The organism is Paucibacter sp. B51 (assembly GCF_027863535.1).
Classification (GTDB): domain Bacteria; phylum Pseudomonadota; class Gammaproteobacteria; order Burkholderiales; family Burkholderiaceae_C; genus Paucibacter_A; species Paucibacter_A aquatilis.
Window position 1 is genome coordinate 230,687 of the sequence record NZ_JAPIVN010000001.1, and the last position, 115,343, is coordinate 346,029.

Sequence of the window (115,343 nt, forward strand, 5' to 3'; positions counted from 1 at the left end):
ACGGAGTCGCGCTCGAGGTTCAGAGCCAGGCCGTAGGTCGGCTTGCCATCGGCACCGGCCGGGAACTCCAGCATTTCGCCTTGCATCACGTCAGACAGACCATGGATGCGGCAGATGCCATCGGACACGGACACGACCGTGCCCTGGTTGCGGACGTCCGTCGATGCACCCAGACCCTCGATGCGGGACTTGATGACTTCGGAAATTTCAGCAGGATTCAAATTCATTGCTATGGCTCCCATCTGGACTAGCGTCTGTTGCCAGAGCGGTAGACACAGGGATGAACGAAAGGGGGTGGCGTTGCGCTCGTGCCCGAAACTCAGGCGGTGAGCGCCACTTTCATGCGCTCCAGGCGGGACTTGACCGAGGTGTCGAGCACCTCATCGCCAACCACCACCCGGATGCCGCCAATCAATGCCGGCTCCAGCGTGACTTGGGCTTGCAGCTTGCGAGCGAAGCGCTTTTCCAGCGCCGCCACGACCTCGGCCAGCTGAGCCGGCTCGATCGGGTAGGCGCTGTAAATGGTCGCATCAGCCACACCTGCAGCGGCATTGGCGAGCGCATGGAACTGCGCTGCCACGGCCGGCAAGGCTGCCAGGCGACCATTGGCGATCACTTCACGCAGAAAGCTCTGCATGCCGTCGGCCAAGGCCAGGCCCGTGGCTGCCGTCATGATGGCAAGCACTTGCTCGGGCTGGGCCTTGGGGCTGTCAGCGAACTGGCGCAGCTCGGCGTCTTGCGCCACCTGGGCCAGCGCAGAAATCTGCTGGCCCCAGGCCTTGACGTCAGACTTCAGCGCCACTTGGTAGAGCGCTTCCGCGTAAGGACGGGCAATGGTTGCGAGCTCAGCCATGATTACAGCTCCGTCTTCAGACGGCCCAGCAACTCGGCATGGACGCTGGCGTTGACCTCGCGCTGCAGAATTTGCTCGGCACCCTTGACGGCCAGTGCGGCGACCTGCTCGCGCAGGGCCTCACGGGCACGTGCGGCTTGCTGCTCGGCTTCAGCCTTGGCAGCGGCCACGATCTTGGCGCCTTCTTCTTCTGCACGCACTTTGGCAGCGTCCACGATGGCAGCGGCACGCTTTTCAGCGTCAGCCAATTGCTTGGTGGTTTCACCGCGCGCTTGGGCCAGTTGCTCGTCGACCTTCTTGTTGGCCGTGGCCAATTCAGACTTGGCCAGTTCAGCCGCCTTCAGACCGTCGGCGATCTTCTGCGCACGCTCATCCAGCGCCTTGGTGATCGGCGGCCAGATGAAGCGCATGGTGAACCAAACAAGGATCGCAAAAACGATCGCTTGCAGGAACAGGGTTGCGTTGATATTCACAGCACGATCCTTTCAACCGTGAAAGGTTGGCCGTTCAATTAGATGGCGAAGGGCTTGGCGAATGCGAACAGCAGAGCGATAGCCACGCCGATCAGGAAAGCAGCGTCGATCAGACCAGCCAAGATGAACATCTTGGTTTGCAGTTCGTTCATCAGCTCAGGCTGGCGAGCCGAAGATTCCAGGAACTTGCCGCCCATCAGTGCGATACCGATCGAAGCGCCCAGAGCGCCCAGACCAACGATGAGACCGCAAGCCAGCGCGACGAGACCGAGGATGTTTTCCATGATTAGCTCCAGAAGGGATAGAAAAAAGAAAAGGGAAAGGGAAAGGTCAAACGAAAAACTACAGACTGACTGCGATCAGTGCGCGTCGTGCGCCTGGCCGGTGTAGATCAGGGTCAGCATCATGAAGATGAAGGCTTGCAAGGTGATGATCAGGATGTGGAACAGCGTCCACACCGTGCCTGCCACCAAGTGCCCCAGACCCAGCCAGAAGCCGCCCGACAAGGGGTTCAGCTCCCAGGCCCACACACCGCCCATCAAGGCAATCAGCATGAACACCAGTTCGCCGGCAAACATATTGCCGAACAGTCGCATGCCGTGAGACACGGTCTTGGCCGCGAACTCGATCATCTGCATCAGGAAATTGATCGGATACAGGAACCACTTGTCGCCGAAGGGCGCAGCCAGCAGCTCATGCGTCCAGCCGCCGATGCCCTTGATCTTCACGCTGTACCAGAAGCACACCAGCAGCACGCTGGTGGACAGGCCCAGGGTGGTCGACAGGTCGGCCGTCGGCACAACACGCATGTAGGCGTGGTGTGCGTCATGGCCCATGGCGGCGTAAGCGTGGGTCCAGGCAGCCGGCAGCAGGTCGACCGGCAGCATGTCCATGAAATTCATCAGGAAGATCCAGACGAAGACGGTCAGCGCCAGGGGCGAGATCACCTTGCGGCTGGCAGCGTTGTGGATCACGCCCTTGGCCTGGTTTTCGACCATTTCAGCCAGGATTTCCACGGCAGCCTGGAAGCGGCCCGGCACGCCCGAGGTGGCCTTGCGCGCGGCGCGCCACAGGAAGAAGCAGCCGATCACGCCCAGCAGCACCGAGTAGATCAGCGAGTCGAGGTTGAACAGGCTGAAATCAACAATGCTGGTTTGCTTGACCGCTTGGCCCGCAAAGTTCACCTGCATGTGCTGCAAGTGATGCTGGATGTATTCGCCCGCGTTCGGCGCGTGTCCTTCGGCTGCCATTGTCAGTTTCCGTCCCGCTTGGCGTGGCTTGCGGCCACGCGATTTTTGCTGAAACGACCCTGCAGAAGCAGGGCCACCCAATTAACTTTCAAACACCCGATCAGCCCAACCAGCAGTGCTGGCCAGTACAGCCCGGGCATCCATTTCGCAGCCGCTGCCAAGATGGCAACGGCCAGCATGATCTTGATCAGCTCCCAGAACATGAAGCCCAGCACCGCAGCGCCAGGAATCCCCCTGAAGAGCCCGGTCATGCCCCAGGCCATCAAGGCATTGGGCAAAACCACCGCGGCCACGCCACACAAGGCCGACCGCGCTTTTTCCATTCCACCGAGGCTGCTGTCGCCCACCAACCAGGCACCCAGCCCCCAGAGCACGGTCAGCAGCACGCCAATCACGGCCTGCGCCCCCACCACCCGCCAGGGCGACAAAGGCGGATGCTGCGCCACCAGGGCTTGAGCCTCCTCACGCGTGAGCGTCTTGAAAGCAGCCTCGGCGGCCCCATCCTGGGAACCATCCTCAGACACCTCGTCATCCCAAGCCAGCTGCCTGAACTTGCGCTCAGGCGATGACCCCGGCGACAGAGTCAGCGAACTTGCAGGCTGGGCTGTTTTCGAACCTTCGACTGGACCGGACGTTGGCGATCGCTCTGATCGCTGATCCCCTGCCCTGGCACCCGAATGTCCGCCCAGTTCATCGCCTTCAAATTCGCTCATGAATGGATGACGGCTGTCGGCAAAACCCAAAGATTATATGTGGAAACCCGTAGCCTGGGAAAGCCAGCGCCACCGGGAGCCCTCCCAAACCCCTGCCGCAGCCCCTCGCCCGAGGCCGAAAGACCGATGCCAAGCTAGCTTCAAAGCGCCCGCCGGCCGGCCTTTCCAGGCCCGGCGGCATGATCTTCAAGGACCATGACTTTTGGCTGACAGCCCTGCAAGTCCGAGGGGCATGGGCGCCCGATTCTGGGGCGCCAGCGGCTCAGAGCTTGAGTTGATGGGGCGCCCAGCCGGGCACCTCCACCCGCATCTGCAGCACGCAACCGGCCCAGGGCTGGGCCGCGCGCTCCTCGGCCGGGCGGCCATCGCTGGCGGTGGTGATGTAGAGCGTGCGCAGATCGGCCCCACCGAAAGTCGGCATGGTCGGGCAACGCACCGGCAACTTGACCTCCTTCAAGACCTGCCCCTCGGGCGAGAGCCGCAGCAGGCGCTGGCCTTCGTACATGGCCACCCAGTAGCAGCCCTCTTGGTCCACGGCCGCGCCGTCGGGCCGGCCGCCGTAGCCGTCCAGCGACTGGCCGGCCGCACGCGGCTCGAAACGCACCCAGGTCTGGCGCGCTCCCAGCGCACCGGTCTCGGCATCGAAAGGCAGGCGGTAGATTTCATGCGCCTTGGTGTCGGACCAGTACATCCAGGCCTGATCCGGGCTCCAGGCCAGGCCGTTCGAGGTGGTGATGCCGCCTTCGGCGCGCACAAAGCCGGCTGACCCATAACGGTACAGCGCAGCGTCAGGCGCGCGGGCATCGTCGATGCCGCCGACCCAGAGGCGGCCCTGCGCATCGGGCTTGCCATCGTTGAAGCGCTGGCGCGCCGGGTCGTAAGGCGGCGGCGCCAGCAGGCTGCAGGCACCGCTATCCAGATCCAGTCGAAACAGCCCCTGGCGCTGCGCCACGGCCAGTCCACCGCCCTCGATCAGCGCGATACAGCCTGGCTCACTGGCCACGGGCCATTGCCGCAATTCGCCCGAGGCGGGGTGCAGGCGCAGCACCTGCTTGGCAGGAATGTCGACGTAGTAGAGCGCCTGCTCCTCCACGCTCCACAGCGGCGATTCACCGAGCAAGGCCGGCGTCGGGCCGGCGGGCGTGATGGTGTAGGGCGGGGTCGAGGCTTCTGAATTCATGGCGATCGAGGCGGGGTCGGAGGCGGGATGCAACACCCCATGCTACGACCGTAACCCGATGAAACTCAGACCCGCGCCGCGATTGATGCGCGGCGACCCTCAGGCCAGTTCGACACGGAGGTAGTGCGCACCCGGGATCGGGTTGAAGTAATACGGCGGCACGGCCTCGAAACCCAGACTCTCGTACAGGCCGCGAGCGGCCTCCATATCGTCCAGGGTGTCCAGCAGCATGCTGGAATAGCCGGCCTGGGTGGCGCGGTCGATCAAGGCCTGGGCCAGCATGCGCCCAAGGCCGAAGCGGCGGAAGGCCGGGCGGACAAACAGGCGCTTCATTTCGCAGGCGTTGGGGTAGTCAACCTCGGGCAGGTTGCAAAACCCGCCGCAACCGGCCACGGCGCCATCCACCAGCGCCAGCAGCATCAAGCCGCCGGGCGGCTCATACTGGCCGGGCAGCGAGGCCAGTTCGGCCTCGAAATCCTGGAAGCACAGGTCCACCTGCAAGCTGGCGCTGTAATCGCGCAGGATCTCGCGCGTGGCGGACCAGGCTTCAGCGTCGTCCGGGGTGATCAGGGTGATGCGAGGGCTTTCCATGCAGCGCTGCAGTGTACTGGCCACCTGCCTCACGTGGGCGGGGCCGGCGTCACCAGCAGATAGACCCCGGCGGAACAGGCCAGCAACAAGGTCAGCGCAAACAGGCGTGTGGCCCAGCTGTCGGCACTGGCCGGCACGGCAGCAGGCAGATGCTTGTCGCCCGAGAGCATGGGGCCGATCAAGTCCTGGCGGCGCCGCAGGCGGTAGAAGGCGATCGCCAGCAGATGCAGGCCCAGCAACAGGAACAGCCCCCATTGCCCGTAGCTCTTGTGATAGTGGGTCCAGGCCAAGCTCACCTCAGAGCTGACCCAAGCGACCAGCGGGCCACTGAAGGCGATCTCGTCATCGGCGATCAGTCCCGAACCCACTTGCAGGCCCAGCCAGGCCAGCATGGCCAGCACCGAGAAGGCGCCCAGCGGGTTGTGGCCCACATCGAAATGATCGCCCTCGCGCGGCTGTCCGCGCAGATAACGCAGCAGAGCGGCGGGGCTGTAGAGAAAGCTGGCAAAGCGCGACCAGCGCCCGCCCACCAGACCCCAAGCCAGTCGAAAAGCCAGCAAGGCCAGCACCGCATAGCCCAGGCGCGCATGCCAGATCATGGCGTTGCCACCGATCTTGGCGCTGAGCACCGAGCCCAGCACGCACAGCGCCAGCGCCCAATGGAACAAACGGGTCGGCAGGTCCCAGACCCGCACCTGCACACCCACCCTCGTCGAGTCCTCAGACATGGACGGACCTCCTTTTGCCACCGGGCAACGCAAGCACCCAGGCATGCGGCCTCACAGCTGGCAACGATAACCCAGCGGCGACGCGGCGGCAGCCCCGCACAAGTTCCAGGTCTTCCGTACACTCAGCGCGCCGGCCCCAGGCCGACGCTTCTTTCTCTTGTTGTTCGTTCATTCCTGCCTTCCTTCCTCTGCCACAAGGACCTCACGCACCATGAAGAAGATCTCGATGAAGCACACCCTCAGCCTGGCCCTCCTGAGCGTCGCCGCCCTCGGCACCAGCCTGCCGGCACAGGCCCAGTTTCAAAAACCCGAGGATGCCGTCAAGTACCGCAAAGCCGCCTTCACCCTGATCGGTGCCCATTTCAGCCGCATGGGCGCCATGGTCCAGGGCCGCGCCCCGTTTGACGCCGCCGCTGCGGCCAGCAATGCCGAGGTCGTCGCCAGCCTCTCGCGCCTGCCTTTCCACGGCTTTGTCGAAGGCACGGCCAGCAAGGACAAGGGCGGCGCCAAGGCCGAGATCTGGAGCGAGCGCGCCAAGTTCGACGAAGCCGCCAAGAAGATGCAGGACGAAGTGGCCAAGCTGGCCGCCGCCAAACCCGCGACCGTGGAACAGCTGAAGGCCAGCTTCGGTCCGGCCGCCAGCACCTGCAAGTCCTGTCACGACAACTTCCGCAACGAGTAAGCGGCCAGGCTGACGGCCCGCCCTGGATGTCAGGGCTGACCGTTGGCACCGTGGGCCATGAAGGCCGGGCGCTGCTCCAGGCGCTGCAGATAGGCGCGGGCCGCCGGCACCTCGGGCCGGCCCGCCTCGTCCAGCGGCGCCACGCGCCAGCGCTGCAAGGACAGGCCCAGCACCACATCGGCCAGGGTGAAGGTCTCGCCGCAGACAAAGGCGCCGGTCCGGGCCAGCTGCGCGTCGAGGATCTGCACATGGCGGTGCCAGCCCGCCACGCCTTGGGCCAGCAGCTGCGGGTCCTGGTGCGCCGGGCTCTGGCGCACCAGGCTCATGAAGGCATAGCGCCAGGCGTTGTTGAACTCGCCGGCCTGCCAGTCCATCCACTGCTCGACTTGCGCTCGCGCCCGGGGCGCTTGCGGCAGGAGCTCATGGCGCTGCTCGCGCGCCACCAGGTAGCGGCAGATGCTGTTGCTCTCCCAGAGCACGAAATCGCCGTCGCACAGCACCGGCACCAAGGCATTGGGGTTGAGGCGGCGGAACTCGGGCGTGTCGGTGGCGGCAAAGCCCGCGCCCCAGTCCTGGCGCTCAAACTCAAGCCCCAGCTCGGCCAAGGTCCACAGCACCTTGCGGACATTGATGGAGCTAGCCTTGCCCAGCAGTTGCAGGGTCATGGCGCAGTTGTCCCTTCAAACATCCATCAAAGGCGGACTTCGCCTTCGATCAAGGGCACGACATCGCCGCCGATCCAGGTGGCCTCGTCATCGCGCAAGACATGGATGCGGCCGGCGCGCGCCAGCTTAGCGCCCTGGGCTACGGTGTAACGCACGGGCGCCAGGCCCGCATCCATCAACCACAGGGCCAGGCCCGCGTTGAAGCTGCCGGTGACCGGGTCTTCCGGCACACCGAGATCCGGCACAAAGGCCCGCACCTCGAACTGCTGGGGCGAGCCCGAAGGGTAGGCGCCGAACACGCCGAGCTTCAGGCCCTGCATGGCCGCGAAATCGGGCTGCAAGGCCAGCACCGCCTCTGCCGAGGCCAAGCGGGCCGCCATCCAGCCCGGACCGTTGTCCACCCACACCACATCGAGCACCGCCTCGGCGGGCAGGCGCAGCGAGCGCAAGACCTGCTCATGCAGCTCAGGCGCCACCGGGCCCGAGCGCTTGAGCGGCGGTGCCGCAAAAGCCAGGCGTTCGCGCTTGTGATCGCCGCCTCGCTTGATCGTCACCAGACCGATCTCGCATTCCTGCACCACCCGCCCCTTGTGCTTGGGCACACCGCCGGCAGCCAGCCAGCAGTGGGCCGAGCCCAGCGTCGGGTGGCCGGCAAAGGGCAGCTCGCCACCGGGGGTGAAGATGCGCACCCGGTAATCCGCCTCCGGCTGCGTGGGCGGCAGCAGAAAAGTGGTTTCGCTGAGGTTGGTCCAGCGGGCAAAGCTGGCCATGGCGGCGTCGCTGAGCCCCTCGCCGTCGATGACGACGGCCAGGGCATTGCCCAGCAAGGGCATGGCGGTGAAGACGTCGACTTGGGCGAAGCGGCGGCTTTGCAGGCTCATGGCGTGGGCTGTGCGCCGTTGTCCAGCGCGTCGCGCAGCACCTTGCCCAGGATGGCCACGCCTTCCTCGATCTGCGGCGGCGTCAGGGTCACAAAGGACAGACGCAGGGTGCGCGGGTCGGGGTTCTGGGCGTAGAAGGCCGCGCCGGGCACGAAGGCGATGCCGGCATCCACCGCCTTGGGCAGCAGGTCCATGGCATTCAGGCCTTCGGGCAGGCGGATCCAGAAGAACATGCCGCCCTTGGGGCTCTGCCAGACGCAGCCCGGCGGCAGGTGCTTCTTCAGACCCTCGGCCATGGCATCGCGGTTGGCCTTGTAGCGGGCGCGGATCAGCGGCACATGCTCGTCGAGGAAGCCGTTCTTGACGACCTCGTAGACCACGCGCTGGTTGAAGCCCGGGGTGTGCAGGTCGGCCGCTTGCTTGGCTTGCAGCAGCTTGGGGTAGAGCTCGCTCGGGGCAATGATGAAGCCCAGGCGGAAGCCGGGCGTCAGCACCTTGGAAAAGCTGCCCAGGTAGATGGTGCCTTCCGGCCAGAAGGAGGCCAGGGCCGGCAGCGGCGGCTCGTCAAACCAGAGGTCGCCGTAGGGGTTGTCTTCGATCACCGGCACGCCGGCGGCCTTGGCCGCGGCCATCACGGCCTGGCGGCGCTCCAGGCTCATCACCCGACCGGTGGGATTCTGGTAATTGGGCAGCAGATAGGCAAAGCGGGTGCCGGGCGCGTCATGCGGCAGGCGGGCAAACTCGGCCGGGTCCACACCCTGCTCGTCACTGGCCAGGCTCACGAAGTTGGGCTCGTAGGGCGTGAAGGCCTGCAGGGCGCCGAGGTAGGTGGGCGTCTCCACGGCCACCGGCGCGCCGGCATCGCAGAGGATCTTGCCGACCAGATCCAGGCCTTGCTGGGAGCCGCTGGTGATCAGCACCTGATCCGGGCTGACCGTCATGCCCAGGCTGGCCATGCGCTGGGCCACCCATTCGCGCAGCGGCGCAAAACCTTCGCTGGCGGCGTACTGGAGGGCTTCCTTGGCGTTGTGGCTGAGCACCTGATCGCAGGCAGCTTTGAGCGCATCGACCGGGAAGGTATCGGCCGATGGCAGACCGCCGGCCATGGACAGGATGCCCGGCTTTTCGGTGACCTTGAGGATCTCGCGAATGATGGACGGGTTCATGCGCGCGGCGCGGCGGGCTTGGTTCCAGATGCTGCTCATGCTTCTTGTCTCCTGCGGATTCATCAACAATTCATTCAAGGAAGGCGATTCGGTCAAGGCGTGGATTCTTGCGTGCCTGAGGTCGGCGCGGCCTGCGTGGGGACAAGCTCACCCTGGCTTTTACCACCGTGCGGGGCGATCTCGGCGTCGGCCAGCATCCAATCAACCGCGGCCCGTGCCTGCAGCACGGTCGAGTCGAAAAAAGGCAGGGGGCTCAAGGCCTGCGCCGCGTCATCGAGCAAGAGCCCGACCTCGGTGCAGCCCAGGATCACACCTTCGGCGCCGCGGACGGCCAGCTCGGTGACGCAGTCCAGGTACTGGGCCCGCGACGACGCGTTCAACTGGCCGCGGCACAGCTCGTCGTAAATGATGCGGTGGATCTCGGCCGCCGCTTCAGTCGGCGGGGTCAGCAATTCGATGCCATGGCGGGCCATGCGCTGCTGGTAGAAGGAGTCAGCCGCCATGGTGTAGCGCGTGGCCAGCAGGCCGACCCGGCGCAGACCCTGGGCCTGCAAGGCCGCGGCGGTGGCGTCGACGATGTGCAAGAGCGGAAGGCCGGCTTGCGCCTGCAGCTCATCGGCCACCTTGTGCATGGTGTTGGTCGCCAGCAGCAAGGCCTGGGCGCCCGCCGCTTTGAGCCCGGCGCCGGCCTCGCCCAGCAGGCGGGCGGCCGCGGCCCAGTCGCCGCGCGCCTGCATCGCTTCGATCTCGGCGAAGTCCACGCTGTGCATCACGAGCCGGGCACTGTGCAGGCCGCCCAGGCGAGCCGCCACCTCACGGTTGAGCAGCGCGTACAGATGCGCGCTCGATTCCCAACTCATGCCCCCGAGGATGCCCAGCAATTTCATGGGCCCAGTCTAGCGGCCTCAACCAATACAGACCCAATACACTTCGCCGCACATTTTCAGAATCTGTATCGGCATGAGCACCAGCACAGCTTTGTCCCGCAGCGCCAGCCTGCCCTTGGCCCAGCAGCTGGCCCTGCGGTTTTCCGAACGCATCCAGCAGCGCTTGATCCTGCCCGGCGCCCGCCTGCCCTCGGTGCGTGAGTGCGCGCGCCACCATGGCGTCAGCCCTTACACCGTGGTGGCGGCCTACGACCAGCTGCTGGCTGCCGGCCTGCTGGAAGCGCGCAAGCAGCGTGGCTTTTTTGTGCGCGAGGTCCACGCCCCCCGAGCCAAGTCGGCACCGGCCCAGACGGCGACGACCACCCCGGCACCCATCGATGCCAGCGCCTTGATCCGCGGCATGTTTCAGGCAGACGCCCGCCATGCCCCAGGCCTGGGCACCCTGCCCGGCGATTGGTTGGACCTGCCCATGTTGCAGAGCGCCATGCGCCGGGTGGTCAGCCAGAGCGAGGAACCCGATCAACTGGCACTGCAGTATGGCGAGCCCGGCGGCGACCCGCGTCTGCGCAGCGCCTTGAGCCGGCGCCTGGAGGATCTGGGCGTGCACGCGGCGCCTGAGCAGATCATCAGCACCGTGGGCGCCACCCATGCCCTGGACCTGATCACGCGCTGCCTGCTGACCCCGGGAGACGCTGTGCTGGTGGACGATCCCGGCTGGGCCATCGAGTACGCGCGCCTGTCGCAAGCGGGTATGCGCCTGCTGCCGGTGCCGCGTGGGCCGCAGGGGCCCGACCTGGAGGTCATGGCCCGATTGATCGCCGAGCACCGGCCGCGCATGTATGTGACCGTCTCGGTGCTGCACAACCCCACGGGCAACAGCCTGTCACTCGCCAGCGCGCACCAGATCCTCAAGCTGGTCGAAGCGGCCGACATGCTGGTGGTCGAAGACGACACCTATGCCTTCCTGGCACCCAACCATGTGCCGAGGCTTTCAGCCCTGGACGGGCTCAAGCGCACGATTTACGTCTCCGGGTTTTCCAAGATCCTGACCCCGGCCTGGCGGGTCGGCTTTGTCGCGGCCAGCGCCAAAATCGTGCACCAGCTGACCGAGCTGAAGCTGCTGTCCACCCTGACCACCAGCCCGATGATGGACCGGGCCGTGGCCATCTGCCTGGAGCAAGGCCAGCTGCGCCGCCATGCCGAACGGGTGATCTCGCGCCTGGACGCCGCGCGGCAGCGTGCCGTGCGCCTGGCCGAAGAGGCGGGCTGCCAGTTCGTGACCCCGCCGCAAGGCCTGTTCGGCTGGTTGGAGGTGGGCGTGGACACCGAACGCCTGGCCCAGCGCATGCTGGACGCCGGCTGGCTGATCGCGCCCGGCTTGCTGTTCAGTCCGACACGACGCGCCGGCACCCTGATGCGCATCAATTTCGCCACCTCGCAAGACGCGCGCTTCTGGCGCCTGCTGGCCGAGCTGCGCAAGGCCTGAATCCCGGGCGGTGCTTCAGGCCAGGCAGCGCGGCTGGGCCGGGCTGCAACAGGTGTCCGCCATCGGCTCGCTGATGCGCGCGGGCAGGGCCGCGTCGGCCTCGACCGGCCGCAAGGCCAGATCGGCCATGCCGCTGCCACACGAAGCCAGGCTCAGGGCCAGCGCGGCCACCACCACGGCCGGACACAACCAGATCAACTCACGCAAACCGGCTCGCAACCAGTCATGTTTGGATTTCATCTGCATGGCCTCATCCCTCGTCGGTTCTTGAAATCTTGTTGCGTGGGAAATTATCCCACTCAAAAAGACAGAAGTTCAAGTACCGCCTGTCGCCGCGGCGACCGCCGCGGGCGGCATTCGTACATGGCTCGAGGTACTACAAACGTCGCGCGACCCGAAAACAACGTGCCACGGGGCTAACATCGCCCTTTTCGGCCCCCCTTCCACGGGGAATTCACCGTTTCGTGCAGCCGCCCTTCCCCGTTTCCTGGTCATGAGTGCCCCCGCGAACAACGAGCTCCGTTTTCTGGTCGTCGATGCCCTGGCGGGTGTTCAGACCTTTGCCCGCCAACTGCTGGAAGGCTTTGGCTTTCCCTCCCATTCCATCCGCAATGCTGGCGACACCGCCTCGGCCTTGACGATTGGCCTGGAATTCAAGCCCGACTTTCTGATCACGGACTGGTTCCCCAAGGCCGATCTGAGCGGCATCGCGCTCTTCCAACGACTGAAAACAGTCAACCCCGGTTGCCGCCTCGCCCTGCTGAGCTTCGAGATCACGCCGGCGCATGAGGCCGAGGCCGCGGCAGCCGGCTCGCGCTTTCTGCTGCGCAAGCCCTTCACCGCCGATGACCTCAAGACCACCATGCGCCGTTCGCTGGAGCAACTGGCTCAGGAACGCCCGGAGCTGGCGCAGCGACTGAATGCCGTGATGAAGGCACAACAAGGTCCCGGCCATCTGCCACCCAAGATCGTGCTTCCGCCCTTGCCGCCGCAGCTGCGCGCGGGCGACAAGGTCAAGTACGAGGGCCAGTCCGATACCGTGCAGTACGTCGTGGTGCGCAGCGGTGAGTTGGTCGTGCAGCTCAAGAACAAGACCGAGCTGATCCCGGCCCACAAGCTGCAGCGCCTGTGAACTCCGAAGACAGGGCGCGTGTCCGCGATGAACTCCCGGCTACTTTGGCTGCCGCCTGGTGGGGCGGGCCCTTGCTGGATGCCGGCGCCTGGCCGATCGATCCCCCAGACTCCGCGCTGATCGATTGCGCCCAGCAAGATCTGGCGCGCCGCCTGGGCTGCAATCAGGCCCATGAGCCCCAAGCATGGAAGAGCGGCGGCCCCTCGCGCACAGCGGCATTGGGCCATGCCGCCCTGCCCCCACGCGGCGTGCGCCGCAGCCCGGCCACCCTGCACGATTTGCGCTTGAACCGCCCCGGCATCGAGGCCGAAATCGCCCTGCGCCTGGGCCAGGATGTCGATGCCGCACGGGCTGCCACGCTGGACGGCCTGCAGGCCGCGGCCCTGGTGGACGGCATGGCCGTCTCGGCCGAGTTGGTCAGCTCACGCTGGCTGCAAGCCCAGGCCGCGCCGGCCTGGCTGCGCCAGGTCGATGCACTCTCGCATGGCGCCCTGGTGCTGGGCGACTGGTTGCCACCGCAAGCCGGGCGTGACTGGGCCCAGCAGGTCTGCGAAATCCAACGCAATGACGAGGCGCCGCAGCGTGCCCGCGGCAGCCATTCCCTGGGCGATCCCTTCTGGCTGCTGCCGCAGTGGCTGCGCCATGCCACCCGCGAGGGTCAGGTCTTGCCTGCCGGCTCGGTGGTCACCACCGGCGCCTGGCTGGTGATGCCCGATCTGGCGGCGGGCGACCGGCTGTGGGTCCGCTTCGAAGGGCTGGGCGAGGTGCAGGTTCAGCTCTGAAGCAGCGCGACGCTCGAGCCCTCAAACCCTCAGACAAAGGCCAGGGCCAGCAGCAAGACCGGATACGGCAAGGCCACGGTCGGGCGCAAGGCCGACTTCAGGTACTCCAGCATCAGCGCCACGCTGACCGGCCGCTGCTGCAGCCACTCGCTGTGCAGCTGAAACGCTGTAGCTGTCGGGGCGGGCTCGCGCAGCAGCTGTTCCACGCGCAGCAGGCGATCGGACAAGCGCGACTGGAAAGTCTTGAGCACGCCCTCCTGCAGCCACAGCAGCGGCAGCAGCACCCAGAGCCAGCTCGCACCCCAGGCCAGGCCGCACAAGACCAGGGCGAAGAGTTTCAGCGCCAAGGCACCGAACTCGTAGCACTCATGCGCGCGGAACAAGGCCCGCCATTCCTGGCCCAAGGCCTGCGCGCGGTCCGGGTCCGCCTGCGCCGTCATTTCGCTTCCAGCACTTCCCAGCGCTCCATCAGGCCCAGCAGTTCGTCGTCGATCTGCGCGGCGCGGTCGGTCACTTCGGCGATGCGGGCAGCCCCCTGGCTGTAGAGCTCGGTGCCGCCCAGCAGCGCGTGCAGCTGCTTCTGCTCGGCTTCCAGCGCCGCCACCTTGGCGGGCAGCTCGTCCAGCTCGCGCTGCTCTTTGTAGCTGAGCTTTTTCTTGTTGGCCACCACAGGTGCGGGCGCCGCTGCGGCGACCGGCGCGGGGGCCGAAGCAGCTGCGGGCGCCGACTTGGCAGCCAGGGCCGCCGCGCGCTTGGACTGGATCAACCAGTCCTGCACGCCGCCCTCGTACTCGCGCCAGCGGCCATCGCCTTCGTTGACGATGGTCGAGGTGACCACGTTGTCCAGGAAACGGCGGTCATGGCTGACCAGGAAGACCGTGCCGTCGTAATCGGCCAGCAGCTCTTCGAGCAGCTCGAGGGTTTCGATGTCGAGGTCGTTGGTCGGCTCGTCCAGCACCAGCACATTGGCCGGGCGGGCAAACAGGCGGGCCAGCAGCAAGCGGTTGCGCTCGCCGCCGGAGAGGCTCTTGACCGGCGAATTGGCGCGCGCGGGCGAGAACAGGAAGTCGCCCAGATAGCTCTTCACATGCTTTTTCTGCGTGCCGATCTCGATCCACTCGCTGCCGGGGCTGATGGTGTCGGCCAAAGTGGCGTCGAGGTTCAGCGTGTCGCGCATCTGATCGAAATAGGCCACCGTCAGGCGCGAGCCCTGGCGCACCTCGCCGCCGTCGGGCGCCAGCTCACCGAGGATCATCTTCAGCAGCGTGGTCTTGCCGGCGCCGTTGGAGCCGACCAGGCCGACCTTGTCGCCGCGCAGGATGGTGGCGGTGAAGTCGCGCACGATGACGCGGTCGCCATAGCTCTTGCTGACGTTTTCCAGCTCGGCCACGATCTTGCCGCTGGCCGCGCCGGTGTCGATGTCCAGCTTGGCCTTGCCCTGCACATCGCGGCGCGCGGCGTGGGCCAGGCGCATGGCCTCCAGGCGCTGGATGCGGGCCACGCTGCGGGTGCGGCGGGCTTCCACGCCCTTGCGGATCCAGACCTCTTCCTGCGCCAGCAGCTTGTCGAAGCGGGCGTTGAACAGGGCCTCGTTCTCCAGCTCGTAGGCTTTGGCGGCGGTGAAGGCCGCGAAATTGCCCGGGTAGCCGCGCAGCTGACCACGGTCCAGCTCGACGATGCGATTGGCCACATTGTCCAGAAAGGCCCGGTCGTGGGTGATCAGCAGCAGCGAGCCCTTGAAATCGTTGAGCAGACCTTCGAGCCAGGTGATGGCATCCAGGTCCAGGTGGTTGGTAGGTTCGTCCAGCAGCAGCACATCGGGCTGGGCGACCAGGGCGCGGCCCAAGGCCACGCGCTTTTTCAAACCTCCGGAGAGCGAACCCACCACACGCGAGCCATCCAGGCCCAGGCGCTGCAAGGTTTCATCCACGCGCTGCTCCCAGGTCCAGCCGCCGATGTGCTCGATGCGCTCGCCGATCCACTCGAGATCGTCATTGGGGTCGTGGATTTCGTAGCGCTCGCGCAAGGCCTTGGCCTCGGCCACGCCTTCGCTGACCACGTCAAAAATGGTGGCTTCGGGCCGCAACAGTGGTTCCTGCGGCACATAGACGCTGGTCAGGCCTTGCTGCAGTTGCAGCAGCCCGTCATCGAGTTTCTCGATTTGAGCCAGCACTTTGAGCAGGGACGATTTGCCGGTGCCATTGCGGCCAATGAGGCCGACGCGCTCACCCATTTCGAGCGAGAAAGAAGCACCATCCAGCAGCGGCACATGGCCGAACGCGAGATGGGCATTGGAGATGGATAGGACTGCCATGGCGCGCATTGTCCCCGATGGACGAGGCCGGCCCCGAAACGGGACAGCCGGCGTGTGGCGGGCGCAGCGCAGCTGCTGGTTTCCCCTCCCCTTGATCCGGTGGGTCCCCCAGGGATTTCATGGGTTTGTCATTTCAAGCGGGCGGGTACAAGGAGAACACGTGCAGTCCTGCACGGTTTTGAAGACATGCAGGATCGCCGAAGACTTCGCCGAGCGCTCGCCGCGCGGCCTCTTGCCAACGCTTTTGAGGAGAACCCTAATGTCCGCACGTTCCATCTTTGCCCGCGCGCTGGTGCCGGCCGTGATCGCTGCCCTGGCTGCAGGCAATGCCGCGGCTGCCAACCTGACCGAAGGCTTCGACACCGTCCTGCCCGCCGGCTGGACCCAAAAGAACAACAGCGCCCCCATCGGCACCACCAACTGGTTCCAGGGCAATGCCACCGTCTTCACTTCGCAATCGGGCGCGGCCAATTCCTACATCGGCGCCAACTTCAACAACACGGCCGGCGCCGGCGAAATCAGCAACTGGCTGATCACCCCGACCCTGAGCTTCAACAACGGCGACACCCTGACCTTCTGGAGCCGCAGCGTCACCGATTCGCTCTACCCCGATCGCCTGGAAGTTCGCTTCAGCAATGTCGGCGGCACCGATGTCGGCAACACCGCCACCAGCGTTGGCAGCTTCAGCACCCTGCTGCTGAGCATCAACCCCAATCTGGAGCAAGGCGGCTACCCCGGTGAGTGGACCCAGTACAGCGCCACCATCAGCGGCCTGAGCGGTGCCACCAACGGCGCCATCGCCTTCCGCTACACCGTGAACTCGGGTGGCCCCTCTGGCGACAACTCCGACTACATCGGCATCGACAGCGTCAGCATCACTGCCGCCGTGCCGGAACCCAGCACCTACGCCCTGATGGCCCTGGGCCTGGGCGCCATCGGCCTGCGCCGCCGCAAGCAAATGCAAGACCGCTGATCGGTCGGTTGCTTGCCTCTCGGCCGGGACCCTGGCTGAGCCAGCCTCACAGCAACGCCCCGCTCTGCGGGGCGTTTTCATTGCGGGCGCTGATATGCGCGCCGGCGCTCAGGCCTGCAGCTCGACGCGATTGCGCCCGCCGGCCTTGGCGCGGTAGAGCGCACGGTCGGCGCGGCCAAACAGGCGGTCGGCATGATCGCCGGGCTGCCACAGCGCCACGCCGATGCTGGCGCTGCGCACGCCGGGTTCGGGCGAAGCCAGGTCGGTGGCCAGCACCGCGCGCAAGGCTTCGGCCTGCGCCAGGGCTTGCGTGGCATCGGCGGCCGCCAGCATCACGGTGAACTCTTCGCCGCCATAGCGGTAGGCGCGCCCCTGGGCCGGCAGCTGCATGCGCAGGCGCGCGGCAAACTGGCGCAGGGCGGCATCGCCAGCACGATGGCCATGCTGGTCGTTGAAGGCCTTGAAGTGGTCGATGTCGATCATCAACACGGCGAACGATCGCCCGGACTGCGCCGCGCCGGACAGGGCTTGGGCCATGTCCTCGTCGAGGGCACGGCGGTTCGCCAAACCGGTCAGACCATCGGTCAATGCCAGTTCACGCACCTCTTGCTCAGCGCGCATCTTGCACATCAGCAAAAAGCCCAGGCAACAAACCACCAGGTAGACAAAGCTGAATGCGAACAGTGGCTGCTGCCAGCCCGTGTGCAGATCGAGGTAGTCCGGCCTCGCCGCACCGAGGGCCAAAAACAGCGCGCGCGCCGGCAGCACCAAGCCCATGGCAAGATGGGCCAGGGCCACCAGGCTTTGCACGCGGGACAAGCCATCGGGCGCCGCAGCAGCAGCCGGCGCAGCGCTGTGCCGGTGACGCCACAGCACATGGGCATTGAGCAACTGCAGCAAGCCGTAGACAAAGCCGTTGAAGATGGTGGCGCCGACATAGCGGCCGCCAAAGGCCGTACCGACCACGGTGACGGCCAGGCCCATCAAGAACAAAGGCGGCCAGCGCCAGCGCAGGCCGAGAAACTGCCGGATGGCCACGAACAGCAAGGCCACACTGAGCGCCCCCAGGGCATTGGCCACGCCGCCCGACAGCCAGGTCGGCAAATGGCCCGCACCCGCCAGCAGAGAGTAGGCCAGCCCTTCGGCAGCAATGCCCCAGGTCCAGCAACGCAGACCATTGGCCTCGTCGGCCACGCCGCGCGCCAGCCACAACATCACGGCGATGGTGACCAGCAAGGCTGTTTGAGCCAGGAACAGGGTGCGAAGGTCCACAGCGGGCGATGGCGCAGGCAGTACGAGGGAGCGAAGGAGGGGCAGACGGGAGAGGCCTTGGCGGGCCCGCCCGCGAGAAAACCGCTGGGCGGGGATGCGCATGGTAGCCGGGCGGCGCCAGCGGCATCGCAGGAAATGCGCGCCCGGTTTCACGAACCCGCCGCTTGCGTGCGCCAGCGCATCGCCGCAGCGCCAGGCGGCCGCGCATGCTGAGGCCTCGATTCACCCCGGGGTTGCTTCAACCCCTTTCAGCGAGCACACCCCATGACCAAAAGTCAGCGCGGCAACAAAGAAGTCAAGAAACCCAAGCAGGCGGCCCATGCACCGGCCAAGCCCAGCGACGCAGGCACCATAGCGGCCCTGGTGCCCCCGGCCCCTCAGCGCGCCGAGCCAGGACGAAAAAAAACCTGAGCCCGCTGCGAGCCCGCGCCGGGCTCGGCATGCGGCGCCCCACTCAGGCACAGAGCTGCTTGGCGTGGTGGCGCAGGTGATCGTCCACGAAGCTGGCAATGAAGTAATAGCCGTGGTCGTAGCCGGCATGGCGGCGCAGGGTCAGGGCTTGCCCGGCCACGGCACAGGCCGCTTCGAAGGCCTCGGGGTGCAGCTGTTCGGCCAGGAAACGATCCGCCAGGCCCTGGTCGATCAGGATGCCGCCCGGGAACTGCGGCCGCCGTGATTTGGCATGCATCAGCATCAAAGCCGTCGCGTCATGGGCCGCCCAATCGGCCGCATCGCCGCCGAGGTAGCCCTGAAACGCCTTCTGCCCCCAGGGGCACTGCATGGGCGCGGCAATCGGCGCAAAGGCCGAGAGCGAACGGAACGCGCCGGGATGGCGCTGCGCCAGCACCAGGGCGCCATGGCCGCCCATGGAGTGGCCGAAGATGCCGGTGCGCTCGGCCGCCAGGCCGAACTCACGCTGCACGCCCGGCAGCAATTCGTGCATCAAGTAGCTCTCCATGCGCCAGTGGCGCGCCCAGGGCTGCTGCTTGGCATCGAGGTAAAAGCCGGCGCCAACCCCGAAGTCCCAGTCCTTGGCCTCGTCCAGCAGCTGCGCACCGCGCGGGCTGGTGTCGGGCATCAGCAGGGCCAGGCCCAGCTCGGCGGCGAGGCGCTGGGCGCCGGCCTTCATGGTGAAGGTTTCTTCGGTGCAGGTCAGGCCGGCCAGAAACACCAGCAGCGCCTTCGGCTCGGGCGGCAGGAAGAGCGCAAAGCGCATGGGCAGGCCGATCTCGGCCGAGGCATGGCGGTAAAAGCGCTGACGCCCGCCGAAACAGCCATGCTCGCTGAGCAGCTCCAGCGCTTGCAGCTCGGCCATGCTCAGAACTCCACCACGGCGCGGATCGACTCGCCGCGCTTCATCAAGTCGAAGCCTTCGTTGATCTGCTCCAGCTTGAGCTTGTGTGTGATCAGCGAGTCGATATTGAGCTTGCCGTCCATATACCAGTCGACGATCTTGGGCACGTCGGTGCGGCCCCGGGCGCCGCCGAAGGCGCTGCCTTCTCATTTGCGGCCGGTCACCAGCTGGAAGGGCCGGGTGCTGATCTCGGCGCCGGCCTCGGCCACGCCGATGATGATGGAGCGACCCCAGCCCTTGTGCGTGCACTCGAGCGCGTCGCGCATGACCTTGGTGTTGCCGATGCACTCGAAGGAGTAGTCGGCGCCGCCATCGGTCAGCTGCACGATGTGGTCGACCACGTTGCCGACCTCCTTGGGGTTGATGAAGTGGGTCATGCCGAACTGGCGCGCCATGGCCTCACGGCCCGGGTTGATGTCGACCCCGATGATCTTGTCGGCCCCCACCATCTTGGCGCCCTGGATCACATTCAGGCCGATGCCGCCGAGGCCGAACACCACCACATTGGCGCCCGCCTCCACCTTGGCGGTGAACAGCACGGCGCCCACGCCGGTGGTGACGCCGCAGCCGATGTAGCAGACCTTGTCAAAAGGCGCGTCCTCGCGGATCTTGGCCAGGGCGATGCCGGGCACGACGATGTGGTTGGAGAAAGTGGAGGTGCCCATGTAGTGAAAGATGGGCTGACCGTCGATCGAAAAGCGGGCGCTGCCGTCGGGCATCAGGCCCTTGCCCTGGGTGCTGCGGATGGCCTGGCAGAGGTTGGTCTTGCGCGAGAGGCAGAACTTGCACTGGCGGCATTCCGGCGTGTAGAGCGGGATCACATGGTCGCCCGGCTTCAACCAGGTGACGCCCTCGCCCACCTCCAGCACCACGCCGGCGCCTTCATGGCCCAGGATGGCCGGGAAGATGCCCTCCGGGTCGGCGCCCGAAAGCGTGTAGTAATCGGTGTGGCAGATGCCGGTGGCCTTGATTTCGACCAACACTTCACCGGCCCGCGGGCCGTCCAGCTGCACCTCTTCGATGCTCAGAGGGGCGCCGGCTTTCCAGGCAACAGCGGCACGGGTTTTGATCATGTGGGGCTCCTGAAAAAAGCGGAGGGAGGGCAACTGGGGCAGTACGGCTGCCGCAGCATAAACGCGCGGCACCGGGTCTGCTGGCGAACGCCGGTTGGCGCCTTGCTGCATGTGCCAATCCGGATCCGGGGCCTCCGGACAGCTCACCAATTCAAGGGGGATCGACCCTGGACTTCGTGAACTGGATCACGGATTTCAACACACCCCCCGCAGCTACACGATGGCCCGTTCGGCATGCCATCCCTAGGATTCGCGGCGTTGCACCAATACCACCTGAATACCAGGGATCCCCATGAACTTTCGTCTTCTCGCCCTCAGTGCCCTGCTTGGCCTGAGCAGCGCCGCCAGCTTGGCTGCCCCAGTCACCACCGTCGATTTCAGCGACTTCAGCGCCAACACCTTGCGCAAGGCCGTCAAGTCCGTGACCGAAGAGGGTTTCACGGTCAGCAATGACTGCGCCAACATCAAGTCCGGCCGCAAGCCCCTGGAGACCTGCCTGATGAGCGACGCATCGGGTCGTGGCAACAAGCGCAATGTGTTCGCCTACAACGTCTTCAACGCCAGCACCACCACCCTGGCCCGCGAAGACGGCCACAGCTTCAACTTCGAAAGCATCGATCTGGATGAATACCTGAACCTGCCAAGCTCGTTGTTCAGCGACTATTCGATCGACTTCAGCTTCAGCTACGCCGACGGCAGCCGCGCGAAGAAAACCGTCCAGCTGGACCGCCGGACCGGCTTCCAGACCTTCCAGCTGAATGAGCGCAATCTGCTCAACGCCAGCTGGATCTCGTCCAAGAGCGTCTACTTCGACAACCTGAAGACCAGCAACGTCCCCGAGCCCGCCTCCCTGGCCCTGACCCTGCTGGCCCTCGGCGGCCTGGCATACAGCCGCCGCAACAGCAAGCGCGCTTGAACTCAGGCGGCTTGAGGCCGCCTTGCTTCACTCGCCTGCCAAGAGCACCGTCAGCCCAGGCTGCACGGTGCTTTTGTTTTTGGGCGGCGTCAGCCCGCCAGCGCGCTCTCCAGCGCGTCGATGAACATGGCGGCCACGTCAAAGCCGGTCTGGTCGAAGATTTCCTGGAAGCAGGTCGGGCTGGTGACATTGACTTCGGTCAGGTGCTCACCGATCACATCGAGGCCCACCAGCAGCAGGCCGCGTGCCGCCAGCAGCGGGCCGACGGCTTCAGCGATCTCACGGTCGCGCGCGCTGATGGGTTGGGCCACGCCCTTGCCGCCCGCCGCCAGATTGCCGCGCACCTCGCCCCCCTGCGGAATGCGCGCCAGGCAGAAGGGCACGACCTTGCCGCCGATCACCAGCACGCGCTTGTCGCCGTCCTTGATGGCGGGCAGATAACGCTGAACCATGACGGTCTCGGCGCCGTCCTTGTTCAGAGTCTCGATGATGGCGCCCAGGTTGAGGCCATCGGCACCGACGCGGAAGATGCCCATGCCGCCCATCCCGTCGAGCGGCTTGAGGATGATGTCGCCCTGCTCGGCATGGAAGGCGCGGATGGCCGCCTCGCTGCGCGTGACCAAGGTGGTCGGGCAGAACTGCGGAAACTCCATCAGCGCCAGCTTCTCGGGATGGTCGCGCAGCGCGGCCGGCTTGTTGAAGACACGCGCGCCCTCGCGCTCGGCCTGGCCCAGCAGATGGGTGGCGTAGAAGAACTCGCTGTCGAACGGCGGGTCCTTGCGCATGACGATGGCGTCGGTCTCGGCCAGCACCAACTCCTGGGTGGCCAGCACCTCAAACCAGGGCGAGGTCTGGCCGGTCAGCGCAATCGCGCGCGCCTGGCGCGCCACCACGCGGCCGCCGCTGCGCCAGACCAGATCCTGCGGCTCGCAAGCCCAGATCTGGTGGCCACGACGCAAGGCCTCGCGCATCATCACAAAAGTCGTGTCCTTGTGGATCTTGAAGGACTCCAGGGGATCGGCAACGAACAGCAGTTTCATGGGGATGCACTCACACAAAAAGGGGCAAAAAACAAATCGGGGTCAGGTCTTGCGCAGCTTCTGCACGGCGAGAGCGGCCGAGCCGGCCACCAGACCCCAGAAGGCCGCGCCAATGCCCAGCAGACTCAGGCCCGAGAGCGTGACGAGAAAGGTCAGCATGGCCGCATCGCGATGCTCAGGCTCGGCCAGGGCGCTGTGCAGGCCGCCGGCAATCGTGCCCAGCAAGGCCAGGCCGGCCACGGCCGCCACCAGCTCGCGCGGAAAGGCCACCAGCAGCCCGACGACGGCGCCGCCCGCCAGGCCCAGGGCAATGTAGAACAGGCCGGCCGCCATGGCCGCGGTGTAGCGGCGGGCCGGGTCTTCATGGGCCTCGCGGCCCATGCAGATGGCGGCGGTGATGGCCGCCAGATTGAGCGCATAGCCGCCAAACGGTGCCAGCAGCAGGCTGGCAGCGCCGGTGGCCGCAATGCTGGCCGACACCGGCGTGCGGTAGCCTGCCGCGCGCTGCGCCGCCACGCCGGGCAGATTCTGCGAGGCCATGGTCACCAGGAACAGCGGCAGGCCCACGCCCACCAGGGCAGCAAGACTGAACTGCGGCGCGGTCCAGACCGGCGCGGCCCAGGCCCATTCGACGGCATCCAGGTGCAAGCGCCCTTGCAGCGCCGCCACGGCCACGCCGGCCAGCAGCACGCCCGGCACGGCATAGCGAGCCCAGAAACGCCGGCCCAGCAGATAGGCCGCGGCCATGACCAGCACCAGCTCGGGCGCGCTCTTGACCGTCAGCACCGCATCGAGCCCGAAGCGAGCCAGCACACCCGCCAGCAAGGCCGCAGCCACGGCCAGGGGGATGCGGTCCATCAGGCGCTCGAACCAGCCGGTCAGGCCGAAGAGCAGGATCAGCGCAGCGCAGAACAGGAACGCGCCCACCGCCTCCGGCATGCTCAGGCCCGATGTGGCGGCCAACAAGGCCGCACCGGGCGTGGACCAGGCGGTCAGGATCGGTTGACGCGACCACCAGGACAGGCCCAGGCTGGTCAGCCCCATGCCCAGGCCCAGGGCCCACATCCAGGAGCTGGTCTGAGCCGGGGTCGCGCCGAGCGCTTGCGCGGCCTGAAAGACGATGGCCACCGAGCTGGTGAAGCCCACCAGCACGGCCACAAAACCGGCCACTGCCGTGGACAGGGAAAGATCCCGGAACCAGTCGTTTTTTGTCTGCATGCCCGCAGCATAGCGGGCTGCCTGCGCCCTTGTTGTGGCAAGCTCAAGACCGGACTTTGACGCCACTGCCGCCATGTGCCGTTTTCTTGCCTACCTCGGTGACACGATCTTTCTCGACGAGCTGGTGTGCAAGCCCCAGCACTCCCTGGTGCGACAGTCCTTGCGCGCCGATCAGGCCAAGGCCGTGACCAATGGCGACGGCTTCGGTATCGGCTGGTATGGCGAGCGCGAGACCCCGGGCGTCTACCGCGAGGTGATGCCGGCCTGGTCGGACGAGAACCTGCTGGCCCTGTGTGCCAATGTACGCTCGCACCTGTTCTTCGCCCATGTGCGGGCCGCCACCGGCACCGGCATCGCGCGGCAGAACTGCCACCCGTTTCACTACGGGCCTTACCTCTTCATGCACAACGGCCAGATCGGCGGCTATGGCCAGATCCGCCGCGCGATGGAAGCGCGATTGCCCGACCACCTCTACGCCCAGCGCAAGGGCGCCACCGATTCGGAGCTGCTGTTCCTGCTCATCATCGCCCGCATGGAGATGGGCGAATCGGTGCCCGATGCGGTCAACCAGGTGCTCAACGAAACCCTGGCCATGATGCAGGTGCTGCAGATCCACGAGCCCCTGCGTTTTGCCGCCGCCCTGGCCGATGGCGAGCAGGTGCATGCCTTCCGCTTCTCCAGCGACAAGCGCGCGCCCACGCTCTATATGCGCGAAGCGAGCGAGGCTGAGGGCGGACGCGGCCTGGTCGTGGCCTCCGAGCCCCTGGCCGACGAGCAGCAAGGCTGGGAGCTGATTCCCCAGGGCATGGTGCTGCGCCTGGGGCGCGAGGGTTTCAGCCGGCTGGCGCTGGGCTGAGGGGCGCTGCCCCGAGCCGGCCGCACGGGCCGGCACTGCGATCAGATCTCGACCTTGGAACCCAGCTCGACGATGCGGTTGGTCGGCAGGTGCAGGAAGTCGGCCGCGGCGGCCGCGTTGCGGTGCATGCTGGCGAACAGTTTTTCGCGCCACAGCGCCATGCCGCTGCCAATCGTCGGGATGACGATGTCGCGCGAGAGGAAGTAGCTGGTTTCCATCTCGTCGAGATGCACGCCGTTCTGCTCCAACATCTTCAGCGCATAGGGCACGTCAGGCTCGTTCTTGAAGCCGAAATGAAGGCTGACGGCCCAGCAGGCATTGCCCAGCGGCTCCACATGGACCCGCTTGTCGAAGCCCACCCAGGGCACTTCGTGGTGCTTGACCGTGACGAACAGATTCTGCGCATGCAGGACCTTGTTGTGCTTGAGGTTGTGCAGCAAGGCGTTGGGCGTCACACCGGCCTCGGCGGACAGGAACACCGCCGTGCCTTCGACACGCTGCGGCGGGCTGAGGAACACGGCCTCCAGGAAGCTCTTGAGGTCAATCGCGTCCTCGCGCAGCTTGCTGCTGAGCAGGCGCCGGCCCTGCTTCCAGGTCAGCATCAGGGTGAACATGCCGATGCCGATCATCAGCGGGAACCAGCCACCGGCGAACAACTTGAGCAGGTTGGAGCCGAGGAAGATCACATCGATGATGAAGAAGAAACCGGTGGCCAGCAGGCACAGCGGCAGCGGGTACTTCCAGCCGTAGCGGATGACGAAGAAGGTCATGACCGTGGTGATGGTCATGTCGATGGTCACCGCAATGCCATAGGCACCGGCCAGCTTGCTGGACGAGCCGAACAGCACCACCGCCAGCACGATGAAGACGAACAGGCCCCAGTTGACGAAGGGCACGTAGATCTGGCCTGTGTCACGCACGGAAGTGTGCAGGATGCGCATGCGCGGCAGGATGCCCAGTTGCACCGCCTGCTTGGTGACCGAGAAGGCGGCCGTGATCAGGGCTTGGGACGCCACCACCGCGGCGCAGGTGGCCAGGATGAAGAGCGGGATCTCGGCCCAGGCCGGCGCCAGATTGAAGAAGGGGTTGCTGACCGAGGCCGGCTCGTCCAGCAGCATGGCACCCTGGCCGAAGTAGTTGATCACCAGCGAAGGCATGACGATGCCATACCAGGCGATGCGGATGGGCTGCTTGCCGAAGTGGCCCAGGTCGGCGTAAAGCGCCTCGCCGCCGGTCACCACCAGCACCACGGCGCCCAGGGCCACGAAGGCCACCCATTTGTACTCCAGGCAAAAAGCCACCGCATAGGCCGGATTGACCGCCACCAGCACATGCGGGTTGGCGATCACATGGGGCAGGCCCAGCAGGGCCAGCGCGGCGAACCAGAGCAGCATCACCGGACCGAAGGCCTTGCCAATGCCGCCGGTGCCAAAGCGCTGCACGGCGAACAAGCCCGCCAGCACCACCAGGGTCATGGGCAGGATGGCGTCATGCAGCTTGGGCGCGTAGACATCGATGCCCTCCACGGCACCCAACACCGTCATGGCCGGTGTGATCACCGCATCACCGTAAAAGATGGCGGTGCCGAACAAGCCCACCAGCATCAGCACCCGCCGCAAGCGCGGGCTGCTGTTCACCGCATTGGTGGCCAGGGCCAACATGGCGATCAGGCCGCCCTCGCCGTTGTTGTCGGCGCGCAGGATCAGCAGCACGTATTTGAGCGAGACGATGATGGTCATCGTCCAGAACAGCAGCGAGAGCACGCCGAGGATGTTGTCCGGCGTGGTGGCGACATGGCCCCCGTGGAAGACTTCTTTGAGCGCGTAGAGCGGGCTGGTGCCAATGTCGCCGTAGACGACGCCCAGAGCACCGAGGGTCAGGCCGGCCAAGGCGGAGGGCGAGCGGGCCGTGTTGGAAGAACTCACGTGTTGTTGCAGCGCGCATGCGGCGCTGGCGAGCCAAAAGCGCTATTTTGCGCCTGCTTTGCTGCGCTGCGTCAAAGCTGATGAAACATCGGCATCAGTCGCCACAGACTGGGCATCGGGCCCGGTATCAGGCGGCACCGCCGCCAGCGTCTGCTGCACAAAGGCCACGGTGGCGCTGAACAGATAGTCGCGGTTCTCGGCCCGGCTGAAGCTGTGGCCCTCGTCCTCGGCCGTCAGGAACCACACCGGTGTGCCCGCCGCCCGCACCGCCGCCACCATCTGCGTGGCCTCACCGTAGGGCACGCGCGGATCGTTGCGGCCATGGATGATGAACAGCGGCTTGCGCACCGCTGCGGCTCGGCTCAGGGGCGAGATGCGCTGCAGAAAAGCGCGCATATCCGGGTCGCGCTCGTCGCCGTACTCGGCGCGGCGGTTGTCGCGCCGGTAGCTCTCGGTGTTCTCGAGAAAAGAGACGAAGTTGGCGATGCCGACGCGGCAGATGCTGCCGGCAATGCGGGCCGATTCGCGCGTGGCCACCGCCAGGGACATATAGCCGCCATAGCTGCCGCCCGAGACGATGACGCGGCGCGCGTCCATTTCGGGCCGGGCGGCGATCAGGTCCAGCAAGGCGCTGATGTCACGCACGGCATCCTCACGCTGGCGGCCGTTGTCGAGCTTGAGAAAGCGCTGGCCAAAGCCCTCGGAGCCCCGCACATTGGGCAGGATCAGGTGCATGCCCAGGGTCTCAACCAGGTAGCGCAGGCTGCCCGACAGGTGCGTGGGCCGCGCCTGCGAGCTGGGACCGCCATGGATGCTGATCAGCACCGGGCGCGGCCCTTTGAACTGCGGCGGCGGCGCGACATGCAGGCCGCTGATCTCCAGGCCGTCAAAGCTCTGCCAGCGCAGCGGGGCGTATTCGGGCAACCACACCCCGGCCTCTGGTTCGGCCTCCCGGCCCGACCAGGCTTGCAGGCCGGCGTCCTCCGGCGACCAGCTGACGATGCGCCCCGGGCTGCTCGCCGAGCTGTGGTTGAAAGCCAGCAAGGGCAGGCGCGGGTGCCACTGCGGGCCCTGGATCACGCCGGCCGGCAGCTCGGCCGCCACCCGCTGCAGCGGCGGCTCGCTGCCCGGCCGCGCCAGGCGCAGCACCGACACGCCCGCCTCGTTGTGCACCAGGGCCAGAGGCATGGCGCTGCCCGGCGGCGGCACAGCCAGGGCTTCCAGATCGCCGGCCAAGGCGGGCAGCTTCACCGCCTGGCGCTGGCCGCTGTTCAGACGCAACAGCACCAGCTGGCGAAAGTCGCCACCCAAAGCCTGGCGCTGCAAGAGCACATCGTCTTCGCGCAGCTCGGCGCCGCCAGGGGCGCCCAGGGCCTGGCCGCCGGGCGGGACGGCGGCTTCCAGATCGAAGCGCAGGGTCTGGCTGCGCCCCTGGCGGGTGTGCAGGGCCACCACCGTGCCGGCGGTGCTGACGCGCAGATCGGTGTAGCGGCCACCGACGCTGTCGCCGAGCAGGCGCGCGCTCTCGGGCCGCAGCGGGTCCATCCAGAACAGCTGGCTGCGGGCGCTGCTGGGTTGCGCCGACGGCGAGGGGGTCGACTCCGACACCTCATCACCCTCGGCGTCCACACTCGCCTTCGGCGCCGGGCTGCGGCGGCCATCGAGCGGGTCCAGCACATAGACCAAGCCCTGCCCTTGCGGCAGGAACTGAAAAGCGCTGACGCGCGCGCCGTCTGGCGTCAGCGCCAGAGGCTCGGCGAGTGCGTCCCGCCTGGAATCGGTGGGCTGCAGGCGGTAGAGCCGGAAGGCCTCATCGCCCCCACGATCGCGGCTGAACACCAGGTACTCGCCGCGCTGCGGCTCCCACTGCGCGCTGTCCACCCGCTCGCGGCCGCCGGTCAGCGGCTGCGGGCGCGCGCCGGGCTCGGCCAGCCGGTGCAACTGCTGGCTGCCGCCGGCGCTGGCCAGCACCAGCATCTCGCGCCGCTGCGGGTGCCAGCCGAGAAAGCGCAGCACCGGCGCCTCGGCGCGGGTCGCTGCCTGCACACGCTCCAAGGCTGGCAGCCCATCGGCCTGCAGGCCGGGCGGCGGCAACAAGGGTCGGGCCGTGGCCGGGGCCAGACAGCCCAAGGCCAACCACAGCAAAGCGGCGAAACAAGACCGGGTTTTGAAATGCAGCCCCATGGCTCAAGACCCTCAACAATAGAAAAAGGGGCGGCTGCCTGCGCAGCGCCCCTGAAACCGACGCGGCCACAGCCGCGTTCGGGACTGATCGACAGGTCGATCGAAGGTCGGTTTACTTGAAGCTGTAGCTCGCGCTCAGCGAAAGGCTCTGCCCCGCAGCGCTGTGCTGACCTTTGTCCCAACCATACAGGTCAAAGGTGGGCGAGTAAGGCGCCTTCTTGTCGAACACATTGAGCACCGTGGCCCGCACGTTCAAGCCCTTCGTCAGCTGCACGCCCATGCCCAGGTCCAGCGTCGTCAAGGAAGCGACACGGCAATCACCACCCAGGGCTGCCATCTGATTGGCACTTGCTGCGTAGCTTGGGTTGCAGGTGTCACGCACGCCCGTCAGGGTGTTGTAGCGCGGCAGACCCATGCTGTGGAGGTAGTTCACAGCGGCCGTGACCGTCACTTTGTCCAGCTTGTAGCTGGCGTTGACGCGCGCCTTGTACTTCGGCAGATCATCAGCCATGGAATCGTTGATGTCGACCATCGGCAGACCCTTGTCCCGCTGGAAACGATAGCTGTGCACATAGCCCAGGAACAAGCTCGAATTCAAGCGCCCGCCGTTCTCGAACGTGGCTCGATGTGTCAACTCAAGATCGGCGCCTCGCACCTGGGTTTGACCCAGATTCAGGTACTTGCGCTTGACGAGGGCAATGCGCTCGGTTCCGGGAATGACCTTGCCTTGCGCATCTTTCAAGGCCGTCGTTGAATCGGCGCTGCGGATCACATCGTTGGCGTAGCTGAGATCACCGTTTTCATACAGTCGCTGCAGCACATCGCTGGAACTCAGGCGATCCACCTCGTTCTTGCGAGTGATCTGGTACACATCAAAGGTGCCGTTGAGAGAATCGAACGGAGCGAACACCAAACCGAGTGTGTAGCTGCGTGATGTCTCGGGGCGAAGTGCCGGGTTGGCCACAATAAAGGCCGCAATCGTGCGCGAGTTGCCGCTGCTCGCATTGCGATTGCATTCATTTGCCAGTTGGGAGTCATAGCCGGTAGCGCCAGGAATCTTGGCAGGCAGGCCATCAGTGCCCAGCGGGCAGCGCAACGCGTCACGCCAGGTTCCGATGGACTGGAAGCTCGTGACCGAAGACTCGGACATCTGACTCAAGCTGGGCGCACGAAAACCCGAAGCCGCCGTACCGCGGACGGCGAAGGTCTTCATGGGCGTCCACTTGAAACCCAGCTTCGGTGTCGTCGAGTTGCCAAAGTCGCTGTACTTGTCGACACGAACGGCCGCTTCCAAGGACAGAGACTGAAGAACCGGGGCCACAACCTCGGCAAAGGCCGACGAGACCTGACGGGAACCATTCGCCTTGGAGCCGCCCCGGCCGACAAAGTTGCCGGCATCCAGGTCGGCATCGGGGATCATGGAAATGCTCTCGCGACGATGTTCCAGACCCAAGGCCAGGCCTGCCATGCCACCAGCCAGGCGCCCGATCTCACGGCTGCCCTTGAAGTTCAGGATCGAAACTTTGGTCTCGCCAGTGTTGGTCGATGTCGGGCTGATCTGAGCCAGTAGCTCCGGGCTGTTTTGTCCGCCAAAGCGGTACTTGTCCAAAGCAGCCTGAGCCTTCAGCGAATGGATCATGCCGGTTTCCACCTCCTCCCGCTTGGACTTGTTGTACAGGCCTCCGCCGTTCCAATCCCAGCCGAAGTGGCTGCCACTGAGGTCCAGCACCAAACGCACATCGTCTTGATTCACGCGGCTGTCGCGCGGAATGTCGCCCAGCCGCGCACTGGTCAGCACGCGCAGCTTGTTGTTCGGATCAGCCTGGAACAAAGGGTTGTCCGGGTGATTGGCCGCCATCACATGGCGGAAGGTACGGCGGTTGCCCTTGGGATCGAACCATTCGCTCAGGCCCGAACCCAAGGTGGCGAAGCCCGATGAGCTGACGTATGAGTTCTCGATCCGAGAGAAAGCGGCTTCGACCGAAGCGTTGAGGTCCTCGGAAATCCAGAAGTTGCCACGAGCAAACAGCTTGGCGCTCTTGGACGGATCAGTGAAGCGCTCGTAGATGCTGGTGTCCATGGCGCAGGCTGGCGCCCCGTTGGCCAGAATCGTGGTGCTGAGCTGAGAAGGGGCCGGGCAAGACTTGGGCACGAGAGGCGTCGTCGTGTTGTATGCGCCGGTCCCGACCCCGGTTTCCCGCCAGAAGTTGGGGGCGAATGTGATGGCGCTGTCCGGACGATAGATGTCACCCGGCAAGCCTGTGGTGGCCGAGGTCGAAGCGAGTTGCCACTCCTCGTACGAAATGCCATCCAAACGGCTGACAGGGGTTTCACCGCGGCGGGACAGGTCCAGCCCAACCATCACGTTGAATCGCTGCTGCACCAGATCCCCAAAGCCACCAAACAAGCTGGCGGTGGAGGACGTGAACCCTCCGGACGTGGCACCCGAAGTGCTCAGCTTGCCTTCAAGGCCCTGGTACTCCTTCTTCAGGATGAAATTGACCACGCCGGCGATGGCATCCGAGCCATAGACAGCCGATGCGCCATCTTTGAGCACCTCAACCCGCTCGATCGCGGCCAAGGGGATGTTGTTCAGGTTGTAAAGCGTCGACTGCCCGGCGTTGGGATTGGCGGTTGCGGTGGCAGCCATGCGCCGGCCGTTGATCAAGGTCAGCGTCGACGCGGAACCCAAGCCGCGCATGGAGACAGTCGCCACGCCTTCGGAAAAACTGGTGGACGTCGAATCCACCTGGCCGCCACCTGTCACGGCTGGCAGCAAACGCATCAGGTCGGCGACGCTGGAGGCGCCCGATCGCGCAATGTCTTCAGCACTCAGGATTTGAACTGGCGAGGCGGTTTCCTTGTCAACCCGCTTGATCGACGAGCCCGTCACTTCAATGCGCTCCAGCTTTTCAGTCGAGGCCACAGGCGCGCCTGCTGTGCCAGAGCTTTGGGCTTGAACGGACGCGGCCAAACTGAAAACGGCCAGGGCAATGAGGTGATGACGCTGCTGTTGCACGAAGACTCTCCAACGGTTTTTTGATGGGATGGGTGGCTTGGCACCAGGCTTTGGCGGCCTGGCGTCAGGGCTCACGCCAACCATAGAAGCGCGTCACAAAATCGACATGAGTAAAGGTTTGTTAAAGTGAAAAAATGGTTATCTCCAGCGTGCCCAAGGCCCTTCCCTCTGCCCCTGAAGCCGCTGACAGCTTTGTTCGCAAGCGCCTGAGCCTGCGTCATTTGCGGGTGCTGCAAGCGCTTTCTGAGGCGGGAAGCCTGGGCGCAGCGGCCGATGCCCTGCATGTCACCCAACCCGCGGTCAGCAAGGCGCTGAGCGAAATCGAGCAAGGCCTAGGACAAACCCTGTTCGTGCGTCGCGGACGCAGCTTGCGCGCCACAGCACTGGGCGAACGGCTGATCCAGCTGGCCAAAAAACTCGATGCCGACCTGCATCGAGGCGGCGGCGACATTGCCTCCATCGTGCGCGGTGCCTCGGGTGAATTGCTGATCGGCGCCACCAATGCCGCCCTGCCCCAGGTGCTGCCGGACGCGATGGCAGCGATGAAGCTGGAGTACCCCCACATCACCCTGAGCGTGCGCACCCATGCCCTGACCGGGCTGATCAACGAGCTGCGCGAAGGCCGACTCGATCTCGTGGTGGCGCGCATCCGCCCGCATGAGGCGCCGCCCGACTTGGAGCCCCTGTGCCTGATCGCCCAGCCCGAAGTGGCGGCCATCAGCACCGTGCACCCACTGGCCAAGACCAGCCACAAGCTGGGCTGGGACACGCTCAATCAGCAGGCCTGGATCTGGCCCCTGCCCGGCACCCGCTCGCGCAGCCTGCAGGATCGGCTCTGGCATGACATGGGCCAAACCCTGCCCACCAATCTGGTGGAAACCGGCGATGTCATGCTGACCCTGAGCCTGCTCAAGCGCATGCCCATCCTGGCCCTGCTGCCCCAGCATGTGGCCAAGCTGGCGGCGCAGAACGGCATCGCCAAGATCCTGCCCCTGGAGGCTGATCTGGGTCTGGCCGACCTGACCCTCTGGCATCTGCGCGAGCCGCAGAGCGAGGTGGTGGAGCGGTTCAAGCAGCTGATGCTGGAGGCCAGCCAGAAGCTCGGCTGAAACACCACACCTACTCGAAGCGCCTCGTTTTTGTAGCGAGCGCCTGGCAGGCTAGGCGGACGGAGCACAGGAACCGGAACGTACTTCCTGTACGTGAGGATTCCGAGCACCGGACCAACGACGCATGGCAGGCGCGCAGTAAAAAACGTTCAAGCGTAGACCTCGGCTTCGGGGTCGGTGAGCTCCAGCTCATAGCTCGCCGCCAGCATGGCCAGGCGGGCAATCACGCCGTACATGTAGAAGCGGTTCGGGGCGCTGGCGCCGGGCTTCTCGCCCGGGCGCGGCAGCTGCGAGCTCTGCGCGAAGGCCAGGGGCACAAAACTGGAGCCCGGAGCGTTGAGGTTTTCGTCGGCGCCGCGGTCGGCATGGATGCGGTAGAAACCGCCCACCACGTAGCGGTCCATCATGTAGACCACCGGCTCGGCCACCGCGTCGTTGACGCGCTCGTGCGTGACCACGCCCTCTTGCACCAGCACCTGGTGCACTTCCTGGCCGTCCTTGATGACACTCATCTTGTTGCGGCTGCGGCGGTTCAGGTCGACCAGTTCCTTGGCATCGCGCACCGTCATCACGCCCATGCCGTAGGTGCCGGCATCGGGCTTGATCACCGCGAAGGGCTTCTCGTTGATGCCGTATTCCTTGTACTTCTTGCGCGTCTTGCTGAGCACCAGGTCAACCTGCGCCTGCAGGGCTTCCAGGCCCTGGCCTTCGCTGAAGTCCACGCCTTCGACCGGCACCGACATGGGATGGATCAACCAGGGGTCCATGCCCAGCAGCTTGCTGAACTTCTTGGCCACTTCTTCATACGCCTTGAAGTGCTGGCTCTTGCGGCGCAGCGCCCAACCCGCATGCAGGGGCGGCAGCAGATACTGCTCATGCAAATGCTCCAGCACGCGCGGCACGCCGGCGGACAGGTCGTTGTTGAGCAAGATGGTGCAGGGATCGAAATCCTTGAGGCCCAGGCGCCCGCGGTTGCGCACCAGCGGCTCCACCGTCAAGCTGGAGCCATCGGCAAGGTTCAGCGCGGTCGGCTCAGTCACGTCCGGGTCCAGCGTGCCCAGGCGCACGTTCAAGCCGGCTTGCGTGAAGATGCGTTTGAGCGTGGCGACATTGCTCAGATAGAAGGTGTTGCGGGTGTGGTTCTCGGGGATCAGCAAGAGGTTCTTGGCCTCAGGGCAGATCTTCTCGATCGCGGCCATGGCGGCCTGCACCGACAGCGGCAGCATGTCCGCCGTCAGGTTGTTGAAGCCACCGGGAAACAGATTGGTGTCCACCGGTGCCAGCTTGAAGCCGGCGTTGCGCAAATCCACCGAGGTGTAAAACGGCGGCGTGTGCTCCATCCATTCCAGGCGGAACCAGCGCTCGATGGCGGGCATGGATTCCAGGATGCGCTGCTCCAACTCGTTGATGGGGCCGGTCAGCGCGGTGGTGAGGTGGGGAACCATGTGCGAGGGTCTCGGGTCGGGCCGGAAATGCGGCGGTTCAGGGGCGAGCGTTTCGATTCTAGGAGGGAGCATGTGGGGACAGTGGCGCCAATGCCAAGTCCTGCACGGGAAAAGTTTCCGGCAGGCGATATGCTTGTCGGTGACACAGCCGAGGATTCCGCCCGCGCGATGAAGAAAGCCAAGATTCTGATCGTCGAGGACCAAGCCGACATCCGCCGACTGATCCGCTGGGCCCTGGAGGACACTGGCCACCAGCTCTACGAAGCGCCCAATGGCAGCCTGGCCCTGGACCTGGCCCGCACCATGCAGCCGGACCTGGTCTACCTCGATGTGATGATGCCCGGTGGTATCGATGGGGTGGAGGTCTGCCGCCAGATGCGCGCCGACCCCAAGCTCGCCCAGGCCCTGATCGTCATGCTCACCGCCGACGCCGGCCAAGCCACCAAGACTCGCGCCCTCGAAGCCGGTGCCAACTTCTTCCTCGCCAAACCCTTCAGCCCCGCCAAACTGCTGGAACTGACCGAGGTGCTGATCAAGAAGCGCCAACAGCAAAGCGCCCCGCCCGATTCGGGGCCATGAGGTCACGGGCTTCAGCAGCGCTCAGGTCGGACGCAGGACCGGATTCGGCACGAAGTTGTCTTTGGTTTTGCTCGTGAGGCCCTGCAGCCCGCGCCGCCACCGGGCTCATGGTTCCGGGGTCGGCCCTGGCGGGCCGACTTCCCTGCGCTGCTCGCGCCTCGGGGCTGGCGCATAACTCACTTCGCTCCCTGCGTTCGCTTCGTTCAGACAGAAGCGCCAAGTCAGAAATTGAAGCGCGCGTGACCGCGCGCGCCCCGAGGCGCTGTGCTGCTCGGCCCTTCACAAATCGCCCGGCAGCGGCACGGGCTGCAGGGCGCTTGCATCGCGGTCGATGTGCCTCATCAACGGTGGAGCACGCCGAATCCGGAGGTGGCTCGGCCCGCCGATGGGCGAATTGTGCGCGGCCGAGGGCGCAGCGGAGCGGCTCAGGCGCGTGTACTCACGCGCTTCAAGTTCTGACTCGGCGCCACTGTTTGACCACAGTGAGCGCAGCGAACGGAGGGAGTTTGGCGACGCTGAGCCGCGCAGTGAGCACCGAGGGGAGTCGGCTCAAAGAGCCGACCCGCGAACCATGAGCCCGGCGGCGGGCCGAGCCACCGCAGCGAGAAAGATCCATCAAGACGGCGGAAGTCCGCAATGTGCCGTCTGCAGCCTCCCTCGCCACACAAAAAAAAAGCCGCCCGATCCAAGGATCGGGCGGCTTGTTCTCAATCCGGTACCGCGCAGTGATCAAACCCCTGCACAGCCCGTCCTAGAAAATCACTTGTGGTACGCCGTCTCGCCATGCGAGCTGATGTCCAGACCTTGGCGTTCGTCTTCTTCGCTGACGCGCAGGCCGATGACCAGGTCCACCAGCTTGTAGGCGACCACCGAGACCACAGCCGACCAGATCACGGTCACGCCCACAGCCTTGGCCTGCGTCAGCACCTGGCCGGCGATGGTGTAGGCATCGGCCGTCACCATGCTGACCGTCACCCAGTCAGCGACCAGGCTGGGGCCGCCCAAATTGGGCGAGTTGAAAACACCGGTCAGCAGGGCACCGACGATGCCGCCCACGCCGTGCACGCCGAAGACATCGAGCGAGTCGTCCGCGCCTAGCAGCTTCTTCAGACCCGACACGCCCCAGAGGCAGGCGAAGCCCGCGATCACGCCGATGATCAGCGCACCGCCGACACCCACATTGCCAGCGGCCGGGGTGATGGCCACCAGGCCGGCCACGGCGCCGGAGGCCGCGCCCAGCATCGAAGCCTTGCCCTTGTGCAGCGCTTCACCGATGGACCAGGACAGCACCGCAGCGGCGGTGGCCACCAGGGTGTTGATGAAGGCCAGGGCGGCGAAGCCGTTGGCTTCCAGCGCCGAGCCGGCGTTGAAGCCGAACCAACCCACCCACAGCAGCGAGGCGCCGACCATGGTAAGGGTCAGGCTGTGCGGGGTGAAGGCCTCTTTGCCGTAACCGATGCGCTTGCCCACCATGAAGGCGCCGACCAGGCCGGCCACGGCGGCATTGATGTGAACCACGGTGCCGCCGGCGAAGTCCAGCGCGCCCCATTGCCAGAGCAGACCGGCCTTGCCGTTCATTTCATCGACCACACCTGCAGCGGTGTAGGCGTCCGGGCCCATCCAGAACCAAACCATGTGCGCCACCGGCAGGTAGCTGAAGGTGAACCACAGAGCCAGGAAAGCCAGGGCGGCGCTGAACTTGATGCGTTCGGCAAAGGCGCCAATGATCAGGCAGGCGGTGATGCCGGCGAAGGTGGCCTGGAAGGCTGCGAACACGATCTCCGGGATGACCACGCCCTTGCTGAAAGTGGCCGCGTTGGCAAAGGTGCCGGCCGCGTTGTCCCAGACGCCCTTGAGCATCAGCCGGTCGGTGCCGCCGATGAAGGCATTGCCCTCGGTGAAGGCGAAGCTGTAGCCGTAGATCACCCACAGCACCACGATCATGGAGAAGGCCACCATCACCTGCATCAGCACCGACAGCATGTTCTTGCTGCGCACCAGGCCGCCGTAGAACAGGGCCAGGCCGGGCACGGTCATCAGGATGACCAGCAGGGTGGACAGCATCATCCAGGTGGTGTCGCCCTTGTTGGGCACCAGCACCGGGGCCGAGGCCGCATCGGCCGGGGCGGCGCTGGCCGGCGCTGCGGCCGAGGCTTCTGGGGCAGGTGCGACCGGCGCGACGGCGGCGGGCGCGCTGGCGTCGGGCGCCGCTGCGGTGGCCACCGCAGCCGGGGCCGAGGCTGCGCCGTCTTGCGCCCAGGCAGCCGGTGCGAGCACCGCGGCGGCCAGGGCCAAGGTGGCGAGAAGTTTCTTGATGATCATTGCGGATCTCCTACGGATGTGGGGTGTGCCTTGCTGGCGTCTTGTTTGAGGTGCGCTCGGGCGGGTTCAGAGCGCGTCTTGACCGGTTTCGCCGGTGCGGATGCGCACCACCTGGTCCAGCGGAGAGACAAAAATCTTGCCGTCACCGATCTTGCCGGTGCGGGCGGCGCCCTCGATGGCCTCGATCACCTGCTCCACCACGGCGTCGGCCACGGCGGCCTCGACCTTCACCTTGGGCAGGAAGTCCACCACGTACTCGGCGCCGCGGTAGAGCTCGGTGTGGCCTTTCTGGCGACCGAAGCCCTTGACCTCGGTGACAGTCAGGCCTTGCACGCCGATGGCGCTCAGGGCTTCGCGCACCTCGTCGAGCTTGAAGGGTTTGATGATGGCGGTGATGAGTTTCATGGGGAGAGTCTCCGAAGTCTTGAGTTCGATCCGAGCAGATCAGAAGGTCTTCTTGGCCGAGAGCACAAAGCCGCTCTTGCCCAGGTTCTTGGACGAAGGGCCACCGACGTAGGCGTCCGTGTTGGTGTTGATCAAGGTGGCGCCGAAGCTGATCCCGGCGTAGTCCTTGTTCAGGGTCACCGCGTAATCGGTGTAGGAACCGGCCGGGTTGTTCTTGACCTTCTGGCGGCCCAGATGCGGCACCAGGCTGAAGCCCTCGCCCAGATCCAGCGTGGCGCTCAGGTCCAGGTAGCCGCTGCCTTTGCTGTTGGCGGTGCCGAAGAGATTGGTGGTGCTGTGCGAATACTTGGCGGTGAAGACGCCGTAGCTCAGGGCGCCGTAGACCTCGGTGGTGTTGGCGCTGGGGTTCAGGTCATTGCCCGAGTAGATGTAGGTCAGCGCGCCCACATCGAGGGTCAGGCCCGGTGCCACCTCGGTCTTGTAACCACCGTACACATCGATCTCCACCGAAGCGCCGCCGTTGTAGGGCGCGTCCTTGATCCACTTGATGGTGGAGGCCCAGGTGCCGATGTAGAAGCCGTTGGCAGCCACATAGTCCGCGCCGCCTTGCAGAGCGGGCTTCAGGCGGCTTTGCGAAATACCGCGGTAGCGGTAATCGGTGGTGACGCTGGCATTGAAGCTCAGCGGGCTGGCAGCCTCTTCGGCCTGTGCCGCCAGGGGCAGCAAGGTGCCCAGAACCAGGGCAAACGTCGTGGCCAAAGCAAACGGTGTTGTCTTCATGCGGAACTCCTGGAAGGTTGATTCAAAAAGGACAAACAAAAGCCGTGAAAGACGGGGAGACGAGAAAGCCGGGGCCATTGCGGGCACTTGCGGGCACTTGGCTTAGGCATCGCAGCTTCCGTGCCAGCTTTCAGGCGGGCAGCGGCAGATCCTTTGTCCAGGGCAAACACCGAGGCCCATGCACCAATTGCTCGCAGGACCGAGACCGAGCACCAGCCCAAGCGCACTCTCTTGGTGCAAGGCACGCTTTGTGTGCCTGAAAGCTCGGGCCGGCGGGCACAATCAAGCCAGCCGGCGGGCCCGACCCGGCCCGCCAGGCGCCTGCAAGGGAGAGCAAGAAGACCATGTCTCTGGCCGTTGTCCACAGCCGCGCCCTGGACGGGCTGACCGCCGCGCCGGTCAGCGTCGAGGTGCATTTGGCCAACGGCCTGCCCTCCTTCACCTTGGTCGGCCTGGCCGAAACCGAGGTCAAGGAATCGCGCGAACGCGTACGCGCGGCCCTGCAAAACAGCGGGCTCGCTTTTCCCCACAACAAAAGAATCACGGTGAATTTGGCGCCGGCGGAGCTGCCCAAGGAAGGCGGCCGCTTCGACCTGCCCATCGCCCTGGGCCTGCTGGCGGCCAGCGAACAGATCGATGCGCAGCAGCTGGAGCGCCTGGAGTGCGCCGGCGAGCTGTCCCTGGGCGGCGAGCTGCGCCCGGTGCGTGGCGCCCTGGCCATGAGCCTGGCGTTGCGGCGCGAAGGCAGCAGCCGGCGCCTGCTGCTGCCCGAGGCCAGCGCGGCCGAGGCGGCCCTGGTCGAGGGCGTGCCGGTGCATGCGGCGCGGCATCTGCTTGATCTGGTTGAGGCTTTGCGCCCCGGCAGCGACAGCCTGCTGCCCCGCGCTCGCGCGCTGCTGCCGGCCCAGCCGATCACGGCGGCGCCCGATCTGCGCGACATCAAGGGCCAGGCCGGCGCCAAGCGCGCGCTCGAGATCGCCGCGGCTGGCGGCCTGAGCCTCTTGATGGTGGGGCCGCCGGGCACGGGCAAATCCATGCTGGCCCAGCGCCTGTGCGGCCTGCTGCCGCCGATGAACGAAGACGAGGCCCTGGAATCGGCCGCCGTGCTCAGCCTGGCCGGCCAGTTTCAGCCCGAGCGCTGGCGCCAGCGCGTGATGCGCAATCCGCACCACAGCGCCTCGGCCGTGGCCCTGGTCGGCGGTGGCTCACCGCCGCGGCCGGGCGAAATCTCACTCGCCCAGCATGGCGTTTTGTTTCTCGATGAACTGCCCGAGTTCAACCGCTCGGCCCTGGAAGCCCTGCGTGAACCGATGGAAACCGGCCGCATCCTGATCTCGCGCGCCGCGCGCCAGGCAGAGTTCCCGGCCCGCTTCCAGCTGGTCGCCGCCATGAACCCCTGCCCTTGCGGCAACCATGGCAGCCCGCTGCGCGCCTGCCGCTGCGCTCCCGATCAGATTGCACGTTATCAGTCGCGCCTCAGCGGCCCATTCCTGGATCGGCTGGACCTGCTGGTCGAGGTGCCGGTGCAGCCGCCCGAGCTGCTGCACAGCGCCGCCGATGGCGAAGCCAGCGCCGTGGTGGCCGCACGCGTCGCCCGCGCTCGCCTGCGGGCCCTGGAACGCCAAGGCTGCAGCAATGCCGCGCTCAGCGCCGCCCAAGTCGACTCGCATGTCGCGCTCGAGCCCGCCGCCCAGGCCTTTCTGATCAAGGCCGCGCAACGCCTGTCCTGGAGCGCCCGCAGCCACCACCGCGTGCTTCGCGTGGCCCGCACGGTGGCCGACCTGGCGGGCAGCGCACAGATCGAGGTGGCTCACCTCAGCGAAGCGATTCAGTACCGGCGAGGGCTGGCTGCGCCCTGAGGCTCAGGGCTGCCGCTGCCACTGGCCGTTGCGGACCCGCAGCACATCGCCGACCTGGAACTGCGGATCGTTCTCGCGCACAAAGCTCTGCACGCGACCATCATCGAGCTTGACGCGCACCACCCAGACCCGGTGCGACTTCTGGCGCTTCTCGATCTCGTTGCCGGCCATGCCGCCGGCGACCGCCCCACCGACGGTGGCGATCTTCTTGCCGGTGCCGCCGCCGATCTGGTTGCCCAGCAGGCCGCCGATCACGGCGCCGCCGACAGCGCCCAGGCCGCTGGCCTTGCCTTCGCGCGTCTCTTCATGCACGGCCAGCACGCGGGCGCAATCGGCGCACAGGGCGGCGGACTCGGGCTTCGCCGGCTTGGGCTCGTCCACGACCTTGCTTTCAGGCCGGGACGATGTGGCTTTCTCCGAGGCCAGCTGCGCTTTCAGCGGGGCCGGCTCGGCGGCGACCGTTTGTGGCGCCGGTGCCTCTGGCGACTGGGCGCGACCGACGGCATAGGCACCACCGAGCAACACGCCCGCGCCGAGAACGCTGGCGACGATTTGACTGGCAGAAAAAGAAACAGGGGCTTTCATCGCAACATCACTCCGCGCCCGCCAGGGAAGGGAACAAGTGAGGCGGGCAGGCTTTGAGGATGCCACGCGCATCGCACGCTGTCCGTGAACGATGCGCTCAAGATGTAAGCGGGCGTTGGCTGCAACTCTGCGCGCGGCCCGCCGCCGTCGTCAGAGCAGGGGCGCCAGGGCCCGCTCGGCCGCTTCTTTGCTCAAAGCCATGCGCTGCGCCCAATCGGCCACCTGGTCTTCGCCGATGCGGCCCACATTGAAGTAAGCCGCATCCGGGTGGGCAAAGTAAAAGCCCGAGACGCTGGCGGCCGGCGTCATGGCCATGCTGTCGGTCAGGCCCATGCCGATCTCTTCCGGCGTCAGGGTCTGGAACAGGGCGCGTTTGACCAGATGGTCGGGGCAGGCCGGATAGCCCGGTGCCGGGCGGATGCCGCGGTACTGCTCCTGAATCAGCGCCTCATTGCTCAGCGCCTCGTCGGCGGCATAGCCCCAAAACTCGGTGCGCACACGCTGGTGCAGGCGCTCGGCAAAGGCCTCGGCCAGGCGGTCGGCCAGGGCCTTGAACATGATGGCGGAGTAGTCGTCGTGGTCGGCCAGGAACTGGGCTTCTTTCTTCTCCACGCCCAGGCCGGCGGTCACCGCGAACAAGCCGATGTAATCGGGCACTACGCCCTTGGGCGCGATGAAATCGGACAGGCAGCGGTTCGGGCGTTTGATGCCGTCCACCACCGGCCGCTCGCTCTGCATGCGCAGGCCATGCCAGGTCATCAGCACCTCGCTGCGGCTCTCATCGCTGTAGATCTCGATGTCGTCGTCGTTGACCTGGGCGGCGGGGTAGAGGCCGAACACGCCATTGGCCTGCAGCCAGCGGCCCTTGATCAGGCGCTCCAGCATGCGCTTGCCATCGCTGAAGACGCGCTGCGCCTCGCTGCCGACGATTTCGTCCTTGAGGATGGCCGGGAAGGGGCCGGCCAGATCCCAGGTCTGGAAGAACGGGCCCCAGTCGATGGCTTCGGCCAGATCGGCCAGGTCGTAGTTGCGGATCACGCGGCGGCCGATGAACTGGGGCACCGGCGGCCGATAACTCGCCCAGTCCACGGCATGCTTGTTGGCGCGCGCCTCGGCCAAGCTGACCATGGGCGTCTGCTTCTTGTTGGCGTGGAGATGGCGCACTTGTTCGTAATCGCTGCGCAACTCGGCGATGAACTTGGCGGCACGCTCGTCCGAGAGCAGATCGCTGCAGACACCGACGCTGCGCGAGGCATCGGGCACATAAACCACCGGGCCTTCGTAATGCGGCGAGATCTTGACCGCGGTGTGCACCCGGCTGCAGGTGGCGCCGCCGATCAAGAGCGGCGTGCCGCGCGAGCGGAAATGCTCGTCGCGCTGCATCTCGGCGGCCACATGCTGCATCTCCTCCAGGCTGGGCGTGATCAGGCCAGACAGGCCGATGATGTCCGCGCCTTCCTCCTTGGCCTTGGCCAGGATGTCCTGGCAGGGCACCATCACGCCCATGTTCACGACCTCGAAGTTGTTGCACTGCAGGACCACGGTGACGATGTTCTTGCCGATGTCGTGCACATCGCCCTTGACGGTGGCAATGACGATCTTGCCCTTGGGTTTGGCCTCGCCGCCGGCGTCGATCAGGGCCTTCTTCTCGGCCTCGATGTAAGGCAGCAAATGGGCCACCGCCTGCTTCATCACACGGGCTGACTTGACCACCTGGGGCAGGAACATCTTGCCGGCGCCGAAGAGATCGCCGACCACATTCATGCCGGCCATCAACGGGCCTTCGATCACATGCAGGGGCCGACCTCCGCTGGCCTGGATGGCTTGCCAGGCTTCTTCGGTGTCGGCGTCGATGAAATCGGTGATGCCGTGCACCAGGGCGTGGCTGAGGCGCTGGTTCACATCACCAGCGCGCCAGGCCAGGCGGGCCGTGTCGTCAATGGCCATGCCCTTGGCGCGCTCGGCCACCTCGATCAGGCGCTCGCCGGAATCGGGGCGGCGGTTCAGCACCACATCCTCCACGCGCTCGCGCAGCTCGGCGTCGAGGTCGTCGTACACACCCACCATGCCGGCGTTGACGATGCCCATGTCCAGGCCTGCCTGGATGGCGTGGTACAGAAAGACCGTGTGAATGGCCTCGCGCACCGGGTCGTTGCCGCGGAAGCTGAAGGACACATTCGACACGCCGCCCGAGACCTTGGCGCCGGGCAGGTTCTGCTTGATCCAGCGCGTGGCTTCGATGAAGTCGACCGCGTAGTTGTTGTGCTCTTCGATGCCGGTGGCGATGGCAAAGATATTCGGATCAAAGATGATGTCCTCGGGCGGGAAACCGACCTCGTTCACCAGGATCTTGTAGGCCCGCTCGCAGATCTCGATCTTGCGGGCGAAGGTGTCAGCCTGGCCCTGCTCGTCAAAGGCCATCACCACGGCCGCGGCGCCGTAGCGGCGCACCAGCTTGGCCTGGCGGCGGAACTCGGCCTCGCCCTCCTTCATGGAGATTGAGTTGACGATGCCCTTGCCCTGGATGCACTTGAGGCCGGCCTCGATCACGCTCCATTTGGAGCTGTCGATCATGATGGGCACGCGGGCGATCTCGGGCTCGCCGGCGATCAGGTTCAGAAAGCGCACCATGGCCGCCTGGCTGTCCAGCATGGCCTCGTCCATGTTCACATCGATGACCTGGGCGCCGTTCTCCACCTGCTGGCGTGCCACCGCCAGGGCCTGCTCGAACTGGCCATTGAGGATCATGCGCGCAAAGGCCTTGGAGCCGGTCACATTGGTGCGCTCGCCCACGTTGACGAACAGCGAGCCCTCGCCGATCTGCACGGGTTCCAGGCCCGAGAGCTTCATGGGCGGAACAGCAGGTGCGGCAGCAGCAGCAGTAGCAACAACGGCGGGAGAGGTGGTGGTCATGGCAGCGGCCTTCAGCGCAAAGGCAGGGCTGCGTCACTCACCGCAGCCCCGCACGTGCTCCAACAAGAAAACACAGAGGAATCATCGGTGAGCGTCGTTGCCGGGTGACGGGCCCCGGGAAAGCCGGGGCTGCACCTGTCCGAGCCTGGCGGCACACTCGCTGACATTCCAGACATCAGGCGGGCAACCGTCGCAACGCTCCTCGGACCCGCGCATTTTACGCACCCCGCCCGCCGCGAACTCAAGCAAAGCGGCCAGAAAGCCGACAACTCCTTGTGAACCCCACCCCGCCATCTTGGAACTGATCCAGCTCCCACCCCACAGCCTGCGTGTCGGCCAGGTCCTCAGCTTCGCCCTGCGCGATGCCGAGGGCCATTTGCTGTTCGCCGCCGGCCAGCCCCTGCCCAACACGCCCCAGGTGCAGGCCCTGATCGCCCGCGGCGCCTGGGTCCAGGCCCATGAAACCAAGGAGTACCAGCGTGCTTTGGCGCACAAGATGGACACTTTGATGCACCAGGGCGCGGTGCTGGCCGACATCGTCAAGGTGCAGGCCGACTTCCGCCAGGAAAAGGCCCAGAAGGTCGAGCTGGGCGAACAGGCCGCCTGGGCCGATCTGCAAATGCATGCCCACAGCCTGCTGCGCGAGCCGCGGGTCGAGGATTTCAAGCCACGCTTCCAGCAGCTGCACAACGAGGCCTTGCGCCGCCTGCTGGCCAAGCCCGATGCGGTGCTGATGCTGCTGATCTTCGAGACCAGCCAGAACTTCCAAAGCTACAGCGACCGTCACGCACTGCTCTGCCTGGCCCTGGCCGAGCTGTGCGCCCGCCAGCTGGGTTGGCCGGACGATTGGCGCCTGGCCCTGACCCAGGCGGCCCTGAGCATGAACCTCAGCATCACCAACCAGCAAGACCGCCTGGCGGCCCAGACCGGCCAACCGAGCCCGGCCCAGCAGCAGGAGCTGGTCTCGCACGGCGACCGCAGCGCGGCCTTGTTGAGCAAGCTCGGGGTCAGGTCCGAGCTGTGGCTGCAAACCGTCTGCCTGCACCACGACGCCGGCCCCGGTGCCCTGGCCGGGCGAGCCCCGGCCGAGCAGCTGGCGCGCCTGCTGCGCCGCATCGACATCTTCGGTGCGCGGCTAAGCCCACGGCGCTCGCGCGCGGCCATGTCCGGCGCGTCGGCCGCACGGGCGGTCTACCTCGATGAACTCAAGCAGCCCGACGAAGCCGGCGCCGCCCTGATCAAGACCACCGGCCTCTACCCGCCGGGCAGCCTGGTGCGCCTGGCCAATGGCGAGGTGGGCATCGTCTTCAAACGCGGCCACAGCGCGACCGAGCCCCTGGTGGCCGCCCTGCTGGGCAAGAGCGGCAGCCCCTTGAGCGAACCGGTGCCGCGCGACACGCGCCTGGCCACGCAGGCGATCAGCGCCAGCCTGGCGCCTCAGGAGCTCAAGCTGCACATCAATATCGAGCGCCTGCTCAAGCTCGCAGGCGCTGGCTGACGCGGGCGGCCTGGGCTCAGGCCGCCTGGTCCGTCAGCTCGGTGAAGAACTTGGAGCCGCAGGGCCGCGGCTGGTAGGCCGACACACCCTTGGCGATCGCCGCAATGTGATCGGGCGTGGTGCCGCAGCAACCACCGGCGATGTTCAAGAAACCGCTGCGCGCGAACTCGCTCATCAGGCGGCCGGTGACATCGGGCGTCTCGTCGAAGCCGGTGTCACTCATCGGGTTGGGCAGACCGGCATTGGGGTAGCAGCTGACCGCCACCGGGCCCGCCGCCTTGGCCAGCTCTTCGATGTAGGGACGCATCAGAGTCGCGCCCAGCGCGCAGTTCAGGCCGATGGCCAGGGGCTTGGCGTGGCGCACCGAATGCCAGAAGGCAGTCACGGTCTGACCCGAGAGGATGCGACCCGAGGCGTCGGTCACCGTGCCCGAGATGATGATGGGCAAGCGCTCGCCCGTGTCTTCCATCAGCTCATCCAGGGCAAAGATGGCGGCCTTGGCATTGAGGGTGTCGAAGATGGTTTCCACCAGGAAGAGATCGACCCCGCCTTCCAGCAAGCCCTTGGCCTGCTCGTAATAGGCCGCACGCAAGGTGTCGAAATCGATGTTGCGGGCGCCGGGGTCGTTGACATCGGGGCTGATGCTGGCGGTGCGCGGAGTCGGGCCCAGGGCGCCGGCGGCGAAACGCGGCTTGTCGGCCGAGCTGAATTTGTCGCAGGCCGCGCGGGCCAGGCGCGCCGCCGCCACATTCATCTCGTAGGCATGGGCTTGCAGGCCGTAGTCCTCCTGCGCCACGGTGGTGGTGCCGAAGGTGTTGGTCTCGATGATGTCGGAGCCGGCGGCCAGATATTGCTCGTGGATCTGGCTGATGACATCGGGGCGCGTCAGCACCAGCAGGTCGTTGTTGCCCTTGAGATCGGTCGGATGCTCGGCAAAGCGGCTGCCACGGAAATCCGCCTCCGTCAGCTTGTAGCGCTGGATCATGGTGCCCATGGCGCCATCGAGGACGGCGATGCGGGTCTGCATGATCTCGGCCAAGCGGCCGCCGCGGGTGTAGGTGCTGGCAGTGGAGGTGGGCGTATTCATAGCGGCATTGTAGGAAACCCGACTGTGCCAGGCTGAAGCACGGTCAGCGCCTGCGCCAGCCGGACGAAAAAAAGGCCTGCAGCGCAGGCCTTTTCTCATCTCATTCCCGCGCTAGGCGCGGCTCAACTCACTGGGCTTGACGGCGGCGACGTGCCACACCGGCCACAGCCAGGCCCCCGGCCAGCATCAGCAAATAGGTGGACGGTTCCGGCACGGCGGCGGCGATGGTGCCGTTGACGCCGAAGGGCAGCTCCACCGTCAGGCCCGAACCGGCTTCGGTCAGGGTGGCGAAGGGCGCGCCGGACAGCGCCTGTGCGGCATTGCCTTCGCGCGCGTCGGACGTCGGCGGCTGCCAGGGGCCCGAAGCCAGGGAACCGGTCAGGCTCCAGCGCAGCCAGTAGGTACCGGCCGCCAGCTGGAAGTCGCTGACATCGGCATTGGCCTTGTAGATGCCGCGCTGGGTGTTGGTCAGCGTGCTTTCGAGGACACGATAGCCTTGCAGACCACCGTTGGTCACGGCGCCCGAACCCGAGGCGACGACGGTGCCGTTGTTCACATCACCCGAAACAATGCTCCAGGTGGCGCCCGTGAAGGTGAAGCCGCTGGCTCCGGTTTGGTAGCCGAAGAAGTCCAGGCTTTGCACATTCCACACGGTGCCAGCGGCCACGGTGAAGTCATCAGCCACCGAGATGCCGGCCGCGGTATTCATGCCGAAGCCATAGGTCGAGGCCGGCGAGGCCAGCACGGACAGACCGTTGCCGCCGACCACCGGGCCATTGCTGTAAATCACGTCGGCATGGGCTGCACCCGCAGCGGCCAGCACGCTCAAGAGGATCAGTTTTTTCATTTCCACTCCGTCATTGAATTGCATTCATCCGCAGCCCGGGGAGTCCAAGCCCCGGTTCTGCATCCCTCGTTTGGCGCACAACTCCCGAACGCCATCGAGCCTGCAAGTTAACAGTCGCGGAAATACTTCACATCCAAGGAAGTACGCTCAGGTAAACCACAGCTTGACAAGAAAAACGGCCTGCATCATGCAGGCCGTTTCACTTTGCTTTCAAACTCCTCGACCAGGGATCAAGGCTCAACGCCCGCCGCTGGGTTTGCCACGCCCGGCGCCACTTGGGCCACCGGGGCGACGCGGGCCATCCCGGCGTGCGCCCGGTCGACCCTCTGTTCGGCCATCCCCGCGGGGACCGCGCGGCGCCGAGCGCGGATCGCGTGCCTCACGGCCATCGCGCCGGCCGGGTGCTTCGCGCGGCTCGCGCACCGGGGCTTCGGCCCGCTCGGCGCGTGCCTGGTCCAGCAAGGCCGGCAGCTCCTCCGGGCTCACGCCCTTGAGCACGCAGAAGTTGGGCAAGGTCAGGGTGGTGCGCTCGAAGTCGTAGAGCAAACCCGCCCGGTTGCGGCGCTGGGTCTGCGCCAGATCGCGCTCGGCCTGCTCGGCAGCCAGGCGCTCCTGCTGCAAACCACGGCGGCGGGCCAGCTCTTCGCGAGCCGCTGCACGGTGCTCTTCGCTGAGCTCACCGGCTGGCTGGCCATCCAGATCGAAACGTTGCGTGGCCTTGCCCAGGGCAATCAGATAGCCCGTGTTGCCGGTGTAGCGGCGCAAGAATGCCGAGAGTTGGGCCTTGGTGAACTGACCCGGCGCGCGCGCCTGGATGTCGGCCTGCACACGCAGCTTCAGCGGCTTGAAAGGGCCGCTGAACAGGGCCGGGAACAGGGCCTTGAGCTGAGCCGCGCAGGCCGCCGGGCTCATGTCGGCCGCGGGCGCAGCCGGTGCTTCTGAGGCAGGGGCTGCCGCAGCGGGCGTCTCGGCCGGCGCGGCTTCGCTCACCGGGCTGGCATCGGCCACAGGCGCCACGGGCGGCGCCTCCGCGGCGTCGGTGGTGGGCGTCTGCGTCGAATCGGGAATGTCGTTCATGAGAGCAAGTGCGGCAAAACTGCAAAGGGAAACCAACCCGTATTGTCCACCCAGCGGCCCAAGCGGCCGAAAGCCAGGGCGCTGCGCGCCCCGCGGTGCCGCCAAAGCACAAGCCTGCGCCCCATCCGGACGCAGCTCACGAGCCTCAGTTCAGACCCCCGAAGACCTTTTTCAGCAAGGCGCTGCCAGTGCCCAGCGGGTCCTGACGGATCTTGCGCTCTTCCTCGCCGATCACCAGGAAGAGGCCATCGATGGCGCGGCCCGTCACGTACTGCTGGATGTTGGCGTCCTCCTGGCGCATCAGCCCCAGGCCGGCGGCCTTGCCGGCCACGGCGTTGTACTTGTCGGCCAGGGCGACTTTCTGGGTCGCCTGGGTGACCAGGGGCAGGGACTTCTCAATCAGCGGCGAGCGGGTCTTGCCGGCGAAATACTGCGTCACGGCATCGTCACCGCCGCGCAGGATTTTGAGACCGTCCTCCACGCTCATGCCCTTGACGGCGGCCAGCAGCAAGGGCTGGGCCGCCGGCACGGCCGCCTCTGCCGCGCGGTTCATGGCGGTCAGCAGTTCGTCGACCTTACGGCCCTGGCCCAGGGTTTTGAGCAGCTTGGCAGCGTCCTTGAGATGCCCCGGCAGCTCGATGCGCACCGCCGGATTGCCCAGAAAGCCATCGCTGCGGCCCAGCTGGGCCACGGCGGCGGCGGCACCGCGCTCCAGCGCGGCACGAATGCCCGAGGCGGCATCGCCCTCCGTCAGGCCGGCGCGGACGCAGGGGCTGGCCAGGCCCAGCAAGGGCAAAAGCAAGAGGGGGCGGCGTTGCAGCATGGTGGGCTCCGGTTTCAAGAGGAACAGGCGAGGGGATGGATCATTCCGCGGCATCGGCTGCGAAGGTCGTGGCCGGGGCTGTGTCCACCGGTTCCTCGTCATGCAGTGACATGACATCCTGATCGATGGCGCCGAAGAGGCTGAGCCCGTCACGGCCCTTCATCTCGATGCGCACGGTGTCACCGAACTTCAGGTACGCGGTCTTGGGCGCGCCACCGTCCAGGGTTTCCAGCGCACGCTTCTCGGCGATGCAGCTGTAGCCACGGCTGGCGTCCTTGTTGCTGACCGGGCCGGTGCCGATCACGCAGCCGGCGCGCAGGCGGCGGGTCTTGGCCGCATGGGCGATCAACTGCCCGACATGAAACCCCATCTCCGGCCCGGCGTCGCACTGGCCGACCTTGCGACCGTTCCACATGGTCTGCAGGCTCAAATCCACCCGGCCGCCGCTCCAGGCCGCGCCGAGCTCGTCTGGCGTGACCGCCACCGGGCTGAAGGCCACGGCCGGCCGGCTCTGCAGCGCGCCCTGGCCCTTGGCCTGCTCCGAGGCCTGCAGCTGGCGCAAGCTCCAGTCATTGCACAGCATCAGCAGGCGCACGCCTTCCAGCGCCTGAGCCGGCGTGACGCCTTGCTCGACATCGCCGGTAACTGCAGCCAGCCCCGCCTCGAAGTCGATCCCCATGGCCTCGGAGGCAAAACGCCCGGGCTCGCAGGGGCCGCGGAAGTCATCGCTGGCGCCCTGCGCCAGCAGCGGGTCCAGATCCAGGCCAGCATCGCCGGTCTCGCCGCGCGCCTGACGCAGCAGCTGCAGATGGCTCAGATAGGCCGAGCCGCGCAGCCACTGGCCCGCGCGCGGCAGCGGCGCCATGCACTGCTTGGGGTCGAAATTGAAGGCATGGCGCAGCTTGCCGTGGTTGAGGCTGGTGTACAGCTCTTCCAGCTGCGGCGAGAGAAAGCCCCAGTCGTCCAGCACCTGCTGCAGGCGGCTGGCGATGCCGTTGGCGTAGTGAGCCTGGCTCAGGTCGCGCGAGACGACCACGAGCTGGCCGTCGCGGGAGCCGTCCTTGTAGGTGGCAAGTTTCATCGGATGGTGACAATACAGCGCTGCGATGACGGCATTGTCCAATGCGAACGGATGCGACCCATTTTTTCTCCTGTGTTTTCCCAGCGCGATTGGCAGCGCGCCCGCCCCTGGCTGCTCGCCCTCGGCCTGAGCACGGTCGCCCATGCCTGGCTGCTGCAGCAGCAGAGCGGCGAGGCTGAATCCCCGCGCCCGCCAGCACCGCAGGCCAGCCCCGGGCGGGCAACGGTGCGGGTGCTGAGCACGGTGCCGGTCAGCGCGGCTTCGCCTGAAGCGACGCGCACGCCTGCGCCAAAGCTCCCACCCGCACGCTCGCGCAGCGCAGCGCCCGTCGCCACGCCCAACCACACGCAGCCGGTACCAGCGGCCAACCCAGCGGCCCAAGCCGAGGCCACAACGCCCGAGCCCGCGCCAGCCACGGCAGCGCCCAGCCCACCTCATACCGCCCGCCTCGCGGCCGCCGGCGAGTGGCATTACATCCTGCTGCAAAACGGCGCCTACGGCCGCGCCCGGCTCAATTGGCAGCCCTCGGGGCGCGACTACAGCCTGATGCTGGAGCGCGAACTGGAAGGCCGCCCCCTGCCCGCCTGGAAAAGCCAGGGGCAGATCGACGAACAAGGCCTGAGCCCCGAGCGCTATGTACAGCAGCGCCGCGGCCGCGACATGATGGCCACCAATTTCCGCCGCGACGAGGGCCTGATCAGCTACTCCACCAGCGCCGACTTGGTGCCCCTGCCGGCCGGCGTGCAAGACCGGCTGAGCTGGTGGATCCAGCTGGCAGCCCTGATCGAGGCGAGGCCCGAACACTACCCGCCGGGCAGCGAGCTGCGCCTGCCGGTGGCCGCCTTTCGAGGTGAGGCGCGCGAGTGGGTATTCCAGGTGCTGGACCAGCAAACCCTGGAGCTGCCCGGCGCCAGCGTCGCCCGCGCCCTGCATCTGCGGCGCCTGGCCCTGGGGCCTTACAGCGGGGAGATTGAAGTCTGGCTGGACCCGGCGCGCGGTCACATCCCCGTGCAGCTGATCATGGACCTGCCCGACGACAGGGGTTGGCAGCTGCAGCTCAGCAACACGCCCTCTGACAAACCCTGAGCCCCCCGCATCCACGTGTGTTTTTTGACGCTTCCACCACGAATCTCGCAAAGGAAAGCGCCGAACAGCGCTGCGATCTGACACTATTTACCCACGGTCAGGTGCCTGGGGCTGCCGATAAGCCTTGAAAGCCGGCACGCTGGCCGCAGTTGAAGCTGAAAGGAGCCGAACCATGCACATGCTTTACAACTCCCCCAGTTTCAGTGTCGTCAAGTTCGACGTGCAGGTCACCGAACCGGTGCCTGGGGAATTCCTGCAAGCCAATCCCGAGCTGCAGTTGCATCGCGGTGGCTATGAAATCGTCGACAAGTTTTCGCGCCGCGAGATCTTCATCGAAGGCGCCCTGGCCCAGCAGTTCCAGGATGGGGTCGAGGCCTTGATCGAGCAAGACCCGAGCGAGGAAGACCTCGATGACTTCATCGAGAGCTATGCCAGCATGGGCCATCAACCGGTGGTGATGCACTGAACTGGCGCTAAAAATCACCGCGCCAAGCCCTTGTCCTTGACGCGCCGCTGCGCCAAGATGGGGCAGCGCCACGCCATCTTCGGTGGCGCGCTGTCGTCAGCAAGGGAACCTGCCCATGGTCAAGCGTTCAGCGAGCCCGCGGCCCGCCAAAGCCCGGGCCCTCACCAGCGAGGGCCCGTCCACCGTGGGCCGCGCCGAGGAGCGCAGCCGAGCCAGCGAAGCGCGCAGCCCCAGCCGCGTTCTGCCCTCTCCGGGCCTGAAGGACGCGCCGGTGCTGGACCGCATGTGCTCGCAGTTCGTGCTGACCCTGACGGTCAAACATGCCGGCCGATTCAATCTGCGCCGCGATTTCAACGGTCTGCTGTCTTTCACCGGCCGCCACCTGGTCTGGCCCCTGCGTGTGCTGGGCCGCCTGCGTGACTACCTGAACCAGCGCTGCCAGGGCAATGAGCTCTGGCGCGGCCACGAGGCGCTCAGTGACGAGGCCTTCTTGCAGCGCCACGGTGTTTGGAGCGGGCCGTTCTCGGAAGCCACCCTGTTCTTCTACCTCGACGAATACGTCAAGGACGCGCCCAAGGACATGCTGGCCCTGCTGGCCACCACCAGCGAATGGCTGGACCGCCAGCTCAAGCGCGAATCCACCCTGGTGGAGAAGAACATCGACGCGCTCGGCACCCTGCTGCAGCTGAACCCGGCCGAGCGCGCCCTGCTGCTCTACGGCACCCTGGCACGCTACCAGCGCGAGCTGCGCGGCGCCCTGGTCGAGTTCAAGGTCAATACCGCGCAGGAAGCCTTTGCCGCGATTGCCGCGGTGGCCGGCGTCAACGAGCAGGAGGTGGCCGAGGCCTTGCGCGCCGGCTCGCGCCTGGAGCGCATCGGCATGGTGGAGAACCTGATCTCCGAACACAACATCACCGACCTGGCCGATCTGATGAAGGTCAGCGACCAGCTGCCGCCGGTGCTGATGCGCGAGTACCCCGGTCCGCACGACCTGATGGCCGTCTTCACCCGCCCGGCCACGCCCAGCCAGCTCAAGGCCGAGGACTTCGAGTTCGTCGCCGAAGACCTGGCCCTGCTCAACACCTTGCTGCGCCAAGCCGTGGCGCGGCGCGAGCCCGGCGTCAATGTGCTGCTCTACGGCCCGCCCGGCACCGGCAAGACCGAGCTGGCCAAGGTGGCGGCGCATGCCGCGGGCCTGGATCTGTACGAGGTGGAGTACGCCGACCGTGACGGCAACAGCCTCTCGGGCCGCGACCGCTACCGCTCGCTGCAGATCAGCCAGGTCTTCCTCAAGGCCAGCGCCCATGTGGCGCTGCTGTTCGACGAGGTGGAAGATGTCTTCCCGCCTCTGTCCACAGACACCGCCCAGCTGATTGCCCGCCTCGACTCGGCCGCCGAGGCGCCGACCTCGGGCTCGGTCTCGGGCAAGGCCTGGGTCAACCAGATCCTGGAAACCAACCCGGTGCCGGTGATCTGGATCACCAACCGCATCGAGCAGATCGACCCGGCCTTCCGCCGCCGCTTTCAGTACCACCTGGAGCTCAAGTCCCCGCCGCCGGGCGCCCGCCTCGGCCTGGTCAGCAAGGCCCTGGCCGATGTGCCGGTCAGCGCCGAGTTCGCCGTCCGCCTGGCCGAGCGCCGCGGGCTGACGCCGGCGCAGATCCGCACCGCAGTGCGCTTCGCCCAGCTGGCCGGCCAGGCGACCGACTGCGAGCAGATGATCGAGCGCCAGCTGGAGAACGCCGACAAAGCCCTGGGCCACCGCGCGCATGGCCGCGCGGTGCGGCCGGCGGTGACCCAGTACGCGCTTGAGTTGCTGAACTGCGAATCGCGCTTCGAGGTGCCGCGCATCGTCGCGGCCCTGCAGCGCCGCGGCGTCGGCAACCTCTGCTTCTACGGCCCTCCGGGCAGCGGCAAGACGGCCCTGGCCGAACACATCGCCCAAGCCCTGCAGCGGCCGCTGATGGTGCGCCAGGCCAGCGATCTGGCCAGCAAGTTCGTCGGCGAAACCGAGCAGAACATGGCCCGCATGTTCGAGACCGCCGCCGCCGAGGGTGCGGTGCTGCTGCTGGACGAGGCCGACAGCTTTCTGCGCAGCCGCCGCATGGCCGAGCGCAACTACGAGGTCTCCGAGGTCAACGAGATGCTGGCCGGCATGGAGCGCTTTCCCGGCATCTTCATCTGCACCACCAATCTGTTCGAGGAGCTGGACGAGGCCGCTCTGCGGCGCTTTGCCTTCAAGATCGGCTTCAAGGCGCTGCGCGTGGAGCAGCGCGAGCGCATGTTCGCCCGCGAAGCCTGCGGCGACGACGCCGCGCCGCTGGATGCCGATCAACGCGAACGTTTGGCCGCGCTGGACCAGCTCACGCCTGGCGACTTTGCGGCCGTGCGCCAGCAGGTCGAGATCCTCGGCGAGCCGCTGACGCCGGACGAGTTCCTGTCCCAGCTGGAGGCCGAGCACCGGGTCAAGCCCGGCGTTCGCAGCCGTCGCCAGATCGGCTTCCAGCATTGAAGCCCCGCCCGCGCTGCCACCGAGCTGTGGCATGGTGGCGGGCATGAACGCTGCGCCTCTTCCTTCCCTTGCGGACCGACCGAGCTTGACGGCCCGCCTCCCCGCCCTCCTGACCTGCCTGCTACCGCTGGCCCTACTGCTTCCCACGGCCAGCACGGCCGCGCCGGCCTGCCCGCCAGCCATCGCCATGCCCAGCGAGGCGCAAGCCCAAAGCCTGGCAGCCCAGGCGCCCGACCGGGGCCTGCTCTACCGCCTGCGCCGCGACGGGGTGGACTCCTACCTCTACGGCACCTTGCATGTCGGCCGCATGGAATGGCTGTTCCCCGGCCCGCGCCTGCGCGAAGCCATGACGCAGAGCCGCGTGCTGGCCCTGGAACTGGACCTGCAAGATCCGGCCACCCTGCAGATCCTGAGCCAGCCGCCACGCCATGCCGAAGCCCTGAAACTCAGCGAGCCCCTGCGCAAACGCATGAGCGCCCAGGCGCGCGCCGCCTGCCTGCCCGAGCAAGCCCTGGCCAGCCTGCACCCCATCTTGCAGCTGAGCACCTACACCGTGCTGCAGGCGCGCTGGGATGGGCTGGACCCCAGCTTCGGCCAGGAGCAGATGCTGAGTGCTTGGGCCCGACAGCAGGGCCGCTCCGTTCTGGCCCTGGAATCGGCCGAGCGTCAGCAGCAGGCCTTGATTCCGGCCCGGGCGGCCGAGGCTCGCAAGGCCTTGCTCAAAGGCCTGGATCAGTTGGAGCGGGGCCAGGTGCGGCCGGTGCTGCGCCGCCTGGCCCAGGCCTGGGCCGACGGCGACCTGGAGCTGCTGCAGAACTACGAGCGCTGGTGCGAATGCATCGAGGATGAACAGGACCGCATCGAGCTGCGCCGACTCAACGACGAACGCAACCCCGAGCTTGCGCGCGGCATCGAAGCCCTGCATGCCAAGGGCCAGCCGGTGCTGGCCGCGGTGGGCGCCTTGCACCTCAGTGGCGATCAATCGCTGCCCCGTTTGCTGGCAGCGCGCGGCTTTGAGGTCGAGCGCCTGGTGCCCGCGTCAGACAAACGCTAGCTCCGCGTCGTACCATGCCACCCAGTTGCCCCACCCAAGGAGAACTCATGGCCGACAACAACAGCTTCAGCAAATTTGTCCCGGGTTTCGATTTCCTGCAAGGCCTGGTCAAGAACGCCGGCGCCGCCCTGCCCGGCATTGGCCAGTGGGTGGCCCCGACGCTCAACCCCGAGGAACTGGGCAAACGCATCGAAGAGCTGCGCACCGTGCAGTTCTGGCTGGAGCAGAACGCCCGCATGCTGGGCGCCACCATCCAGGCGCTCGAGGTGCAACGCATGACGCTGTCCACCCTGAAGTCCATGAACGTACCCTTGGCCCAGCTCAGCGAGGCGCTCAAGGTCACCCCGCCCGAGGCCAGCGCCGGACTGGGCGGCTGGCCTGGCGTCCCGCCCGAGGTGCTGGCCGCCGCCCAGGCCGCCAGCCCCAAGGCCAGCGCGCCGGCCCCCGCCCCAGCCCCGCTCGCCAGCAAGGCCAAGAAGGCGCCCCCGGCTCCGGCCGCACCCGCCATGCCCGTGGTCGATCCCATGCAGTGGTGGGGCGCCCTGAGTCAGCAGTTCACCCAGCTGGCCGCCAATGCCATGAAGGAAAGCGCCACCGATGCGGCCAAGAACCTGGCCGGCAGCATCGTCAAGCAGTCCTTCGACGCGGCCGGTGAAACCCTGCGCAAGGCGGCCACCGTGCCCGGCGCCATGGCCGGCAGCGCGGTCGATCTGGTGGCCAAAAGCCTGACGCCCAAAGCCAGCGCCAGCCGCGCGCCGAGCAAAACCGCGGCCACAACCACGGCCAAGACCCCGGCAGCCCGCAAGCGCAAGGCCTGACCCCGGCCGATGAGCGCGCTCGCACCCACCACCAGCCCACGCAGCCAGGCACAGCAGCGCCTGATCCAGGCTTTGTCGGCCGAGCTGCCGGCCCATGCCCTGCTCTGGACCGACGAGGACACCACACCCTACGAGTGCGATGGTCTGACGGCCTACCGCCAGCGCCCGCTGGCCGTGGCCCTGCCGGAAACCGAAGCGCAGGTCGGCGCCGTGCTGCGCATCTGCCAGCAGCTGCAAGTACCCGTGGTGGCGCGTGGCGCCGGCACCGGCCTGTCCGGCGGCGCCATGCCTCATGCGCAAGGCCTGACCCTGGCCCTGGCCAAGTTCAAGAAGATTCTCGAGATCAACCCGATCGCCCGCACGGCACGGGTGCAGTGCGGGGTGCGCAATCTCGCCATTTCGGAAGCCGCGGCGGTCCACGGCCTGTACTACGCCCCCGACCCGAGCAGCCAGATCGCCTGCACCATCGGCGGCAATGTGGCCGAGAACTCCGGCGGCGTGCACTGCCTCAAATACGGCCTGACTCTGCATAACGTGCTGCGCGTGCGGGGCTACACCATGGCGGGCGAGGCGGTGGAGTTCGGCTCCGAAGCGCTGGACGCGCCGGGCCTGGACCTGCTCAGCCTGGTGCTGGGCAGCGAGGGCATGCTGGCCGTGATCACCGAGGTGACGGTCAAGCTCATCCCCAAGCCGCAGCTGGCGCGCTGCATCATGGCCAGCTTCGCCGATGTGCGCCAGGCGGGCGCGGCGGTGGCGGCCATCATCGCCGCCGGCATCATCCCGGCCGGGCTGGAGATGATGGACAAGCCCATGACGGCGGCGGTGGAGGATTTCGTCCATGCCGGCTACGACCTCGACGCCGAGGCCATCCTGCTGTGCGAGAGCGACGGCACACCCGAAGAGGTGGCCGAGGAAATCGAGCGCATGCAGGCCGTGCTGCTGGCCCATGGGGCGACGCAGTGCCAGGTCAGTGCCGATGAGGCCCAGCGTTTGCGGTTTTGGAGCGGGCGCAAGAACGCCTTCCCGGCCTCGGGCCGCATCAGCCCCGATTACATGTGCATGGACTCCACCATCCCGCGCAAAAACCTGGCCGCCATCCTGCTGGCGATTGCCGAGATGGAGAAGAAGTACCAGCTGCGCTGCGCCAATGTTTTCCATGCCGGCGACGGCAACCTCCATCCGCTGATCCTGTTCGACGCGCGCGACCCCGATCAGCTGCGACGCTGCGAGGAATTTGGCGCCGAGATCCTGGAGACCAGCGTGGCCCTGGGCGGCACCGTCACTGGCGAGCACGGCGTGGGCGTGGAAAAGCTCAACTCCATGTGCGTGCAGTTTTCGCCCGAGGAGCGCGAGCAGATGTTCGCGCTCAAGCGCGCCTTCGACCCCCACAGCCTGCTCAACCCGGGCAAGGTCATCCCCACCTTGCAGCGCTGCGCCGAGTACGGCCGCATGCATGTGCACCGCGGCCTGCTGGCCCACCCCGAGCTGGAGAGGTTCTGAGCGATGAACGTGGCCTTGTTTCAAGACCAGATTCGTGAAGCCGCCGCGCAGGGCCGCAGCCTGCAGATCCGCGGCCAGGGCAGCAAGGATTTTTACGGTGAGCGCCCGCGCGGCGACGCGCCGCTCGATGTCAGCGGCTTTGCCGGCATCAGCAGCTATGAGCCCAGCGAGCTGGTCATCACGGCCAAGGCCGGCACGCCCATCACCGAGTTGGAGACCGCGTTGACCCGCCAGGGCCAGCATCTGGCCTTCGAGCCGCCTCGCTTTCAAGGCCGCGGCACCGTGGGCGGCATGGTGGCGGCCGGCCTGAGCGGCCCATCACGGGCCAGCCAGGGCGCGCTGCGCGAGCATGTGCTGGGCCTGAGCCTGCTCAACGGGCGGGCCGAGCTGCTGAACTTCGGCGGTACGGTGATGAAGAACGTGGCCGGCTACGACGTGTCGCGCCTGATCGCCGGTTCGCTGGGCGTGCTGGGCCTGATCCTCGAAGTCTCGCTCAAGGTCATGCCCCAGCCGATGGCGCGCGCCACCCTGCGTTTCGAACTGGGACAGGCTCAGGCGCTCAACCAGCTCAACCGCTGGGGCGGCAAGCCCCTGCCCATCCAGGCCAGCGCCTGGTGGGATGGCGCCCTGCTGCTGCGCCTGGCCGGCGCCGAAGCCGCCGTGCGCGCGGCGCAGCAGAGCTTGGGCGGCGACGAGATCCCAGAGGCCCTGGCCCAGCCCTTCTGGGACGGCCTGCGTGATCACAACGACGAGTTCTTCACCGGTGCAGCGCGCGCCGTGGCCGGCGGTGCCGCGCTCTGGCGCCTGAGCCTGCCGCAGACGGCGCCAGCGCTGCAGCTGCCCGGCGAACAGCTGATCGAATGGGGTGGCGGCCAGCGCTGGGTGACCACGCCCTTGCCGGCGGCACAAATGCGCGAAGCCGCGGCCTCGCTGGGCGGTCATGCCACCTTGTTCCTGTGCCGTGACGAACAGCGCCAGCAGGTGTTTGCACCCGCAGCACCGGCCTTGATGCGCATCCACCGCGAACTCAAGACCTCTTTCGATCCGGCCGGCGTGTTCAACCCCGGCCGCCTCTACCCCGAGCTTTGAGCGAAGCGCAGCCCGCATGCAAACCCAACTTGCCGCCGAGTTCCAAGGCACGCCTGAAGGCCAGGCCGCCGTCGACATCCTGAGCCGCTGCGTGCACTGCGGCTTCTGCACCGCCACCTGCCCGACCTACCAGCTGCTCGGCGACGAACTCGACGGCCCGCGAGGACGCATCTACCTGATCAAGCAGGTGCTGGAAGGCAGCCCGGCCACCGCCTCGACCCAGCTGCACCTGGACCGCTGCCTGACCTGCCGCAACTGCGAGAGCACCTGCCCCTCGGGCGTGCCCTATGGCCAGCTGCTGGAGATCGGCCGCGGCATCGTCGAGGCCAAGGTGCCGCGCCCCCGCGGCGAGCGGGCCGTGCGCTGGCTGCTCAAGGAAGGCCTGACCTCGCCCGCCTTCGGCCCGGCGCTGAAGCTGGGCCAAGCCCTGCGGCCCCTGCTGCCGGCCGTGCTGAAAGACAAGGTGCCGGCCCCGGCCCCCGCGGGCGCCCACGACTGGCCGACGCGCAGCCACCCGCGCAAGATGGCCCTGCTGCTGGGCTGCGTGCAGCCGGCCATGGCGCCGAATATCAACAGCGCGACCGCGCGGGTGCTGGACGCCGCCGGCATCCAGACCCTGGTGGCCGACAGCGCCGGCTGTTGCGGCGCCATCCGCAGCCATCTCGGTGACCATGCCGGCGGCCTGGACGATATGCGCCGCAATATCGACGCCTGGTGGCCCCTGGTCGACGGCCTGACCGAAGCCGGCCGCATCGAGGCCTTGGTGATGAATGCCTCCGGCTGCGGCGTGACGGTCAAGGACTACGGCCGCGCCCTGGCGCATGACCCAGCCTATGCCGACAAGGCGGCCCGCGTCAGCGCCCTGTGCCGCGATCTGAGCGAGCTGCTGCCCGAGCTGCTGCCCCTGCTCAAGCCACGGCTCAAGAAAGCCAGCGGCGGCGCCCCGCGCGCCAAGCTGGCCTACCACCCGCCCTGCACCCTGCAACACGGCCAGCAGCTGCGCGGCGGGGTCGAGGCCGGCCTGCGCGAGCTGGGTTTTGATCTGCAGCTGGCGCCCTGCGACAGCCACCTCTGCTGCGGGTCCGCCGGCACCTATTCGGTGCTGCAGCCCGCGCTGTCCAAACAACTGCGCGACCAGAAGCTGCAGGCCCTTGCGCCGGTGCATGCCGACACCATCGTCTCGGCAAATATCGGCTGCATCCAGCATCTGCAGAGCGGCACCGCCATGCCGGTGCGGCATTGGGTCGAAGTCCTCGACCTCGCCTTGGCCTGAACATCGACAAATGCCGTTCGTGCGCATAGCGCACAAACACGGGCAAACACCGAGACCAGTTTCAAACCGGTTTTCCCACAATGGGCCGCTCAATACAGGAGGGTGGAGCCACTGGTCGAACCGAGCTCCCAGCCAGCCAGCCCGGCCACAAGCGAGTGCAGCCAAGCACCTTGACAGAGCGCTCCAAGAATTTCTGCCGAGCCAGCCAGCACACACCGAACAGACCGGGTGTCCCACGGGGACCCCGGTCTTTTCTTTTTTCCACGCGCCTGCGCGCGAATCCAACCCCCAGCTGATATGTGGACAGGATTGATGTTTGCCCTGGGCGCCGGCCTGATGTGGGGCCTGGTCTTTGTGGCGCCGCTGCTGATGGCGGACTACCCGCCCGCCCTTCTGGTGGCGGGCCGCTATCTGGCCTTCGGGCTGATCGCCTTGCCGCTGGCCCTGGCCGACCGGCGCAGCCTGAAGGGCTTGGCTGGCAGCGACTGGCTGGAAGCCTGCAAGCTCAGCGCCATTGGCAATTTTCTCTACTACCTCTGCCTGGCCGGCGCCATCCAACGCGCGGGTGCGGCCCTGCCCACGGTCATCATCGGCACGCTTCCGGTGGTGATTGCCATCAGCTCCAATCTGCGCGACCACCGGCGCGATGGTCGCCTGCCCTGGCTGCAACTGAGCCCAGCCCTGGCCCTGATCGCCGCTGGCATTGCCTGCGTCAACCACGCCGAGCTGCAGCGCTTGACTGCGCAACTGGATGCCGGCACGGAGGCTTTGCGCGCTTATGGCGAGGGTGCTGTCCTGGCGGTGCTGGCCGTGGCCTGCTGGACCTGGTACCCGATCCGCAATGCCGATTGGCTGCGCGCCCATCAGGAACGCAGCCCGCGGGTCTGGGCCACGGCCCAGGGCTTGGTCACCCTGCCCATGGCTTTGCTGTGTTTCGCCCTGCTGATGGGCCTGCCAGCCACGGACTGGGGCTTGCTGCCAGCAGGATTCGAACTCCCCCTGGGCCCCCGCCCCGCAGCCTACCTGGCATTGATGGCGGCCATCGGCCTGTTCTCATCGTGGATCGGCACCCTGTGCTGGAACGAGGCCAGCCAGCGCCTGCCGACCAGCCTGGTCGGGCAGCTGATCGTTTTTGAAACCCTGGCCGCCCTGGCTTACGCCTTTGCCCTGGCCGGGCGCTGGCCCTCGGGCTGGACGGCGGGCGGCATCGGCCTCTTGATCGCCGGCGTGATCCTCGCGCTGCGCATCAAACCCCAAGCCAGCACGGCCTGAGCGCCGGCTCAGAGCTTGGGAATGCGGATGCGGCTCACCATCAGCGAGCCCGACAGGGCATAGATCAACACCAGCGGGTGCAGGTAGAAACCACCCAACTCCAGGCGACCCAGCCAGAGCTGCTCACCGATGGCGCCTTGCGCAGCGGCGGCGGCCAGCACCATCACCAGAATCAGAGAAGTCGGGATGGGCGTGCCTTCAAAGTACTTGACCTTGTCGCCGCCTTCGCTGAGCGCCTCGGCCGTGATGTTGAAGCGCGCCAGGCGCGAGACGCCACAGGCGACGAAAAACACCAGCACGATGCGGTCGTACAGGCCCTGCATGCCGCAGCCATAGGCAATGGCGGCGGGAGCCACGCCGAAAGAGATGACGTCGGCCAGCGAATCCAGCTCGCGGCCCATGGCCGAGGTCTGCTGGCGCCAGCGCGCCACGCGGCCGTCCAGCACATCAAACACCAGGGCGACCGGGATCAGCGCGCAGGCATAGAAGATGTGCACGACCGCGCCGGTCTGCAAATAGCTCATCACCGCGAACAGCGCGCCCATGCCAGCGAAGGCATTGGCCAGGGTGAACCAGTCGGCGAGATGGAACTCGCGGATCATGGCGAAAGGTTTGGGTCGAGTCATAGGCTGGGAAGCATAAAGGATGGCGCCGCACGGGCGCTGACAGCCCCGGGCGCGGCCGCATGCGCGGACGCCGGGCGCGAGGACCACTCAGCGCGGTTCTTTCTGCAGCACCGAGGCCGACACCGTGGTCGGCCCCTTCCAGGCCTTGCGCGCCAGGTGGACGAAGAGCAGGTGCGGCGGCATGCGCAGCCAGTGGCCACGGATGTAGAGCGCCTTGCGGCACAGCGGCGTGGCCCAATCGCGGGTGCTGGCGTGCTGAGGGCGCAGGGTGCGGCGGTAGATGAAGCCCAGCGCATGCTCGGCCAGGCCTTGGCTGCGATCGGCCCGCAGGGCACGCAGCGCCGCTTCGGGCACCGGACAGGCCAGCACCTGCACGAGGTAGCGCATGGCCAGGCGCAGCGGCCCTTGCAAATCCATGGCGGCGGCACGGGCAGCCAAGGCCTGCCAGAACTGAGGATCGGCCGAGAAATGGCGCAGCAGCAGATCCAGGTCGCTGAGATCGCGCAGCAGGTTGTCGGACTCGCCCTCGTGGAAGAGGTGGCAGGCACTGTGCAGCACCATGTCGGTGGGCTGCAGCGTGCGCACGCCGGGCCAGCCCGCCAGCTCCACGCTGTCGCGGATCAGGGCCCGGGCATCGGGCTTGAGCCGGGCGGTGGGCGGCAGGATGGTGTGGTGCACATCGAGCGCCGTGCCGCGGTGCATTTGCTGCATGGCGGGCAACTCATGCATCCACTCGCGGTAGTAGCGCTGGTCGTAGGCGTCGAGCGGCGCGCCGATCCAGCCGGTCAGGATCAAAGCCGACTCGACCTCACCGATGCGCTCGCGCGGCACCAGGATGTCCATGTCGGCAAACACGCGGCCCTGGGCCGCTGGCAGCTCGCCCACGACATAGGCGGCGCCTTTGAGCAGGATCAGCGGCAGGCCGAGGCCGGCCAGGGTGTCGCGCAGGAACCGGGTTTCGTGGCGAACCAGCATGTGCTGACGCTCGGCCATGACCGCCGCGGAGCGCATGTGATTGCACGGCTGCTCGGGCACCTGAGGCAGCAGCTCGGCCACCTCCAGACGCCGGTACAAGCGGCCCAGCAGATTGGCATGGCGGGCCTGACGCACCAGCACATCCCAGTCCTGCAAGGACAGGCCGGCGATGCGACGCGGCGCCCGCAGGATGTCTTGCAAGAGGCTCATGGCGGGCTCAGACACCGGGGGCTGCCACCGGAGATGCAGCCAGTTGATCGAACACCTGCATGGCCTCCTCCAGATCGCTGTACTCGAAGCTGAAATGCTGGCAACGGTCCACCAGATCGCCCACGGCACGGAAGCCGTCGGCGGCGAGGATGTGATAGTTCATCGCGTTGTCGGCGATCTTCATGAAAGCCTCGCCACGGGGCATGGGAGTGAGCCGTGTGGCCGCCCCAGCGCGGTAGCGCGGCAGCACCATCCAGGCCGGCCAGGCCGGCTCGTCCACCGCCTCGACGCTGGCCTGCGGTGCCGCCATCAAAGCGACCGTGCCCTTGGTCGTGTCATGGACCGGCGCGGTGAAGCAGGCCTGGGGCGCAAAGCGCTGGATCACGCCGATCGAGGCATTCTTCAGATTCACCGGTCGCGCCATGCCCAGCATGGCCCCCGTGTCAAGGCGGATGATGGCCAGCTCATCGGACAGCAATCGCCAGCCACGCTGCACCAGGGCCGCGCACAAGGTGCTTTTGCCTGAGCCCGGCGGCGCCGGCAGGATGACGGTGCGCCCGTCGCGTGCCACGGCCGCCGCATGCAGGATCAGCACATGGTTGCTGTAGGCCGTGATGCACCAGTTCAAGCCCCACTCGACCATGGCCACCGCCTGCTCGCGTGGCAACGGCGTGAAAGGCTCGACCCCGTCGACGGTGAACAAGGCCTGCGGCCGGATCCAGCGACGCAGGCCGCGGCTGGACTTCACGGCGACATGAAAGTCGATGAAGTCATCCGCCCCCAACACGCGGTGGTGGGCATAGCTTTGCGCCAGCTCGGATGCAATCTCTGGCAAATTGGACTGCAGGCGGCAATGGAATGGGCCGGTGGCGATGCGCAGGCCATCACCCGCCAGCGCGGCGCGCAACTCGGCCAAGCTCAGCTGATCAACTTGCACAGGGCTCACTCGTCAGCAAACCGGCCGCCAGCAAGGCCTCCAAGGCTTCGCGCACCTCGGCCTGGCATTCAGGCATCGGGACCTCAGGCTCTTCCTCGTGGACGCGCTGCACCAAGTCTGCGCCCAGCAAGCCCCCGAGGTGACGCGACAGATGCTCAAGCAGAAAGTGACCCAGGGGTGATACCAGCCGGGTCTCGGCGCTGTCCAGGTCAAAGAAAACGCAGCCGTCGTCGTAAGACTTCCAGATCAGCCGCTTGGGTCGAAGCGAAAACCGGCGGCTCAGGCCGCCGCTGCCGTCATCGAGAGGTACCAAGGATCAGCGGCTGACAACCGGTCAGATCGACAGGCCGGTGAGGTACTTGAAGTAGACCACCACGTCGGCACGGGTCCAGGTCACGACCGGGGCGGTCACGGCGGTGAAACGACCCGAGCCTTCGGTGTCTTTCCACATCTTCTGCACCAGGCTCATATAGGGGAACTGGTAGCCGCCGTTGACGATGGATTGCAGGTAGACCGCAGCAGCCAGAGCGCGGGCGTCGTTGTTGGCGCTCGTCAAGCAGAACAGGGCATAGAACGTGGTGGTGTCGGTGCCACCGAACACGCTGGCGAAGGTGGTCGTCTTGGAGACACCGGTGTTGTTGAACTTGCCCTGCGCGTCCACCATGGTCTTCCAGCTCGTCGGCTTGGTGCCCGGGGCCGCACAGTTGTAGCTGCCGGTCTGGCTGAAATTGCCCGATGCGGTGAAGCCCGAGGGCAGCTTGCAATTGCAGGCCAGCACGGGAGTCGTGGTCAGCGCCAACAAGGTCGGGGCAGCCACCAGGCCACCGCGCAGCAGACGACGGCGGCTGCCCGAGGCCACCGGGGCCGCGACGGCGCTGGTCTCTTGGGGGGCGGAGCTCGATGGCTGCTGGTTTTCGATCTTGTTCACGTTCTTGCCTCTGTTTCAGTGCGGCGCTTGCGGAATGCTCGCGGGCCGACAGTTGGGCTGCTCACCCTGTCCGTCGTGCGAGAACTGAAGTGTCGCAGACGGCATGATCGGCCGGACTCTGGACTGTCCAGCCTTCTCTGGCGCTATCGTAGAGGAAGCAGGCCCGAGGATGGATGTCGGCCGAGCCCTCAATTCGGGGGGTCGGCGGGGGTTTTACTCACAAAATCAAGGCTTGATGTGCCGTGTGACCGCTTCACCGGACGGCTTTCTGGCCCAATAGGACTATTCGCCCCCCCGAACGAGCGTCGAGGCCGCCCAGCCGGCCCCATCGCTGGAGAGGCTCCGATCGATGAGAAGTTCCCGTCTTGTGTTGTTGAAAACTCTGCTCCTGGGCCTCGGCTTGATCATGGCTGGCACGGCGCCGGCACAGACGCCGAACCCCCTCAATGCCGAGCCCCTGACCGTCCTGCTTGAACCCGTCCCGCCCTTCTCCTACGAAGACGCGAGCGGGCAGCCGGCGGGCTATGCGGTGGAGCTGATGCAGGAGTTGCTCAAGCGGGCAGGCCTCGGCTACCGGGCCGAGTTCAACTCCTGGACACGGATCTACCAACGCGCGCAGTCACAACCGCGGGTGCTGGTGGTCAGCATGGCCCGCTTGGCGGAGCGCGAGACCAGCTTTTTGTGGTTGGGGCCCACCGCCGCGCGCCGGGTCTACCTCTACCGCCTGCGCAGTCGCACCGATGTGCAAGTGCCCACGCTGGAGGCGGCCAAGGCCTACCGCATCGCCGTGGTGCGTGAAGATGCGGCCGAGCGCGACCTGCTGGCCCATGGCTTCGAGCTGGGCAAGCAGCTGGACCGAAGCCCCGACCACGCCGCCATGCTGCGCAAGCTCTTCATCCAGCGCGATGACCTGGTCGCCTTGAACAGCACGGTGGCGGCCACAGTGACCGGGCAGTTTGGCTACGACTACAAGCAGATCGAGCCCCTGGTGAAGCTGTCCGAGACCCCGCTCTTCATGGCCCTGAGCCGAAGCAGCGGCGAGGCTTTGCACAACCAGCTGCTGAAAGCCTGGGACAGTATGAAGCGAGACGGCACGGTGGCGGCCATCGCCGCTCGCCACCCCTTTGTGGCCCTGGACTGAGCCCGGCCCGGCTCAGAGTGCGCCGGCCTTGAAGGTGTCGCAGGCGCGCAGCTCGCCCGCTTCGAGGCCGCGCTTGAACCAGCGCACGCGCTGCTCGCTGCTGCCGTGGGTGAAGCTCTCCGGCACCACCGTGCCCTGTGAGCGCCGCTGCAGGGTGTCGTCACCGATCTGTGCGGCGGCGTTCAGGGCCTCCTCGATATCGCCCTGCTCCAGCCAGGCCTTGCTGCGCTGGGAATGGTGGGCCCAGACGCCCGAGAAGCAATCAGCCTGCAGTTCCAGGCGCACGCTCAGGGCGCGATAGTCACGCTCGCTGACGCGCCGGCGCGCCTGGTCCATCTTGTCGCTGGTGCCCAGCAGCTTCTGCAGATGGTGGCCGACCTCATGGGCGATGACATAGGCCTGGGCGAAGTCGCCGGGCGCGCCCAGACGGTCTCGCAAGGTGTCGTAAAAGCTCAGGTCGATGTAGACCTTGCGGTCGGCCGGGCAGTAAAACGGCCCCATGGCCGCCTCGCCCGTGCCGCAGCCCGTCTCGGAGCGCCCGCTGAACAGCACCAGCTTGGGCCGCTCGTAACTTTGCTGGCTGCGTGCGAAATAGGCGTCCCAGACGTCCTCGGTATCGGCCAGCACGGTGCGCACAAAGCGCGCGCCGGTATCCTGGGCCGGTGGCCCGGCAGGTGCGTGGCGGGCGGGCGGAGCCGGTTCCGAGCCGCCGGTCTGCGCCAGGCCCAGCAAGGTCATGGGATTGATGCCCAGGGCCCAGGACAGCAACAAGGCCAGCACCACGCCGCCGAGGCTCAGCCCCCTGCCGCCGGCCAGGCCGCCCAGACCCGAGCCACCTCGGGCGGACAGGCCCTCTCCGCGCCGGTCCTCGACGTTGTCGCTCTCGCGCTGACCTTCCCACTTCATGCGATGCCTCCTACGGCTTTCTGCGCCGCTGTTGCATCCTAGCCTGCCGATCTTGCAGACCGTCGCAGCCGGCTTGGCGGCTGCGACAGGCCTGTCGACACTGCGCCCATCCCTACATCTGCGCTTCAGGAGTGCCTCATGCTGCTGCCCTCACCCACCCGTTTCCTGACCGCCATCTTGCTGGGGCTGGGCCTTCTGGCCGGCGCCGCCCAGGCTGAGGAAGTGGACTGGAATCTGCGCATCAAGAAGGAACAGAATGGCTGGAGCGCCAGCTTCACCAGCAGCCAGGACTACGGCAGCGGCAGCCCGCGCATCAAGGGATCGGGCCAGCGGGTCGAGAAAGCGCGCAGCGTGGCGGCCTTCAGCAAGCTGCGCCTGGAGGGCTCGCTGGACGTGCGCCTCAGCCAGGGCAACAACGACAACGTCAAGGTTTCGGCCGATGACAATATCGAGCCCCTGATCGAAACCAAGGTCGAGGGCGACACCCTGGTCATCCGCCTGCAAAAGGATGCTGGGTTCCGCACCCGGCTGGCGCCCACGGTGCTGGTCGAGAGCAAGGCCTTGCAGCAGATCACGGTCGATGGCTCGGGCGATCTGCATCTGGACCGATTCAAGGGTGAACGTCTCAGCCTGAGTCTGCAAGGCTCGGGCGATGTACGGGTCGGTCTGCTGGAGGTCAAGGAACTCAACGCCAGCCTCAACGGCTCGGGCGATGTGCAGGTGGCCGGCCGCGCTGAGAACCAGGTCTGGAGCTTGAACGGCTCCGGCGATGTCGACGCCCGTGCGCTCAGCGGACGCAGCATCAAGGCCGAACTGAGCGGCTCCGGCGACCTGGCCCTGGGCGTGTCTGAAAGCCTGGACGCCAATCTGCGCGGCTCTGGCGACCTCAGCTATGCCGGCCGGCCACAGTTGCGCCAATCCATCAGCGGCTCGGGCGAAATCAGCCGCCGCTGAACCACTGCGCTCCGTGGGGGCGCGGATGCCGCAGAATGCAGGCATTCGCCGGAGTTGCCCCCTGATGACCACTGCCCCCGCGCGCTTGCCCTCGGGATTGGCCGAGACCCTGCTGGAGCTGCAAGAGCAGAGCCCGCTGCTGGTGGCGCTGTTCGATGCACGCGATGTGCTCTGCCATGCCAACCCGGCCTTCCGGGAGGCCTATTGCGTCGAACCTGATGGTTTGCTGACCTGGGCCGACATGATGCGCGACAACCATGCCCACGGCCGTGGCGCGCTGATCGAAACCGAGGACATCGAGGCCTGGATCAGCGCCGTCAGCAACCGCCGCGGCAAGCTGCCCTACCGCGCCTTCGAGGTAGACCTGTGCGACGGCCGCTGGCTCTGGGTCACCGAAACCGTGCAGGCCCAGGGCTGGATGCTGCTGGTGGCCAGCGACATCACCAGCCTGCGCCAGGACAACCGCTCCTTGCGCCTGGCCCATGTGCGCGCCCTGGCCGCGGCCCAGACCGACCCGCTGACCGGCCTGAGCAACCGCCGCCACGGCATGCAGATGCTGCAGGATGTGCTCTCGCGCAGCGAGCCCTGGCCGCTGTGCATTGCCGTGCTGGACCTGGACCATTTCAAAGCCATCAACGACGGCCTCGGCCACGCGGCCGGCGACCGTGTGCTCTGCGATTTCGCCCGCCAGCTGCAGGCCAGCATCCGCCGTGAGGACGGCTGCGCCCGCATCGGCGGTGAAGAGTTCCTCTTGATCCTGCCCGCCACCGGCGCGCCCCAGGCCCAGGCCATCATGGAGCGCTTGCAGGATCGGGTGCGCAAGGCCCGGCCGCTGGAGGGGCCCACCGGCCCGGCGTCACGCGGCTACACCTGTTCGATTGGCCTGACCCAGGCCATCTGGGGCGAAAGCGCCAACACCTTGCTGGCACGGGCCGACGCGGCGCTCTACCAGGCCAAGGCCGAGGGGCGCAACCGGATCTTCCTGGCGGACTGAACCGCCGCCGATGCTGCGCAACCGCCGGGCAAACACCGCAAAATCCAGGCCATGCAGCCCGCTCGCCGATCCCGTTTGCACGCCCTGCTGGCGGCCAGCCTGCTGCCGCCCCTGCTCGGGTGCTGGCCCGGCGCCGCACACGCGGCGCCACCGCCCGCCACAACGCCCGCAACATCGGCCGGCGCCGAGGCCGGCCGCCTGACCGTGCTGCTGCAAGACCTGCCGCCCTATTCGCAGCGTGGCCCCGGGGACCGGCCCCAGGGCTATGCCGTCGATCTGACCCAGCAGCTGTGCGAACGCGCGCGGCTCGACTGCAGCTACGAATTCAGCTCCTGGCCGCGCATCCTGAAGCGCGCCCAACTTGAAGCCAATGTGCTGATTCCGGCCGTGGTGCGCCTGCCCGAGCGCGAGCGCCACTACCTCTGGGTGGGTCAGACGGCCGTGCGCTACGGCGCCCTCTACCGGCTCAAGCGCCGCGACGATGTGCGCCTGAGCAGCCTGCAGCAGCTGGGCAGCTACCGGATCGGCGTGGTCAAGGACGATGTCTCCGAGCGCGAGCTGCTGGCCCTGGGCCCACAGGTCAGCGCCCAGCTGGACCGCAGCGGCGACTATGGCAGCATGTTGCGGCGCTTCTTTGCCGAGCGCACCGAGCTGGTGGCGCTGAACCAGACCATGGCACCGGGCATGCTGAGGCAGTTTGGCTACGAGCCGGGCGAGGTCGAGCTGCTGCTGCGCTTTTCCGAATCGCGCCCGTCGATGGCGCTGAGCCTGAACAGTGACCCGGCCCTGCTTCTGCGCCTGCAGCAGACCTGGGAGGCCATGCGGCGCGACGGCACGGTGGCGGCCATCGCGGCCCGCCATCCGATCCAGGCACCGGACTGAGCGCGCAGGCGCGCCGCCTGACGACGCTTCAGTCCGATTCGCCCAGGAAACCACCACTCTGGTGCGCCCACAAGCGGGAGTACAAGCCGCCCTGGGCCAGAAGGCTGGCATGGTCGCCCTGCTCGACGATCTCGCCCTGGTCCATCACGATCAGGCGGTCCATGGCGGCGATGGTGGACAGCCGGTGGGCGATCGCCACCACGGTCTTGCCCTCCATCAGCCGGTACAAGCTGGTCTGGATGGCGGCTTCGACTTCCGAATCGAGGGCGCTGGTCGCCTCGTCCAGCAGCAGGATGGGCGCGTCCTTGAGCATCACCCGGGCGATGGCGATGCGCTGCCGCTGGCCACCACTGAGCTTGACGCCGCGCTCACCGACATGGGCCTCGAAGCCGCTGCGGCCCTTGGGGTCGCTGAGGCTCTCGATGAAGGCCATGGCCTCGGCCCGCTCGGCGGCCCGGCGCATCTGTGCCTCGTCGGCATCGGGCCGGCCGTAGAGCAGGTTGTCGCGCACCGAGCGGTGCAGCAGCGAGGTGTCCTGCGTGACCATGCCGATCTGGGCGCGCAGGCTGTCCTGGCTCACGCCGGCGATGTCCTGGCCGTCGATCAGGATGCGGCCCTGCTCCAGGTCATGGAAGCGCAAGAGCAGATTGACCAAGGTGGACTTGCCGGCGCCCGAGCGGCCGACCAGGCCAATCTTCTCGCCGGCGCGGATCTGCAGATCCAGTGCTTTCAGCACCGGCTTCGTGCCGCCGTAGGCGAAGCTGACCTGCTCGAAGCGGATCTCGCCGCGGCTGACCTTCAAGGCCTGTGCGCCCTCGACATCGCGCACGGCCACATCGCGGGCCAGGGTGCTGATACCGTCCTGCACCGTGCCGATGTGCTCAAACAGGCTGGACATCTCCCACATGATCCAGTGGGCAATGCCGTTCAGGCGCAAGGCCATGGCCGTGGCCGCCGCCACCGCGCCGACACCGACCTGGCCCTGCATCCACAGGTACAGCGTCATGCCGGCGGTGCTGGCGATCAGGCCCATGGACAGCACATGGTTGAGCACCTCGAAGCCGCTGACCAGGCGCATCTGCCGGTAGGCCGTGCCCAGGAATTCCTGCATGGCGCTGCGCGCGAACTGCGCCTCGCGCTGGCTGTGCGAGAACAGCTTGACGGTGCTGATATTGGTGTAGGCGTCGGTGATGCGGCCGGTCATCAGGCTGCGCGCATCGGCCTGCGCACTGGCCGCCCGGCCCAGGCGCGGCACGAAGAAATACAGCGCCAGGCCGTAGCAGAGCAGCCAGCCCAGAAAGGGCAGGACCAGCACCAGATCGAAGCTGCCCACCACGCCCAGCATGGTGATGAAGTAGATGGTGATGAAGACCAGGATGTCGGTGACGATCAACACGCAATCGCGCACCGCCAGCGCCGTCTGCATCAGCTTGGCCGAGACCCGGCCGGCGAACTCGTCGGCAAAGAAGCTCATGCTCTGGCCGAGCAGATGGCGGTGGAAGTTCCAGCGCAGGCGCATGGGGAAGTTGGCCGACAGGCCCTGGTACTTGCTCAGGGCCTGCAGAGCGATCAGCAGAGGGCTCAGCAAGAGGATGCCGGCCAGCAGGGCCAGCCGGCCCTTTTCCTGCGCCCAGAGCCGCTCGGGCGCCACCTGGCTGAGCACATCCACCACCGAGCCCAGCATGGCGAAGAGCAGGGCCTCGAAAGCGCCGATGCCGGCCGTCAGCAGGGTCATGGCCAGAATCAGGCCGCGCATGCCCTGCGTGGCCGACCAGACGAAGGGAAAGAAGCCCTGCGGCGGCCGCGGCGGCGGCGCGTCCGGGAAGGGATCGACCCGACGCTCGAACCAGGCGAAGCGCATCAACGAGCGGCCGCCTGCGGCAGCGGCAAGGGCAAGGGCTTGCCCTGAGACTGCGCTGGCGCCGGGACGCGCAGGATCTGCGCCAAGGTCGGAGCAATGTCCACCACCTCCACCGGCGTCTTCACCTCGCCACGGCCCAACCAGGCCGGCCCCCATCCGAGGATGGGCACATGCTGGTCGTAGCGGTGCGGCGTGCCGTGTGAGCTGCCGCCCACGCGCGAGCTGAACAGCCAGTTGGGCTTGATGACGAACTGCACCGGCGCCGACACCTCGGGGTGCCAGGCCTTGCGCATGGCGTCGAGGAAGGGCGTGGTGCTGTCGCTGCCGCGCAGCTGCTCGGGCGTGAAGGCGGCGACGACGCCATCCATGCCGCGCAGCAGGCGGGCGGCTTCTTCGTGCACCGCACTCGGGGCCAGACCGCGCTCCTTGATCAGCTTGTGATCGAAGAGCACGCCGGCGGCCGAGAAGCTCACCGCCCAGCGGCCCGGGCCGAACTTCTGTACCAGGCCGGTGTTGAGCTGACTCATCACCACACCGGGGTTCAGCAGGTCGGCATCGCGGCCCTGGGTCTTGGCCCAGGCGGGCGAGTCGGCAAAGCCATGGTCGGCGGTCAGCATCACCAGGTAGTTGTCGCGACCCAGCTTGGCATCCAGGTCACGGAAGAAGCCCTGCAGATAACGATCCAGATGCAGGAAATGGTCATGCGAGAGGCGCGACTCGGGGCCGAAGGCGTGGTTGACGTAGTCGTGGCTGGACAGGCTGATCGAGAGGATGTCGGTCTGTGCATCGGCGCCCAGCTGCTCACCGGCTATGGCAGCCCGGGCGAAAGCCAGGGTCAGCTCATCGCCGAAAGGGCTGGGCAGGATGTTGCCGTAGAAGCGCGGGCCGGGGCCGTCCATCTGGGCGCCCAGCACCGCAGGCAGCTTGTTGCCATTGCCACCGTTGTACTGCCAGGGTTGGCCGTCGGGCACCGAGCCCGCATACGCGGCTTCGGGCAGCAGCGGCGCCCAGGCCTTGCCGAAGAAGGCATCGGCCGGCTTGGCGGCGTTGAAGTCGCGCACCCATTGCGGGTGGCTTTGCATGTAGTAAGTGCTGGAGGCGAACTGGCCATCCTCGCTCATGTACATGTACGCCGAGCCCTTGTGGCCGGCCGGCAGGATGGCGCCGCGGTCCTTGCCCGAAATGCCGATCACCTTGGATGCCGGCTGCAGGCCGCGCAGCACATCGCCCACCGTTTCGGCGCGCAGACTTCGCGGGCTGGTACCGGCCAGCGGGTCGGTCTTGTGGTCGATGTAGCGGTAGGCGGTGTCGCCGGTGTTGTAGACCGGGGCGAAGGTCTGCGCGTCGTTCCACTCATTGCTGATGATGCCGCTGCGCTGCGGGTAGGCGCCGGTCAGCATGGTGGCGTGGCCGGCGGCGGTGACGGTGTGGCCGTGCGCGTAGCGGGCGTCCGAGAACCAGACCCCCTGGTCCAGGAAGCGGCGGAAGCCATCGGGCTGCAGCTGCTCGCGGTAGGCCGTGACCTGGCGCATAGGCAGGCCGTCCACCACCAGGAAGACGATCAGCTTGGGTGGCGCCTTGGTGGCCTGAGCGGCCGTGGCCGAGGGGGCCGTCGGAGCGGCTGCCGGCGAGTTCGCCGTCGTCGAACAGGCCGCCAGGGTCGCCGCCAGCGCCAGCACGCTCAGACGCGGCAGCATCACGGCCAAGGGAGATGAAAACGAAGCAAGAGGATTCATGGGCAGGCAGTGCACGCGAACAGGCGAGCAGGCAAAAAGAGTGAGAGGCTTCCAGAGCCTGTCAGCTTAGTCGATCTGGCCGAGGCCTCGCGGCGCCACGCAGGGAATGACGATCTCGAACTGCGCGCCCTCGCCCAGGCGACTGCGCGCCGTGATGCTGCCGCCCAGGGTGGCGGTGACGATGTTGTAGCTGATGTGCAGACCCAGGCCACTGCCGCCCTGGCCCAGGCGGGTGGTGAAGAAGGGGTCGAAGATGCGGCCGAGGTTGTCTTCCGAAATGCCGCGTCCGTTGTCGCTGAAGCGCAGGCACAGGCGCTCGCCCTCCAGGCGTTCGCCGGTGAGCCTCATCAAGCCGCCTTTGCGCCCCTCCAGGCCATGGACCATGGCATTGATGATGAGATTGGTCAGCACCTGGCCCAGGGGGCCGGGGAAGCTGTCCAGCATCAGGCCTTCGGGCACGTCGAGCTGCAGCTCATGCTCCTCGCGACGCAGGCGGTTGCCCAGGGTCAGGGCCACTTCGCGGCACAGGGTGGCGAGGTCGAAGACGCGGCGCTGGTCGGAGGTCTGGTCCACCGCGATCTGCTTGAAGCTGGTGACCAGGCTGGCCGCCTGGCCCAGGCTTTTCACCAGCAGCTGGCTGGATTCCTCAGCGGTCTGGCAAAAGCGCTCCAGCTCCGAACGACGCAGCGCGCCAGCCTGCACCTGCTGCAGAAAGCGCCGGCTGTTGTCGCTCAAGGTGCTGGCCATCAGGAGGCTGTTGCCGATGGGTGTGTTCAGCTCATGAGCCACGCCGGCCACCAGCGAGCCCAGGGCCGCCAGCTTCTCCTGCTCGACCAGCTGGTTCTGTGTGATCTTGAGGCGGCGGTAGGCCTCGGCATTGTCCAGAGCCACGGCGGCATAGGCCCCGAGGGTACGCAGGATGTCGAGGTCGGCCGGTCCAAAAGCCTCGGCGCGGCCGCTCAGCACACTGATCACCCCCATCACCTGGCCTTGGCGCATCATCGGGATGTAGAGGCCCGACAGCGCCGGCTGCGGCTCCTCGCCATTGAGCAAACGCACCCGCTCGACCGTGGCGCCATCGGCGCGCAGCACGCGGGCGTCGTGCGCGAGGCGGCCAAAGTTCAGCTCGCGCGCCTGCAGCACGCAGTCCACCGAGGGCTGGCCCGACTCGTCCAGCCGGCGCTGGTAGCTCTGGAAGGGCTGACCCTGCTGCATGACGAAGTCAAAAGTGACCACGCGCGCCTGCCAGTCCACCAGGCCGAGGCCGAAGACGCTGCAATCGACCAGCTCGTTGACATGGCGGTACAGGGTCTGCTGGATGGCGCCGACATCGAGGGAGGCGGTGATCTGGCGGCCGATCTCGCTGAGCAGGGCGATGTCGCGGCGCGCTTTCTCGGCCACCTCGCGCTGCGCCTCGGCGCTCTGCTTCTCGCGCGCCAGCTGCTGCTGCTGCTCGAGCAGCTCATGCGTGCGGCGGTCGACCAGCTCGCTCAGGCGCAGCCGGGTCTGGTGCAGCACGCGCACGCGCCACCGGTAGGCGGCCGCCAGCGCCAGCAGCAGCACGGCCACCACGCCGCTGCGCCACCACCAGCTGCGCCAGAAGGGCGGCAGCACCTCCAGCTCCAGCACCAGGTGGTCCTCGCTCCAGACGCCATCCGGATTGGCCGCCCGTGCCAGCAGGCGGTAGCGCCCGGGGTCCAGATTGGTGTAGGCCGCCAGACCCAAGTCGCCAATGCCGTAGATCCAGTCGCGGTCGAAACCCTCGAGCCGCCAGGCATAGCGGTTCTGCTGCCGGTTGTGGAACTGCAGCGCCGCCAGCTCGAAGCTGACCATGGCCTCCCGGTGCGTCAGCCGCACGCGGCTGGCCTGATGCAGCGGCCCCTGGATGCCCAGGTCGGCCAGACGCGGCGGTGCGTCCTCGCCCTCGCGCGGCTGACTTTGGGCTTGTGCGTCCGGGCGCAGCGAGCGGTTCAGCACCAGCAGGTCGCTGAGCACCACGGCCGGCGGCGTCGGGTTGTCGCGCAAGGCCTCGGGCTGGAAACGCAAGAGACCCGGGCCACCGAAATACAAGCTGCCATCTGGCCCGCGCCCCGCCGAGGCAAACGAGAAGCCGCCGCCGAAACGGCTGCGCCCGGGGTAGAAGCGCGCCTGGCGACGGTCGGGCTGGAAGCGCGTCAGGCCATGCTCGCTGCTGAGCCAGATCTCGCCGTTGAGCGCATCCTGGATGGCACTGAACTCGCCTGCGGGCATGCCCGGCACCTGGCGCCAGGACTTCAGCTCCCAGCCCTGGGCCGTGGCCAGCAGCTGGTAGAGCCCCTGCTCGGTGGCCAGCCAGATACGGCCCTGGGCATCCTCGCGCATGCCGAAGACGGGCAGGCGGCCCGGCGCCGGCATGTCGGCATTGGCGCGCACCGGCTGGCTGAAGCTGTCGCTCTGCGGGTCCCAGAGCTGCAGGCCGCCCTTGCTGCCGATCCAGATGCGGCCCTCGCGGTCCTCGAGCAGGCTGTCCACCACATCGTGGCTGAGGCTGCCGGCCTGGCCGCTCGCGCTGCGGAACACGCGGTGCTTCAGGTCCGGGCTGAAGCGGTGCAGACCGGCCGCACTGCCGGCCCAGACCTGGCCACTGCGGTCGCGCAGCAAGGCGCTGATGGAGGCGCCGGCCGGCGTGGTGTTCTCCAGGGGCAGGGCCTGGCTGCGGCCACGCTTGGGCTCGTAGATCACCAGCCCGCCATCGCCGCCGGCCCAGATTTCACCAGGCCGCCCCGGCGCGCCCGGCAGCAAGGCTTTGACATGGCTGAGCGGCACGGCCTGGGGCGGGATGCGCTCGACATCGCCGCTGGGCAGGTGCAGGCGGTTCAGGCCGCCACCGTAGGTACCCAGCCAGACATGCTCAGGCCCGTCCTGCAGCATGGCCATGACCGCGTTGTTGGACAGGCTGCGCTCATCGCCCGGCACCTGCAGATAGCTGGTGAAGCCGCGCGTGGCCAGATCGGCCAGGCTGATGCCATAGCCCCAGGTGCCGACCCAGAGCGTGCCGCTGCGATCCTGCATCAGCGAAGCAATCGAATTGCCCGCCAGGCTGCTGGGCACGCCAGGCAGGTTGTAGAAGGACTGCAGCTGGCGGCTGCCCGACTGCCAGCGTTGCAAGCCGGGCGCTCGACCGGAGCCCACCCACATGGCTCCGTCCTGATCGCGCAGGATGGCATGCACCACGCCGCGCGCCGGCTGCAGCTGCTCGGCCAGCGGATCGGGCTCAGGCGGCGCCCGCCCATCCGCCGGAATGCGCCAGATCTGCAGACCGGCGGCCATGCCCACCCAGAGCCGGCCTTCGGCGTCAAAGGCCAGGCTGCGCGCGTGCAACTCCACCGGGCTGAACTTGCCGGCCGGGCTGCCGCGCAGGGTGTTGAGCTGCTGGCTCAGGCGCCCCTGGCGGTCGATGTGGCCCACCTGGTGGCCCTGCGTCAGCCACAGTCCGCCCTGGCCGTCGGCCAGCAGGCCACGGATCTGGCTGTCCTGGGCGATCGCCGCCCATTGCGGATCGTGCCAGCGCTCGAAGCGCACGCTGGCGATGTCGAAGCGATACAGCCCATGCGGCAGCGCCAGCCACAGCTGCCCGGACCCCGCCGGGGCGATGCCCAGCACGGCCCGGTCCTGCAGGGACAGCGCCTCGGGCATAGCGATGCGGCGCAGCGAATCGTCGCGCAGATCGATGCGGTCCAGGCCGGTGCGTGTGCCCACCCACATCGCCTGGTTCTCGGGGTCTTCGAGCAGGCTGTAGATCATGCCGTGGCGCAGCATGTCGCTTTGCTCGGGGTCGGCGCCCCAGACCTTGAAATGCCGCCCGTCGTAGCGTGCCAGGCCGTTGCCGGAGCCGATCCACACCAAGCCCTGTCGGTCCTGCAGCAGACTGGTCACCGCCGAACTGGGCAAACCATCTTCCGTGCCCAGCTGGCTGAAACGCAAACCGTGCAGGGATGAGGCCCAGGCAAGACCTGGCACCACCGCACCCCAGCCGGCCAGCAAGAGCATCAGCAGGGCGAGCGCGCAGGACCGCAAGAGGCGGCCGCCGCGGTGGGTGCAGCAGAGAGCGGGGATCGGCATCAGGCGCGCGTTCCATTCGGGGCACAGCCCCATCGGCCGCCAGCCTAACCTGCGGCTCGCCAAAACGCATGCAAAAAAGTGTCGCGCCAAACGCATAAGTGCGGGCCCGGGCAAGCCCGCGGGGCTCCGCGTGATCCGGCAGCGGCCCGCGGTTCAGAGCCGCGGCGGGCTGTCCTCGCTGCGGCGGCGATCTGCGACCAGGGTCGGTACCGTGTCAGGCGCCGCCTGCTCCATGGCCAGTTCGGCGCTTTGACTCAGCTCCAGCCCGCTGCAGCGATGGGGGCCACACAGGGCGGCGCCCATGCGCAGGCTGGCAAACAAGAGCTGCGACTGCAGCTCATACGGCCCGCCCAGCGCCCGCTGCAAGCGCGCCTGCACCGCCGGCAGCGGCGCACGCGCCATGTTTTGCAGGACGACGGCGTAGCGGGCACGCCCCACCCGCGCCACCACATCGTGGCTGCGCACCCGGCAACGCAGGCGTGCGCCCAGGGCGGCGATCAGTTCCTCCTGCTGGTCGGTGCGCGGCGCCATCCCCCCGGCCTCGGGCCGCACCTCCACCTGCAGCAGCAGCACCGCCGGCCGGGTGCCGTAGCGCCGCGCCGCACCCAGCTCGCGGTTGAGCAAGCCGGCCAGGCTGAGCATGTCCGGCACGATCTCGATCGGCTGCGGCTCCAGGCTGCGCCGCCGGCTCAAGGGCGAGGCGGCCGACAGGGCCGATTGATGCTTGGGTTGGATGGTGGAAGACAAAAGGGTTCGGCTCCCCGGGGCCGGCATGGATGTGTGGTTCACAGCGTCGATGTCTTGTACGTGGGCCACAGGCCAGCCGCGCCGCACCCCTGACAGAAGGGCCGCGGTGCGCACAGGCTGCAGCGGGTGAAGACACGGCAGCGGCTGACAACCCCTTTTCGGGCCTCCCTGCTGCCCGCCCTTGCCGCGTCCTCCTTGAATAAAACGCGAGCCGCAGGACAAACCCGACACGCCTCTCGAAAAAAATTTCATGGCCGGCTGCTAGAGTGCTTTGCCCAGCCCGAACCATGAGCGACAACATCACCCTACTGCTGCGTGCCGCCCAAAACGGCGACCGCCAGGCCACCGATCAGGTGATGGCCTTGCTCTACGCCGACCTGCAGCGCCTGGCCCGACGCCGCCTGCAACAGGCCGGCCACCTGACCCTGCTCGACCCCACCGGCTTGGTGCACGAGAGCTATCTGCGCCTGCAGGCCAGCGGCCAGCTCGACTTCCCCGACCGCAAGCATTTCCTCGCCTACGCCGCCAAGGTGATGCACAGCATCGTCATCGACCTGGTGCGGCGCCGCCAGGCCGAGCGCCATGGCGGCGGCCTGGAGCAGCTGACCCTGAACACGGCCGTGGCCAATCTGCCGCCCCAGGGCGACGAGCAGATCCTGCGCGTGCACGAGGCGCTGGAAGAGCTGGCCGCGCTGGAGCCGCGCCTCGCCCAGGTGGTGGAGATGCGCTACTTCGGCGGCCTGCTGGAGAGCGAGATCGCCGAAAGCCTGGGCGTGACCGAGCGCACCGTGCAGCGCGATTGGCAGAAAGCCCGGCTGTTCCTGTCCCTGTCCCTGAGCTGAACGGATGGCCGAGATCGACAAAGCCCGCTGGGCTCGCCTGAGCCCCCTGCTCGATGAACTGCTGGACCTGGCGCCCGAGCAGCGCCCTGCCCACCTGCAAGCCCTGCGTGATCAGGCCGAGCTGAGCCCCGACCTGATCGAGGACCTGGCCGAGTTGCTGCGCCGGCAAGAGGCCCTGGAGACCGAGGACTTTCTCGCCAGCCCGGCCCTCAGCGTGGCCGAAGCCGCCAGCGCCCACAACCAGGCCGGCCAGACCGTGGGCGCCTACACCCTGGAGCGCGAAATCGGCCAGGGTGGCATGGGCACGGTCTGGCTGGCGCGCCGCACCGACGGCCGCTTCGAAGGCCAGGTGGCGATCAAGTTTCTGAACACCGGCCTGATCGGACGGGGCGACGCGGGCCGCTTCGCCCGCGAAGGCCAGATCCTGGCACGCCTGACCCATCCACACATTGCCCGCCTGATCGATGCCGGCGTGGCGCCTGAACACCAGCAGCCCTATCTGGTGCTGGAGTACATCGACGGCCTGCCCCTGGACCGTTTTTGCGTCGAGCGTGGTCTCGACTGCGAAGCCCGGGTGCGCCTCTTCCTCGATGTGCTGGCCGCCGTGGCCCATGCCCACACCCGCCTGATCCTGCACCGCGACCTCAAGCCCTCGAACATCCTGGTGACGGCGGCCGGCGAGGTGAAGCTGCTGGATTTCGGCATCGCCAAATTGCTCACCCGCCCGGCCGACGATGACACCGCCGCCCCCGGCGCGGCCACCGAATTGACCCGCCTGGCCGGCCGCGCTTACACCCCGCGTTATGCCGCGCCCGAGCAGGTGCAAGGCGGCGAGGTGACCACCGCCACCGATGTCTATGCCCTGGGCGTGCTGCTCTACCTCTTGCTCAGCGGTCAGCATCCGACCGAGGGCCAGGACGAGGCCCTGACCACGCCCCTGGAGCGCCTGCGAACCCTGGTCGAGGTGGAACCCAAAAAGGTGTCGGAGCGCGTGCCCAGCGGCGTGGCGCGCCAGCTGCGCGGCGACCTGGACACCATCGTCGCCAAGGCGCTCAAAAAAGCGCCGGCCGAGCGCTATGCCAATGCCGCCGCGCTGGCCGAGGACCTCCAGCGCTGGCTGGCTCATGAGCCGATCAGCGCCCGGCCAGACCGCCGCGCCTACATCGTCGGCAAATTCATCCGCCGCCACCGGCTGGCTGTGGCGGCCAGCTGCACGGCCCTGCTGGCCATTGCCGCCGGCGCCGGCGCGGCGGTCTGGAAAGCCCAGGAAGCGCATGAACAGCGCGTGCAGGCCGAAGGCCTGATCGAATTCATGCTCGGCGATCTGCGCAAGAAGCTGGACCCGGTGGGGCGGCTCGATGTGCTCGATGCGGTGGGGGAGAAGGCGCTGGCCTACTACGCGCAGCAAGACCTGCGGCGCAGCGATGCAGACGCACTGGGCCGGCGCGCCCGGGCCCTGCATCTGATGGGCGAGATTGCCGAGAAGCGCGGCCAGATGGCCGAGGCCGAGGAGCGCTTCAAGCAGGCCGCCGACAGCACGGCGGAACTGCTGGCGCGCGACGCCAAGAACACGCAGCGGCTGTTTGACCATGCGCAGAGTAGCTATTGGGTGGGTTACGCGGCTTGGCGGCAAGGTAAGCAAGAAGCGGCCGAAAACAACTTCGAAACCTATCTGCAGCTGGCCCAAACGCTCACCCAAAGTGAGCCGGCCAACAGCAAATGGCAAACCGAGTTGGCCCATGCAGAAGTGAACTTGGGCGTGCTCTTGCTCAACACCCAGCGCGTCGAGTCTGCACTGGAGCGTTTCACCCGTGCGCGGACGATTTGGCAGGTCCTGATTCCTGCGCATGCGGACTTGCAATCGGAACTGACCAAGACCTGGGGTTGGATGGCGCGCGCGCAAGAAAAACTGGGCCAGTTCGAAGCCAGCATCTCAAGCCATGAAGCCAAACTGCAAGTCCTGCGCGCCGAAAAGGTACTGAATCGCCAAGCCCAAGATGATGAGGCCACGACGTTGTCGGCCTTGAGCCGCCTGCAACTCAGCATCGGCCAGGGCTCTGCGGCATTGGTCACGGGCAGGGCGGCACGCGATGCCTTTGTGAAACTGGTGGCCGTCGATACCGACAACCTGTTGTTCGTCGAGCGCCTGGCTTACGCCCGCCTTCATCTGATCGAAACCGTTCTGGCGCTCGGCAGCACCGAGGAGGCTCGCGAGGAACTCTCTGCCTTGGAACCCGAGTACATCAGGCTTCTGGCCGCCACGCCGGACAAACCTGATACCGCAATCAAGATCCCTGGCCGCTTCCTGGCTGCGCAAGCGCAGCTGGCAACAAAAGAACGATCCTTGTCACCTACCGCCGCCCCGCTCCGGGACTTGACGCGCTTTGTGGATCGGCACTCACTGACGAGGTCGGGCGGAGGGCGAGGCAAAGTCGATGTGAACACTCAATGGTCCCTGGCCTTGGCCTCATATCGACTTGGCAATGCCATCGCGAATGCAGCGCCGACAGAAGCGCGAACACGCTGGAACCAAGCTTTGGAGCACCTCGCCGGAATTGGGGAGAGCGTGAGCGAAGCCCGCGTGAAATCCTTACGAGCCCATGCCTTGCTCAGCCTCGGGCGTACTCAAGAAGCCCGATCAATGGCCGAAGGTTTGGAGGCATCGGGCTTCCGCCACCCTGAATGGCAGGTTGGTCTCGCTCGGCGCATGGCCGCAGAGAAGGTACAGCAGCATTGACGCAGCCCGCTGGGTTACGCCTCCTGCAAGCCAGGTTCATCCTTGGACTCACGCGACCCTATCAATCCACCTCAACGATCGCCCCACCATGCCCTCGAACCAATCGACCCCGATTCAAAACAATGTCTTCGCCGTCAGCGTCACGGTCAAAGCAGCGCAAGGCACCGAACCCTATTTGGTCTTCAACCCAGACCCGGTGACTCTGAGCAATCAGGCCAATGCACTGATCGTGTACTCCCTGGTCAGTCCGGGCTACTACTTCCCGTCGGATGGCTCTGCCTTGGTCATCAACAGCGCTGACGCGGATGCGGAGTTCCCTATCGCTTGGTTGATCAATGCAGCCACCTTGGCACTGGGCGACTACAACAACAACGCGCAGTCCTACAAGTACACGATGACCGTCATCGATGCGCTGAGTGGGGCACCGATCACCACCGACCCGAGCATCAGCAACACCAACGATGAATGATCGTTGGCAACCATTCGCACCCTAATCAAGGCTTGAATTTTCCTGGGGCGTGGCTTGCAAGGCGGGAGCAGGTGGTTGCTGCCCGCGCACATCAATCACCACCGTGTGCGCCGTCTTGTCCTGCAGCCCCTGCCGGTTCGGGTCCCAGAGGATCTGCAGCAGACCAATGCCGCCGGTGACGGTAGCGGCGGCATAACCGCCAAAACGCCTGAAGCCCAGCATCAAGGTCATGGGCTTGCCGCTGAGTTCCTGCACGCGCAGGCCGAGCAGGCGCTTGCCCAGGGTCTGGCCCGGCCAGAGCAGGGGCAGCAGGCAGAAGTACAGCGCCGGCGTCACATAGTGGCGCAGCAGCTCATCGAGCCAGCGCTTGCCGGCCTTGAGCCAGCGCATGGCCTGCGGCTGGCCGGCCAGCACCACCTCTTCGCGCAAATGCTCCAGCTGTGCCTCCTGCTCGCGCAGCAGGCGGTGCAAGGCCTGGTGATGCTGCGCCTGCGCAAGTTGCAGCGCTTGCGCCAGCTCCGCCGCTGAAGCCGCTGAAGCCACGGATTCCGCCGCATCGGTCGCGGCCTCCGGCTCCTCCTCCGCCTGCTCACGCAGCGCGCGCAGCTCGGCTTTGCTGAGCGGGGTGCCGAGCTCGCTGGCCGCCTCGGCCGCAGCGTCGGCCTCGGCTTCCGGGTCGCCGTGGAAGAGCAGCGTCACGCCCTGGTAGCTGAACCAGGCCACCAGCAGCCAGGACAGCCAGCGCCGCCGCGGGGCCTGGGGCGGCGGCGGCGCCAAGACCAGGTCGGCGTCCGCCGACTCTGTGGCGCCGGCAGCCAGGTTCGCGCGACCCCGTCGCCAGCGCAGGCGGGCGAACACCTCGGGCCGGACCTGGCGCAGCCAGGTGTAGAGGCCCAGGGCGGCCGCCATCATCAGCCAGTTGTTGGCCAGCTGGCTCACCAAAGCCAGCACGGCCACATCGATGCCCATGGCCAGGGCCCGCTGGCGCGGCGTAGCCAGGGGCTGGCCCAGCAGGGCGGGCGCGACATTGACATCCTCGGGCTTGACGGTGGCGCGCGGGTCCGCCGCATGGTCAGCGGCGGCGCGCGAAGCAAAACGGAACAGTCGAAACACGGCGCAGCACCTCGGCAAGCGGTTCATTCGGGGCCAGCCTCGGCGCCCACTCAGGGTTCTCACCCGGTGCGTCAGAGCCGGACGGGTGCGAAAGACAGCACTCTATGCGAAGCAGCGGCACCGTCATGCAAGTCGCGCACAATCGCGCCCGCAGACGGGGCCGACGCTCGAGCTGCAGGCATGAAGAGACAGCGGCAGACCGCCCACCTGGCGGCAGACCGCGCAGGAGGACGACACGTGAGCGGAAACGAGGAGGCGCCCGACGGCCGAGGACGGCGGCGGCGGCAGCAGCGGCATGGCGGGGCATGGCGCGCGGCATGGGCAGCCCCGCTGCTGGGCCTGCTGCTGGGCTTTTCAAGCAACAGCCTGCAGGCCGCCACCGGACCAAGCGAAACCGCCAAGACCAGCACCGCCCCAACGCCGGGCACGCGCCCGCGCATCGGCCTGGTGCTGTCGGGTGGCGGCGCGCGCGGCCTGGCTCATATCGGCGTGCTCAAGGCGCTGCAGGCGCAGCGCATCCCGGTGGACCTGGTGGTGGGCACCAGCATGGGCGCGGTGGTGGGCGGCGCCTTTGCCGCCGGCCGCAGCGTCGAGGACCTGGAAACCCTGGTGGCCGAGGCCGACTGGAACAGCATCCTGGCCGACCGCCCCGGCCGGCGCGAGCTGGCACAGCGCCGCCGCGAGGACGACCGCATGCTGGCCTCGCGCCTGGAGTTCGGCCTGGGGCCCGAGGGCGTGATGCTGCCGGCCGCGGCGGCCGGCAATAGCGCGCTGGAGTTCACGCTCGACAGCCTGGCGCCCGATGCCCGCGCCGAAACCCCGCTGCCCCTGCTGCCCCTGCCCTTCAAAGCCCTGGCCACCGACCTGGTCAACGGCCGCCTGGTGGTGCTGGACGATGTGCCCCTGTCCCTGGCCTTGCGCGCCTCGATGGCGGTGCCGGGCCTGTTCTCGCCGGTGCGGGTCAAGGACCGGCTGCTGGTGGACGGCGGCCTGGTGCGCAATCTGGGCGTGGACATCGCCCGGCAGATGGGCGCCGATGTGGTGATCGCGGTCAATGTCGGCTCGCCATTGCTGGACGAGCAGCAGATCCAGAGCGCGCTCAGCGTCACCGACCAGATGATCAAGATCCTGACCACGCAGAACGTGGAGCGCTCGCTGGCCGAGCTGCGCCAGGGCGACTTTCTGATCACGCCCGAAATGCCGGGCCTGGGCCTGACCGATTTCGAGCGCAGCGCCGGCGCCATTCGCGAGGGCGAGCAGGCCACCGCCGATATGGCCGCGCAGCTGCAGGCGCTGGCCCTGAGCCAGGAGGAGTACGCCCAGCATGAGGCGCGCCGCAATGCCGCGCTCTGGCCCATGGCCGCCACCCTGCCCCTGGGCACGCTGCGCATCGAGGGCAGCAGGTTCACCAACCCCGAGGCGCTGAAGAAGGAGCTGGGCCTGGAGTCCGGCCAGCCGGTCAGCCGCGCCGATGTGCAGCTGGCCAGCGCCCAGCTCTACGGCCGTGGCGATTTCGAACGCGTGCAGACCCAGATCCACGACCACGGCGAACAGCGCGATGTGCTGATCAAGGTCACGGAGGCTCCCTGGACGCGCAGCCGCCTGCGCCTGGGCATCGAGCTGGCCAGTGATTTCAAGAGCTTCAACCGCAACACCCTGGCCGCCATGCACACCCTGAGCTGGCTCAACGACTGGGGCGCCGAGCTGCGCACCAGCGCCAAGCTGGGCGGCTACCGCGAGTTCAAGACCGCGCTGATGCAGCCACTGGGCCCCGGTTCACCTTGGTACCTGGAACCCAGCGTGGAGTACCTCGGCATTCGCGATTCGGAGTCGCTCAAGCCCTACCAGTGGAACCTCAGCCAGACCGGCCTGGCCCTGGGCCGGCAGATGGGTTTCTGGGGCGATCTGCAGCTGGTGGGCCTGCGCATCCATTCCGATTACCGCGATGCCGACCGCCAGATCCGCGCCACCTTCAGCCTGCCCGAGCTGCGCTGGCGCCGCGACACCCTGGATGCGCCCGCCTTCCCGACGCGCGGCACCCTGATCCATGTGGCCCTGCGTCGCTACCCGGTGACGCTGACCGGCCGCCCTTCGACCTACCAGACCCGCGTGATGCGCGCCTTCCGCTCGGGCGACTGGGCAGGCCATGTCTACGGTGCCCTGGCCGGCAGCTTCAACAGCGTGGATGTGGAGCTGCCCCAAGGCGAGGGCCTGGGCGGCTTCTTGCGCCTCTCGGGCAGCGAACCCAGCTCCAAGACCCAGTCCTATGCCTTCGGCCGACTGGTGCTGGCGCGCAAGATCGGCCAGATGCCCATCGGCCTGGGCGACACCCTGCGCATCGGCGCCTCGCTGGAGTTTGGCAACGAGCGTTCGGTGCCCTTTGGCGAAACCGGCTTGCGCCGCCAGGCACGCAACGCCGCCAGCGCCTTCCTGGCCATCGACAGCCGCTTCGGCCCGGTCTATCTGGGCCTGGGCAGCACCCGCAATGGCGGCAGCCGGCTCTACTTCTTCGTCGGACCGGTCTGGTGACCGCAGCCTTCGCATTTCAGTCATTCATACGATCCCTCCTGACCAACGACAATGGCTCCCACCATGAACACCCTGCCCGCCCCTCGCTTTTCTGCCCTCCCGCGCTGGGCGCACCTGATGCCGCTGCTGGCTTTGCTGGGCCTGAGCGCCTGCGGCGGCGGCGCTGGCGTGACCCTGGAACTGACGCCGGACCGCGAGGTCAAGAAGCTCAACATCGACAATATGGTGCGTGCCGTGGCCGTGGCCCAGATGGCCGACCAGCACAGCCAGGTCGATGTGGGCCAAGTGCTGCGCCCCCTTCTGCTGGATCTCTACAAGACCCAGAACGTGGCCGGCCGCTACCCCTGCCTGCAGGGCGGCACCGTGACGCTGGAACGCAGCGGTGCCACGCTCTGGCACTACACGGCCGACAACTGCAACCAGGGCAATGTGCAGGCGACTTCGGGCAGTTGGGAGGTGGACACCAGCCTGGCTGCCACCGCCGGGGTGCGCTACCGCCTGAACAAACTGCTGCTGGCCAAGTTCTACAGCGAAACGCCCGAGATCAGCGTCACGGCCGACCTGAACTTCGACATCCCCTCCGGCAGCAGCTTCAATGCCAGCGGCAGCCTGAACTTCGCCTACCTCGGCAGCCAGCGTGACTACGGCGATCTGCGCTTCGCGGGCCGCAAGGCCGATGGCTACCTCTACAGCGAGCGCAGCCTCAGCATCAAGAGCACGCCGGCCATCGGCCTGCCGCTGAAGATGAGCGTCAGTGCCGATGGCGCGCTGACCGTCAGCGCCGACGACGGCTCCCAAGTCGTCGCCCGCCTGGAGGGCGGCGTCTACGCCCTGGGCCTGCGCAACAGCGCCAGCGGCTCCGTCCTGGTGGCCAAGGCCTTGAGCGACGCCGAGATGCGGGCCGAGCGCATCAAGGCGAGGCTCTGACCTCAGGGGCCGGGCGCGCTTCGGCCCCGGCACGGGTTTCCCCCGCATGACCAATGGATCGGCGATCCGGGCCACCCACAATCGGAAGCACGCCCATCCCTGACTTTCCAGCCCGCGCCATGAAACTCCTGATCCTCGGTGGCACCCAGTTCCTCGGCCGCCACATGGCCGAACAGGCCCTGGCCGCCGGCCATGAGGTGACGCTGTTCAACCGCGGCAGCCAGGGCCGACGGCTGATGGCCGGCGTCGAGCAGCTGCAGGGCGACCGGCGCGGCGACCTGTCCATCCTGCGCGGCCGGCGCTGGGATGCGGTGCTCGACCCCAGCTGCTACCTGCCCAGCGCCGCGCAGCGCAGCGCCGAGCTGCTGCGCGAGGCCTGCGAGCACTACACCCTGATCTCCACCATCTCGGTCTACCCGCAGATCGACGCCGACACCGACGAGACCTCGCCCGTGGCCGAGCTCAGCGCAGAGGCCCTGGCCCAAGCCGAGACGCAGGCCACCGCGGGTGCCTCGCAATCAGGCGGTGGCTATGGCGCAGCCTACGGCGGCCTGAAGGTGCTGTGCGAACGGGCGGTTCAAGCGGTGATGGGCGAGCGCGCCCTGATCCTGCGCCCCGGCTTCATCGTCGGCCCTTACGACTACAGCCCGCGCCTGCCTTACTGGTTGTTGCGCCTGCTCAATGCTGCGGAAGACGGCGCGCCCGTGCTGGCCCCGGGCCGGCCCGAGCGCCCGGTGCGCCTGATCGACGCCCGCGACATCGCCCGCTTCGCCCTGCAACAGGCCGAGGCAGGCCAGGGCGGCCTGTTCAACACCACGGGTGCCGATGGCCTGAGCATGGGCGCCTTGCTGACGGCCGCACGCAGCGCCTGCGGCAGCCGCGCCGAGCTGTGCTGGCGGCCCGAGGCCGAACTGCTGGCCGCCGGGGTTCAGCCCTTTGCCGATCTGCCCTACTGGCTGCCCGAGGCCGACAACGCCATGATGGAGATGCGCAACCCGCGCGCCGAAGCGGCCGGCCTGCGCTTCACGCCCTTGCCTCAGACCTTGGCCGACACGGTGGCCTGGCTGCGCGCCGGGCCGCGCAGCGCCAGCCCCTGCCTCAGCCGCGAGCGCGAACAGGCGCTGCTGCGGGCCGGCGAGTGCCAGCCCGAGCGGGCGCACATCGCCCAGGTAAACCCCTAACGCGGCGACGCCACAGCACAGCAGCAGGTGGGTTTTCACCGCTGGCCGCGGATCCAGCGGCTGCTGAAACTGGCCGCTTGTCGCGCCCCCCGCCCTCCAGCCCGGCTGGAGGAGCGACCCATCCCCCGGGCGCGCCCCCACAAGGAGACCCGCCCCATGAAGCCGCAGCACCCGATATCGCGCTCATCCGCCCTGCTGATCCTCGCCGGCATGGCCCTGTTGCACAGCGGTGCCGCCCGGTCGCATGAGACGATCCAGCGCGCTGGCGCGGCGGCGCTCACGCCGGCCATCGCGGGTCAGGACGTGGGCAGCCGCAGCGTCGTTCGGGCCTATTTCCGCGACATCGCCCTGGCTCGCTCCATCGCCCACAGCCGCTTCGAGACCCTGGAGTCCAAGTACGAACTCGGTTATGTGGTGGTGAACGCCAATGCCGAAGAGCAACGCGAGCTGCGCGCCCTGGGCTTCAGCCTGCAAGCCGATGCCAAATGGCAGAACCGCCAGCTGGCCCTGGCACGCAGCGAAGAACAAGCAGCCAAGCAACGCCGCCTGCGCTCTGCCGGGGCACCGCAGCCCAGCTTCGTCGGCATCCCCAACTACAGCTGCTACCCAACGGTTGAAGAGGTGTTTGCCGAGGGTGATGCCTTGATCGCGGCGCGCCCCGACCTGGCCCGCTGGGTGGACATCGGTGACTCCTGGCAAAAGACGCAGAACCAAGGCGGCTATGACCTGCGCGTGCTGCGCCTTAGCAATGCCGCCTACCCCAGCGGCAAGCCCAAGCTCTTCATCAATGCCGGCATCCACGCCCGCGAGTACGCGACCACGCCCCTGGTGCTGGAGTTCGCCAAGCGCCTGGTCCACGGCCATGGTGTGGACCCGGACATGACCTGGATCCTCGACCAGCACGAGATCCACCTGCTGCTGGCCACCAACCCCGATGGCCGCAAAAAGGCCGAGACCGGCCTGCTCTGGCGCAAGAACACCAACACCGCCTACTGCGGCGCCACCAGCAACAACCGCGGCGCCGACCTGAACCGCAACTTCGGTTTTGGCTGGTTCAGCACGGCCAGCGGTTCGAGCGGCAATGCCTGCTCCGACACCTACCGCGGCCCCAGCGCCGCCTCCGAGCCCGAAACGCAGGCCGTCGAGGCCTACATCCGCCGCCTCTGGCGCGACCGCCGTGGCACCGGCCGCGACGACCCGGCGCCGCTGGATGCCAGCGGCATCCACCTGGACATCCACAGCCACGGCCGCCTGCTGCTCTGGCCCTGGGGCACAAACGGCACACCGGCGCCCAATGACAGCCAGCTGAGCACCCTGGGCCGCAAGTTCGCCTTCTTCAACAACCACACACCGCAGCGCTCCCTGGCCCTGTACGAGACCGATGGCACCAGCGACGGCCCGAGCTATGGCGAGCTGGGCGTGGCCGCCTTCACCTTCGAGCTGGGCACGGCCTTTTTTGAGTCCTGCGGCTACTACCAGAACACCTTGCTGCCCAGCAATCTGCAGGCCCTGATCTATGCCGCCAAGGTGGTGCGCGCGCCCTACCAGACGCCGGCCGGCCCGGATGCGCTGAATGTCAGCGTCAGCGGCCTGGCCGCCACCGGCGTGCCGCCGGGCACGGTGCTGCAGCTCAGCGCCACCCTCGATGACACGCGCTACAACAACAGCAATGGCGCCGAGCCCACGCAGACCATCACGGCCGCGCAGTTCTACGTCGATCACCCACCGGGCGGCCGCCAGGCCTCGCCGCGGCCGATGCAGGCGGTGGACGGCGCCTTTGACAGCAAGCAGGAAGCCGTGCGCGCCACCGTGGACACCAGCGCCTGGGCGCCGGGCCCGCATCTGGTCTATGTGCGCGGCCGCGATGCCGCCGGCAACTGGGGCGCTTTGAGCGCCGCCTTCATCCGCATCGACCCGAATGCGAGCACCGCGCCGGTGGCCGCCTTCGACGCGGTGGCGCAGGAACGCAGCGTCAGCTTCACCGACCGCAGCGCCGACAACGGCCAAATCGTCAACCGCATCTGGAGCTTCGGCGATGGCCAGACCGGCAATGGCGCCAGCGTCAACCATGTCTACGCCGCCGATGGCAGCTACACGGTGAATCTCACCGTCACCGACGACGAAGGCAAGAGCAGCAGCACCAGCAAAACCGTCAGCGTGGCGGCCGACACCACACCGGTGCTGAACAACGGCCAAAGCGTGAGCAACCTGTCCGGCAGCACCGGCAGCTGGCGCTTCTACCGCGTCTTGCTGCCCCAGGGTGCGCGCAATCTGGTGGTCAGCACCAGCGGCGGCACGGGTGACCTCGATCTGTTCGTGCGCTACGGCCAGGCGCCCGACGCGGGCAGCTATGACTGCCTCAAGGAAAGCGGCGGCAACAACGAAACCTGCAATCTGCCCACGCCCACCCCGGGTTACGTCTACATCGGCCTGTATGCCTATGCCAGCTACAGCGGCGCCACGCTGCAGGTGAACTACACGCCCTGAGAACCTGAGGGCGCTTTCGCTCGCAAGCACTCCCGCTACAGTTCGGGCCTCACCTGACCGACTCTGAAGCACGCCTTGTGATCGATCTGCCCAAACTCAACAAACCCGAGGCCGGCCCGGCGCCGCGCTGGTTTCACATCGCCGTGGCCGGCAGCATGGTGCTGAGCTCGGTGGCCGCCATTTACGGCTCCTGGCGCACCAGCCAGACCATGAGCGCCCTGGTCAAGGAGAACACCCGGCTGGTGATGGCCAGCTCCACGCCATTGCTGGAGTTCAGCAGCGGCAATGTGACCGATGGCAAGCCGCAGCTGAGCTTTTCGGTGCAAAACGTGGGTAACGGGCCGGCCCGCGTGGTGTGGTTCGAACTCAAGTCCGATGGCAAGCCCGTGCCTCACGTGGCGGCCATGGTGGATGCGGTCGCGCCGGAGCTGCAAGGCAAGGCCTACTTCACCACCGCCACGATTGCGCCGCGCCTGATCTCGGCCGGCAAGGAAATCCGCCTGTTCAGCTGGGATCGCCCTGTCGGGAGCGATACCGTCAGCCACGACGCATGGATTCGTTTCGACAAGCACCGCCAACACAAGCTGAGCGTGCAAGCCTGCTACTGCTCGGTGCTGGATGCCTGCTGGATCTCAGACCTGGAAGGCGATATTCCCACGCCCGTCGAGCGCTGCGAGGCCGAAGGCCGGCTCTCTCCCAAGGGTTGACACGCGCCGGCCTGCCCGGGCACTCAAGCGCCGCAGCTGGGCACTTGCGGCTTATGGCTGGTCTTCATGCATTGCTTGAAGCCCTGAGGCAGGTCCCGCATCTCGCGCGTCTGGCCGGCGGCCACGGTGAACTGGCTGATCACCTGATGGGTGCAGGTGGTGGCCGGCTGACCGCCTTCGCCCTCGGCCGTGCTGCAGCGGCTGGTGTAGAGGGCGTAGTGGCATTCACCGCTGGGGCTGGCCACGCATTGGAAGCTGGCGTTGCCGGCGGCGCTCTGGCTCAGCTTGCTGCTGCCGTTGCCACTCTCGGTGTGGGTGACATGAATGGCGCAGCCACTGGCCAGCAAGGCCAGCGCGGCGGCGGCGGAGAAAGACAAGACGGAGCGCAGGGAGGTTTTCATGGATGGGGCGCCAGCAAAGCGCTGGACTTGAACTGAAAGGTGAGTGGGGTCTGGACTGACACTGCCGATGCATTCAGGCCTGAAGCCTGGATCGCGGCAGATGGACACATCCTAGAAAAGGCAGGCAGGGCCGTCCTGAGCTTTGCGACCCACTGCATGAATCGTGGCCTGAACCGTCTCAGCGGCACCGCTTTCGCTCCGGCTCATGCTTCCTTTGTGCGGTCTGTGCCGCTCAGGCTGCAGCTGGTCGGAGCCGGCTGGCTAGCGCGCACACTCGCTCCTACATTGCGTAGCCATGCCTCATCAGCAGGCAACAAGCAAGCCCCGCACCACTTCGCCAGCAAGGTCCTCACCATGACGACACACCGCCACCTCTTCAACGCCTTGGCCATTGCTCTCGGTCTGGGCCTCATGAGCTCGGCCGCCATGGCCGGCGACGAGGCCAGCAACAGCAAACCCGCCAAAGCCTTCACCGCCGGCCTGGACATCCGCGAACAGGCCGACCTCAAGGACATCGGCCTGCCCGCCTACCCCGGCGCACGGCCCCAGCGCGACAAGGAGGACGACAAGGAAAGCGCCACCATCGGTTTCTCCTTCGGCCCCTTCGGCATGAAGCTGGTGGTCTCCAAGTTCGCCAGCAGCGACGACCTGGACCGCATCGCCCGCTACTACCAGGATGCCCTCGCCGGCTACGGCCCGGTGCTGGACTGCAGCGCCGGCAGCCCGGCCGCCCTGGAAGCCAAAGCCCGCAAGAGTCGAGGCGAAAAGAAGGACCCGAACGGCTGCGGCGACGTCGGCGGCGACCGCAATGAGCGCGTCTACAAGGTCGGCACCGAGAAGAACTTCCGCCTGGTCTCGCTCAAGCCCGTGGGCCGCGAGGTGCACTTCCAGCTGATGAAGATGGAATTGCGCGGGATCTGAGCCGCCGGGCGCCCGGCCTGAGGATCACAACAAATTGATCTTCTTCGCCGCCTCCCGCAACTCCTCCCGGAAGTTGGGGTGGGCGATATTGATCAGCTCCAGCGCCCGCTGCTTGGCCGATTTGCCGCGGAGCTGGGCGACGCCGAACTCGCTGACGACGTAGTTGATGTCGTTCTTGCTGGTGCTCATGTGCGTGCCCGGGCTCAGGGTGGGCACGATGCGGCTGATGCTGTCGTCCTTGGCGGTGGAGGGCAGGACGATGAAGGCCTTGCCGCCACGCGAACGGTTGGCGGCGCGCACGAAATCGCTCTGGCCGCCGGTGCCCGAGTAAGGCGTGGGCCCCAGGCTTTCCGAGCCGCACTGGCCCAGCAGGTCGATCTGCAGCGTGGCGTTGATGGCCACCAAGTTGTCGTTCTGGCCGGCCAGATAGGGGTCGTTGGTGAAGTCGACCGGGTGCATCTCCAGGCCCGGGTTGCGGTCCATGAAGCGGTAGAGCTTTTGCGAGCCCAAGGCGAAGGTGGCGACCATCTTGCCGGGCAGGTAGTTCTTGCGCCGGTTGGTGACGGCGCCGCTCTCGACCAGGCTCATGATGCCGTCGCCGATCATCTCGGTGTGCACGCCGAGGTCACGCTTGGCGCTGAGCTGCATGACCACGGCATCGGGGATGCCGCCGTAGCCGATCTGCAGGGTCGAGCCGTCTTCAATCATGTCGGCCACATACTTGCCGATCGCCTCCTGCACCGGGCCGATCTTGGGCAGGCCCACCTCGGCCACCGGCTCGCTGCTCTCGATCAAGCCGCTGACCTGGGAGATATGCACGGTGCAGGCACCGTTGGCGAAGGGCACGTTGGGGTTGACCTCGAGGATCACCGCGCGCGCCTTCTTGACCGCGGCCATGGTGTAGTCCGCCCCCAGGCTGAGCGAGAAGTAGCCATGCGCATCCATGGGCGAGGCCATGGACACCACCACATCGGCCGGGATCTGGCCGCGCTCGATCAGGGACGGCATCTCGGAGAAGTAGCTGGGGATGAAATCGACCCAGCCCTCCTTGCCGCCGGCCCGCGAGGCGGCGCCGTAGAAGAAGGCCACATGGCGCACATGCTCGACCGTCTCGGGGTCAAAGTAGCCGTACTTGCGCACCGCCAGGATCTGGCCCAGCTTGATGTCGTGAAACTGACGCCGCGCGGCCGAGAGCGCATGCAAGAGCGTCGGCGGCTCGCCCACGCCGGTGGGCACGATGATGAAATCGCCGTTGCGCAGCAGGCTCAGCGCGTCTTCGGCCGTGGGCAGCTTCTTGCGGAGGTAGAGGTCTTGAACGGTCGACATGGGCAGCCTTTCGCACCGGCCGGTGCCGGGGGATGGGGTGGTTCCTGACCTCATCCTAGGCCGCCCAGCTTGCGGCGCGCTTGCGGCGCCTCAATCGCGCCTCAGGCCAACCCTCAATGTGCGTTCAACGCCCGCCAAGGAAACGGTTCTCGCGCAGCGGCGATCGTTTCAGCGTCCAGGCCAGGCCGGCGTCGCCGGGGGCGGCCAGAGGCTTGCTCGTCGAGGCGCTCTCGGGCGGGCAGCGGCCGTCGATGCGGTGGGCCAGGGCGGCGGCCAGCATGGCCTCGCGGCTGTCACCCAGCGGGCGGCTCAGGTCATCGGCCACCCGGCAGCCGGGCAAGCCGGCGGCGCCGCTGCCGCCGGGCTCAAAGCCATCGGCATAGTCGCCAAAACCGGCCGCGTTGTTGCCGACAAATTCGATCGGGAAATAGGACATGCCGCAGTTGTCCTTGGCCGTGAATCCATAGGGCTTGCCGCAGCTGCGCCCGCCGATCTGGATCACCTCGACGCCGATGCCGCGCAGGCCGTTGATGATGGACTCGCTGGCCGAACAGGTGCCGGCCTGGGTCAGCACGTACACGCGGGCCAAGTTCAGCGTGGGCAGGGGCTGCTCCAGCGTGCAGGCCTTGCCGTCGTAGAGACAAGATTCGGCGAAGAACGGCGTGCGCGCCGAAGGTGACTGGTTGTCGGCGCTGCGCCGGCTGTTGTAGCGCAGCTGCTCGAAGACCTTGTCCTGGGTGCGCTGCGGGCCGGCGATCATGTAGGCCAGCTCGCTGGCGATGTAGAGATAGCCGCCACCGTTGTAGCGCAGGTCCAGCATCAGGTCGGCAATGCCTTGCTGCTTGAACTCGCGCACCGCCTCGATCAACTGCGCTTCAGCCGGCGCGATATGGTCGTTGAACACCAGATGGCCGACACGGCGCCCATCCGCCGCCGTCAGCACCTGGCGCAGCAGCACCGGCTGCTTGGCCACCGCGGCGCTGCTCAGGTAAGCCGACACCTCCATGCCGCCTGCACGGCTGAACAGAAAGCTGTGGCCACGGCCGCTGGCTGAGGGATACAGCGCCGCATTGAGGACATCGATGCCGCCCTGGTCCATGGCATCGGCATTGACGCCGTCCACCATCACCAGGCGGTCGCCGCGCTGCAGGCCGGCCTGGGCAGCGGGGCCACCCGGTTCTACGTAAGCGATGCGCAGGCCGCGCGGCGGCGTCTTCGAGGCCTGTGACCACTCCAGCCCATAGCCCATCTCGACGCCGCCTTGCGTCAAGGCCTGCCATTCGGCGCTGGGCAAGGTGAAGCTGAAGCGGTCACGAAGGGCGCCGCTGGCCGTGCGCTCGGGGGTGCGCAAGGCGTTGAAGTAGCTGTCCAGCGCCTGCTCGACCGAGGGGCCGGTGTAGAGCGCGGCATTGACGCGCGGCACCTGCTCGCGCCACAGATAGGCTTCGTCGACGTAGGAGCGAATCCACTGCTTCTCGAGATTGAGGCTGCCGTTCTTCTTGCTGGCCTCGGCCAGCGGGTTGTCGGGTGCACACTGCTGGGCCAGGGTGGCGCTGGCGGCCAGCACCTCGGTGTCGGGCTGGCTGGGGGCCGGGCTGACGGCCCCACCTCCAGCGTTGTTGTTGCCATTGTTGTTGGCATAGGCCGCATCGCCGAAGACCGAGGTGCCGGGCCGCCCACCGCCACCACCGCAGGCCGTCAGCGCCAGGCTCAGGGAACTCAGGATCAGGGCGGCCATGGGGCGTGTGGCCCAGAGCGGGCGCGCCACGGCGCCGGCTTGTGCAGTCGTCATTGCTTTTTTCCTCCAGAAGACACGGTCTGTGCCGCTTGGCTCGGCCCTCCTCCGCAGCAGCGAGAGGATTCGGCCAAACCCGCGCACTGTACCCGCGCCCAAGGGCTCAGCGGCAGCGCAGATTCACCTTTGTGTTTGCCGCCAGGCGAGGGCCTGGCCTGCGCACGTCGATGGAGGAGCAGCACCCGGGAGCTGCCGAAGCGTCACGGCCGCGCTGCCAGCACCCCGCTGTCCAGCCGCTCCGGGCTGCCCTCGACGCGGCTCAGGCGCGGGTAGCGCAGGCCGCCACGGTAGTCGATCTTGACCTGGCGGAAGCGGTCGCCCTCGCGCAGCAAGAGCTCCAGCGGCGCCGCGCCACCCTTGTTGGCGCTGATGGCGGCGGCCAGGCGTTCACTTTTGTAGGCCTGGTTGTTGACGGCCACCACGGTGACGGCGCGGCTCAGGCCGGCCTCGAAGGCCGGGCTGCCCCAGAGCACGGACTCGACCTTGCCGTCGCGCTTGAGGTTGAGGCCCAGGCTGTAGGCGAAGTCGTCGTTCTTCCATTCGGAATCGTCGGCGCGGGCGAACTCGCTGGGTGTCTCGGCCCAGCTCAGGCGCCAGCCGGCGCGGGCCAGGCCGTCCAGGGGCGCCTCGGGGCCTTTGTGGTCCAGGCGCTGGCGCAGGAAGGCAGCCCAGTCGCGTGGCTGCACGCGGTTCAGGGTGGCGACGATGTCCTCGAAGGTGTAGGTCAGGGGCGCGATGCGGCCGTCTTCCACGCCGAAGAACAGGCGCGCGAAATCATCAAGGCTGCGCGCGCCGCCGCTCTGCTCGCGGATCCAGGTGTCGGCATCGAGCCAGATCAGGCCGCTCTCGGCGTAGTAGTCGGCGCCACGCTGCCAGCTGTTCCAGTCGTGGCCGCTGCGGCTCTTGGCCATGGCGGCCTCGTTGGTGGTGTCTTGCAGATTGCGCCAGAGCCGGCCGGCGCGGTGGCTGTAGGTGGCGGCGATCTCGGCCCAGGCGTCGCGCGCCTGCTCGGGGCTGACCAGGCCCGAACGGACCGCCAGCACCCGGCCCCAGTAATCGGTCTGGCCCTCGTAGAGCCAGAGCAGGCTGTCCTGCATGGGCACGTTGTACTGCGGTGTCCAGAGGTCGGCCGGGCGGCGGAACTTGCCGTTCCAGGAGTGCGTGTACTCATGCGGCAGCAGGCTGCGGCTGCCGGCGCGCTTGCCCCAGTCCTTGAAATAGCCCAGGCCCACGCCGTTCTCGCTGCTCTCGTGGTGCTCCAGGCCGATGCCGCTCATGCGGCCGGAGATGGCCAGCAGAAAGTCGTAGTGCTTGAAATGCCGGGAGGCAAACAGGCGGTCGGCCTGGACCACCAGGTTTTTGTGGGCCTGGATCTGCGCCTCGCTGGCCTGCAACTCGGCCGGGTCGTCGGCCATGAGGTTGAGCACCACCGGCTTGGGATGGCCGGGCGGGTCCAGCTCGATGCGGCGGGTGTGGGCACCGGCGAACAGGGGCGAATCGGCCAGGGTCTCCAGGCTGACCGGCTTGAAGCGCAGGCGCTGGCGCTTCGGCCCATCGGCGCTCTGGCTCTCCACCCGCAGGGCGCTGGCCTGGGTCCAGCCGGCCGGCAGGGTCACCTCGGCCTGCATCTGGAGGGCGCTGGCGTGGTGGCCGGACGGGTAGAGCAGCATGCTGATCCACTGCAGGTTCAGCATCTCAGGCGTCATCACCACCCGACCGCCTTCGCGCTGCACCGGGCTCAGGAACTGGAAGGCCAGATTCAGCTCGTTCACGCCCGCCGGCACTTGGACATGGAAGGCAAACGGGTCCACCGTGTCGCGCAGCCAGGCCAGCTCCTGCGTGCCGACGTGGATCTTGAGGCCGGCCAGGCGGTCCACCGTGCCGTAGGGGCCATGGGCGCCGGGCAAGTAACGCGGAAACAGCAGGGTCAGGCGCCCGGGCTTGACCGGCAGCTGCTGGCGCACCTGGAAGATGTGGCGGTCCAGATCGGTGGCATCGACCTGGATGCGGATGGGGCCGAGGTAGGGCTTGTCCTCGGGCTGCGGAATCGGGTGCTGGGCCTGGGCCGGCCCGATGCTGGCGAGGGCCAGCAAGACCGCGGCCGTGGCGGCGCGGGTGCGCTCGCTGAAACGGGCCCAGCGCAGGGCTGGCGTCGATGAGAAAAAGCGATCTGACATGGTGGTGTTCTCCTCCCTGGGCTGGCCTGCGCGCTGCCGGTGGGCAGCCCGATTCCAGCGGGTGATGGTGCGTTCGGCGGCCCTGATCCAGCGGCCCCGATCCACGGGCCCCAATCAGGCAGCCGCCACGATAGCGGCCGGCCGCGGATTGCAAATCCAGGTTGACCCGGCCTTGTGATCATTCACGCCCCGCGCTGTCGATTCGCGCCGCGCGCTGTCCATCCGTCGCAGCCCCCTGGGCAGGGCCCGGGCTCAGCCCTAGCATCGCGTCCAGTTTTCACCTGCTCACCGAACCCTGGCTTCGAGCCCGCCCGCCCATGAACACCACTGCAAGCTCCCCTCTGCTGCAAGCCGATTCCCTGCGCAAACGCTATGGCGAGCGCGAAGCCGTGCGCGGCATCAGCCTGCAGGTCTCGGCCGGCGAGGTGCTGGGCCTGCTGGGCCCGAACGGCGCCGGCAAGTCCAGCACCATCGCCATGCTGGCCGGCCTGAGCCGGCCGGACGGCGGCAGCGTCACCGTGGGCGGCACGGCCCTGGCCCAGGACGAATTCGGCTACAAGCGCCGCATCGGCCTGGTGCCGCAGGAGCTGGCCTTGTTCGAGGACCTGCCGGCCCTGGCCAATGTGGAGCTGTTCGGCGCGCTCTACGAGCTGCCGGCGGCGCAGATCCGCGCCCGCGCCCTGGAGGTGCTGGCCCAGGTGGGCCTGGCCGACCGGGCGCAGGACAAGCCGGCCAGCTTCAGCGGCGGCATGAAGCGCCGCCTCAACATCGCCTGCGCTCTGATCCACGGCCCCGAGCTGCTGCTGCTGGACGAGCCCACCGCCGGCGTCGACCCGCAAAGCCGCAATGCCATCTTCGAGCAGCTGGAGGCACTCAAGCGCGCCGGCATGGCCCTGGTCTACACCACGCATTACATGGAGGAGGTGGAGCGCCTGGCCGACCGCGTGCTCATCATCGACCATGGCCAGCAGGTCGCCCACGGCAGCCTGGCCGAGCTCTACCGCCTGCTGCCCGCGGCCGAAACCCTGAGCCTGGAGCTGGAGCGTGAGATCGACAGCAACTTGGAAGCCACGCTGCGCGCCCTGCCCGGTGTACAGCAGTTGCAGCGCCGCGGCTGCCAGCTGCAGCTGGGCCTCAGCGATCTGGGCCAGGGCAGCGCCGCCGTGCTGGGCGCCCTGGCCGCGGCCGGCGTGGCGCCGCGCCACATCAGCTCGGGCCGCGCCAATCTCGAGGACGTGTTCCTCTCGCTCACCGGCCGCCAGCTGCGCGACTGAGTTCCGCGCCACCGCCCCACAAGAAACCCACAGAGAGCGCCGCCATGAACGCCTTCCTCGCCCTGGTCCGCAAAGACCTGTTCCTGCATTTCTCCAACCGCCGCGCGGTGCTGATGAGCATCATTGCGCCCATCCTGATCGCCGCCTTCTTCGGCAGCCTGTTCGGCAACAACAAAAAGGGCGGCGACAAGCCCAGCCCGGTGCCCATCGCCATCAGCGACCTGGACCACAGCCCCCTGACGGCCAAGATCAGCGCCGCCTTGCAGGCCGACTCCAGCCTGGCCGTGCGAAGCCTGGACGCCGACGCCGCCCTGGCGCAGGTGAAGGCCGGCAAGCTGCGCGCGGCCATCGTGCTGCCGGCCGGCTTCGGCCAGCAGGCCGGCCGCGCCCTGTTCGCCGGCCCTGAGGGCAAGCGGCCGGAGATCACCCTGCACTATGACCCCTCGCAAGCCATGGTCCTGCCCATGGTGCGCGGCCTGCTGGCCCAGCATGTGATGCAGGTGGTCAGCGCCGACACCTTCAGCGGCCAGGGCGTGCCGGTGATGAAGGACATGCGCGCCCAAGTGGCCGACAACCTGGCGCTGCCCGCCGAGCAGCGCCAGGAGCTGACCGCCATGTTCGACAGCATCGCCCGCGTGCAGGAGCGCAGCGCCCGGGCGCCGCAAGCGGGGGCTTCGGCGGCCTCAGCAGCTGAGGCAGGCGGCAGCGGCTTCACCATGAGCCCGCCCTTCAGCACCCGAGAGCTGGAGGCCAGCGCCCAGGCCGACGTTCCGTACAACAGCTATGCCCACTCCTTCGCCGGCATGGGCGTGCAGTTCATCCTGATGATGGGCGTGGACATCGGCGTGGCCCTGCTGCTGATGCGCCGCCAAGGCCTGTGGCAGCGCCTGCGCGCGGCGCCGCTGAGCAAGGCGCGCCTGCTGGGCAGCCGCATCGCCAGCTGCACGCTGATCTCGCTGATCATCTTTGTGCTGATCTACGCCGTGGCCATGGCTGCCTTCGGGGTGCGGGTGCAGGGCAGCTGGCTGGGCTTTGCGGCCGTGCTGCTGGCCTTCTCCCTGCTGACGGCCAGCTTCGGCCTGCTGATCGCGGCCCTGGGCAAATCGCCCGAGGCCACGCGCGGCCTGGCCATCCTGGCCACCTTGCTGATGGTCATGCTGGGCGGCGCCTGGGTGCCCTCCTTCGTCTTCCCCGAGTGGCTGCAGACCGCCTCGCTCTTCATCCCCACCCGCTGGGCCGTCGATGGCCTCGACGCCATGACCTGGCGCGGCCTGCCCTCCAGCGAAGCACTCGCCCCGGTGGGCGTGATGCTGGGTTTTGCCCTGGCCTTTGGTGCGCTGGCCATCGCCCGCTTCAGCTGGGAGGAGTGAGGGGATAAGCAAGGCCATTCAGAGGGGAAAGTGAACATTGCCGCCGCGGCTTTTGTCACGACAGCGCGGGGGGCGGCTCCGCTACAGTGAGCCGCTCCAGCAGGGAGCCGCGGCATGAGCCTGAAGAACTACGACCCCACACAGGCCGATCATTCGGAATCGGCCAACAAGGCGCCGGGCAGCGATGCCACGAGCGACCCGACTGCCTGGCAGCAAGCCGCCAAGCCGCGCGCCCCCAGCAGCCGCGGCGGCCAGCGCCCCCGCCACCCGGTGGCCACCGAGCGCCGCCCCGGCTACCTCGCCTCGCACTGGCATGGCGAGCAAAGCCTGGCGCAGAGCTTCTGGGTCAACAATGTGCTCCTGTCCGTGCCCCTTGCCCTGCTGCTGACCGGGGTGATGAGCTGGATCAGCGTCAAGGGCCAATCGCTGCAGATCAGCGCCATCACCACCCTGATCGGCTGGCCGCTGCTGATTGCCTTCAATATCTGGTGCATCGTCGGCGCCTGGCGCGCGGCGGGCGAGTACCTGCGCATCGGCGGTGCCGGGCTCTGGGCCTGGCTGGCGCGCATCTCGCTGGGCCTGGGTGCCGTGCAGCTGGGGGTGTCCCTGATCTTCGGCCTGCTGCCCGATCTGGGCGAGTACTGGCAGATGGCGCGCGGCATCGATCCCATCGGCCAGGCCACGCTCAAGGTCTCGGCCGACGGCCATGTGTTGCAACTGCGCGGCCCCATCGGCATGGGGGACGCCGGCCGACTGCAACGCATGCTGGACGAATCCCCCAGCGTGCGCCGGCTGGAGCTGGCCTCGCCCGGCGGCCGCGTGCACGAGGCCGAGCAGGTGGTGGCCTTGATGAGCAAGAGCCGCTACAACACCCGCGCCGTGGGCAATTGCGAGAGTGCCTGCACCCTGCTCTTCCTGGCCGGGCGCGAGCGCCAGCTGATGCCCGGTGCCCAGCTGGGTTTCCACCGTGCCTCCACCGGCACCTACAACCCGGTGTTCGACGAGCTGGCCAACCAGCAGCTGGCTGGCATCTACCGCAAGGTGGGGCTGCCCGAGTACTTCATCCACCGCACGGTCAAGACCCCCTCGCACAGCATGTGGTACCCGCACAGCGACGAGCTGGTGGCCAATTCGCTGATCGCCGCCCTGCCGCAGACCCTGGATGTGGCCCTGCCCGCCGGGCAGGACGCGCAGGCGGCCGACTTTGCCGATGCCCTGCAGGGCAGCCCGGCCTGGCATGCGCTGAACCAGCGTTATGCCGGCACGCTCGAGCGCCTGGCCGGCCGCATGCAGGCCGCTCGCGCCGCCGCAGCCAGCGACGAGGAGTTGCAAGCCCTGGGCTGGGCCGAGCTGAGCACCCGCATGCCGGAGCTGCTCGCTTCCGTCGGCCCCAACCAGCGCCGCCAGTACGCCCAGCTGCTGCGCAGCCAGCTCAAGGCCGGCCTGGCCACGCCGGGAGGCGGCAGCTGCCTGGGCCTGCTGTCCGGCCAGGTGGCGCTGCGCCGCCAGCTGCCGCTGGAACTGCAGGTCAAGGAAACCGCCTGGCTGGTGGAAGCGGCGCGCAGCGATCTACCCCGCTTTGCGCCCAAGCCAGCCACGGCCATCGAGCTGGAGGTGATCCGCCGCACCCTCGGCGCACAAGCGCCGGGTTTGCTGGCCGGGCTGTGGGCCGAGCCCACGCCCCTGCCCACCGGGCGCGCCGCGCAAGGCCGCTGTGAAGCGGTGATCCAGATCCTGGACCGCGCCGCCGCCCTGCCCGTGGCCCAGCGCGAGCTGGCCGAGCGCGTGATGTTCCAGAAGGTCTGAGCCCCTCGGCCACACGCAAGACCTGACCCCAACGAGCGATCAAGCCCGGGTCGACCCCGCCAGCCAGCGCACCGTTCCGGTGCCCGCGCCACGATCGGGCGCCGCCCACACCGCCGCGATGCAAGGCCGCACCACGCGGGTTCCTGCACCCGCAGCGCTCACCCCCTCAAGCGCGGGGGAACTCAGGGAACACCCGTAGCGCTGACACGGGTCTGTCACGGTCAGTTGGGTATGCTGGTCAGCGGAAAAGTGCTGGAGGAGTGGAAGCGAAGTCGGAAGACGCTCCCGGGCATTCACGCGCAGGGTCAGATCTTGCCCCGTGCGCAGAGCGCCCGATTCGGAGACGTCCTCTCTCTTTTTCCATGATTCGCAAACGTTTGGCAGCTTGGATTCAGGCCCACAGATGTCTTGCAAATGCCCTTGATTGAAACGCCGGACTTGAGCCTCAGGGCGGCAGCGCCTGCATGCGTGAATGAATGCAGGTGCGCCCCGCCAGGAGACCCGGGCCGACGGACCAGTACCCCGTCCAGGCCGCGCATGAATGCGATAGGCGCCGGCCTTGCAAGCGCTGTGTTTTGTATCTGACGCACACCTTTCTTGTCATTCATCCTCATCTGTCCAACCTCTGTCTGAGAACCATCCCATGACGATCCAAAAGACTTCCCTCGCCTTGGCTCTGGCCCTGCTGGCCGCCGTTCCGGCCGCGCAAGCCGGCATCTCCGTCGCCAGCACCGGCGGCACCTACACCCAGTCCTTCGACAGCCTGGCCAACAGCGGCACCGCCGCCGTGGCCTGGGTGAACGACAGCACCCTGGCCGGCTGGAGCCTGTTCAACAAGAATGGCGCCGCCATCGGCACCTACACCGCCGACAACGGCGGATCCAACGCCGGCAGCTTCCGCAGCTACGGCGCCACCGGCGTGGCCGAGCGCGCTCTGGGCGGCTCCGCTTCGGGCGGCGCGTACTTCGGCTCGCCGGCCTCGAACACCGTGGCCGGCTGGATCGCCGTGGCTCTGACCAACGACACCGGCGCCGCTCTGAGCGGCTTCAAGATCAGCTTCGACGGCGAACAATGGCGCAATGGCGGCAACACCGCCGCCCAGACCATGGTGCTGGAGTACGGCTTCGGTGCCAGCTTCTCCACCGTCGCCAGCTGGACCGCTCCGGGCGGCAACTTCGACTTCACCGCCCCCGTGCTGGGCTCCACGGCAGCTGCCGTGGACGGCAATGGCGCAGGCCTGGTAGCCGGCCGCGGTGGTGAGTTGACGACCAACTGGGCCGCTGGCGACACCCTGTGGGTGCGTTGGGTCGAAAAGAACGACGCCGGCAACGACCACGGCCTGGCCATCGACAACCTGAGCATCCAGACCGTCAGCGCCGTGCCGGAACCCGGCACCTACGCCATGCTGCTGGCAGGCTTGGGCTGCGTGGGCTTCATCGCCCGCCGCCGCAAGGCAGTCTGATTGACAGATCGGTTCATGGATTGAACCCGCGTTCGTCACCACGAACGCGCCCAGCAACTCAAACCTGAGTTGACCCGGCGGAGCGGCCTGATGTCGCTCCGCCTCCCCCATTTTTTGAACAAGCCTGCGCGTGCCGCCTCGATGCGGCGCCCGGCTTGCTGTTTTCGTTTTCGCTCTTTCCTCCCGCCCCTTCGCCCCTCTCGCCCCTCTCCCCATTCTTTTGCCGGATCGTCCCACCATGCCTCACGCCACCGCCCGACTGATGATGATGAAACATGTCCCACGCGCCATCGCGCTGCTGCTGAGCGCCTCGGCGGCGGGCCTGGCCCTGGGCGGCGGGCGCCTGAGCCCGGACCATCAGGAGTTCGAGGCCAGCCTGCATGTGCCGTTCCGGGCCGATGCGAAGGCCATTGCCGAGGCTCGCAGCTTCACCCTGCGTTTCGAGTACCCGCAGGTCGAGCAGACCCAGACTGTGTCCTGGCGCCTGGAACTGCTGGACCCGGCCGGCCAGGTGGCGCAGCGCTGGTACGGTGTGGAGACCCTGGTCAAGGGCGAGATCGAAACCAAGGTCGACTGGGCCGGCCGCCAAGGCGGCGTGGCTGCGGTGGATGGCATCTACCAGGTGCGCCTGACGGCCACCTCGGTGCCGGCCCAGGAACTGCCCTCGGTGGGCGTGACGGCCGATTTCGTGGAAGCGCATCTGAACGCGCCCGAGGCCGAAGTGATCGAACAAAGCTGGGACATGCAAGTGGGCTATGTGGCCCCGCCGCAGATGCCGGCCTTCAAGCCGATGCAGACCGGCGCCGCCCTCAAGGCCGCCAAGTCCGGCAGCCGCCTGGGCGGCAAGGCAGCCCTGGCCGCGCCGGTGACCGGCGGCCTGCCCTACACCGTCTACCTCGGCAATCTGCACAGCCAGACCGGCCACAGCGACGGCGGCGGCACGATCGGCAACTGCAGCGGCGAGCAGCATCCGCAATCGAACATGAACCAAGGCCCGGCCCAGGCCTACCAGTACGCCATGGATCGCGGCCTGGACATCCTGATGACCTCCGAACACAACCATATGTTCGACGGCTCCACCGGTACCGATGCCAACCAATCCCCGTCCTACGCCAAGGACCTGTACAAGGCCGGCCGCCTGGCCGCCCAGAACTTCAACGCCGCCCACCCCAACTTCCTGGCCGTCTACGGCATGGAGTGGGGCACGATCAGCGGCGGCGGCCACATCAACATCTTCAACTCCAACGAGCTGCTGGGCTGGGAATACAACGCCAAGGGCGAGCTGCTGGCCGATGTCTTCACCGAGAAGAACAATGCCGCCAAGCTCTACGCCCTGATGGCGCAGCGCGGCCTGCTGGGCCAGTTCAACCACCCGGCCAGCTCGGGCCAGTACCTGGTCAACAACGTGGCCCTGGGCTACACGCCCGAGGGTGAGCAGGCGATGGCGCTGTGCGAGGTGATGAACACCCCCGCCTTCTCCAACACCACCAACGAAAGCGACAACGGCAACAGCGGCTACGAAGGCGCCTGCAAGAAGGCGCTGGAGGCCGGCTTCAAGATCGCCTTCACCACCAACCAGGACAACCACTGCGCCAACTGGGGCGCGTCCTCGACCAACCGCAACGGCATCCTGATCCCCACGGGCACGCCGCTGAGCAATGAGTCCTTCATGGAAGCGATCCGCGCCCGCCGCCTGTTCGCCACCATGGACAAGACCTCGCAGCTGGTGCTGACGGCCAACGGCCGCATGATGGGCGAGACCTTCACCAACGCCGGCCCGCTGAACCTGGTCGCCAACTACGCGCCGGGCGCCGGCAAGAGCGCCGCCACGGTCAAGATCTACGAGGGCGTGCCACAGCGCAACGGCACCGTCACCGAGCTGTCCAGCAGCGCGGTCAACAACTTCACTCCCTCGGTCGGCAAGCATTTCTATTACGCCAAGGTCACGCAGACCGACGGCAAGATCCTGTGGTCGGCGCCGATCTGGGTGAACCAGGTGCAGGACAACACCGCCCCGGTGGTCAGCGCCAGCGTCAGCAAGAACGCCAGCGGCAGCCTGAGCCTGAAGGCCGAGGCCAGCGACGATGTGGGCGTGAGCCGCGTCGACTTCCTCGTCGACGGCCAGGCCAAGGGCAGCGACACCAGCGCGCCCTATGCCATCAGCCTCGACCCGGCCTCGCTGGGCAATGGCAGCCACAGCCTGGTGGCCCGGGCCGTCGATGCGGCCGGCAATGTCGGCGCCTCCAGCCCGGTGAGCTTCAACGTCAGCCTGGCCCAGGACGTCAGCGCCAGCGTGCGCCAGACCGTCTCCGGCCTGGTCTACAACCGCGTGACCCAGCTCTACAGCGGCAGCATCAGCCTCGCCAACATCAGCGGCGCGCCGCTGGCCGGCCCGCTGCAGCTGAAGATCCAAGGCCTGCCGGCCGGTGTAACCCTGGTCAACGCCAGCGGCAGCCACAACGGCCTGCCCTACATCACCCTCAATGCCGCCAGCCTGCCCGCGGGCGCCAGCGTGAGCGTACCGCTGAGCATCCGCAACCCGGGCAAGCTGGGCCTGAACTACAGCGCCAGCCTGTACTCGGGCAGCTTCTGAGCGCCACAGACACCTGATTCAACAAGGATTTCCACACCATGAACCACCTCCGCACCTCTTCGCCGCTGCGCCGCAGCGCGCTGCACATGGCTTCGAGCCTGGCCCTGGCGGCCAGCGCCCTGTTTGGCGGCAGCGCCTGGGCCGACACGCAGTTCCACGCCAGCGTCAACACGGCGGCCTGGACCGGCCAGACCGGCTGGCTGGATTTCCAGTTCCTGCCGGGCCTGGGCTCGGCTCCTGCAGCCCAGGTGCGCATCCGCAATCTGAGCGGCAGCTTTGGCAGCGAGTTCTTCCTCGAAGGCCAGGCCGCCGGCAGCCTCGCCAGCGGCTTCGTGCTGGCCAATGGCACGGCCTTCAACGACCTGTTCCACGCCATCCAGCTGGGCGGCAGCTTCAGCTTTGACTTGAGCTTCAGCGGCGATGTCTTCAGCACGCCGGGCCAAGCGGGCACGAGCTTCAGCCTCGGCCTGCTGGCGGGCGACCAGCAAAGCTATCTGGGCAACCCCAACGGCGCCCTGTTCCAGATCGAGCTGACACCGGCCCTGGACGCCGGTGGCTCGGCCAGCACCACGCTGAGCCTGCTGGGCGGCAACACCATCGCCACGGTCAGCGCCGTGCCCGAGCCGGAGAGCTATGCGCTGATGCTGGCGGGCCTGGCCGGCATCGGCCTGCTGGCGCGCCGTCAGCGAAGCAAATAAGCCCAGTTGGTCAGAGCAGCGGCCCGCCGCTGCGATCTCCAAACGCCGCGCCTCCGAGCGCGGCGTTTTCTTTGCGGCCCGCCGCTTGCTGCAGCCAGGCGGCCACGGCAGCCCGCTCGGACTCGCTGTAATGCAGGCCCAGCTTGGAGCGTCGCCAGAGCACGGCCTCGGCATCGCGGGCCCACTCATGCTCGCGCAGGTAGCGCAGCTCCGCTTCGAACAGACCCGGCGCCACCTCGGCACCCAGATCGGCCAGCGTCCGCGCCGCGCCCAGCAGCAGGCCCACGCGCGAGCCATAGGCCCGCGCCAGGCGCCGCGCCAGCTGAGGCGGCAAGTAGCGATGTCGCGTCTGCAGCGCCAGCACAAAGCGTTCGAAATCTTGGTCCGGCCGCTGCGCCGCACCGATCCAGTCCGACAGATCGCCGCCCGGCAGCGGGGCCGGGGCCGTCCAGGCCGGGCGCTCTTCACCCAGCATCTCGCCGATCAGATCGGCCGCATCCTCGGCCAGCTTGCGGAAGGTGGTGATCTTGCCGCCCCAGACGCTCAGCAGCGGCGCGCCGTCGCCATGGGTCTCGAGCAGATAGTCGCGCGTGACGGCGCTGGCATCGCCCGAGGCATCGTCGAGCAGCGGTCGCACACCGGCATAGCTCCACAGCACCTCATCGGGCCGCACCGGCGTCTTGAAATAACGGCTGGCCTGCTCGCACAGGTAGGCCACTTCCTGCGCCTCGATCTCCGCCTTGGCAAAGCCGGCGATGGCGGCGTCGGGCAGCTCCACATCGGTGGTGCCGATCAGGGTGAACTCGCCCTCGTAGGGAATCGCGAAGATGATGCGCCGGTCGGGGTTCTGGAAGATGTAGGCATGGTCGTGGTCAAAGCGACGCCGCACGACGATATGGCTGCCCTTGACCAGGCGCAGGCTTTTGGTGGCCAGGGGCTCGCCCGCGGCCGGGCGCGCCACCTGGCGCAAAAAGGTCTCCGCCCAGGGGCCGGCCGCGTTGACCAGAGCGCGCGCCTGGACCCGGCGCTCGCCGTGAGCCATCTGCAGGCGGACGCGCCAGCCCCCGCCCTGCTCCGCGGTTTCGCGCTGCGCTTCGGTCACGGTGCAGTGGGTCAGGATCTCGGCGCCCTTGGCATGCGCATCCAGGGCGTTGAGCAGCACCAGGCGGGCATCGTCCACCCAGCCGTCGGAGTACTCGAAACCGCGCTCGAACTCGGGCTTCAGTGGCGCGCCGAAGGGGCTGTCACGCAGGCGCAGCCCGGCAGAACCGGGCAGCCACTCTCGCCGGGCCAGATGGTCGTAGAGGAAGAGGCCGATGCGGATCATCCAGGCCGGGCGCATGGCCCGGTCATGCGGCATCACGAAGCGCAGCGGCCACATGATGTGCGGGGCGCTCTTGAGCAGCAGCTCGCGCTCCTGCAGCGCCTTTCGCACCAGCGAGAACTCGTAGTACTCCAGGTAGCGCAGGCCCCCGTGAATCAGCTTGGTGCTCGACGAGGAGGTGTGCGCCGCCAGATCGGAAGCCTCGGCCAGCAACACCCGCCAGCCGCGGCCCGCCAGGTCTCGTGCGATGCCGGCGCCATTGATGCCGCCGCCCACCACCAGTACGTCAAAATGGTCCATCCCCGGACTCTAAGCCAAGGGCTTGACGCCATGTCCTATTTGCTCGCTCTCGACCAGGGCACCTCCAGCTCGCGCGCCATCGTCTTCGAGCGCAGCGGCCGCATCGTGGCCATGGCCCAGCAGGAGTTTGCCCAGCATTTCCCGCAGCCGGGCTGGGTGGAGCACGATGCGCTGGAGATCTGGCAAAGCCAGCGGGCCACGGCCCAGGCCGCCCTGCGCCAAGCGGACTTGCGCGCCGCCGACATTGCCGCTGTCGGCATCACCAACCAGCGCGAAACCACTGTGCTCTGGGACCGCCAGACCGGCCAACCCCTGCACCGCGCCATCGTCTGGCAAGACCGCCGCACCGAGCCCTTCTGCGCCCAGCTGCGCGCGCAAGACCTGACCCCCATGGTGCGAGCCAAAACCGGGCTGCTGATCGACCCCTACTTTTCCGGCACCAAACTCAAGTGGCTGCTCGACCACATCCCTGGCGCGCGGGCCCGGGCCGAGCGTGGCGAACTGGCCTTCGGCACCATCGACAGCTGGCTGATCTGGAATCTCACGGGCGGTGGGGTGCACGCCACCGATGTCAGCAATGCCTCGCGCACCCTGCTCTTCGATGTGCAGCGCAATCGCTGGGACGAGGAGCTGCTGGCGCTCATGGACATCCCGCCCGCCCTACTGCCCGAAGTGCGCCCATCCAGCGGCGATTTCGGTCGCGTGATGGCCGCCCACCTGGGCGGCGAGATCGCCATCGGCGGCGTCGCCGGCGATCAGCAGGCCGCCCTGTTCGGCCAGGCCTGCTTCCAGCCCGGCATGGCCAAGAACACCTACGGCACCGGCTGCTTCATGCTCATGCACACCGGCCGGCAGTTCCAGACTTCGGCCAACGGCCTGATCAACACCAGTGCCGCCCAGACCACGGCCAGCCCCGAGTTCGCGCTCGAAGGCAGCGTCTTTGTTGGCGGCGCTGTGGTGCAGTGGCTGCGCGATGGGCTGCAGATCATCCCGAACAGCGGCGCCGTGCAAAGCCTGGCTGAGAGCGTGCCCGATGCCGGCGGCGTGATGTTCGTGCCGGCCTTCACCGGCCTCGGCGCGCCCTACTGGCGGGCCGAGGCGCGCGGCGCCATCCTGGGCCTGAGCCGCGGCAGCACGCAGGCCCACATCGCCCGCGCCGCCATCGAGAGCATCGCCTTCCAGAGCGCCGCCCTCTTGCAAGCCATGAGCCGCGACGCCCACGCCGCCGGCAGCGCGCCGCTGCAGGAGCTGCGCGTGGACGGCGGCGCCTGCGTCAACGACCTCTTGATGCAGTTCCAGGCCGATCTGCTGGGCATCGCTGTCGTGCGCCCACGCGTGATCGAAACCACCGCCCTGGGCGCCGCCTACCTGGCGGGCCTGAGCTGCGGCGTTTACACCGGCCTGGATGAGCTCAGCGCCCAGTGGCAGGACGAGCGCCGCTTTGAGCCCAGCGGCAACCGCGCCCAGGCCGCCGAACGCATGGCCGCATGGGAGCATGCGGTGCGGCAGGTGACGGCGGCCTGACAGCACGGCGCCCCAATAAATCCCGCCGAAGTCCGTGACCTGGGCGGGGTTTGAGCTGGGCAATGGTCATCGGCGGCCGGCAAGCCGGCACACCGATGAATCTGGGACTTACTTGAACTGGTAGCCGGCCGAGAGGTACCAGAAGCGGCCACGCGGATCGACGAAGGAACCGGCATAGCCAGCGGCATGCGAGCCGTAGGACGGCACGGCAGTGTACGGCGGCTCGCTGTCACCCAGATTGCGGATGCCCAGACGCAAAGTCAGATCCTTGAAACCCTTGTAGCTGGTGGAGAGATTCCATCGGCTGGAGTCCTTGACATCGTGGGCACTGCTACCACCCACATTGTTGTAGACCTGTTTGGCCGACTCGGTCCAACCCTTGATGTAAATATTCTCCAAGCCCAGGGCCCAATTCCCCATCTGCCACTCGAAGAAGGCCGTGTGCTGCCAACGAGGCACCGGCTGAACCACTGCGCCATCGCCAGCCGTACCAACATAGCTGATGTAGGGTGTGTCCTTGCCGACTTGCCGCTTCCACTGTGCAACATAAGTACCAGTGATGCCTGCATTGAACATGCCCATGTCGGCCAGCTTCCAGCTGCCACGCAGATCCACATCCAGGCCCGAGGTCTTGAGCTTGCCAAGGTTCTCGATCGGGGTATCAATATAGGAAATGATGCCTGCATTGGCGCCGGTGGTGATGCGATGGACGCGGGAGGCGTATAGATTCAACAGATAGTCGTTGCTAAGAATGGCATCGCCACCGATCTGGCTGATCTGATCGGTCTTGGAGATGGCCCAGTAGTCCACGGTCGCAGACAAGCCCTTGCTGGGTTCGAACACCATGCCCAGGGTGTACTGCCTGGAGCGCTCTGCCTTGAGATTGGCCGAGGCCGTATTCAACACATTGAACTGGTTGTCCACACAGCGCGGGTCCTCATCAGCCAGCATGGCTGCAGGACAGTTCTTGTCGGTGGCGGGGTTTGCGGTATTCGTGAAGGCTGCCGGGCTGTGCACATCCCACAGCGTCGGGGCGCGGAACCCCGTCCCAAAAGACCCGCGGAACATGACTTCCTTGCTCGGTTGGAAACGCAGCGCCACGCGTGGATTGAAGGTCGAACCAAAGTCACTGTACTTGTCAAAACGAGCCGCCAGCGTGCCCTCCCACCCCTTTGCAAAGGGCAGGCTCATTTCAGTAAACACGGCGCTGATGGAACGCGAGGCCGCTGTCGCTGGCACCGTGCCCTCACCGCCAACATGCAAACCCGCAGCGTAGTCCGGATTGACCGGCTGGTCGTCCGCCTTTTCGTGACGCAGGTCAAGCCCGACAGCCAATGCAGCCGCGCCGCCAGCCATCTCAAAAAGATCGCGGCTGGCCTTGGCATCAAAGCCGAAGGTCCGGGCCTTGGAGCGGCGCATTGCTCCTTCCATGCGAGCGCTGTTCCAGGCCGCCATATCTGTGCTGGCACCAAAAGGGTTGATGTTCCCAGTGGCCAGGGCCGTGATGAAACGGCCCTCGTGCACATAGTTCTCGTACGACAGCGATCCCTTGGCTTGAGACAGCGTCAGGCCGCTGTCGTAGTCCCAACCCGACAGCATGCCGCGTGCACCGAGCACCAGACGGGTTTGCTCGTTCGTGTTGTCGTTGATCCGGTTGCCCAGGGGCACTGCGCGAAGCGCCACCTCCGTGAAACCATCGCCATCTGGATCCCAGGTGGCCGCGGTGTAGCCCAACTTGGTGAGTAAATCCCTGGGGAAGTATGGGCTGCTGGTCGGCATCTTGAAGGACGGATACTCACCCGTCTTTCGATCGAAATGGCCGGCCGTGGAATCGATGGGAACTGGTGCAATGCGACCGATGCCATGCGCACGGGCATAAGACGCCTCTGCGAACACTTCGTGGTTCTGGTCGATCTTGAAGCTCAAGCGACCGAACAGATCACCTTTGTCTTGATCAGGCAGGTTGTCCAGCACCGCGGCGTAAATGAAACGGCATCGCTTCTTGGCCGTGCCATTGGGTGTGGTTGCGGCCAGGGTTTGCAAGACAGTGCTTTCAGGATCGCAGGCGGAGAACGCAGCCCCAGGGTTCAGCTCGGGGTAGGCGCCCGGTGTGATGTTGAAGTCCACCAAGCGGCCAGGGAAAGAACGACCCGATGTCGGCGCACCAGCATCGGCGATTTCGTCGAATCGGTTGTACAGCTTCTGATCGACCGCACGGAGACGGGTGTTCTTCTGCAGATTGGCGGTCACCAACAAATTGAACTTGTCGGAGTTGTAGTCACCCAAACCCAGAGACAGGGATGCGCCCTTTTCGCTACCGCCAATGTTCGCGCTGGTCGTACCGTAACGAAGAGAAACTTCACCACGCTTGTAATCGCGACGCGTAATGAAGTTGATCACACCGCCCACGGCATCCGTGCCGTAAACGGCGGAAGCACCGTCACGCAGAACCTCGACGCGCTCGATGGCAGCGAATGGAATGCTATTCAGGTCCACCGAAACATTGCCGCCAATCGAACCGAAGGGATGGTTGGCCAAGCGGCGGCCATTCAGAAGCACCAAGGTGGAGTTGGCGCCCAGTCCTCGCATGTTCGCGTTGGATGTTGCATAACCTACACCCTGAGTTGCATCAGAAAATGCAGCAGCGCTGGCAGACACTCGGCGCAACAAGTCTTCGACACTGGTTGCGCCGCTTTTGTCGATCTGTTCGCGTGTAATTACGGAAACAGGCAAAGCAGTCTCCGAATCTAAGCGCTTGATGGAGGAGCCTGTGACGGACACTCGCTCCAGGCTTTCCTGAGCCAAGGCTGGCGCCATCAAACTCATTCCACCGGCATACACGCATGCCAGCGCGGTACACAGACGTTTCTGCTTCAGCATCAAGTTCTCCTTTTTGATCTTTATGGGATGGCTATGAACCCGCGTCCAAGCGGCTCGCCCAGCACGGGGCCACACAGGAGGTGCGGTGGTCGGATTTTTCGTCTCAGTCGCAGCGCACGTCGCAGGGCTAACCCTGTTCGTTGCCCGAAAGCATCGACGACACAAGGGACATGACTTCCCGTACAGACGCAGTGCAGCAAGGTGGGGCTAGGCAAACATTTCCAGGGTGCCCAGCCCTGGCTTTCCGCTCAGCCCTGCGCCCGCTCGCGCCAGGCCTGAATCGCTCCGATCATGGGGGAGAGCTCGCGGTTCAAGGCCATCAGGGCCGGGGTGATCTGGCCGGGCTCACCCTGGGGGCCGGCGGCATGCTCCAAGGCAGCGGCGCAGTCGGCCAGGCGGTTCATGCCCAGATTGGCAGCCAGGCCCTTGAGTCGGTGGGCGGCGCTGGCCAAGGTGCTGCCGCCAGCCACCAGGGCTTCTTCGAACAACGATTGGTGCTGGCTGTACTGCTTGGCGAAAGTACCCAGCAGTTTGGCCAGCAACTCCTGGCGACCCGCACAGCGGGTCAACGCCGCGGCGAAGTCGGTGCCCGGCAGATCGGGCCAGAGACTGGCGGGAGCAGGCGCCTGAATCGCCTCTGTTGAAGCCGGCGGCACAGGCGCTGGCATGGAGGCCGGCGTTGCAGGCACAGCGGTGTCCGGCTGCTGCATGCTGCTCAGCTTGAGACTGGCGCGTCGGGGGATGCCTGCGCTCAAGCTCGTCAAGGTACGCAGCAGCTCGGCCTGATCGATCGGCTTGCTGATGTGGGCCACCATGCCGGCCGCCAGGCAGCGCTGGCGCTCTTCGGCCAGGGCATGGGCGGTCAGCGCGATCACGGGCAGTTGGGGCGCCAGCTGGTGCAGGCGGCGGGTGGCCTCATAGCCGTCCATCTCGGGCATCTGCACATCCATCAGCACCAGGTCGATGCCGGCCGGCCCCTGTTCACGCAAGTGGGCAATGGCTTGCGCGCCCCCCTCGGCGCTGAGTACCTCGGCGCCTGCCACCTGAAGCATGTCCTGCAGGATCTCGCGGTTGATGTCCACATCGTCGGTGATCAAGATGCGCAGGCCGCGCAGGCTGACCTTGGCCTCGCTGGCATCGTCAAGCACGCCCGGCCCGCTGAGCGGGGGCAGCTCGCTTCGCTGCTCCACCAGCTCCAGTTGGCCCGGCTCGACACGTACCAAAGGCAGCTTGAGCGTGAAGCAGGAGCCCTGGCCCACAACGCTGTCGACCTCGATGTCACCGCCCATGGCGCGCGCCAGCTGGCTGCTGATGCTGAGGCCCAGGCCGGTGCCGCCGAACTGCCGGGTGGTGGAGCTGTCGGCCTGCTCGAAAGCACGGAAGATGCGCAGTTGCTGCTCCGGCGGGATGCCGGGCCCGGTATCCGTGACCGACAGGCGCAACCAGTCGCGCTGCGATTCCAGGGTCAGGGTGACCCGACCCTTGTCGGTGAATTTGATGGCGTTGGCCAGCAGGTTGACCAGGATCTGGGTCACCCGCAGAGAGTCCAGCGCCACCCAGTCGAAGCTGCACTTGTATTCCATGCGCAGGCGCAGGTTCTTGGCATCGGCGCGCTCGGACACCAGATCCACCACCTCCTTGGCCAGGTGGACCAGGTTGCAAGGCAGGCTCTCGATGTCGAGCTTGCCACTCTCGACCTTGGAGTAGTCGAGGATGTCGTTGATCACACCCAGCAGATGGCGGCCCGAGCGGACGATGCGCTCGAAGCCATTGCGGCTGGCCAGCGGATCGGCGCTGCGGCTCACGCCAAGCTGGGCCAGGCCGAGCACCGCATTGAGCGGGGTACGGATCTCGTGGCTCATATTGGCCAGGAAGTCACTCTTGACCCGGGCCAGGCGCTCGGCCTCGTCCTTGGCCACGCTGAGCTCGCGCTGCAGGCGCTTGATCGAGGTGACATCGGTGCCGAGATTAAGGATGCCATAGAGCGATTTGCGCGCGTCCACCAGGGCCACCATGGTCAGCAGGTAGTCGTGCGGCCCATCCTTGGGATGAACGATCTGGCGCTCGCTGCTCAGGCTGCTGGCACTGCCGGCCAGCAGCTGGGCATCGGTTTCGGCAATCTCGGCCGCCACTTCTTCGTTGAACAGGGCCCGGGCCGTCTGGCCCAGCACCTGCTCGCGCTTGAAGCCGCTGGCCTGTTCGAAAGCGCGGTTGATCAGGATGTAGCGCCCCGCCGTGTCACGGATGCTCAAGGTGATGGGCAGGGCTTCGAGAATGTCCTGCATGCGCTGCTTCTCGGCCTGCAGCTCGGCCGTGCGCAAGCGCACATCGTCTTCCAGCCGGCCCTGCTGCACGCGCAGCTCGGCCTCGGCGCGCACGCGGGCGGTGATGTCGTGACCGAACAGCACC

Annotated in this window: 93 protein-coding genes, 1 pseudogene and 1 riboswitch (2 of these 95 running past the window's edge); of the genes and pseudogenes, 41 read left to right on the plus strand and 53 right to left on the minus strand. The window is 67.2% G+C overall.

What is annotated here, in order from left to right; all coding sequences use genetic code 11:
* The 9 genes from atpA to OOB33_RS00955 all read right to left on the minus strand — a co-directional run.
* Nucleotides 1–227: the start of a F0F1 ATP synthase subunit alpha gene (gene atpA, locus OOB33_RS00915; protein ID WP_102769297.1), read on the minus strand. It extends 1,327 nt beyond the left edge of the window; 227 of the gene's 1,554 nt are visible here — the first part of the coding sequence; its start codon is at nt 225–227; its stop codon lies off the left edge, out of view.
* A gap of 92 nt (nt 228–319) precedes the next feature.
* On the minus strand, nt 320–853 hold the full coding sequence (locus OOB33_RS00920) for a F0F1 ATP synthase subunit delta (RefSeq protein ID WP_102769296.1): 534 nt from the start codon (nt 851–853) through the stop codon (nt 320–322).
* A gap of 2 nt (nt 854–855) precedes the next feature.
* On the minus strand, nt 856–1,326 hold the full coding sequence (locus OOB33_RS00925; protein WP_102769295.1) for a F0F1 ATP synthase subunit B: 471 nt from the start codon (nt 1,324–1,326) through the stop codon (nt 856–858).
* Between the two features lie 38 nt (nt 1,327–1,364).
* Nucleotides 1,365–1,610, minus strand: a complete 246-nt coding sequence (gene atpE, locus OOB33_RS00930; protein ID WP_058721792.1) for a F0F1 ATP synthase subunit C — start codon at nt 1,608–1,610, stop codon at nt 1,365–1,367.
* Between the two features lie 75 nt (nt 1,611–1,685).
* Nucleotides 1,686–2,576 carry a F0F1 ATP synthase subunit A gene (atpB, locus tag OOB33_RS00935; RefSeq protein WP_102769294.1) on the minus strand — a complete coding sequence of 297 codons (891 nt, stop codon included), beginning with the start codon at nt 2,574–2,576 and terminating at the stop codon, nt 1,686–1,688.
* A gap of 2 nt (nt 2,577–2,578) precedes the next feature.
* A complete protein-coding gene (locus OOB33_RS00940; RefSeq protein WP_271007287.1) occupies nt 2,579–3,289 on the minus strand; it encodes an ATP synthase subunit I in 711 nt (236 codons plus the stop codon).
* A gap of 262 nt (nt 3,290–3,551) precedes the next feature.
* Nucleotides 3,552–4,469 (minus strand): SMP-30/gluconolactonase/LRE family protein, encoded by a 918-nt coding sequence (locus OOB33_RS00945; protein ID WP_271007288.1) that lies wholly within the window; start codon nt 4,467–4,469, stop codon nt 3,552–3,554.
* A gap of 99 nt (nt 4,470–4,568) precedes the next feature.
* Entirely contained in the window at nt 4,569–5,060 is a 492-nt protein-coding gene (locus tag OOB33_RS00950) for a GNAT family N-acetyltransferase (protein ID WP_271007289.1), read from the minus strand.
* A 29-nt stretch (nt 5,061–5,089) separates the two neighbouring features.
* Nucleotides 5,090–5,788, minus strand: coding sequence for a cytochrome b/b6 domain-containing protein (locus OOB33_RS00955; RefSeq protein ID WP_271007290.1), 699 nt, complete (start codon nt 5,786–5,788; stop codon nt 5,090–5,092).
* Nucleotides 5,789–6,014: 226 nt separating this feature from the next.
* On the opposite strand from OOB33_RS00955, the gene OOB33_RS00960 reads away from it, so the two are divergent.
* Nucleotides 6,015–6,470: a c-type cytochrome gene (locus tag OOB33_RS00960; RefSeq protein WP_442953033.1), complete on the plus strand. Its 456-nt coding sequence runs from the start codon at nt 6,015–6,017 to the stop codon at nt 6,468–6,470.
* 29 nt (nt 6,471–6,499) lie between these two features.
* Here the strand turns inward: OOB33_RS00960 and OOB33_RS00965 are convergent, their stop codons facing one another.
* From OOB33_RS00965 to OOB33_RS00980, 4 genes are read right to left on the minus strand one after another with little or no spacing between them, the layout of a single operon-like run.
* Nucleotides 6,500–7,135 carry a glutathione S-transferase family protein gene (locus OOB33_RS00965; protein WP_271007292.1) on the minus strand — a complete coding sequence of 212 codons (636 nt, stop codon included), beginning with the start codon at nt 7,133–7,135 and terminating at the stop codon, nt 6,500–6,502.
* A gap of 26 nt (nt 7,136–7,161) precedes the next feature.
* Nucleotides 7,162–8,010: a PhzF family phenazine biosynthesis protein gene (locus tag OOB33_RS00970; protein ID WP_271009998.1), complete on the minus strand. Its 849-nt coding sequence runs from the start codon at nt 8,008–8,010 to the stop codon at nt 7,162–7,164.
* A gap of 2 nt (nt 8,011–8,012) precedes the next feature.
* Complete coding sequence (locus tag OOB33_RS00975; RefSeq protein WP_271007293.1) at nt 8,013–9,221, minus strand: aminotransferase-like domain-containing protein; 1,209 nt, start codon at nt 9,219–9,221, stop codon at nt 8,013–8,015.
* 53 nt (nt 9,222–9,274) lie between these two features.
* The gene (locus OOB33_RS00980; RefSeq protein ID WP_271007294.1) at nt 9,275–10,069 is read right to left on the minus strand and encodes an aspartate/glutamate racemase family protein; all 795 of its coding nucleotides are present in this window, start codon (nt 10,067–10,069) and stop codon (nt 9,275–9,277) included.
* 73 nt (nt 10,070–10,142) lie between these two features.
* Between OOB33_RS00980 and OOB33_RS00985 the strand changes: the two genes are divergently transcribed.
* Nucleotides 10,143–11,555, plus strand: a complete 1,413-nt coding sequence (locus OOB33_RS00985; RefSeq protein ID WP_102769285.1) for an aminotransferase-like domain-containing protein — start codon at nt 10,143–10,145, stop codon at nt 11,553–11,555.
* A 15-nt stretch (nt 11,556–11,570) separates the two neighbouring features.
* Here OOB33_RS00985 and OOB33_RS00990 read toward each other — a convergent pair whose 3' ends face one another.
* Nucleotides 11,571–11,801 (minus strand): hypothetical protein, encoded by a 231-nt coding sequence (locus tag OOB33_RS00990; RefSeq protein ID WP_271007295.1) that lies wholly within the window; start codon nt 11,799–11,801, stop codon nt 11,571–11,573.
* A gap of 247 nt (nt 11,802–12,048) precedes the next feature.
* Here OOB33_RS00990 and OOB33_RS00995 point away from each other — a divergent pair, with 247 nt between their 5' ends.
* Together OOB33_RS00995 and OOB33_RS01000 are read left to right on the plus strand one after the other, a co-directional pair.
* The gene (locus OOB33_RS00995) at nt 12,049–12,687 is read left to right on the plus strand and encodes a response regulator (protein ID WP_102769283.1); all 639 of its coding nucleotides are present in this window, start codon (nt 12,049–12,051) and stop codon (nt 12,685–12,687) included.
* The gene (locus OOB33_RS01000; RefSeq protein WP_271007296.1) at nt 12,684–13,469 is read left to right on the plus strand and encodes a fumarylacetoacetate hydrolase family protein; all 786 of its coding nucleotides are present in this window, start codon (nt 12,684–12,686) and stop codon (nt 13,467–13,469) included. The genes OOB33_RS00995 and OOB33_RS01000 overlap by 4 nt, the downstream gene beginning before the upstream one ends.
* Nucleotides 13,470–13,498: 29 nt before the next feature.
* Here the strand turns inward: OOB33_RS01000 and OOB33_RS01005 are convergent, their stop codons facing one another.
* Together OOB33_RS01005 and OOB33_RS01010 are read right to left on the minus strand one after the other, a co-directional pair.
* The gene (locus tag OOB33_RS01005; protein ID WP_271007297.1) at nt 13,499–13,909 is read right to left on the minus strand and encodes a hypothetical protein; all 411 of its coding nucleotides are present in this window, start codon (nt 13,907–13,909) and stop codon (nt 13,499–13,501) included.
* A complete protein-coding gene (locus OOB33_RS01010; protein WP_271007298.1) occupies nt 13,906–15,783 on the minus strand; it encodes an ATP-binding cassette domain-containing protein in 1,878 nt (625 codons plus the stop codon). Before OOB33_RS01010 ends, OOB33_RS01005 begins: the two co-directional genes overlap by 4 nt.
* A gap of 259 nt (nt 15,784–16,042) precedes the next feature.
* Between OOB33_RS01010 and OOB33_RS01015 the strand changes: the two genes are divergently transcribed.
* Nucleotides 16,043–16,756, plus strand: coding sequence for a choice-of-anchor J family PEP-CTERM protein (locus tag OOB33_RS01015; RefSeq protein WP_271007299.1), 714 nt, complete (start codon nt 16,043–16,045; stop codon nt 16,754–16,756).
* A gap of 108 nt (nt 16,757–16,864) precedes the next feature.
* Here OOB33_RS01015 and OOB33_RS01020 read toward each other — a convergent pair whose 3' ends face one another.
* Complete coding sequence (locus OOB33_RS01020; protein ID WP_271007300.1) at nt 16,865–18,028, minus strand: GGDEF domain-containing protein; 1,164 nt, start codon at nt 18,026–18,028, stop codon at nt 16,865–16,867.
* A gap of 264 nt (nt 18,029–18,292) precedes the next feature.
* Between OOB33_RS01020 and OOB33_RS01025 the strand changes: the two genes are divergently transcribed.
* Entirely contained in the window at nt 18,293–18,439 is a 147-nt protein-coding gene (locus tag OOB33_RS01025; RefSeq protein WP_271007301.1) for a hypothetical protein, read from the plus strand.
* A gap of 43 nt (nt 18,440–18,482) precedes the next feature.
* On the opposite strand, the gene fghA is transcribed toward OOB33_RS01025, so the two are convergent.
* Together fghA and OOB33_RS01035 are read right to left on the minus strand one after the other, a co-directional pair.
* Complete coding sequence (gene fghA / locus OOB33_RS01030; protein ID WP_271007302.1) at nt 18,483–19,343, minus strand: S-formylglutathione hydrolase; 861 nt, start codon at nt 19,341–19,343, stop codon at nt 18,483–18,485.
* A 2-nt stretch (nt 19,344–19,345) separates the two neighbouring features.
* A pseudogene (locus OOB33_RS01035) lies at nt 19,346–20,452 on the minus strand (S-(hydroxymethyl)glutathione dehydrogenase/class III alcohol dehydrogenase).
* A gap of 295 nt (nt 20,453–20,747) precedes the next feature.
* Here OOB33_RS01035 and OOB33_RS01040 point away from each other — a divergent pair.
* Nucleotides 20,748–21,371 (plus strand): PEP-CTERM sorting domain-containing protein, encoded by a 624-nt coding sequence (locus OOB33_RS01040; protein WP_271007303.1) that lies wholly within the window; start codon nt 20,748–20,750, stop codon nt 21,369–21,371.
* Nucleotides 21,372–21,460: 89 nt separating this feature from the next.
* Here the strand turns inward: OOB33_RS01040 and gshB are convergent, their stop codons facing one another.
* Entirely contained in the window at nt 21,461–22,411 is a 951-nt protein-coding gene (gene gshB, locus OOB33_RS01045; protein ID WP_271007304.1) for a glutathione synthase, read from the minus strand.
* Between the two features lie 42 nt (nt 22,412–22,453).
* Nucleotides 22,454–23,629 (minus strand): benzoate/H(+) symporter BenE family transporter, encoded by a 1,176-nt coding sequence (locus tag OOB33_RS01050; protein ID WP_271007305.1) that lies wholly within the window; start codon nt 23,627–23,629, stop codon nt 22,454–22,456.
* A gap of 73 nt (nt 23,630–23,702) precedes the next feature.
* On the opposite strand from OOB33_RS01050, the gene OOB33_RS01055 reads away from it, so the two are divergent.
* Nucleotides 23,703–24,485 (plus strand): class II glutamine amidotransferase, encoded by a 783-nt coding sequence (locus OOB33_RS01055; protein WP_271007306.1) that lies wholly within the window; start codon nt 23,703–23,705, stop codon nt 24,483–24,485.
* Between the two features lie 41 nt (nt 24,486–24,526).
* Here OOB33_RS01055 and OOB33_RS01060 read toward each other — a convergent pair whose 3' ends face one another.
* The 3 genes from OOB33_RS01060 to OOB33_RS01070 form a co-directional block, all read right to left on the minus strand.
* Nucleotides 24,527–26,410: a potassium transporter Kup gene (locus tag OOB33_RS01060; RefSeq protein ID WP_271007307.1), complete on the minus strand. Its 1,884-nt coding sequence runs from the start codon at nt 26,408–26,410 to the stop codon at nt 24,527–24,529.
* A gap of 42 nt (nt 26,411–26,452) precedes the next feature.
* On the minus strand, nt 26,453–28,594 hold the full coding sequence (locus tag OOB33_RS01065; RefSeq protein ID WP_271007308.1) for a S9 family peptidase: 2,142 nt from the start codon (nt 28,592–28,594) through the stop codon (nt 26,453–26,455).
* A gap of 112 nt (nt 28,595–28,706) precedes the next feature.
* Nucleotides 28,707–31,613 carry a TonB-dependent receptor plug domain-containing protein gene (locus tag OOB33_RS01070; protein WP_271007309.1) on the minus strand — a complete coding sequence of 969 codons (2,907 nt, stop codon included), beginning with the start codon at nt 31,611–31,613 and terminating at the stop codon, nt 28,707–28,709.
* A gap of 134 nt (nt 31,614–31,747) precedes the next feature.
* Here OOB33_RS01070 and OOB33_RS01075 point away from each other — a divergent pair, with 134 nt between their 5' ends.
* Nucleotides 31,748–32,722: a LysR family transcriptional regulator gene (locus OOB33_RS01075; RefSeq protein WP_271007310.1), complete on the plus strand. Its 975-nt coding sequence runs from the start codon at nt 31,748–31,750 to the stop codon at nt 32,720–32,722.
* 149 nt (nt 32,723–32,871) lie between these two features.
* Here the strand turns inward: OOB33_RS01075 and gshA are convergent, their stop codons facing one another.
* On the minus strand, nt 32,872–34,167 hold the full coding sequence (gene gshA / locus OOB33_RS01080) for a glutamate--cysteine ligase (protein WP_102769269.1): 1,296 nt from the start codon (nt 34,165–34,167) through the stop codon (nt 32,872–32,874).
* A 168-nt stretch (nt 34,168–34,335) separates the two neighbouring features.
* Between gshA and OOB33_RS01085 the strand changes: the two genes are divergently transcribed.
* Entirely contained in the window at nt 34,336–34,746 is a 411-nt protein-coding gene (locus OOB33_RS01085) for a response regulator transcription factor (protein ID WP_271007311.1), read from the plus strand.
* Between the two features lie 759 nt (nt 34,747–35,505).
* Here OOB33_RS01085 and OOB33_RS01090 read toward each other — a convergent pair.
* From OOB33_RS01090 to OOB33_RS01100, 3 genes are all read right to left on the minus strand, one after another.
* Nucleotides 35,506–37,062 carry an ammonium transporter gene (locus OOB33_RS01090; protein WP_102769736.1) on the minus strand — a complete coding sequence of 519 codons (1,557 nt, stop codon included), beginning with the start codon at nt 37,060–37,062 and terminating at the stop codon, nt 35,506–35,508.
* A 72-nt stretch (nt 37,063–37,134) separates the two neighbouring features.
* Nucleotides 37,135–37,473 (minus strand): P-II family nitrogen regulator, encoded by a 339-nt coding sequence (gene glnK / locus OOB33_RS01095; RefSeq protein WP_102769267.1) that lies wholly within the window; start codon nt 37,471–37,473, stop codon nt 37,135–37,137.
* Nucleotides 37,474–37,512: 39 nt separating this feature from the next.
* Nucleotides 37,513–38,253, minus strand: coding sequence for a TorF family putative porin (locus tag OOB33_RS01100; RefSeq protein ID WP_271007312.1), 741 nt, complete (start codon nt 38,251–38,253; stop codon nt 37,513–37,515).
* 344 nt (nt 38,254–38,597) lie between these two features.
* On the opposite strand from OOB33_RS01100, the gene OOB33_RS01105 reads away from it, so the two are divergent.
* Nucleotides 38,598–40,112, plus strand: coding sequence for a YifB family Mg chelatase-like AAA ATPase (locus OOB33_RS01105; protein WP_271007313.1), 1,515 nt, complete (start codon nt 38,598–38,600; stop codon nt 40,110–40,112).
* A gap of 3 nt (nt 40,113–40,115) precedes the next feature.
* On the opposite strand, the gene OOB33_RS01110 is transcribed toward OOB33_RS01105, so the two are convergent.
* On the minus strand, nt 40,116–40,697 hold the full coding sequence (locus OOB33_RS01110) for a glycine zipper 2TM domain-containing protein (RefSeq protein WP_271007314.1): 582 nt from the start codon (nt 40,695–40,697) through the stop codon (nt 40,116–40,118).
* 150 nt (nt 40,698–40,847) lie between these two features.
* The gene (metH, locus tag OOB33_RS01115; RefSeq protein WP_271007315.1) at nt 40,848–43,610 is read right to left on the minus strand and encodes a methionine synthase; all 2,763 of its coding nucleotides are present in this window, start codon (nt 43,608–43,610) and stop codon (nt 40,848–40,850) included.
* A gap of 82 nt (nt 43,611–43,692) precedes the next feature.
* Nucleotides 43,693–43,820, minus strand: a riboswitch (S-adenosyl-L-homocysteine riboswitch).
* Between the two features lie 85 nt (nt 43,821–43,905).
* Here metH and OOB33_RS01120 point away from each other — a divergent pair.
* Nucleotides 43,906–45,108 (plus strand): phosphohydrolase, encoded by a 1,203-nt coding sequence (locus OOB33_RS01120; RefSeq protein ID WP_271007316.1) that lies wholly within the window; start codon nt 43,906–43,908, stop codon nt 45,106–45,108.
* Nucleotides 45,109–45,124: 16 nt separating this feature from the next.
* On the opposite strand, the gene OOB33_RS01125 is transcribed toward OOB33_RS01120, so the two are convergent.
* The 5 genes from OOB33_RS01125 to OOB33_RS01145 form a co-directional block, all read right to left on the minus strand.
* Nucleotides 45,125–46,195 carry a homocysteine S-methyltransferase family protein gene (locus OOB33_RS01125; RefSeq protein ID WP_271007317.1) on the minus strand — a complete coding sequence of 357 codons (1,071 nt, stop codon included), beginning with the start codon at nt 46,193–46,195 and terminating at the stop codon, nt 45,125–45,127.
* Between the two features lie 127 nt (nt 46,196–46,322).
* On the minus strand, nt 46,323–47,042 hold the full coding sequence (locus OOB33_RS01130; protein ID WP_102769259.1) for a PEP-CTERM sorting domain-containing protein: 720 nt from the start codon (nt 47,040–47,042) through the stop codon (nt 46,323–46,325).
* Nucleotides 47,043–47,279: 237 nt separating this feature from the next.
* Nucleotides 47,280–48,119: a ProQ/FinO family protein gene (locus OOB33_RS01135; RefSeq protein ID WP_171828468.1), complete on the minus strand. Its 840-nt coding sequence runs from the start codon at nt 48,117–48,119 to the stop codon at nt 47,280–47,282.
* A 145-nt stretch (nt 48,120–48,264) separates the two neighbouring features.
* A complete protein-coding gene (locus OOB33_RS01140; protein WP_271007318.1) occupies nt 48,265–48,942 on the minus strand; it encodes a DUF4197 domain-containing protein in 678 nt (225 codons plus the stop codon).
* A 40-nt stretch (nt 48,943–48,982) separates the two neighbouring features.
* Entirely contained in the window at nt 48,983–50,023 is a 1,041-nt protein-coding gene (locus OOB33_RS01145; protein WP_271007319.1) for a fumarylacetoacetate hydrolase family protein, read from the minus strand.
* A 72-nt stretch (nt 50,024–50,095) separates the two neighbouring features.
* On the opposite strand from OOB33_RS01145, the gene OOB33_RS01150 reads away from it, so the two are divergent.
* From OOB33_RS01150 to OOB33_RS01190, 9 genes are all read left to right on the plus strand, one after another.
* A complete protein-coding gene (locus OOB33_RS01150) occupies nt 50,096–51,109 on the plus strand; it encodes a DUF3108 domain-containing protein (protein WP_271007320.1) in 1,014 nt (337 codons plus the stop codon).
* A gap of 172 nt (nt 51,110–51,281) precedes the next feature.
* Nucleotides 51,282–51,575: a BTH_I0359 family protein gene (locus OOB33_RS01155; RefSeq protein ID WP_102769255.1), complete on the plus strand. Its 294-nt coding sequence runs from the start codon at nt 51,282–51,284 to the stop codon at nt 51,573–51,575.
* 115 nt (nt 51,576–51,690) lie between these two features.
* Complete coding sequence (locus OOB33_RS01160) at nt 51,691–54,087, plus strand: ATP-binding protein (protein ID WP_271007321.1); 2,397 nt, start codon at nt 51,691–51,693, stop codon at nt 54,085–54,087.
* Nucleotides 54,088–54,172: 85 nt separating this feature from the next.
* On the plus strand, nt 54,173–55,141 hold the full coding sequence (locus tag OOB33_RS01165; protein ID WP_271007322.1) for a TraB/GumN family protein: 969 nt from the start codon (nt 54,173–54,175) through the stop codon (nt 55,139–55,141).
* Between the two features lie 47 nt (nt 55,142–55,188).
* Nucleotides 55,189–55,959: a PhaM family polyhydroxyalkanoate granule multifunctional regulatory protein gene (locus OOB33_RS01170; protein WP_271007323.1), complete on the plus strand. Its 771-nt coding sequence runs from the start codon at nt 55,189–55,191 to the stop codon at nt 55,957–55,959.
* A gap of 9 nt (nt 55,960–55,968) precedes the next feature.
* Complete coding sequence (locus tag OOB33_RS01175) at nt 55,969–57,459, plus strand: FAD-linked oxidase C-terminal domain-containing protein (protein WP_271007324.1); 1,491 nt, start codon at nt 55,969–55,971, stop codon at nt 57,457–57,459.
* A gap of 3 nt (nt 57,460–57,462) precedes the next feature.
* Nucleotides 57,463–58,548 carry a glycolate oxidase subunit GlcE gene (glcE, locus tag OOB33_RS01180; protein ID WP_271007325.1) on the plus strand — a complete coding sequence of 362 codons (1,086 nt, stop codon included), beginning with the start codon at nt 57,463–57,465 and terminating at the stop codon, nt 58,546–58,548.
* Between the two features lie 16 nt (nt 58,549–58,564).
* Nucleotides 58,565–59,821 carry a glycolate oxidase subunit GlcF gene (gene glcF / locus OOB33_RS01185; RefSeq protein WP_271007326.1) on the plus strand — a complete coding sequence of 419 codons (1,257 nt, stop codon included), beginning with the start codon at nt 58,565–58,567 and terminating at the stop codon, nt 59,819–59,821.
* A 297-nt stretch (nt 59,822–60,118) separates the two neighbouring features.
* The gene (locus OOB33_RS01190; RefSeq protein ID WP_271007327.1) at nt 60,119–61,093 is read left to right on the plus strand and encodes a DMT family transporter; all 975 of its coding nucleotides are present in this window, start codon (nt 60,119–60,121) and stop codon (nt 61,091–61,093) included.
* A gap of 8 nt (nt 61,094–61,101) precedes the next feature.
* On the opposite strand, the gene pssA is transcribed toward OOB33_RS01190, so the two are convergent.
* The 5 genes from pssA to OOB33_RS01215 form a co-directional block, all read right to left on the minus strand.
* Complete coding sequence (gene pssA, locus OOB33_RS01195; RefSeq protein WP_271007328.1) at nt 61,102–61,719, minus strand: CDP-diacylglycerol--serine O-phosphatidyltransferase; 618 nt, start codon at nt 61,717–61,719, stop codon at nt 61,102–61,104.
* A gap of 87 nt (nt 61,720–61,806) precedes the next feature.
* Nucleotides 61,807–62,904 carry a nucleotidyltransferase domain-containing protein gene (locus OOB33_RS01200; RefSeq protein ID WP_271007329.1) on the minus strand — a complete coding sequence of 366 codons (1,098 nt, stop codon included), beginning with the start codon at nt 62,902–62,904 and terminating at the stop codon, nt 61,807–61,809.
* A gap of 7 nt (nt 62,905–62,911) precedes the next feature.
* Entirely contained in the window at nt 62,912–63,841 is a 930-nt protein-coding gene (locus OOB33_RS01205) for an HprK-related kinase A (RefSeq protein WP_271007330.1), read from the minus strand.
* A complete protein-coding gene (locus OOB33_RS01210) occupies nt 63,831–64,154 on the minus strand; it encodes a hypothetical protein (RefSeq protein WP_271007331.1) in 324 nt (107 codons plus the stop codon). The genes OOB33_RS01205 and OOB33_RS01210 overlap by 11 nt, the downstream gene beginning before the upstream one ends.
* A gap of 21 nt (nt 64,155–64,175) precedes the next feature.
* Nucleotides 64,176–64,769, minus strand: coding sequence for a hypothetical protein (locus OOB33_RS01215; RefSeq protein WP_102769243.1), 594 nt, complete (start codon nt 64,767–64,769; stop codon nt 64,176–64,178).
* A 373-nt stretch (nt 64,770–65,142) separates the two neighbouring features.
* Between OOB33_RS01215 and OOB33_RS01220 the strand changes: the two genes are divergently transcribed.
* Nucleotides 65,143–65,910 carry a substrate-binding periplasmic protein gene (locus tag OOB33_RS01220; RefSeq protein ID WP_271007332.1) on the plus strand — a complete coding sequence of 256 codons (768 nt, stop codon included), beginning with the start codon at nt 65,143–65,145 and terminating at the stop codon, nt 65,908–65,910.
* Between the two features lie 12 nt (nt 65,911–65,922).
* Here OOB33_RS01220 and ypfJ read toward each other — a convergent pair whose 3' ends face one another.
* The gene (ypfJ, locus tag OOB33_RS01225; protein WP_271007333.1) at nt 65,923–66,816 is read right to left on the minus strand and encodes a KPN_02809 family neutral zinc metallopeptidase; all 894 of its coding nucleotides are present in this window, start codon (nt 66,814–66,816) and stop codon (nt 65,923–65,925) included.
* Between the two features lie 138 nt (nt 66,817–66,954).
* Between ypfJ and OOB33_RS01230 the strand changes: the two genes are divergently transcribed.
* The 3 genes from OOB33_RS01230 to OOB33_RS01240 all read left to right on the plus strand — a co-directional run bounded on the left by OOB33_RS01230 (nt 66,955) and on the right by OOB33_RS01240 (nt 69,646).
* Complete coding sequence (locus tag OOB33_RS01230) at nt 66,955–67,770, plus strand: head GIN domain-containing protein (protein WP_271007334.1); 816 nt, start codon at nt 66,955–66,957, stop codon at nt 67,768–67,770.
* A gap of 64 nt (nt 67,771–67,834) precedes the next feature.
* Nucleotides 67,835–68,764 (plus strand): sensor domain-containing diguanylate cyclase, encoded by a 930-nt coding sequence (locus tag OOB33_RS01235; protein ID WP_271007335.1) that lies wholly within the window; start codon nt 67,835–67,837, stop codon nt 68,762–68,764.
* A gap of 51 nt (nt 68,765–68,815) precedes the next feature.
* Nucleotides 68,816–69,646, plus strand: a complete 831-nt coding sequence (locus OOB33_RS01240; protein ID WP_102769238.1) for a substrate-binding periplasmic protein — start codon at nt 68,816–68,818, stop codon at nt 69,644–69,646.
* A 28-nt stretch (nt 69,647–69,674) separates the two neighbouring features.
* Here OOB33_RS01240 and OOB33_RS01245 read toward each other — a convergent pair whose 3' ends face one another.
* The 4 genes from OOB33_RS01245 to OOB33_RS01260 form a co-directional block, all read right to left on the minus strand.
* Nucleotides 69,675–71,507: an ABC transporter ATP-binding protein gene (locus tag OOB33_RS01245; protein WP_271007336.1), complete on the minus strand. Its 1,833-nt coding sequence runs from the start codon at nt 71,505–71,507 to the stop codon at nt 69,675–69,677.
* Nucleotides 71,507–73,243, minus strand: a complete 1,737-nt coding sequence (locus tag OOB33_RS01250) for an alkaline phosphatase family protein (protein WP_271007337.1) — start codon at nt 73,241–73,243, stop codon at nt 71,507–71,509. The genes OOB33_RS01245 and OOB33_RS01250 overlap by 1 nt, the downstream gene beginning before the upstream one ends.
* A gap of 66 nt (nt 73,244–73,309) precedes the next feature.
* Nucleotides 73,310–77,344, minus strand: coding sequence for a sensor histidine kinase (locus OOB33_RS01255; protein ID WP_271007338.1), 4,035 nt, complete (start codon nt 77,342–77,344; stop codon nt 73,310–73,312).
* 153 nt (nt 77,345–77,497) lie between these two features.
* Complete coding sequence (locus tag OOB33_RS01260) at nt 77,498–78,091, minus strand: diguanylate cyclase domain-containing protein (protein WP_271007339.1); 594 nt, start codon at nt 78,089–78,091, stop codon at nt 77,498–77,500.
* A gap of 287 nt (nt 78,092–78,378) precedes the next feature.
* Here OOB33_RS01260 and OOB33_RS01265 point away from each other — a divergent pair, with 287 nt between their 5' ends.
* From OOB33_RS01265 to OOB33_RS01275, 3 genes are all read left to right on the plus strand, one after another.
* The gene (locus tag OOB33_RS01265) at nt 78,379–78,933 is read left to right on the plus strand and encodes an ECF-type sigma factor (RefSeq protein ID WP_102769233.1); all 555 of its coding nucleotides are present in this window, start codon (nt 78,379–78,381) and stop codon (nt 78,931–78,933) included.
* 4 nt (nt 78,934–78,937) lie between these two features.
* Nucleotides 78,938–81,670: a serine/threonine protein kinase gene (locus OOB33_RS01270; protein WP_271007340.1), complete on the plus strand. Its 2,733-nt coding sequence runs from the start codon at nt 78,938–78,940 to the stop codon at nt 81,668–81,670.
* An 88-nt stretch (nt 81,671–81,758) separates the two neighbouring features.
* On the plus strand, nt 81,759–82,139 hold the full coding sequence (locus tag OOB33_RS01275; protein WP_102769231.1) for a hypothetical protein: 381 nt from the start codon (nt 81,759–81,761) through the stop codon (nt 82,137–82,139).
* A 21-nt stretch (nt 82,140–82,160) separates the two neighbouring features.
* Here the strand turns inward: OOB33_RS01275 and OOB33_RS01280 are convergent, their stop codons facing one another.
* Nucleotides 82,161–83,252, minus strand: a complete 1,092-nt coding sequence (locus OOB33_RS01280) for an RDD family protein (protein ID WP_271007341.1) — start codon at nt 83,250–83,252, stop codon at nt 82,161–82,163.
* 237 nt (nt 83,253–83,489) lie between these two features.
* Between OOB33_RS01280 and OOB33_RS01285 the strand changes: the two genes are divergently transcribed.
* The 5 genes from OOB33_RS01285 to OOB33_RS01305 all read left to right on the plus strand — a co-directional run bounded on the left by OOB33_RS01285 (nt 83,490) and on the right by OOB33_RS01305 (nt 91,083).
* Nucleotides 83,490–85,781 carry a patatin-like phospholipase family protein gene (locus OOB33_RS01285; protein WP_271007342.1) on the plus strand — a complete coding sequence of 764 codons (2,292 nt, stop codon included), beginning with the start codon at nt 83,490–83,492 and terminating at the stop codon, nt 85,779–85,781.
* 63 nt (nt 85,782–85,844) lie between these two features.
* Entirely contained in the window at nt 85,845–86,708 is an 864-nt protein-coding gene (locus OOB33_RS01290; protein ID WP_271007343.1) for a hypothetical protein, read from the plus strand.
* Nucleotides 86,709–86,827: 119 nt separating this feature from the next.
* A complete protein-coding gene (locus tag OOB33_RS01295) occupies nt 86,828–87,889 on the plus strand; it encodes an NAD-dependent epimerase/dehydratase family protein (RefSeq protein WP_271007344.1) in 1,062 nt (353 codons plus the stop codon).
* Between the two features lie 156 nt (nt 87,890–88,045).
* Nucleotides 88,046–90,376, plus strand: coding sequence for a M14 family zinc carboxypeptidase (locus tag OOB33_RS01300; protein WP_271007345.1), 2,331 nt, complete (start codon nt 88,046–88,048; stop codon nt 90,374–90,376).
* Nucleotides 90,377–90,453: 77 nt separating this feature from the next.
* The gene (locus OOB33_RS01305) at nt 90,454–91,083 is read left to right on the plus strand and encodes a hypothetical protein (protein WP_271007346.1); all 630 of its coding nucleotides are present in this window, start codon (nt 90,454–90,456) and stop codon (nt 91,081–91,083) included.
* A gap of 23 nt (nt 91,084–91,106) precedes the next feature.
* Here OOB33_RS01305 and OOB33_RS01310 read toward each other — a convergent pair whose 3' ends face one another.
* On the minus strand, nt 91,107–91,484 hold the full coding sequence (locus tag OOB33_RS01310) for a hypothetical protein (protein WP_171828441.1): 378 nt from the start codon (nt 91,482–91,484) through the stop codon (nt 91,107–91,109).
* A gap of 354 nt (nt 91,485–91,838) precedes the next feature.
* Here OOB33_RS01310 and OOB33_RS01315 point away from each other — a divergent pair, with 354 nt between their 5' ends.
* Nucleotides 91,839–92,405 (plus strand): hypothetical protein, encoded by a 567-nt coding sequence (locus OOB33_RS01315; protein ID WP_171828440.1) that lies wholly within the window; start codon nt 91,839–91,841, stop codon nt 92,403–92,405.
* 24 nt (nt 92,406–92,429) lie between these two features.
* On the opposite strand, the gene OOB33_RS01320 is transcribed toward OOB33_RS01315, so the two are convergent.
* From OOB33_RS01320 to OOB33_RS01330, 3 genes are all read right to left on the minus strand, one after another.
* Nucleotides 92,430–93,731 carry an acetyl-CoA hydrolase/transferase family protein gene (locus OOB33_RS01320; RefSeq protein ID WP_271007347.1) on the minus strand — a complete coding sequence of 434 codons (1,302 nt, stop codon included), beginning with the start codon at nt 93,729–93,731 and terminating at the stop codon, nt 92,430–92,432.
* Between the two features lie 124 nt (nt 93,732–93,855).
* Nucleotides 93,856–95,523 (minus strand): S41 family peptidase, encoded by a 1,668-nt coding sequence (locus tag OOB33_RS01325; RefSeq protein ID WP_271007348.1) that lies wholly within the window; start codon nt 95,521–95,523, stop codon nt 93,856–93,858.
* A 203-nt stretch (nt 95,524–95,726) separates the two neighbouring features.
* Nucleotides 95,727–97,703: a M61 family metallopeptidase gene (locus OOB33_RS01330; RefSeq protein ID WP_271007349.1), complete on the minus strand. Its 1,977-nt coding sequence runs from the start codon at nt 97,701–97,703 to the stop codon at nt 95,727–95,729.
* Nucleotides 97,704–98,020: 317 nt separating this feature from the next.
* Between OOB33_RS01330 and OOB33_RS01335 the strand changes: the two genes are divergently transcribed.
* The 6 genes from OOB33_RS01335 (at nt 98,021) to OOB33_RS01360 (ending at nt 106,906) form a co-directional block, all read left to right on the plus strand.
* Nucleotides 98,021–98,977, plus strand: coding sequence for an ABC transporter ATP-binding protein (locus OOB33_RS01335; RefSeq protein ID WP_271007350.1), 957 nt, complete (start codon nt 98,021–98,023; stop codon nt 98,975–98,977).
* 44 nt (nt 98,978–99,021) lie between these two features.
* Nucleotides 99,022–100,347: an ABC transporter permease gene (locus OOB33_RS01340; RefSeq protein ID WP_271007351.1), complete on the plus strand. Its 1,326-nt coding sequence runs from the start codon at nt 99,022–99,024 to the stop codon at nt 100,345–100,347.
* 114 nt (nt 100,348–100,461) lie between these two features.
* Nucleotides 100,462–102,153 carry a hypothetical protein gene (locus OOB33_RS01345; protein ID WP_271007352.1) on the plus strand — a complete coding sequence of 564 codons (1,692 nt, stop codon included), beginning with the start codon at nt 100,462–100,464 and terminating at the stop codon, nt 102,151–102,153.
* Nucleotides 102,154–102,796: 643 nt separating this feature from the next.
* A complete protein-coding gene (locus OOB33_RS01350; RefSeq protein WP_102769217.1) occupies nt 102,797–103,615 on the plus strand; it encodes a PEP-CTERM sorting domain-containing protein in 819 nt (272 codons plus the stop codon).
* Between the two features lie 238 nt (nt 103,616–103,853).
* On the plus strand, nt 103,854–106,208 hold the full coding sequence (locus tag OOB33_RS01355; protein ID WP_271007353.1) for a CehA/McbA family metallohydrolase: 2,355 nt from the start codon (nt 103,854–103,856) through the stop codon (nt 106,206–106,208).
* A 38-nt stretch (nt 106,209–106,246) separates the two neighbouring features.
* Nucleotides 106,247–106,906, plus strand: a complete 660-nt coding sequence (locus OOB33_RS01360; protein ID WP_271007354.1) for an NF038129 family PEP-CTERM protein — start codon at nt 106,247–106,249, stop codon at nt 106,904–106,906.
* Nucleotides 106,907–106,916: 10 nt separating this feature from the next.
* Here OOB33_RS01360 and glpD read toward each other — a convergent pair whose 3' ends face one another.
* Nucleotides 106,917–108,530: a glycerol-3-phosphate dehydrogenase gene (gene glpD / locus OOB33_RS01365; RefSeq protein ID WP_271007355.1), complete on the minus strand. Its 1,614-nt coding sequence runs from the start codon at nt 108,528–108,530 to the stop codon at nt 106,917–106,919.
* Nucleotides 108,531–108,560: 30 nt separating this feature from the next.
* Between glpD and glpK the strand changes: the two genes are divergently transcribed.
* A complete protein-coding gene (gene glpK / locus OOB33_RS01370; RefSeq protein ID WP_271007356.1) occupies nt 108,561–110,054 on the plus strand; it encodes a glycerol kinase GlpK in 1,494 nt (497 codons plus the stop codon).
* 108 nt (nt 110,055–110,162) lie between these two features.
* On the opposite strand, the gene OOB33_RS01375 is transcribed toward glpK, so the two are convergent.
* Nucleotides 110,163–112,934 carry a TonB-dependent receptor gene (locus tag OOB33_RS01375; RefSeq protein ID WP_271007357.1) on the minus strand — a complete coding sequence of 924 codons (2,772 nt, stop codon included), beginning with the start codon at nt 112,932–112,934 and terminating at the stop codon, nt 110,163–110,165.
* 248 nt (nt 112,935–113,182) lie between these two features.
* On the minus strand, nt 113,183–115,343 hold the 3' portion of the coding sequence (locus OOB33_RS01380; RefSeq protein ID WP_102769213.1) for a PAS domain-containing hybrid sensor histidine kinase/response regulator. It continues 1,037 nt past the right edge of the window; only the last 2,161 of its 3,198 coding nucleotides appear in the window; its start codon lies off the right edge, out of view; it ends in the stop codon at nt 113,183–113,185.

Bases quoted from the DNA above. Each gene is read 5' to 3' on its own strand.
- OOB33_RS00920 (WP_102769296.1), bottom strand. From the start codon at position 853: ATGGCTGAGCTCGCAACCATTGCCCGTCCTTACGCGGAAGCGCTCTAC.
- atpE (WP_058721792.1), bottom strand. From the start codon at position 1,610: ATGGAAAACATCCTCGGTCTCGTCGCGCTGGCTTGCGGTCTCATCGTT.
- atpB (WP_102769294.1), bottom strand. From the start codon at position 2,576: ATGGCAGCCGAAGGACACGCGCCGAACGCGGGCGAATACATCCAGCAT.
- OOB33_RS00940 (WP_271007287.1), bottom strand. From the start codon at position 3,289: ATGAGCGAATTTGAAGGCGATGAACTGGGCGGACATTCGGGTGCCAGG.
- OOB33_RS00945 (WP_271007288.1), bottom strand. From the start codon at position 4,469: ATGAATTCAGAAGCCTCGACCCCGCCCTACACCATCACGCCCGCCGGC.
- OOB33_RS00950 (WP_271007289.1), bottom strand. From the start codon at position 5,060: ATGGAAAGCCCTCGCATCACCCTGATCACCCCGGACGACGCTGAAGCC.
- OOB33_RS00955 (WP_271007290.1), bottom strand. From the start codon at position 5,788: ATGTCTGAGGACTCGACGAGGGTGGGTGTGCAGGTGCGGGTCTGGGAC.
- OOB33_RS00960 (WP_442953033.1), top strand. From the start codon at position 6,015: ATGAAGCACACCCTCAGCCTGGCCCTCCTGAGCGTCGCCGCCCTCGGC.
- OOB33_RS00965 (WP_271007292.1), bottom strand. From the start codon at position 7,135: ATGACCCTGCAACTGCTGGGCAAGGCTAGCTCCATCAATGTCCGCAAG.
- OOB33_RS00975 (WP_271007293.1), bottom strand. From the start codon at position 9,221: ATGAGCAGCATCTGGAACCAAGCCCGCCGCGCCGCGCGCATGAACCCG.
- OOB33_RS00980 (WP_271007294.1), bottom strand. From the start codon at position 10,069: ATGAAATTGCTGGGCATCCTCGGGGGCATGAGTTGGGAATCGAGCGCG.
- OOB33_RS00985 (WP_102769285.1), top strand. From the start codon at position 10,143: ATGAGCACCAGCACAGCTTTGTCCCGCAGCGCCAGCCTGCCCTTGGCC.
- OOB33_RS00990 (WP_271007295.1), bottom strand. From the start codon at position 11,801: ATGCAGATGAAATCCAAACATGACTGGTTGCGAGCCGGTTTGCGTGAG.
- OOB33_RS00995 (WP_102769283.1), top strand. From the start codon at position 12,049: ATGAGTGCCCCCGCGAACAACGAGCTCCGTTTTCTGGTCGTCGATGCC.
- OOB33_RS01005 (WP_271007297.1), bottom strand. From the start codon at position 13,909: ATGACGGCGCAGGCGGACCCGGACCGCGCGCAGGCCTTGGGCCAGGAA.
- OOB33_RS01010 (WP_271007298.1), bottom strand. From the start codon at position 15,783: ATGGCAGTCCTATCCATCTCCAATGCCCATCTCGCGTTCGGCCATGTG.
- OOB33_RS01015 (WP_271007299.1), top strand. From the start codon at position 16,043: ATGTCCGCACGTTCCATCTTTGCCCGCGCGCTGGTGCCGGCCGTGATC.
- OOB33_RS01025 (WP_271007301.1), top strand. From the start codon at position 18,293: ATGACCAAAAGTCAGCGCGGCAACAAAGAAGTCAAGAAACCCAAGCAG.
- fghA (WP_271007302.1), bottom strand. From the start codon at position 19,343: ATGGCCGAGCTGCAAGCGCTGGAGCTGCTCAGCGAGCATGGCTGTTTC.
- OOB33_RS01040 (WP_271007303.1), top strand. From the start codon at position 20,748: ATGAACTTTCGTCTTCTCGCCCTCAGTGCCCTGCTTGGCCTGAGCAGC.
- gshB (WP_271007304.1), bottom strand. From the start codon at position 22,411: ATGAAACTGCTGTTCGTTGCCGATCCCCTGGAGTCCTTCAAGATCCAC.
- OOB33_RS01050 (WP_271007305.1), bottom strand. From the start codon at position 23,629: ATGCAGACAAAAAACGACTGGTTCCGGGATCTTTCCCTGTCCACGGCA.
- OOB33_RS01055 (WP_271007306.1), top strand. From the start codon at position 23,703: ATGTGCCGTTTTCTTGCCTACCTCGGTGACACGATCTTTCTCGACGAG.
- OOB33_RS01065 (WP_271007308.1), bottom strand. From the start codon at position 28,594: ATGGGGCTGCATTTCAAAACCCGGTCTTGTTTCGCCGCTTTGCTGTGG.
- OOB33_RS01075 (WP_271007310.1), top strand. From the start codon at position 31,748: ATGGTTATCTCCAGCGTGCCCAAGGCCCTTCCCTCTGCCCCTGAAGCC.
- gshA (WP_102769269.1), bottom strand. From the start codon at position 34,167: ATGGTTCCCCACCTCACCACCGCGCTGACCGGCCCCATCAACGAGTTG.
- OOB33_RS01085 (WP_271007311.1), top strand. From the start codon at position 34,336: ATGAAGAAAGCCAAGATTCTGATCGTCGAGGACCAAGCCGACATCCGC.
- glnK (WP_102769267.1), bottom strand. From the start codon at position 37,473: ATGAAACTCATCACCGCCATCATCAAACCCTTCAAGCTCGACGAGGTG.
- OOB33_RS01100 (WP_271007312.1), bottom strand. From the start codon at position 38,253: ATGAAGACAACACCGTTTGCTTTGGCCACGACGTTTGCCCTGGTTCTG.
- OOB33_RS01105 (WP_271007313.1), top strand. From the start codon at position 38,598: ATGTCTCTGGCCGTTGTCCACAGCCGCGCCCTGGACGGGCTGACCGCC.
- OOB33_RS01110 (WP_271007314.1), bottom strand. From the start codon at position 40,697: ATGAAAGCCCCTGTTTCTTTTTCTGCCAGTCAAATCGTCGCCAGCGTT.
- metH (WP_271007315.1), bottom strand. From the start codon at position 43,610: ATGACCACCACCTCTCCCGCCGTTGTTGCTACTGCTGCTGCTGCCGCA.
- OOB33_RS01125 (WP_271007317.1), bottom strand. From the start codon at position 46,195: ATGAATACGCCCACCTCCACTGCCAGCACCTACACCCGCGGCGGCCGC.
- OOB33_RS01130 (WP_102769259.1), bottom strand. From the start codon at position 47,042: ATGAAAAAACTGATCCTCTTGAGCGTGCTGGCCGCTGCGGGTGCAGCC.
- OOB33_RS01135 (WP_171828468.1), bottom strand. From the start codon at position 48,119: ATGAACGACATTCCCGATTCGACGCAGACGCCCACCACCGACGCCGCG.
- OOB33_RS01140 (WP_271007318.1), bottom strand. From the start codon at position 48,942: ATGCTGCAACGCCGCCCCCTCTTGCTTTTGCCCTTGCTGGGCCTGGCC.
- OOB33_RS01145 (WP_271007319.1), bottom strand. From the start codon at position 50,023: ATGAAACTTGCCACCTACAAGGACGGCTCCCGCGACGGCCAGCTCGTG.
- OOB33_RS01155 (WP_102769255.1), top strand. From the start codon at position 51,282: ATGCACATGCTTTACAACTCCCCCAGTTTCAGTGTCGTCAAGTTCGAC.
- OOB33_RS01160 (WP_271007321.1), top strand. From the start codon at position 51,691: ATGGTCAAGCGTTCAGCGAGCCCGCGGCCCGCCAAAGCCCGGGCCCTC.
- OOB33_RS01170 (WP_271007323.1), top strand. From the start codon at position 55,189: ATGGCCGACAACAACAGCTTCAGCAAATTTGTCCCGGGTTTCGATTTC.
- OOB33_RS01175 (WP_271007324.1), top strand. From the start codon at position 55,969: ATGAGCGCGCTCGCACCCACCACCAGCCCACGCAGCCAGGCACAGCAG.
- glcE (WP_271007325.1), top strand. From the start codon at position 57,463: ATGAACGTGGCCTTGTTTCAAGACCAGATTCGTGAAGCCGCCGCGCAG.
- glcF (WP_271007326.1), top strand. From the start codon at position 58,565: ATGCAAACCCAACTTGCCGCCGAGTTCCAAGGCACGCCTGAAGGCCAG.
- OOB33_RS01190 (WP_271007327.1), top strand. From the start codon at position 60,119: ATGTGGACAGGATTGATGTTTGCCCTGGGCGCCGGCCTGATGTGGGGC.
- pssA (WP_271007328.1), bottom strand. From the start codon at position 61,719: ATGACTCGACCCAAACCTTTCGCCATGATCCGCGAGTTCCATCTCGCC.
- OOB33_RS01200 (WP_271007329.1), bottom strand. From the start codon at position 62,904: ATGAGCCTCTTGCAAGACATCCTGCGGGCGCCGCGTCGCATCGCCGGC.
- ypfJ (WP_271007333.1), bottom strand. From the start codon at position 66,816: ATGAAGTGGGAAGGTCAGCGCGAGAGCGACAACGTCGAGGACCGGCGC.
- OOB33_RS01230 (WP_271007334.1), top strand. From the start codon at position 66,955: ATGCTGCTGCCCTCACCCACCCGTTTCCTGACCGCCATCTTGCTGGGG.
- OOB33_RS01235 (WP_271007335.1), top strand. From the start codon at position 67,835: ATGACCACTGCCCCCGCGCGCTTGCCCTCGGGATTGGCCGAGACCCTG.
- OOB33_RS01240 (WP_102769238.1), top strand. From the start codon at position 68,816: ATGCAGCCCGCTCGCCGATCCCGTTTGCACGCCCTGCTGGCGGCCAGC.
- OOB33_RS01245 (WP_271007336.1), bottom strand. From the start codon at position 71,507: ATGCGCTTCGCCTGGTTCGAGCGTCGGGTCGATCCCTTCCCGGACGCG.
- OOB33_RS01250 (WP_271007337.1), bottom strand. From the start codon at position 73,243: ATGAATCCTCTTGCTTCGTTTTCATCTCCCTTGGCCGTGATGCTGCCG.
- OOB33_RS01255 (WP_271007338.1), bottom strand. From the start codon at position 77,344: ATGCCGATCCCCGCTCTCTGCTGCACCCACCGCGGCGGCCGCCTCTTG.
- OOB33_RS01265 (WP_102769233.1), top strand. From the start codon at position 78,379: ATGAGCGACAACATCACCCTACTGCTGCGTGCCGCCCAAAACGGCGAC.
- OOB33_RS01270 (WP_271007340.1), top strand. From the start codon at position 78,938: ATGGCCGAGATCGACAAAGCCCGCTGGGCTCGCCTGAGCCCCCTGCTC.
- OOB33_RS01275 (WP_102769231.1), top strand. From the start codon at position 81,759: ATGCCCTCGAACCAATCGACCCCGATTCAAAACAATGTCTTCGCCGTC.
- OOB33_RS01290 (WP_271007343.1), top strand. From the start codon at position 85,845: ATGAACACCCTGCCCGCCCCTCGCTTTTCTGCCCTCCCGCGCTGGGCG.
- OOB33_RS01295 (WP_271007344.1), top strand. From the start codon at position 86,828: ATGAAACTCCTGATCCTCGGTGGCACCCAGTTCCTCGGCCGCCACATG.
- OOB33_RS01300 (WP_271007345.1), top strand. From the start codon at position 88,046: ATGAAGCCGCAGCACCCGATATCGCGCTCATCCGCCCTGCTGATCCTC.
- OOB33_RS01310 (WP_171828441.1), bottom strand. From the start codon at position 91,484: ATGAAAACCTCCCTGCGCTCCGTCTTGTCTTTCTCCGCCGCCGCCGCG.
- OOB33_RS01315 (WP_171828440.1), top strand. From the start codon at position 91,839: ATGACGACACACCGCCACCTCTTCAACGCCTTGGCCATTGCTCTCGGT.
- OOB33_RS01320 (WP_271007347.1), bottom strand. From the start codon at position 93,731: ATGTCGACCGTTCAAGACCTCTACCTCCGCAAGAAGCTGCCCACGGCC.
- OOB33_RS01325 (WP_271007348.1), bottom strand. From the start codon at position 95,523: ATGACGACTGCACAAGCCGGCGCCGTGGCGCGCCCGCTCTGGGCCACA.
- OOB33_RS01330 (WP_271007349.1), bottom strand. From the start codon at position 97,703: ATGTCAGATCGCTTTTTCTCATCGACGCCAGCCCTGCGCTGGGCCCGT.
- OOB33_RS01335 (WP_271007350.1), top strand. From the start codon at position 98,021: ATGAACACCACTGCAAGCTCCCCTCTGCTGCAAGCCGATTCCCTGCGC.
- OOB33_RS01340 (WP_271007351.1), top strand. From the start codon at position 99,022: ATGAACGCCTTCCTCGCCCTGGTCCGCAAAGACCTGTTCCTGCATTTC.
- OOB33_RS01345 (WP_271007352.1), top strand. From the start codon at position 100,462: ATGAGCCTGAAGAACTACGACCCCACACAGGCCGATCATTCGGAATCG.
- OOB33_RS01350 (WP_102769217.1), top strand. From the start codon at position 102,797: ATGACGATCCAAAAGACTTCCCTCGCCTTGGCTCTGGCCCTGCTGGCC.
- OOB33_RS01355 (WP_271007353.1), top strand. From the start codon at position 103,854: ATGCCTCACGCCACCGCCCGACTGATGATGATGAAACATGTCCCACGC.
- OOB33_RS01360 (WP_271007354.1), top strand. From the start codon at position 106,247: ATGAACCACCTCCGCACCTCTTCGCCGCTGCGCCGCAGCGCGCTGCAC.
- glpD (WP_271007355.1), bottom strand. From the start codon at position 108,530: ATGGACCATTTTGACGTACTGGTGGTGGGCGGCGGCATCAATGGCGCC.
- glpK (WP_271007356.1), top strand. From the start codon at position 108,561: ATGTCCTATTTGCTCGCTCTCGACCAGGGCACCTCCAGCTCGCGCGCC.
- OOB33_RS01375 (WP_271007357.1), bottom strand. From the start codon at position 112,934: ATGCTGAAGCAGAAACGTCTGTGTACCGCGCTGGCATGCGTGTATGCC.